Consider the following 115343-nt stretch of genomic DNA (forward strand, 5'->3'; position numbering starts at 1 on the left):
GCAATGAAGGCGGAACGGTCGAGGTCAAATACGAGATCAAACGCGCGGCGGGCGGGACGAGTTATTCGGATACGTTGAAGTTCAGTGTCGGCGTGGCGCTGGATCTGACAGAGCCGAAGATCAAGCAAGCCCCGAACGACAGCAGCCTCGACCCGCTCAATGCTCAGAGCGCACTGACGGCGGTGATCAACTATGTCGGCATGCTGGTCGGTGACAAGATTATCGTCCGCTGGATCGGCGCTACCGGAACGTTGCCTGCCGGCTCACACACCACGGATCCATGGCCGGTCACCACTGTCGGCCCGCAAGAAATACCGCTGGCCGTTTCGGTGCTTGCGTTCAACCTCGCCAAGTCAATCACGCTGAACTACTCCGTGACACGCGCCACCCAGGATCCGAAAGACTCGCGGACTCTTACGCTGGCGGTGTTGCAACTGCGCGTGGATCTTTCGCATTCGCCGAAGATTATTCAGGCCGCCGGCGGTGGTGACGGCACTGAGCTGGATGTGTCGACGCTCACTGCTGCGGCCACTCTTCGTGGCGGTTTCTGGCCGCACATCGCCAGTGGCCAGCGTGTCTGGATGGAGATACAGGGCACCAAAAAAGATGATACCGAGTACAAGCGCGTAGTGTGGAGAGGGTCAGGTAATGCCGTGAACGGGACCTGGATATCGCAAGGTTATCTCGATGCATCCTTGCCTTTGGCTGACCTGCAGTCGTTAAAGGATCTCAGCCCACTCAACGTGTCTTTCATGGCAACTCCGGACCGCAGCATGGATGAAAACCTGGCGCTGAGTTTTCCGCTGCGCACGTATATCGTCAAGGCCATGGAGCCTTATGTACTGAGCTTTACAGACGCTATTTATACTATTGCCCCTGCTGCACGCCTTAGAGATGTGCGGCTACAGTTACGAACTGCTGTCGATGGCATCGCAGTTCCGAATACTCCGGTCTGCTTGACGCTACCAGAGGGGTTTACATTTGCCGACGGAAGTGGCCAGTCACGCACCTTTCATACGGATTTAGCAGGTGACATTAATGTCAGCAGAATAAAAGGTCATGCTAATCCTGGAAAATACAGCCTAACTGCAAGAGTCAACAACTTCCTTGCCCAAGCATCAGTTGACATTCGAACTCCTGGGACTTCTGGAAAAATCATCTTAAACAACTCTGCGGTGTGGCTAGATATGACTCCAGACGGCCTGGAGCTATATGTAACTATTGCTGACACGAGAGAAGTTGTGATCATTGACACACAATCACTAGTCATTGTTGAAACTTTGAAAACGGATACATATCCATGCACTGTTGCTATAAGTTCGGATGGCGCTTACGCCTATCTGACAAATTTCGACGAAACCTCCGTCGATCGTTTCAACGTCCAAACTCGATCACTAGTCAATAGACTAAACATTGAAGCCGTTCCCCATTCCCACTCTGTCGTATTTGCCCCCGACAACTCGCGCGCATACATGACTTGTCGGGGATCTTCAGCGGTGGCAGAAATCGATATGCAAAGTCAGACTGAGATAAATCGCATTTCGGTCGGGTCTTGTCCTAACCACATTATTATCAACCCATCAGGTGATCGACTCTACGTCTCAAATGCAAACTCTAATACCGTCTCGGTGATTGATCGTAGGGATTTGTCAGTGATCGCAGAAATCCCGGTAAATCCAGCGCCCTATGTATTGACGATGCATCCCGATAGAAAGCGAATTCTGGTATGCAGCCTTCTACTGCCCAAGGTGGATATTATCGACATAGAATCGTTTTCAGTAATCGGTACGATTACTGTGCAAGCGTATCCGTACGGAACCGTCGTTAGTCCGAACGGCCAGCGTATTTACATATGCAATAGGGGCTCCACGATGATCTCAGTCGTAGACGCGTCCACTCTTGAGGTCATTGATACACTTCAGGTAGAAGCCCAACCCATTAGTCTGACCTTCAGCCCGGATGGAAAGCTGCTATTTGTATGCCACCATGCATCAAATGAGGTTTTAGTACTTGAAATTAATCAATAAATAGCTTGAAGGGAAAAGTGGACGCATTTATTTACCAGCCCTTCCTTCAAAGCAAACTTTTGATATCCAGAGCGGGCTCACAGCTACCGCAAGAAGCCTTCCAGCTTTTGCCAATGATTTAAACAGAGGGGTTTTAATCGTGAGTTTTCTACTGAACTCAAAAGATAAGGGGACGAAAAGATAAGGGGACGGATTTATTTAACAAGTGAGTTAAACAGCGGGCTTGATCGAGATTTTTTGCTGACCGGGATGGCCCTTTCGCGAGCAAGCTCGCTCCCACAGGGAAACGCATTTCAAATGTGGGAGCGAGCTTGCTCGCGAAGGGGCCAGTGAAGTCAGCGCAAATCGCTTTTTAAACTCAGGCGTTTAAAAGACACCTCCAGACACGCCTTCGAGGCTACACATCCTTGCGCCATTGCCTACAGCTACGCCAGAATCCGCCGGCTTGTGCGCTTTGGGGGCGGGTTCTATTGTGGGTCGGTCGCTGATTGTCAGTGATCGGGTTTAGCAGCCCGGGGTTTTCTCTAGACGCATAAAGTCCGTTGCCGTTATGGCGGCTTTGCGTGGGGCACTTCGGTGCGCCGGGTTCTAGAGTCCTGGTCTGCTAACCCGCGTACAGCCGCCACCTCCTTCGTTAGCAGCGAACGGTGGTAGCTTCATTACTCTAGAGGCTTTACCGATGATAAAACCAACACCCAACCCGCCTGAAACCGACCTCGCCTCCCCCTACGAATCCCACGACTCCAAAAAACTCAACGACGCCGCCGAACGTGCGCTTGATCACTATCTCTGTCCACCCGGTTCGACCCCACCGCCGCGTAAGACCCGCAGGATGTACGCCGTTACCGCAGACTTCAAAAACGAGGAACTGCTGGCCGACGCCAGCGAAACTCTCGCCTCCGCCAGAACCATCGCCCATGACTTCGCCCACCTCATACCCGCGTCGCAGCGCAGAACGCTGCTGGGTATTGCGCAACTGATCATGCTGGGGGAGCTGGCGGTGAATCGGGTGATGGATAATCTGCAGTTGCCGCAGTAGCGGCCCTCGATGATCGTTCCCGCGCTCTGCGTGGGAATGCCTCAACGGACGCTCCGCGTTCGGCTCTGGATGGGACGCAGAGCGTCCCTGGCTGCATTCCTTTACTGCGCGTGGGAATGATCAACATAAAAACCGTTGCCCCGTTTGAATCGTGACTAAACGGGGCCAGACCAGGTCTTTCAAGCATTCCGAACCAAAAGATCGCAGCCTTCGGCAGCTCCTACACCGGTCTATGTAGGAGCTGCCGAAGGCTGCGATCTTTTGATCTTGGCAAACTGGCGGAAGGCAGCCGGAGTCGAACCTGCCCGGGAACGGATGCCGTCCCCAACCGGGTTTGAAGCCCGGCCGCGCCACCGGGCGCGATTGCCTTCCTTGAACTTATTGTGCGCAGGCGTGGGCCAGCGCGTTGTCGGGGCGGATCTGGCGGGATTCGCCTATGCGTCGGGTCAGGCCGACGCGGTCGAAATATTCCAGATACTGAATGCAGCGTTTGCGACCCAAGCCTAGCGCATCACGGAAGGTTGTCACCTGGATCTGCGGATTTTCCCTGGCCAGTTGGAGCAACACGTTGGCCATTTGGCGCAGTTGCACGTCACTCAAGAACAGGTCGCGTACCACTTGATGCATCAGACCGAGCCGCGCCAGTTTGCGCAGCAGCAGGCGCACGACGGCGTCGTCCTGACCGAGCATTTTCGCGATGTCGCGCACCCATGGCGGGTCGAAACCGGCCTGTTCGAACAGCGGTTGCAGTTGCAGCCAGAGGCTTTCGTCCTCAGCATTCAAGCGCACTTGATGATCCGGCAAATGCAGCCACGGCCCGCTTGCCTGAATCGATCCGGCGGTGAGCAATTCATCCAGCAAACTGACAAACGTCGAGCGCTCCAATGCCAAGCCGCTGAAGCGGCGCAGGCGATCGCGATCCGGGCCCATCTGGTCGGGCTCCAGTTCATGGAACTGCGCGAGTTGTTCCAGCAGAGTGAACTTCAGTTGTGCCCAGCGCTGCACGTTAAACAGCACCTTGCCTTGGCGCGTGTCGATCAGGCGTACGTTTTCCGCTAATGCCCACGTCGAGCGCGGGCGATTGAACTGACGTTCGAGCCTCAGCGGGTCGAGACCGCCCGCACTGTAGTTGAGCAACACGGGCAGGACCTGTTCGAACTCGTCGCCCGAGACCAAGGAGCGCAATTGCGCTAGACGTTCCGGGCTACGACGCTGTCGCGCCGGGGCGAACGGGTCGAGGACCTGGCCGCCGCCCAAGGTGCGTTGTGCGCTCTGGTCGCGCAGGATCAGCCGATCACCTTTCACCGCGTGCACCGGCGCATTGATCAGCAGTTGCGCGAACATGTGTTCGCCGGGACTGAGGCGCGGGCCTTCGAGCAACGCCACCCGTGCAATCACATCCTGCGTGCCGAGGTGCACGTGCACCGGGTGGAAGTGTTCGAAAGTGCGTTCACCGGGTAACAGTTGAAAGTCGATGTCGACCCGCTGCGTCGGCGCGTGCAGCCACTCGCTGAGTAACCACTGGCCGCGATGGATCTGCGCCAGTTCAAGGCGTTCGCCGCTGAGGTTCAACGCCACTCGCTGGCCGGCAAAGGCCTGTTCGGCGGGTTGATTTTGGGCGTGCAAACCTCGCACCCGCACCGATTTCCCCGAAGGCCCGAGGATGAGCTTGTCGCCGATGGCAACCGTGCCCGACAACGCCGTGCCGGTCACCACAATGCCGGCACCGGTAACGCTGAACGCGCGGTCGATGGCCAAACGAAAACCACCTTCACGGCTGCGTTCGTGCACTTCGTTTTGCGTCTGCACCAGCAGCTCGCGCAAGGCCTCAACGCCCTGCCCGCTCAGGCTCGACACTGTCAGGATCGGCGCCTCGGCAAACGGCCCCGGAGCGAGCAGGTCCAGCACCTGCCGCTGCACCTCTTCCACCCTGCCCGCCTCGGCCCGGTCGCATTTGGTGATCGCCACCAAAGCGCGCGGGATGCCGAGCAATTCGACAATCGCCAGATGCTCGCGGGTCTGCGGCATCACGCCGTCATCGGCGGCAACTACCAGCAACACCAAGTCGATGCCTTGCGCGCCGGCGAGCATGTTGTGGGTGAATTTCTCGTGGCCGGGGACGTCGATAAACCCGGTCAGGCCGGCGCCGGGTGCGAGTTCGGCATAGAGATAGCCAAGGTCGATGGTCATCCCCCGCTCGCGCTCCTGCGGGCGGCGATCGCCGGTTTGTCCGGTCAGGGCTTGCAGCAACGAGGTCTTGCCGTGGTCGATGTGCCCCGCCGTGCCGACAATCACGAATCGACCTGCAACTGCGGCAATTGCCCGAGCCACGCCGGCTCATCGTCGAGTTGGCGCAGATCCAGCCACAGTGCATCGTCGTCGATACGACCGAGCACCGGGATCGGCAAGGCGCGCAACGCCGCTTCCAGATTCAACAGGCAACGCCCGCGCAAGCGCTTGGAGACTTGCGGGCGACAACACAACGCTGCACTCGGCAGACGCGCCACCGGTTGGCTGCCGCTGCCGATCATGCCCAAGGCGTGCACGGCGCTGATATGCCAGGTTTCCCCCAACACTTCAGCCAGCGCCGGTTGCAACCGTGCAGCCTGGGCGAAGATCTCAGCCTGCGGGCGGGTCAACAGGCGCAGACTCGGCAGACGTTCAGCGAGGCGATCGGGATCACGATACAACCCGAGCACCGCTTCCAGCGCCGCCAAAGTCAACTTGTCCACCCGCAGCGCGCGTTTCAACGGGTTCTTCTTGATCTTCGCGATCAGCTCTTTACGCCCGACGATCAACCCGGCCTGCGGGCCACCGAGCAATTTGTCGCCGCTGAAGGTGACGATATCCGCGCCATCCAGCAGCGCCTGACGCACTGTCGGTTCGTCCGGTAACCCCCAACGGGTCAGATCCAGCAGGCTGCCGCTGCCCAGGTCTTCCAGCAACGGCAAGCCGTGTCGATGGGCCAGCTCGGCCAGTTCAGCAGTCGGCACGCGAGCGGTAAAACCTTCGATGCTGTAGTTGCTCGCATGCACGCGCATGATCAAACCGCTGCGTGGGTTGATCGCCGCTTCATAGTCGCGAGCGTGGGTGCGATTGGTCGTGCCGACTTCGTGCAGACGCACACCGGCACGGGCCATGATGTCGGGGATGCGGAAGGCGCCGCCGATTTCGATCAGCTCGCCACGGGAAATGATGCCTTCCTTGCGCGCGCCCAGACTGTTGAGCGTCAGCAGCACGGCGGCGGCATTGTTGTTGACCACGGTAACGGCTTCGGCGCCGGTCAGTTCGCGGATCAGGCTTTCAATCAGATCATCACGATCACCGCGTTTGCCGCTGGCCAGATCGAATTCCAGATTGAGCGGATAACGCGCGGCCATTTGCACGGCGTCGATGGCTTCGTCCGGCAACAAGGCGCGGCCCAGATTGGTGTGCAAGACGGTGCCGGTGAGGTTGAACACGCGGCGTACGTTGCTGCGCTGTTGCTGGGCCAGACGTTCACCGACGCGGCCGGCAAGCACTTCGGGGCTGATTTCGACGGCTGACAATTGCCCGTTCAACACGCTGGAACGCAGTTCATCGAGCAACTGACGCAAACTTGCCAGCAGCGACTCACGGCCGTGACGCTCAAGTAAAGGCCCACACGCAGGATGACGCAACAGACCATCAATGGAAGGTAACCGCAGGGACATCAGCCACTCCTGGAGACAGATCACTGCGCCAGAGTGTAGACGCTCAGTTCATTCGTCTCCCGGTGCCAGCAACAGATTCGGTGCCAGCCGCTGATAACCGTCCTGCGCCAGGCGCATGTCCAGCAACAAACTGGTGAGATCCGCCGACAACGCCTCGGCATCGGCATCGTTTTCCAGATACACCAGTTTCAAATAGCTGTTACAACCCGGACAGACCTCCGCCCGCAGCGGTGCCTGATTTGCAGCGTGGCGATCGTCCTCGAGGCTCAGATAATCAAGCCCTTTGCTCGACTCGCAATACACGCACTTGACCCGCACCACATGCCATTCGCAGGCACACAGCGAACACACCAGATAACGCAAACCATTGTGCTTGCCGCGATGGCGAATGACCCCGGCCATCGCCGGTGAACCGCACGCCGGGCATTGACTGAGGCTGTCACCGGGTTTGAGTTGCAGATTCGGAGCGCTTAGCAGCCAGTGACTCCAGGCCACTTGCAGCGCTGCGCCGAGAAACGGCACCAGTTGCGCCGGTACCATCGAATATTGACCACTGACCAACGCCACGGCCCATGCGCGTAACTGGCCGGAACTGGCGACCCGCAACGTCGTCACCGCATCAATGACGGCAGGTTGCTCAGCAGGTTCATAACGCTGCAGCAAAGCTTCAAGGTAAGCCTGCCAGCCCTCTTCGCGCACCAACGTATCGGCGGCAAACGGCGGCAAACCATGCTGCTGACAGGCTTCAATCCGTTGTTGATCGAACGGCGCCGTCAACGGTGGATCGTCGAAAACCTGCTGCTGCACCCGGCACAATCCGGCAATCAGTCGCAGGTATTCAGCCAGCGCATGCCCCTCGGCCAGTTGCTCCAGTCGATCAGCCCGCAGCGCAAACAGGTTCGAAGGCGGCAGATGCAGAAACGGCGGCGAACTCGCCGCCGCTTCAATTTCCCCAGGTTCCAGAATGGTTGGCAAGAGTCAGCCCTTTTTGGTGATCGGTCGTTCCGGCACATCCGGTTGGCGTTCGTCGCGGGTGATGTCGCGATACCAGAGTTCATGGTGTTTCTTCGCCCAGGCGCGGCTGACCCAGCCATGCATCATCGCGTCGACCGAGCCCTTGATCCACAGCCCGGCGTAGATGTGAATGATGATGCTCAGCACCAGAATAAACCCGGCCAGCGCATGCAGGAGCATCGCCCAGCGAATCACGGTGATGCCGAAATACGCACTGAACCAGGCGCGCCAGATCACCAGCCCGGTAAACAGCAAACCGAGCATGCACAGCAGTAAAGTCCAGAACAGCAGCTTCTGCCCGGCGTTGTATTTGCCCACCGGCGGCACGCTTTCTTCATCGTTGACCAGCACCCGGTCAATGCGGCGCATCCACTTGCCGTCGTTGCTGATGAAGAAGTTGGCACGCCAGAAACTCAGTACCAGTCCGAGGAAAAACACGAACATGGCGATGCCCATGTACGGATGCAGAATCCGCGTCCACGGCCCGCCGCCGAACAGGTTGCTGAGCCAGAACAACGACGGATGAAACAACGCCAGCCCGGACAGCCCGGCCATGAAAAACAGGATTGCCACCAGCCAGTGATTGGTGCGCTGGTTGGCGGTGTAACGCAGGATCGTCTTGTTGCTCATGGCCGCTCCTCCCCGCGTGGATCGAAGGTGTGCACTGCCGGATCGACGACGTGCACCGAGGTGTCGGGTGGTGTCGGGTGTTCATCCTCTTCCACCCGATTCGGGCCGATACGCACGTAATGGAAGAACCCGGCCAGCACCGCGGCGCCCATGGCCAACAGGCCCAAGGGTTTGCTGATGCCTTTCCACAGGCCCACCAACGGGCTGATCGCCGGATCCTGCGGCAGATTGGCGTAGATCGTCGGCGTGTCGGCGTGGTGCAGCACGTACATCACATGCGTGCCGCCGACACCTGCCGGGTCATACAGACCAGCGCTTTCGAAGCCACGGCTTTTCAGGTCGACGATGCGTTCGGCGGCATGTTCCTTCATGTCTTCTTTGGTGCCGAACACAATGGCCCCGGTCGGGCAGGTTTTCACGCAGGCCGGTTCCAGCCCTACCGCCACGCGATCGGAACACAAGGTGCACTTGTAGGCTTTGTGATCCTTCTGCGAAATGCGCGGAATGTTGAACGGGCAACCGGTGATGCAATAACCGCAACCGATGCAGTGATCCTGATCGAAATCGACGATGCCGTTGGCGTGTTTGATGATCGCGCCGGGGCTTGGGCACGCCGCCAGGCAACCGGGCTCGGCGCAGTGCATGCAGCCGTCCTTGCGGATCAGCCACTCGAGGTTGCCGGCGTCGGTTTCATGCTCGGTGAAGCGCATCAACGTCCAGGTTTCGGCGCTCAGATCCTGCGGGTTGTCGTAGGTGCCGTGGTTGTGGCCGACTTCGTCGCGCAGCTCGTTCCATTCCGAGCAGGCGACCTGACAGGCCTTGCAGCCGATGCATTTGGTGGTGTCGATCAGCTTGGCCACCGCCTCCTGATTCCTCACCGATGGCGGCACGGTGGTAGTGGCCGAGCGGGCAATGATGTCTTGGCTGGCCATTTAAAGATTCTCCATTAGAGCTTCTCCACGTTGACCAGGAATGACTTGGATTCCGGGGTCTGTGTGTTGCCATCGCCGAGGAACGGCACCAAGGTGTTGGTCAGATAACCGTGACGCGTCAAACCGGTGAACCCCCAGTGCAGCGGGATGCCGATCTGATGCACGACCTGGCCGTTGACCTGCAACGGCCGGATCCTTTTCGTCACCACTGCCACCGCTTCGATAAAGCCGCGCTTGCAACTGACGCGTACGCGATCACCGGCAGCAATGCCCTTCTCTTTCGCCAGCACTTCGCCGATTTCGACGAACTGCTCCGGTTGAGCAATTGCGTTCAACTTGCAGTGCTTGCTCCAGAAGTGGAAATGCTCGGTCAACCGGTAGCTGGTGCCGGCGTACGGGAAGTCCTTGGCCTCGCCGAGGGTTTCCCAGACCGAATCGAAGATCCGCGCCGCCGGGTTGCTGGTGGCTTTCTTGTTTTGCGGGTGCAGCGGGTTGATGCCGATCGGCGTTTCGAACGGCTCGTAGTGCTCGGGGAATGGTCCTTCGTTCATCTTGTCGACGGCGAAGAATCGCGCCACGCCTTCGGGGTTCATGATGAACGGGTTCATTCCGGCTTCCGGTGGTACGTCGGCCTTATAGTCCGGCACGTCGGTGCCGCCCCAGGCTTTGCCGTTCCACCACACCAGGCGTTTTTTCGGGTCCCACGGTTTACCGGCGACATCTGCCGAAGCGCGGTTATAGAGAATCCGCCGGTTGGCCGGCCAGGCCCATGCCCAGCCCAAATGCTGATGCATGCCGAACGGATCGGCGTTGTCGCGGCGGGCCATCTGGTTGCCGGCCTCGGTCCAACTGCCGGCGAAGATCCAGCAGCCAGACGCGGTGCTGCCGTCATCTTTGAGCAAGCCGAATCCGGCCAGTTGCGAGCCGGCCTTGACCGCAACGCCGGTGGCATCGGTGAAATCGGCCACGGCGCTGCCGTTGATTTCCTTGGCCAACTCTTCCGGCGAAGGCTCGTCGGGGATCTTGTACGGCCACGTCAGTTTCAGCAGCGGATCGGGGAATTTGCCGCCCTCGGCCTGATAACGCTTGCGCAGGCGCAGGAACAATTCGCTCATGATGCGGATGTCGGTCTGCGCCTCGCCCGGGCCATCGGCACCTTTCCAGTGCCATTGCAGCCAGCGACTGCTGTTGACCAGCGAGCCGTCCTCTTCGGCAAAACAAGTGGTCGGCAGGCGAATGACTTCGGTCTGGATCTCGGCGCTTTTCACGTCGTTGTAAGGCCCGACGTTGTGCCAGAACTCCGAAGTTTCGGTAGCCAGCGGGTCCATCACCACCAGCCATTTCAGCTTGGCTAGTGCGCCCATCACGCGGTTCTTGTCCGGTAGTGCCGCGATCGGATTGAAGCCTTGGCAGAAGTAGCCGTTGACCTTGCCCTGGCTCATCAGGTCGAACATCTTCAGGACGTCGTAGTTGGGGATGTCGAGTTTCGGCAAATGGTCGTAGCACCAATTGTTCTCGACGGTGGCGTTGGCGCCGTACCACGACTTCATCAGGCTGACGTGGAACTTGCTGTAGTTCTGCCAGTAGGAAAGCTGTCCGGGTCTAAGCGGAACCTGCGTGCGTTTGTGGATGAACTGGGCGTAATCCTGCTCCATGTCGCTGCCCAGGGTCAGGTAGCCCGGCAGTGCGTTGGAGAGTAAGCCAAGGTCGGTCAGTCCCTGAATGTTCGAGTGACCGCGCAAGGCATTGACGCCACCGCCCGGCATGCCGACGTTGCCCAGCAGCAGTTGCACCATCGCCGCGCTGCGGATGATCTGCGCGCCGATCGAGTGCTGCGTCCAGCCGAGGGCGTAGAGAATCGTCATGGTCTTGCCCGGGATCGAGCAGGTGGCGATCTCTTCCCAGATTTTCTGCATGGCGTCGACCGGCATGCCGCAGATCTGGCTGGCGAGGTCGATGTTGTAGCGGCTGTAATGCTGCTTCATCAATTGATAGACGCAACGCGGATCCTGCAGAGTCGGGTCGACTCTGACGAAACCGTCCTCGCCCAGTTCGTAACCCCAGCCGGACTTGTCGGTGTAGCTGCGTTTGGCGACGTCGTAACCGCTGAAGATGCCGTCTTCGAAGCCATAGCCTGCTTTGACGATGAACGACACGTCGGTGTAGTTGCGCACGTATTCGTGCTGAATCTTGTCCTCGGTCAGCAGGTAATTGATCAAACCGCCCATGAAGGCAATGTCGGTGCCAGTGCGGATCGGCGCGTAATAGTCGGCCACCGAAGCGGTCCGGGTAAAACGCGGATCAACCACGATCAGCCGCGCAGCGTTGTGCGCCTTGGCCTCGGTCACCCATTTGAAGCCGCACGGATGCGCTTCTGCGGCGTTGCCACCCATCACCAGGATCAGATTCGCGTTGGCGATATCGGTCCAGGTATTGGTCATGGCACCACGGCCGTACGTCGGGGCAAGACTTGCCACCGTCGGGCCGTGTCAGACACGCGCCTGGTTATCGAACCCCAGCATGCCGAGACTGCGAATCACCTTCTGGGTGATGTAACCGGCTTCGTTGGACGCCGCCGACGCGGCGAGGAACCCGGTGCTCAGCCAGCGATTCACCGTTTGCCCGTTGGCATTTTTTTCGATGAAGTTGGCGTCGCGATCGGTCTTCATCAGGTCGGCGATGCGGTCGAGCGCTTCGTCCCAACTGATCCGCGTCCATTCACTGCTGCCCGGCTTGCGGGTTTGCGGGTAGAGCAAACGGCCGGGGCTGTGAATGAAGTCGAGCAGGCCTGCGCCTTTCGGGCAGAGGGTGCCGCGGTTGACCGGGTGGTCGGCGTCGCCCTCGATGTGAATGATGCTTTGCGCTACGTTCTTCGCGGTGTCGCCCTGGCTGTACATGATCAAACCGCAGCCGACCGAGCAATACGGGCAGGTGTTGCGGGTTTCATGGGTGTGGGCAAGCTTGAAGTGGCGCACCTGCTCGGCGAAGGCTGGCGTCGGGGCCATGCCCAACGCGCCCAGGCTCGAGCCTGCAAGGCCGATACCGGCGACCTTGAAGAACTGACGACGGCTGAGATCCATCGTGCACTCCTGATCAGGTGGAACCCGGTACTGCTGCCGGGTTTTATCTGGACAATCACGGTTGCGGCAAACGTCTGCCGACCTTTTCACTGTAGACAATGACCACACGATATGTGTGAAAACCGACCGTCGGCCGTTTGTCGGCACTCCTGCTAACAACCGCAAACCCTGTGGGAGCTGGCTTGCCAGCGATGACGTCGGCTCCTCCAACAATGATGGTGACTGACCCACCGCTATCGCTGGCAAGCCAGCTCCCACAGGGTTTGAGTGTGTTTCCAAAGGGACATGGGTTTATCATGCCCGCAGGACCAATCCCGCCTTCACGAGACCGCGCATGACTTTCGATTTTGATCAGGTATTCGACCGCCACAACACCGGCAGCACCAAGTGGAGCCGCTATTCGGCCGATGTGTTGCCGATGTGGGTCGCTGATATGGATTTCGCCGCGCCACCGGTGGTGATCGAGGCATTGCAGCAACGTTTGCTGCATCCGCTGGTGGGTTACAGCGTGGCGCAGGACAACTTGCGTGAAGCCATCGTCGCCGACCTCTGGGCAAAGTTCGCCTGGAAGGTCAAACCGCAAGAGCTGATCTTCCTGCCGGGAGTCGAGTCGGGCTTCAACATGGCTTTGAAGGCGCTGGTGCAGCCGCAGCAGAACGTTGTGGTGCAAGTGCCAAACTACCCGCCGCTGCGCCACGCGCCGGGGCATTGGGGGTTGAACAAGGTCGAGCTGGAATTCGTCGCGCAGGCTGACGGCACTTACCTGACGCCGCTGGACGTGTTGCGTGAATCGCTGAACGGTGGCGGCGCGCTGCTTCTGAGCAATCCGCACAACCCGATCGGCAAGGTGTTTGGCCGTGAAGAGCTGCAAGCGGTGGCGGACATTTGTGCGGCGCAGGAGGCGTGGATCATCTCCGACGAGATCCACGCCGAGCTGTGCTTCGACGGTCGCGTGCATATTCCGACCGCATCGCTGAGCACGGAGATCGCCGAGCGCACCATCACCCTGATGTCGGCGAGCAAGGCCTACAACATCGCCGGCCTGAAGACCTCGTTCATGATCATTCAGAACGCCGCCCTGCGCGAACGCGTCAATCACGCCCGCTGCGGCATGGTCGACAGCGTCAACCCGCTGGGCATGGAGGCCACCCGCGTCGCTTACAGCGAAGGTGTGCCGTGGCTGGCCGAGCTGAAAACCTACCTGCAAGCCAATCGCGACTGGCTGGTTGAAGCGGTGCGCAGCCGCTTGCCTGGCGTGACCATCAACGTGCCGCAGGGCACCTATCTGGCCTGGCTGGATTGCTCGGCGCTGGACCTGGACAACCCGCAGCAGTTCTTCCTTGAACAGGCCAAAGTGGGGCTGAGCCCGGGTCTGGACTTCGGTGATCAACACCAGCAGTTCGTACGCCTGAACTTCGGCTGCCCGCGCTCGCTGCTGGAAGAAGGCATCGCCCGCATGGAGCGTGCCCTGACTCAGCGCAACACCTGAGAACACCACTAAACCCTGTGGGAGCTGGCTTGCCAGCGATAGCGGTCTGACATTCAACATTAATGTCGACTGATACATTGCTATCGCTGGCAAGCCAGCTCCCACAGGTTCTTTATTCAGTCTGAAGACCGGCGTAAATCCGATCGAACTCACGGCAAACACACCGGGTCAACCGCCCATACAAGCCATGAGCCCTCGGAGACCCGCGATGACTGACTATCCAAAACCACCCTTCCCCGCACAAGCCCAAGCCGTGCCCGGCGCGCAAGGCAAAATGCAGCCCTACCCCGACTGCGGCGAGCAAAGCTACGTCGGCTCCGGGCGGCTGGCCGGCAAGATCGCCCTGATCACCGGCGCCGACAGCGGCATCGGCCGCGCCGTGGCAATCGCCTTCGCCCGTGAAGGCGCCGACGTTGCCATCGCCTACTTGAATGAACATGAAGACGCCCAGGAAACCGCGCGCTGGGTCGAACAGGCCGGGCGCCAATGCCTGCTGTTGCCGGGCGACATCGCGCAAAAAGCCCATTGCCAGGCCTTGGTCGACAAGACCGTTGAACGCTTCGGCCGCATCGATGTGCTGGTCAACAACGCCGCGTTCCAGATGACCCACGAAACCTTCGAAGAAATCCCCGACGAGGAATGGGTGATGACCTTCGACGTCAACATCACCGCAATCTTCCGCTTGTGTCAGGCCGCGATCAAACATATGCGTGCCGGCGCGTCGATCATCAACACCAGTTCGATCAACTCGGACATGCCCAAACCCACCCTGCTCGCCTACGCCACCACCAAAGGCGCGATTGCCAACTTCACCGGCGGTCTGGCGCAGATGCTCGGGCCGAAAGAGATTCGCGTGAACTGCGTGGCACCGGGGCCGATCTGGACGCCGTTGATTGTCTCGACCATGCCCGATGAAGAAGTGCAGAACTTCGGCGGCAACACCCCGCTCGGCCGCCCTGGGCAACCGGTTGAAGTGGCGCCGATCTACGTGCTGCTGGCCTCGGACGAAGCCAGTTACATCACCGGCCAGCGCTATGGCGTGACCGGTGGTAAACCGATGCTGTGAGTAAACGCACTGTAGGAGCTGCCGAAGGCTGCGATCTTTTGATTTGGATGTTAAAAACAAGGTCAAAGGATCGCAGCCTGCGGCAGCTCCTACAGGGGCGGCGTCAGAAGCTAAAGGGTCTCTGCAGGCGGCCGTCATTAATCACTGAGGGCGGCAGATCATGAGTTTTATCGTGTGGGTGGCGGTGCTTGGCGCCGTGCTGTTGACCCTGGCACTGACGTCGTCGTACCTGCGCTGGATGCCGGTCACCACCTCGGCGGTTTGTCTGCTGCTGGGGATAGGCATCGGCCCCAGTGGCCTCGATCTGCTGAAGTTATCCCTGGAAGACGCCTCGCTGTGGATGGAGCACCTGACGGAAGTCGCGGTGCTCTTCTCCCTGTTCGTCTGCGGCCTGAAGCTGCGCCTGCCGCTGCGTGACAAGCGTTGGCGAATCGCCTTTGGCCTCGCCGGGCCAGTGATGGTGCTGACCATTGCCGGGGTTTGTCTGCTGCTGCACTTTGCGTTGAGCTTGCCCTGGGGGCCGTCGCTGTTGATCGGCGCGATTCTGGCGCCGACCGATCCGGTGCTGGCGGCGCTGGTGCAGGTCAACGATGCGCGGGATGTGGACAGCGTGCGTTTCGGCCTGTCGGGTGAGGCCGGGCTGAATGACGGGGTGGCCTTTCCGTTTGTGATTCTCGGCTTGTTGTTGATCCACGGCGATGGCTCTGCCGCCGAGTGGCAGGGTTGGGTCTTGCGCAGCTTGTTGTGGGCGGTACCCGCAGGATTGCTCACCGGTTACTGGATGGGGCGCGGTATCGGTCGGGTGACGCTTTCGCTACGTATCCGCAATGACGACAGCACGCTCAGTCCGAATGACTATCTGGCGTTGTCACTGATCGCCTTGGCCTATGTCGTCGCCGAGGCGATTGGCGGCTATGGCTTTCTGTCGGTGTTTGCTGCCGGGCTGGGCCTGCGTCAGGTCGAAGTGAAATCCACCGGCGCAGGGCAGCCACCCGCCGAGCATCTGGTGCAACCAGTGGTCGGCCACCAGAACGTCGAGCCGCAGCACGCGGTGCACGGCGACACGGAACGGCTGGAGAGTGACCAGGTCGCCGCCGGCATCATGATGGGCGACATGCTGTCATTCGGCGGTCTGGTCGAGCGCGCCATGGAAGTGTTTCTGGTAACCCTGCTCGGCGTGGTGCTGGTGGCGCATTGGGATTGGCGGGCGTTACTGGTGGGCGGCGTGCTGTTCTGCCTGATCCGCCCGGCCTGCGTTGCGTTGATGCCTTGGGGCGCATTGCTGGAGGGACGCCAACGGCTGTTGATTGGTTGGTTCGGCATTCGCGGGATCGGTAGCCTGTTCTATCTGTTTTACGGCTTGAATCACGGGCTGACCGATAGCGTCGCCACCTTGTGTACCGACCTGACCTTGTCGGTGGTGGCGCTGAGCATTTTGTTGCATGGCATCAGCACACAACCGATCCTCGCTCGCTATGAGCAGCACAAGAAACAAAAATCCTGATTTTTAATCCCGAGTTTTATCGACTAATTGATCGAACATTTTTCTGTAAAAAAATGGATCCCTGCTTAATCACCGGCAGTCACAAGCATAACCCCTCGCCGGATACGTCCGGCGAGGCCCGGCAGGTTCGGTTCCCCTGCGGCGCTACGCCTATGAAACGGAATCCTTGAAGAAAAAGGTCACGGTCATGAAAGAATGCTCGACTCCTGCGCAAATCAAGGCTTGCAGAGCACTGGCTCTGGAACGCAATCGTCAATTGTTCGATAACGCCCACACCCTCAATCGAGCGGCCAATGCGCTGCTTGAGGTTGAACATCTGGACATCGAACAATTCGAGCACTACCGAGCGCTGCGCAAGAAAGCCGATTTGATGTTTGAAGATGCCATCGACCATTTGTGTGTCTTGAACGAGGACTTCCCGCCGATTCCGATGTCTTCGCAAAACTCGATGGCGCTGCGTCGAGAGCTTGAAACTGTGGAGTGAGGCAGAAAAGCCCCTCACCCTAGCCCTCTCCCAGAGGGAGAGGGAACTGACCGAGGTGAATGGTCGGGATACGCCGACTTGAGATACCGAGTCGAATGCGGATTTTTGAATACGACGAGGACCGGCTCACTACGCTGCGAACCTTGACAGCCCCTCACCCTAGCCCTCTCCCAGAGGGAGAGGGAACTGACCGAGGTGGATGGTAGAGGTACGCCGACCTGAGATTCCGAGTTGAACGCGGACTTTGGCCTGAGGTACCGAGCCGAACGCAGATTTTGAACAGCACAAAAATCTGCTCCCTTCCCCCTCGCCCCCTTGGGGGAGAGGGCTGGGGTGAGGGGGATCGATCTGAATGGCAACACAAAATCCAAGCGAATGAAAAAGCCCGGCCACATAGGCCGGGCTCTTCCAGAGCTGCCCATCACCCCCCAGGATTGGTCACCTGAATAAACACCGCATAACTCCCCAGCAACACCCAAAACGTCGCAAAGATCCACGGCGTGCGTACCGAAAACAGCAGCGACTTGCGATAACCCTTGTGGCTCGATTCCATCTCGCTGAACAGCGGCGACTCGTCATACGCCAGGCCCATCAGCGGTTCGCTGTGGAGCAAGTGGCTCTGCTTGAAATGCCAGTGATCGATGATGTCGTACGCCGCGCGAATCCCCGGCCAGGCGTTCAGCGAGCTAAGCAACCCGAGGAGTGCCAGAAACGGTGGCACCACCAGCGTGAACAACTTGCCCCACTCCGGGTTGAGGTTGGCCATGCAGGACGCAAAGGCGATCACCAGAAACGATTGCGCCGCCAGATAGGCGTCGGTGCGGTTGGCGAGGATGCTGGTTTCGTACTGGATCTCCCGCCGATAGAAATCCAGCCGTTCCTTGGGTGAGCCGAACATTTTGGCGTTATGTTCGGTCAGGGTTTCTTCAGCAGTGGGCTCGGTCAGTATGCGAGACAAAAAGTGCATGCTCCGGGGTGGGGAAAACCTTTAGAAGTCCCCTTTGGCGCGCAAGTTCAGACGGATTGATCGACGTTTTTTTTCATCGACTGAGCAATGATTGCCACCAGATTCATTTGCGTGAACGGCTTGGGCAGCCGTGGCAGTTGCGCGGCAAAACCTTCCAGACGCTCGGCGTAACCGGTGGCCAGGATGATCGGCAGGTCCGGTTTGAGCACGCGCACGGCATGTGCCAGTTGTGCGCCGCTCATCTGCGGCATGGCCATGTCGGTGATCATCAGGTCGATGACCTCGCCCTGATCGAACAACGCCAGCGCCTGCGCACCGGACGTCGCACTGATCACCCGATGGCCAAGGTCTTCGAGCAGCAGACTGGTGCTGGTCAACACCAGCGAATCGTCATCCACGACCAGCACGCTCAGTCTCGGCACCACCACCGGCTCGGCGTGAGGCAGCGGCGGCTTGTTGGCCATGCCCGCAACGGCCACCGGAATCCACAGTTCCGCCGTAGTGCCCTGGGCCTTTGCACTCTTGAGGATGAAACGGCCACCGAGTTGCTCCATGAAGCCGTGGACCATCGACAGGCCCAGTCCGGTGCCCTTGCCCAGCCCTTTGGTGGTGAAGAACGGATCTCTGGCCGACGCCAGCGTGTGCTCATCCATGCCCTCCCCGCTGTCGATTACGCTGAGGCAGACATAACGCCCCGCTGGCAGGTCCGAATGCCCCAGCTCAAGCACCACTTGCGGTTCGGCAGTGATGTTCACCGTACCTCCATCGGGCATGGCATCGCGGGCGTTGGTTGCCAGGTTAAGCAACGCCAACTCCAACTGATTGGTATCCGCCAGCACCGGCTCGATATCTTCGGGAAACCGCGTATCGATACGAATGCCCGGCCCGAGGGAGCTACGCAGCAACCCGGTGATGCCCTGAACCAATTGCGCAATATCCACCGACTCGGTCTTCAGTTCCTGACGGCGAGCGAACGCCAGCATGCGCTGGGTCAGCGACACGCCGCGCAAAGCGCCTTGAGTGGCGTTCTCCAGCAGGCGGCTGATTTTCGGATCGTCGCCCACGCGTTTGTGCACGATCTCGAGGTTACCGAGAATCACCGTCAGCAAATTATTGAAGTCATGGGCGACGCCGCCGCTGAGTTGGCCGATGGCCTGCATCTTCTGCGCCTGGAACAGCGCTTCACGGGTTTTCTCCAGCGCTTGCTGCGCCAGGTGGGCCTCGGTGATGTCGCGGGTGATTTTGGCGAAACCGAGCAACGTGCCGGTGTCACCACGAATCGCATCGACCACCACATGAGCGAGAAACCGCGTGCCGTCCTTGCGCATGCGCCAGCTCTTGTTTTCAAAGCGGCCTTCGCGGGTGGCGATTTCCAGCGCCCGTTGCGGCTCGCCGAGTTCGCGATCTTCAGGGGTATAAAAGATCGAAAAATGCTGGCCGATGATTTCTTCCGGCAGATAGCCCTTGATTCGCTGCGCGCCCTGGTTCCAGTTGCTGACCCGGCCTTCGGGACTGAGCATGTAGATCGCATAATCAGTGACGCCCTGCACCAGCAAACGGAACTGCTGTTCGCTTTGCTTGAGGGTTTCCTCGGCCATCTTGCGGTCGGTCAGGTCGCGGGTGATCTTGGCGAAGCCGAGCAGCTTGCCGTCGGGATCAATGATCGGATCGATCACCACGTGCGACCAGAAGTTGGTGCCATCCTTGCGCACCCGCCAGCCCTCGCCTTCGAAACGTCCTTCACGGATCGCCGTATCGAGCGCCCGTTGCGGCAGACCGGCGGCGCGATCCTCAGCGGTATAAAAGCGGGAGAAATGTTCGCCGAGGATTTCCGCCTCTTCATAACCCTTGAAGCGTTTGGCGCCGGAATTCCAACTGGTGATGATGCCGTCGGGATCGATCATGTAGATCGCATAGTCGACCACCGCATCGATCAATAGACGAAAACGCATCTCTTCGATCGCCGCGGTCTTGTTTTTCTCGCTCATCACACTCACCAGCCATTGTCATGATCGGAAGTATGCGGCAATCCAGCGAATTGGGAAGCAGCCGTCTCATGATTGATCGCCCACCAGCGCGGCAGCAGTTGTTTGATCCGGCTCTCGGCAAAGCGGTCGTCAATCAGCATCACCACGCCGCGATCCTCGCGGGTACGGATGACTCGTCCGGCGGCCTGCACCACTTTCTGCACGCCGGGGTACAGGTAGGTGTAGTCATAACCGGCACCGAAGATGGCGGCCATGCGGTATTTGAGTTGTTCGTTGACCGAATTGAACTGCGCCAGCCCCAGCGTGGCAATGAACGCGCCGATCAGCCGCGCACCGGGCAAATCGATGCCTTCGCCGAACGCCCCGCCCAACACAGCAAAGCCGATGCCCTGGCTGTGTGCGGTGAACTGGTCGAGAAAGGCCTGCCGCGCGCCTTCGAGCATCCCCCGCGATTGCTGCCAGAGGGTGATGTGCGGATAACGCTCCGCCAGCAACGACGCCACTTGTTGCAAATAATCGAAGCTGCTGAAAAACGCCAGATAGTTGCCGGGGCGCTCGCTGAACTGCCGCGCGATCAGCTCGACAATCGGTTCCAGCGAGGCCTGACGATGGTTGAAACGCGTCGAGATGCGGCTGACGATTTGCACCTGTAACTGCTCGGCGCAAAACGGCGACTCAACGTCGATCCACACGGTGTCGGCGGGCGTACCGAGCAAGTCAGCGTAATAATGGCGCGGACTGAGGGTCGCGGAAAACAGCACGCTGCTGCGCGCCGCTTTCAGGCGCGGGCCAATGAACGCGGCCGGCACAACATTGCGCAGGCACAATTGCGACAGCGGCTTTTTGCGCTCGAGGTCGCGCTTGCTGATATCGAACAGGTAATGCTCGTCGTACAGCTCGGCCACCCGGGCGAATTGCAGCAGGTCGAAGTAGAAGTTCTGCAAGGCGCTATCGAGACCCTGCGGGTGGTCATTGAGGTAATCGCCAATGGCCGCGCAACACAGCGAGATCGCTTGCAGGAGTTTTTCCGGCGCCTTGTCGTACGCCTGATACGCCGCCAATTGCGGCGCATGCAGCGCGTTCCATTCACGGTTGACCCGTTGCAACGCGTTCTTCAGCGCCGCCGGCGCGGTTTTGCGCACGCTGCCGAGGGTGAACTGATCAAGACTGGCGCTGTACATCTGCCGGCCACGTTCGACGAGGTTATGCGCCTCGTCCGCCAGCACCGCGACTTTCCACTGATTGAGCTGGGCGAGACCGAACAGCATCGCGCTGAAGTCGAAGTAATAGTTGTAGTCGGCGATCACCACGTCCACCCAACGGGCCATCTCCTGACTGAGGTAATACGGGCACACCGCGTGCTGCGCGGCGACCTCGCGCATGGCCGCTTGATCGAGCAGGCGGATTCGACTTGCTGCCTCACGCGCGGCTGGCAGGCGATCATAAAAACCTTGGGCCAACGGGCAGGATTCGCCGTGACAGGCTTTGTCCGGGTGTTCACAGGCTTTGTCGCGGGCGACCATTTCCAGCACCCGCAAAGGCAAGGCTGGTGACTGATCGAACAACACCTGACTGGCATCCAGCGCCAATTTGCGCCCCGGTGTTTTGGCAGTGAGGAAAAACACCTTGTCCAGTTGCTGCGGCGCCAGAGCCTTGATCATCGGGAACAGCGTGCCGAGGGTTTTGCCGATACCGGTCGGGGCTTGGGCCATCAGGCAGCGTCCGGTGCTGACGGCCTTGAACACCGACTCGGCCAGATGCCGCTGACCGGGACGAAAATCGGCATGGGGAAACGCCAATTGTTGTGCGGCGAGATTGCGCGCCTCGCGATGAGCCATTTCTTGTTCGGCCCATTGCAGGAACAGCGTGCATTGCTGCTCGAAAAAAGCTTTCAACGCATCTGCACTGAACGCCTCGACCAGACAGGTTTCCTTCTCGCTGACGATGTCGAAATACACCAGCGCCAGATTGATCTGTTCGAGTTCGAGCTTGCGGCACATCAACCAGCCATAGATCTTCGCCTGCGCCCAGTGCAACTGGCGGTGATTGGCCGGTTGTTTGCTCAGGTCACCTCGGTAGGTTTTGACTTCTTCCAGGCAGGTTTGCGCCGGGTCGTAACCGTCCGCCCTGCCCTTGACCTTCAATTGCCGGAACTCGCCCTCCAGCGCCACTTCGCTTTGATATTTCTCGCTGCGCCGCGAGGCCACGGTGCGGTGGCCGGCGATGCCTTCCAGCGCCGTGGGGGATGGGGTGAAGCGCAAGTCGAGGTCGCCGGTCTTGGCGGTGAACTCACACAGTGCGCGCACGGCAATGCTGTAGCTCAAGCGCTCTGCTCCGCCCATTGCACGTAACACACCGCCACCGGCATCTGGTGTTGATGGCAGAACTCCAGCCAGCGCAATTGGTTGTCCTGCAAGCGATCGCCGGGGCCTTTCACTTCAATCATCCGGTAGGTTTTGTGCTGCGGCCAGAACTGGATCAGGTCGGGCATGCCGGCGCGGTTGGCCTTGATGTCGAGCAGCAAACGGTTGAACCAGTGCTTGAGATGTTCGGCGGGCAGACAGGCCAACGCCTGCTCAAGCAATTGTTCATTCACCGCCCCCCAGAACACGAACGGCGACTGGATGCCCCATTTGTCGACAAAGCGCTGGTGAATGGTCGCGACATAGCGGCCGTCGTCGAGTTCGCTCAGGCACGCTTCAAACAGCTCGGCGCGGCGTTGCTGGAAGTCTTCGTTGAGCAGGTCCACCGGCCCACGCTGGAACGGGTGAAAGAACGCCCCGGGCAACGGCGCGAAAATCGCCGGCCAGCACAACAGGCCGAACAGCGAGTTGATCAGGCTGTTTTCCACGTAATGCACCGGGCCGTCGTCATCGTGCAGATGCGCCTGCACGTAATACTCCACGGACAACGCGGGATCACTGCGCGGCAATTGCAGATCCAGACGCTCGACCGGTCTGGCCGCTGCACGTTTGAGCGGCGGGCCGCCGAGTTTGCGTCGTACTCTTGGCAGAATCCGTTGCAGGCCCTGCTGCTCGGCGGCACTTTCCGGCGCCTGTTCTGCCAGTGTGGCGAGTTTCAGCGCCGACGGGTATTCGCCGCTGCGCTCGAGCACGCGGATCATGCGCAAACGGGCGCCAGGATAGGCGCAGTCGCGGTAAATGCTCAGGGCCAAGGCAAATTCGCCGATGCGCTCGCAATACTGGCCGATCTGGAACAACACCTTGCCACGCCGGCGTTGCAGCCACGGGTTGTCGAAGTGCAAGGCACTGACCTGCGCGACGATGGTGTCCAGCGGCTCACCGGCCTCGAAACGCAATTGGCAGTTGTGCAGGAACAGGCAGGCGTCGACGTCTGCGCGACTGCGCAGGCCCCGCGAGTCGGCGCAGAATTCGACTTTTTCATAGGTGAAGATGCCAAGGTCGGCGAGAACGAATTCCGACCAGTCTTGATACAGGTTGCCGAAGAACATCAGCCGCAAGCGGTCGCACAAGTCCATGATGGTCAGGCTGAACAAACGATCATCAAGCAGCGGCGCCCAGTCGCGCAGGCTGCGAGTGTCAGCAAACTGCTCGGCCAGTACCGGCAGCCAATCGTCCTTGCGACCCTTGGGCTGCTCGATGAAGGCTGCAAAGGCTTGCAGGATCTCGGCCTTGAGCAACACGTCGAACAATTCGGCGAGGGCCAGCGGCGCGTGTTCGTCGATCCAGCCGTGCCCCAGCAACGGCTGCGCGGCCTCGGCGATGTCACCGATTTCAACGTAATTGAGTTTGCCGGCACGAAAATGCACGCCCTTGCGCATGACCATCCGCACCAGCAAACCCTGCGACGCTCGGGGCAAGGCCTTGAAGTCGCGAATGAACGTGTGTTCCGTTTCACTCATCACATCGGCATAGCGAAGCTCAAGCCAATCAAGCACTTGCCGGAAGTTGTTAAGGTAATAGAACGGATCGTCGAGGGGATTGGCAGTCACGGGAATTCTGGGCCATGGCGAACGAGTACTGGTTATGCGTACAGATACCAGCTGTGCCCTGCCCGGCGCAAACGGAAAATGATCAATGGCATTTTTTCGCCGGGCCATCGAACTTTTCCCCCGGGGATGGCACCAATCGCGTTAGAGGGCCGACAATGCTCGGCATCACATCGAATGAGGATTTAGAGGTGGGTATGAAAATCAAAGCACTGGGCATCCCTTTCGCCGTTGTTGCCGCGCTGGCACTGGCCGGTTGCTCGACCCCGACAGTGGTCACCCTGCAGAACGGCACCCAGTATCTGACCAAGGACATGCCGAAGACCAAAACCAAGGACGGCTTCTATGAGTTCGAAGATATTTCCGGGGCCAAGGTGAAGGTCCGTGCTGATGAAGTCGCCACGGTGCGCGAAGAAGACTAGGTTTCGCTCGTGTCGATCGTTCCCACGCAGAGCGTGGGAACGATCATTGAGTGTTATTCAAAGGTCGGCAAGCCCGGAATGCTGCCGTCGCAAGGCATGTACGTGCCACCCCGCTTGACCACTTCCCCCTGCAAGCGCCGGCAGCGTTCCAGATCCTGCTGCGCCATACGATCGATGCTCAGATTGCCGGTGGTCTGCGGCTGTTTACCGTCACCCAGGCGCAGGGTCACGAACGGTTGTTCGGGCTGAATCTGAAAGCGACTCTTCTCTTCGACCGGTTCGACCGCCTCGGTTTTCGGCGGGCTCGGCAGTTGGTCGGTGGTAACGCCGTAACGGCTCAGAATCGAGCTTTGAGGCAGATCGGCGCAGGCATTGGCCGAACCCAGCGCCAGTGCAACGAACCCGACATACCCCTTGAAACCTTTCACGTTTGAATCTCCTGTACTCAATGACGGCTAGCTGTAGAACGTGTGCGCACGTACTGGCTTTAGGCCGCACTTGCTGTTTTCGCAGGGATTTGAGTCAGGTCGTGGCCATCGAGTCACTTTTGAAACCGAGTTATCGTTCTTCGCGAGCAGCCTCGCTCCCACAGGGGATTTGCAAACGACACAGATCCAGTGTGGGAGCGAGCCTGCTCGCGAAAGGGCCCTTACCAGCACCCCATCAACCTCAGGCGATCACAACACCGTCAGCACTCAGGCTATTAAGCGACACCCCGACCAGCGTCACCGAATCGTTGCCAAACGTCAGCACCGTGTCCTGCCCAACAGTGGCGGCATGGGCACGGAAGTCCTCCGCCGGCAACACACCCTGCACACCGAGAAACACCAGTTTATCGTTGGACGTGTAACCCACCACCCGGTCCTGCCCGAACACGCCGTTGAACAGGAACGTATCCGCCCCGCCCCCCGACTCCATCAGGTCATTGCCAGCGCCGCCGACAAACACGTCATTGCCGGTACCACCAATCAGGTGATCGTTGCCATCCAGGCCGAACAACCAGTCGCCACCGGCATGTGCCTTCAGCGTGTCGGCGCCAGCGGTGCCTTTGACGCTGGACTCGTACGCGGTGACGTTACTGCCGACCTTCAAGCCGCTGGCCGTGACGCTGTGGGTCACATCGTCCTTGAACAGGCCCCAAAGAAACCCCGGCTCTTTGGTAATGATGCTACCGATGTCGCGGGTAATGCTGATCCCGCCGTTGGCATCGCGCACATACAGATTGCCGGCGCCGTCGTTGGCGAAGTCGAAGTTCTTCACCGCGCTTTGCAGATCGAGGGTGTTGCTGCCCTGCCCGCCAAGAATGACGTTGTAGCCGCCACTGTCGCGGAAGGTGTCATTGCCGGCGCGACCTTCCAGGTAATCGTTGCCGCTGCCGCCCTGGATCAAGTCGTTGGCGTCGCTGCCGATGATGAACGTGCTGCCCTTGTGGGTTTCGGCGTTACGGTTGAGGTCCTGCACCCAGGTGTTGGCCCGCGCCGGGTCCGAGAGGTTGGCGACGATGATCGTCGAGTCGCGACTGGTCAGGTCGTAGAATTTTGAGTCGATCACCCGGTTCATGCCGTCGCCATACGCGGTCGGCAAGTGCGAGATCCACGTGGGAATGTTGAGGATCGAGTACGGCAGCAGATTCCACGCGGTTGAGGCGTAGTGATCGTTGAAGCTGACGATGTTGTCGGTGGCCGATACTTTGGGCGCATCGTGCACGCCGACGGAGGCGCCGGTGAAGGTCGAACCGTCGAGGGCGCGGAACACCGGGTCGTTTTCGTAGCCGACGTTGAGCACTTTGTCGGTACTGCTTTGCGTTGGCGAGGCGTAGGCGATGTAGTTGGAGTCGGCAAAGAAACCGCCCCACTTGCCGCCGCTCAAGTCGGCCATGCTGTTGACCGCCAGGCCGCCGAGGCTGTGACCACTGACCAGCACGTCCTTGCCGCTGAGGCCGTTGGCCTTGGCAAACGCCACCACATCATTGAGCAGATTGCCGAACGCTTCGCCGACATAATTCTTGGCGTAATCCTTGGGACCGAAGGCGGCGAGCAGGTCGTTGATCACGTCGCCGATGGAGTCGAGGATCAGGTTTTCACGTGGGCCGCTGGTGCCACGAAAGGCAATGCCAAGCTCGGTGAGATGGCCCTGAGCGTCGTACTTGCCGAGGATTTCCACTTGCGCGGTGGTGTAACCGGCTTTCTCGCCGAAGAAGGTTCCCCGCGCGTCGGTCTTGCCGTCGTAGCCGAGTTGCGAAGCGGTGATGGGCGTCCAGCCGGCCTTTTTCACCGCGTCGAGGGCGAGCTTTTCCGAGTCGGGGTTCCACGGAATGCCGGGAATTACCCCTTGCGAATCGGTACCGCCGAGCAGCGCCGTGACCAGCGTGGCAGGCAGGCCAAGGCCGAATCCGTTGTGCTGATAACCGGCGGCAAAGCCATTATCGAGGTTGTGGTAGGAATACAGCGTGATTGCCATGGCATCACTGAACAACGCCTTGGAATCGGCTGTGCCGAAGTTCTTGTAGTCATACACACCCATTGCTATTGCCTCTCTCTTGTTGGAATTGTTAGAGATAGCTCACAGCCAGGGCGCCCCACGGGGACGCCCCGGAGCATTTCGATACAACACTTCTTTAACGCGACCTTTGTAGGAGCTGCCGAAGGCTGCGATCTTTTGACTTGCTCCTAAAAGCAAGATCAAAAGATCGCAGCCTCGTTTCACTCGACAGCTCCTACAGGATTACTGTTTAGGCGAAAACGAACGCTGAGTCCGACAGGTTAGCCACTCCCACCCCGATCAGGGTCACGGCATAGTCGCCAATCTTCAGCACGGTATCGTTGCCGGTCTGCGCCGCGTGTTGCTTGTAGTCGTAGCCCTGCCCCGCGCCTTCAACGCCCATGAACACCAGTTTGTCGCTGCCTTGATAACCGTTGATGGCATCGAAACCGAACGCGCCGCTGAACAGGAAGGTGTTGTTGCCACCCACGGCAGTCATCACGTCGTTACCGGCGCCGCCGACGAAGGTCACATGGCCCTTGTCGCTGATCAGCTTGTCATCGCCACCGAGACCAAACAGCCAGTCACCATCAGCCGTGGCGTGCAGCGCATTGCCGTAGCCATCGCCGCTGAGCGAGTGGTTGTACTGGGTCAGCTCGTTGCCATTGGTCAAACCCTTAGCCGTGACGCCCCAGGTGATTTCCTTGCTGCCCCACCACGAACCCGACTCCTTGCTCACCAGCGCGCCGATGTCGCGGGTCATGCTGATGCCACCGTAAGCGTCGCGCACGTAAAGCGTGCCGTCACCGTCGTTGGCGAAGCTGAAGTTCTGCAGCGGTTTCTGCAGTTCAAAGGTGTTGTGACCCTGGCCACCGAGCAGGATGTTATAGCCGCCGTCATCACGGAAACGGTCATCGCCGCCCAGGCCTTCGAGGAAGTCGTTGCCCGCGCCGCCCTTAAGCCAGTCGTTGCTCTGGGTGCCGATAATGAAGGTGCTGCCGGTGTGCGGCTCACCGCTGCGCCCCAGATCCTCGACCCAGGTTTTGCCCCGGGACGCTTCTTCCAGATTGGAGACGATGATCGTCGAGTCTTTATGCGTCAGGTTGTAGAACTTCGAATCGATGACCCGATTCAAGCCATCGGCATAGCCCAGCGAGCTGTGGGCCGACCAGTTCAGCGGATTGACGATGCTGAACGGCACCAGGTTCTGCGCGGTGGACGCGTAGTTGTCGTTGAAGTTGACGATGTTGTCGGTGGTCGAATCGTGGGGTTTGTCGTGCTTGCCCATCGAGGCTGTGCTGAACGTGGTGCCATCGAGCACGCGGAACACCGGGTCGTTCTCGAAACCGATATTCAGCACGTTATTGCCGGTGCTGCTCTGGGTGGGCGAGGCGAAGGTGATGTAGTTGGCGTCCTTGAAGAAGCCGCCCCAGTTGCTCGCGCTCAATTCGGCAACGCTGTTGACGCCGAGCCCGCCGAGGCTGTGGCCACTGAGCAGGACGTCCTTGGCGGCGATGCCGTTGGCAATGGCGAATGCCGCGACAGCCTTGAGCAAAATGTCGAAGGCGTTTTTCGCGTAATTGCTCGCGTAATCCGAAGGCCCGATGGCGGCCAGCAGGTTGTTTTTCAGATCGCCGAAGGTATCGCTGTAACCGAGCCCACCGGTGCCACGAAAGGCCACGCCGATGCCGATCAGTTTGCCGGCGGCGTCGTATTTGCCGAGCACTTCGGCCTCGGCGCTGGTGAAGCCGTCCTTCTCGCCGAAGAACGTGCCCTGCGGCCCGACTTTGCCCTGATAGCCCAGCGCCGTCGCCGTGAGCGGCGTCCAGGCGGTGGCCGGCAGCGGCTTGCCGGTCGGCGTGTAGGCATATAGCGTCAGCGCGATGGCGTCGCTGTACAACGCTTTGCCATCGGCATTTTTATAATCGAACAGTCCCATGTTGTGCTCTCTCTTCCTTCAGAAACCGGCAGCTCTGTGCAGAGCTGCCGGTACGCTTTAGAACTGCCAGTCGAGGGTCAGACCCACACCGTGGTCCTTCTCGTTCGAGCCGATCAGGCCGTTGTAATCCAGGTTCACCCGCACATCGCGGTTGAGCGCCAGACCTGCCCGCACGCCGACCACCGCGGCGTCGCGATCCATCGACACGCCCTGCACGGTGAACGCGCTGTTGCCGTTGGCAAAGGCCAGATGGCTGTCAGCATCGACGTTGTTCAGGTTGTGCTGCCAGCCGAGGCTCGCGCCCAGTTCCAGCTGATGCTGATCCGACAAGGCGAACGAACGCTTGGCGCGCACGCCGAGGGTCGACAGCACCACATCGCGATTGTCCTCACCGCCCTTCAGCGCGGCGGCGTCACCCTTCTCGGTGAAGCTTTCGGTATTGAGGTGCACGTAGGACAGGTTGGCGAACGGCTCCAGATTCATCGGTTGCAGGCCCAGATCATAAGCGGCCTCGGTGAACACTTGAGTGGTGGCGGCATCGTGCTTGGTCTTTTGTTTACTGCTGACGTCCCCGAATTGCAGGTCACGTTTGACGTCGACACGGTGCCAGCTGTAGGCGCCGCCGACGGTCAGCCGCAGCGCATCGATCTGATGCCCCAGGTACGCACCCAAGTGGTAGCTGTCGACCGACGCCGACGAATGCGTGCCGCTGCCCATGCTCAACGAGCTGTCGCTATAACCGGTAACGAAACCCAGACGGGTATCTTCAGCGATCAAGCCATCAACACCGGCCAGCAGGCCGCCAATAGAGCTGTTGGAGTCGGCATTGTCATGCCCGCCATCGCTCTTGCCCCACGACCCCAACACTTTGACCCAGGCGTTGCTGCGATCGTCGGTCGGTGCGCCAGCGTTGAACAGATCACGCTCACGCAGACGCTCGCCCACCGCTTCACGCAGGTAACGGCTGTCGTTGATCAGCATCGTGCCAATGGCCGGATGGATCTCGCCGGACAGTTGCTGGAACGCTTGCTGCGCCGACGCCGCATTCGGCGACAGCAACAGGGTTTCGAACAGCGCATTGCCGGCGCCCAGCCGTTCCGCCGCAGCGCCCACCGCGCGCTGGTTTGGCGTCAGACCGACGCTGGCGAACGAAGCCTCGTTACGCCCGACGGCCAACTGGATGCCATCGGCCGAGTACGCCAGCGTGCCACCGAGGAAGGCGTAATCCGGCAACACCTGACCGAAGCGCCCTTCAATGCCGCCGGCCGCTTGCAGGATGTTGTAGCGCGTGCCGAGCAGGCTTTGCACCTCGTTGGTGGTCAGCAGTGTCGGGCTGTTTTCCAGCGACATGCTCACCGTGGCGCCTTCGATGACCGCTTTACCCGTGGCGATGATCTGATCGCTGCTGGTCGGCGACAGCTCTACGGCGTAGGTCGAACCCGGTGCAAAGGTCACGTCACCGGCCACGTTCATTGTGCCGATGGAGTTACCCGGCGCCACCGTACCGCCGCTGTTCACCGACAGCGCGCCGATGTGGCCGTTGCCGCCGAGGATACCGCCGTCATTCACCGTCACCGCCGATTGCAGCGAACCGTTAATGGCCAGACGCCCCTGATTGACCAGGGTCGGGCCGCTGTAAGTGTTGTTGCCGGTCAGCACCAGCGTGCCGATACCTTGCTTGGTCAAACCGCCGTGGCCGGAAATGTCGTTGCGCCAGGTGTCGAGGCCGCAGGTGATGTCGGTGCACACGCGTTCGGTCGGTTTGCCCTGATCGATGATCGCGCCGATGCCCGGTAGATCGGCGACAAACTGGCCGGAACCGTACGCGCCCTCGATGCGGAATTCCGCCGGTATGTCTTGCTCAGTGACGAACATCGACGGGCCATCGATGCCCTTGCGCAGGTTGATCATGCCCCAGCCGTACAAGGCGTCGATGCCCGGTGCGCCGAGGTCGGTGGCGGTGGTGCGCAAGACCGTGGCGACTTGATCGCCGGTCATGTACGGGAAGCGTTCCATCAGCACCGCCATGGAGCCGGCGACGTGCGGCGCGGCCATCGAGGTGCCGTTGTAGTTTTTGTAGCCGGTGGTCAGGTTGTCGGCGTTGGTGCCTTCGATGATCGAGCTGAAGATCTTCGTGCCTGGCGCCGAGACGCAGAAACTCGCGGTGTAACCGCAGCGCGAGGAGAACGTGCTCATGATGTACGGGTTGGCGCTGGCCAGGTCCGGGTTCTTCTGCAACGCGGCGACGGTGATCCAGTTCGGCGCGATGTCCGGAACGAAATAGCCGAGGCCGGCGATGGCGTCCGGGTTGTTGAGGTTGTAGTCGTTGCCGGCGGCGAAGATCGTCACGATGCCGCTGCGCGCGGCGGCAATCGCGCCATCGTAGGCGCCACCAGGCTTGGTGCCGAGCAGCGTGCGGATCTCGTTGAACTGCAACTGCGCGTCATTGACGGTGAAATGCGGGTACGCCGGATCGCGGCCGCCGAGGTCGAAACGGTCAGTGATGCCGATGCCCCAACTGTTGTTGATGATCCGCGCGCCGCTGGCGATCAGTGCATCCCAACCGGCCTTGTACACCGCGCCGTCGTTGCCGCGAACGATGCCGTCTTCCGGACCCGGGTCACCGTTGTCGGCGCTGATGATCTGCGCACCGAACGCCACACCGTGCATCGGTCCGCCGTCGCGACTGCCGGCGGCGATACCGCCGACGTGGGTGCCGTGGGCGCCGAGTTTGCCGTCGGAGCCGACCGAGGGCGAACCGTCATAGCGGAACGCATCGCCGGCTTTGACCGGGATGTACGGGTCGGTGTATTCACGGATCCCGCTGGTGACCAGGGTGACGACTTTATTGCTGCCGGAAAACTCCGGGTGCGCGGCGTACACCGGCTGGTCGAAGATCCCCAGTTTCACGCCTTTACCGGTATAGCCGGCGGCGTAAGCATGATCGGCACCGATCGCGCCCAGACCCCAATCGGCCTGAAACTCGGCACTGCGCCAACTCGACGGATCGCCCGTGCGACCGCTCTCCACGTACGGCGCAGCGTGTGCCGTGCCGATTGCACAGAGTACGGCGAGCGTGAGGGATTTCAGGGCAAAGCGGCCACCCGTTTGCGCGGGGGTTTTATTGTTATTCATCCAGCGACCTTCCTTAGTGTTGTTGCGAAAAATCCGTCTCTTCAGCTCTGATCGTTCCCACGCGCAGCAAAGGAATGCCTCTAGGGACGCTCTGCGTCCAGTGACGCGGAGCGTCGCGGGCTGCATTCCCACGCAGAGCGTGGGAACGATCAGCGTGGGTTAGAACTGCCAGTTCAGGCTCAGGCCGACGCCATGGCTTTTCTCGCGATTGGCCAGTTGTCCGTTGTAATCAAGGTTGACGCGCACGTCCTTGCTCAACGCCAGGCTGGCCTGCACGCCAACGAGCGCGGCATCGCGCACCAGCGCCGAACTCTCCACCGCGTACGGCGTGCCGCCGCTGGCAAAGCGCAAATGCTGCTCGGAATCGATGTCGCTGAGGCTGTGCTGCCAGCCGAGGTGGCCGCTGACATCCAGTGCCTGCCGGGTCGACAGATTGAACGTCTTCACCGCCCGCACGCCGAGGGTGCTCAGCACCGCGTCACGTTGATCACCCGAACTTTTCAGCGCCGCGGCGTCGCCCTTCTCGGTGAAACCTTCAGTGTCCAGATGCACGTAAGCCAGGTTGGCGAACGGCTCCAGCGCCAGTGGTTGCAGGTGCAGGCGATAAGCCGCTTCGCCGAATACTTGCGTGGTGGTGGCATCGACCTTGGTTTTCTGTTTGGCACTGAGGTCGCTGTATTGCAGATCGCGTTTCACATCGGCGCGATGCCAGCTGTATGCCGCGCCGGTGCTCAAGCGCCACGCGCCGATTTCACGGCCGGCGTACGCGCCTAAGTGATAGCTGTCGACCTTGGCCGACGAATGCGTGCCCGAGCCCATGCTCAGCGAACTGTCGCTATAACCGGTGACCAGACCGATGCGCGTCTGCTCATCCAGCGCGCCATCGACACCGGCCAGCAATCCGCCAATCGACGTGCTATAGCCCGCTGTGTCGTGGCTCGAATCGGTCGTGCCCCAAGCGCCGAGGGCTTTGATCCAGCCATTGCTTTGCGCAGCATTGTTATCGCGCAAGCGCTCGCCCACTGCATCACGCAACTGGCGGCTGTCGTTGATCAGCATCGTGCCCAGCGCTGGATGGATTTCGCCGCTCAGTTGCTGGAACGCCTGTTGCGCAGACGCGGCATTTTCCGAGAGCAGCAGGCTTTCATACACCGAGTTGCCTGCGCCCAGACTTTCCGCAGCCGTCGCCACCGCGCGCTGATTCGGGGTCAGGCCAACACTGGCAAAAGAGGTCGCGTTGCGCTCGATACTCAGTTCAATGGTGGTGACGCCGTAATCGAGGACGCCGCCGATGAACAGATAGTTCGGTTGAACACTGCCAAACTGGCCCCATATTCCGCTCTTCGCCTCCAGGATGACGTAACGATTACCGAGCAGGCTTCTCGCTTCGACGGCACTGAGCAGGGTTGGACTGTTTTCCAGCGACACGCTGACCGCACCCAGACCGGGGGCAGCCATGCCTTCGGCAACGATTCGGTCGCTGCTCGTTGGCGACACCTCAACCTCGTAAGTCGAAAGATCCCCCATTAGGACGTCACGCATCACGCTGAGCGTGCCGATGGAGTGGCCGGGCGCAACGCGGCCGGTGCGGTTGAGGATCAATCCGCCGACCACACCAGTACCACTAAGAGTACCGCCGTCATTGACTGTCACCGTCGAAGTCAATGTACCGTCGACGCTCAGCAGACCGCCGTTGACCATGGTCTCGCCACTGAACGTATTGTTCCCGGTGAGATACAGACTCCCTGCCCCGGACTTGATCAGGCGACCCTGAAGTATCTTGTTCTCCCATGCGGCGTCGCGGGCCATGCCCACCGCATAATCCGTCTTGTCCTGCTGGCTGGCATTCTCCGGAAGCCCGTTGTACCAAGCCTTGTTGAAGAATGTTTTCTCCCACGCATAGTGCTCGGCGAGTGCTTCATCTTCGCGGGCTTTGCCTGCCTTGTCGGAAATGTCATTGCTCCAGACGTCACTCTGTCCGGCCGCCAGATTGGCATTGAACACCCCCATCAACTGCCCCGGCCCCCGCATCGCCCGGTCCAGGTTGATGACACCCCAGCCGACTTGTTCATTCGGCACTTGCGTCACCGAACCATCCAGTTGCGTGGCGGTGGTCAGCAGCACTTGCAGGGCTTGCTGATTGGTCATGTACGGGAAACGCTCCATGACCAGCGCCAATGCGCCGGTCGCATGGGGTGCCGCCATCGAGGTACCGGACTTGATCCCGTAGCCGCCGCCGGGAACGGTGCTGTCGATCTTCGCGCCCGGCGTGGTGATGCACCAGTATTTGGCGATGCCGCACTGGTTGTACTTCTGCTGATTGTTCTGATCGAGCCCGGAGACCGCCAGCCAGTGGCCTTCGAGATCCGGCTGAAAATACGGCAGTGCCGCACGCACGCTGGCATTCGGGTAGCCGCTGTTGCCGGCGCTGAACACGTTGATCACCCCGCGCCGCGAGACATCGGCCGCCGCGTCAAGCCAGGTGCCCTGGTTGTAGTGCTGGGCGTAGGCCTTCTGCACATCCGCGAGGGTGCGGTAACTGACATCTGGCGGCTGGCTACCCCAACTGTTGTTGATCGCGCGCACGCCGGCATCGGCCAGCGCGTCGTACACCGCTTTGAAATACCGCGGATCGGGATTGGGGCCGAACAGGAAGCTGTCGTTCTTGTTGGTGTTGCCGACGTAGATCTGCGCGTTGTACGCCACGCCATGCATGCCGCTGCCATCGCGCGAGGCGCCCATGGTGCCGACGACGTGGGTGCCGTGGGAGTCGTTGTTGGGATTGAGGGTGCCGTCGACGTTGAACGGCGAGCCATCGACGTAGCTGCCAGTGGCCGTCACCGGGTGATAGCGGTCACTGGCGAACTCTGGGTGAGTTGTGTCAAAGCCGGAATCGAGGGCGCCGATTTTTACCCCCTTGCCACTAAATCCTGCCGCGTAGGCTTTGTCGGCCTGCATCCGCTCAAGGCCCCAGTCACGGAGGAATTCGGCAGTGCGCCAACTGGCCGGATCGCCGGATTTTCCAGGTTCCAGGTATTGCGCCTGAGCGGGGTTTGCGGAAATCGCAAGCAGCAAGGTGCCGAGCGAAATAGGTTTGATACGTCCGTCCATGTTCACCATTCACTTTTATTGTTTTATGCAGGTTCTTTTGCGGTGTTGCCTGTTCCCCTCACCCCAGCCCTCTCCCCGAGGGAGAGGGAGCCGACCGAGGTGTCTCGCGTCATACATCGACCTGAAAACCCCGGTCGATTATGGATTCGGTGCCGCTCGATCAGGTCGGCGTACTTCTAAAATATCCCCCGATCGGTCCCCTCTCCCTCTGGGAGAGGGTTAGGGTGAGGGCTGGTGAGCGACCACAAATGCCTCATCCACCCGCGCCAGATCCTGCTCGTTCAACGTCCCGGCGTAGTAATGCAACTTGGTCCACGCCATCAAATAGTCATACCGAGCCTGCGCCAGATCGCGGCGCGTGGTGAACAGTTGCTGCTCGGCGTTCAACGCGTCGAGGTTGGTGCGTTCGCCACCGAGAATGCTCTGCTTGGTCGACACCACCAGCGCTTCCGCCGAGCTCAACGCTTTCTGATAAGCGCGCAGTTTGCTTACCCCGGACAAACACGCACTGAACTGACGACGCAGTTCGATCAGCGTCTCGCGTGTCTTGCCATCAAGCTCGTACTCCGCCTGTTCCATGGTGCGGCTGGCCTGACGCGTCGACGCCGACACCCCGCCCCCGGCATACAACGGCACGCTGACTTCGAAACCAATGGTGTTGGTTTCGTAGCGCTGGTTGTAGGTATTGCCGCTTTCTGATTCGTTCTGGCGCATCGAGGCATAGGCATTGATTTTCGGCAGATGCCCGGCGCGATTGCGTTCCACTTCATAACGCGCAACTTCCACGGCCTGGCGCTGCGAGGCCAGATTCGGGTTATTGCTCACCGCCATTTCGTGCCAGGTGTCGTAATTGGCTGGCATCAGCGCGAAGGTCTGGAAGTTTTGCCCCAGCGGCGCCAGATCGCCGATATCCACCGCCGGCACGCCCACCAGTGCGCCCAGTTCACGCAGCGCCGCGTCTTGTTCATTGCGCGCTTCGATCTCTTCAGCGGTCGCCAGTTCATAGCGCGACTCAGCCTCGAGAATGTCGGTGCGCGTGCCCTCGCCTTGCTTGAACATGTGCTCGTTCTGCTGGAACTGCTGCTCGTAGGCCTTCTTCTTCGCCTGGGCGATATCGATCTGATCCTGCGCGAACAGTGCCTTGGTGTAGTTATCCAGCACGCGGACCAACAGTTCCTGGCTCTTGCCGCGAAAGTTTTCGTCGGCGAACAACGACTGCGCGACACCTTTGCGATACGCGGCATACGCCTCGTAATCGAGCAGCGGTTGCTGCAGGGTCAGTGCCGAGCCGTAACTGCTGTAGTTGCGGTCATCGGTACGATTACGCGCGCGCTCATCCAGCGAGGTGGCTTTCGAGGAGTTACGGCCCTTGTTGTAGGTGTAACCGATGCGCGGCAGCAGGCCGGCACGGCCAATGGCGCGGTTTTCAAGGCCGGCATCACGCTCCTTGATCGCCCCGAGGAACACCGGGTCATTGCGCAACGCCTGTTCGTAGATCTCGAACGGCCCCATGGCCGCCACTGCTGAGTGACTCGCGAGCAGCATCATTGCCGCCGCGAGCATGGAAAGCTTATTCATACAGCCGAACATCCTTATTCCTCGGTCAACGCGGAGCCGGCCCGGTCGAGCAGCGGTTTGAACAGATAGTTGAGGAGTGAACGTTCGCCGGTGCGCACGAACATTTCTGCCGGCATGCCGGGCTTGATCACCAGACCGTTGAGTTTTTCCATGGCCTGATCGCTGACGCTGCTGCGCAGGACGTAGTACGGCACGCCGGTTTTCTCGTCGACCATCTGGTCGGCGGAAATCAGACTGACTTCACCCGGTACACGCGGGGTTTTGCTCTGATTGAACGCGGTAAACAGAATGTCCACCGGCAAATGCGTGCCGACCTTGTCGATCAGATTGATCGGCAAGTGCCCTTCCACTTCCAGCGTGGTGCCTTGCGGAACGATCTCCAGCAAGGTTTCACCCTGACGCACCACGGCACCTTCGGTGTGCACGCCGAGGTTGACCGCGACGCCGTCGGCGGTGGCGATGATTTCGCTGTGCTGCAGGTCGAAACCGGCGGAAGTCAGTTGTTCCGACAGGGTCACGCTTTTCAGCTGCGCGTCGGCCAGTTGCGTGCGGACTTCCTTCTGGTATTCCTCGGCGTGCTGTTGCAGCTTCAGCCGCGACTCGAGGATGCCCTGTTCCACGCGGCCGCTTTCACCGGTGTTTTCCGCCAGTTGCTGCTGCACTTGCGACAGTTGACGCTGGTACTCCATCAAGCGGTTGCGCGGGATGTAGCCGTTGTCTGCCAGCGGTTGCAGGTTGCTCAGCTGTTGTTGCAGCGAGTCGGCCTGGGCATTCAGATCGGTACGGGCGCGGCGCATGCCGGCCAGTTGCGCGGTGGCGCCTTCGATGCTCGCACGCAGTCCGGCCTGCTCGCGGTAGTAGGCCTCGCGACGGCTGCTGAACAGTTGCCGCTGACCTTCCAGCACCAGTGCCAGACGCGGATCCGGATCATTGCTCAGCTCGGCGGGAAAGGTCACTTGCTTGAGGTTGTCGCGCTCGGCCTGCCAACGCGCGAGACTGGCCCAGGCCATGCGGTACTGCGCCTGCAGCGACTGCACGTCAGCGGCGACTTGCGTCTGATCGAGGCGGAACAACGGCTGACCCTGCTTCACGATTTCGCCTTCGCGCACCAGAATCCGGCTGACCACGCCGCTGCTCATCGACTGCACGGCTTTGCGCTTGCCCGAGACCACAACCGTGCCTTGCACCGGAATGCCTTGATCCAGCGGCGCCAACGCCGCCCAAGTGAAGAAACTGCCAGCGCCGACGATCGCCAGAATCCAGCCCATGCGCGCGAAGAACTTTGCATCGCGTTCCGGGCGCTCGGTAATGTAGGCGTGTTCCATGCTCGCTTCGTTTTCAGTGTTCATGCTTGCGCTGCTCATACACCCGAATTCCTTGTCGAGGGCTGATACTGGCGACTCATGCTGAGCCCGCCCGGTGCCTGTGCAGCTTTTTCCCGTTGTTGTTCTTGCTGGCCGGAAAGTGCCTTGAGCACGTCCTGACTCGGGCCGAAGGCTTGCAGACGCCCGTCATTGAGGACCAGCAATTTGTCCGCCTGGGCCAGCACTGAAGAGCGATGCGTCACCAGCACCACCGTGGTGCCTTGCGCTTTAAGCGCGGCAATGGCGCTGGCCAGTGCCGCTTCACCGACGGTGTCGAGGTTGGAATTCGGTTCATCCAGCACCACCAGGCTCGGCGTGCCGTACATCGAACGCGCCAGTGCCACACGCTGCTTCTGGCCGCCGGACAAGCCACTGCCGTCCTCGCCCAGTTGCGTGTCGTAACCTTGCGGCAGACGCAGGATCATTTCGTGCACGCCAGCCTGTTGCGCGGCGGCGACGACTTTCTGTGGATCAGCCTCGCTGAAACGGGCGATGTTTTCGGCGATGCTGCCGCTGAACAGTTCGATGTCTTGCGGCAGATAACCGATGTAGGGGCCGAGCTGGTCGCGGTTCCAGCGATGAATATCCGCGCCATCGAGGCGCACGGTGCCGCCGAGGGTTGGCCAGACACCGACCAGCACACGGGCCAGCGTCGATTTGCCGGAGCCGGAAGCACCGAGCACGCCGAGCACTTCGCCGGCATTCAGATTGAAATTGACCATTTGCAACGTAGCCGTGCGTTGCCCCGGTGGGCCGGCGCTGACCTGTTCGAAAGTAATCTGGCCTTTCGGCGCGGGCAGCGCCATGGCGTCGTCACTCGGCGGGAACGCTTGCAGCAGCGCATCGAGACGACGGTAAGCCAGCTTCGCCCCGCTCCACTGCTTCCACACGGCAATCAACTGATCGATCGGGCTCAGTACACGACCCATCAAGATCGAACCGGCGATCATCATCCCGGCGGTCATGTCACCCTTGATCACCAGCAATGCGCCCAGGCCCAAGACCAGCGATTGCAGGCACAGGCGCAGGGTTTTACTCACAGAGCTGATCACCGCACCGGTGTCGCTGGCCTGATTCTGCAGACCGAGGAAGCGCGAGTGCACCTGGAACCAGCGCTTGCGCAGGGAACCGAGCATGCCCATCGCCTGAATGGTTTCGGCGTTGTGCAAATGGCTGGTGGCCAACTGGCTGGACTTCTGCGAATAACCGGCGGCTTCGCCCAGTGGCTTTTTGGTCATGTATTCGTTGAGGCAGGCCAGCCCGATCAGCAACAGTGCGCCTGCGGTGGCGAGCACGCCGAGCCAGACGTTGAACAGGTAAATCACGAACAGATAGACCGGGAACCACGGCGCATCGAAAAACGCGAACAGCGCCGGCCCGGTAACGAATTGACGAATGTGCGTGAGGTCGCCCAGCGACTGCCCGGCGTTGCCCTCGCCCTTGAACAGGTTGCGTTCGAACGCCGCTTGATAAACACGCAGGTTGAAGCGGCGCTCCAACTGGCTGCCGATGCGAATCACGATAAAGCTGCGGATCACTTCCAGCATGCCGATGAAGGCAAAGAAGCCGACGACCATCAACGACAGCATCGCCAGGGTCGTTTCGTTCTGCGACGACAGCACCCGGTCATAGACCTGGAGCATATAGATGGAGGGCACCAGCATCAGCACGTTAATCAGCGCGGTAAAGCAACCGACGCTGATCAGGATACTTTTATAGTCACCCAATGCCTTGATTAAGGGAGCGGTGGCTGGGGCCTTCGCCATCTTCATTGATTATTCCTGGAAAATATTTCCCGCCATTCATTGGCAAGATTCGAATTAATGATCCGTGCAACGTCGGAACTTGCTTTTTTCGTCTACCGCTTACACTTTCATAACAACTTGCGCGATTAACTGCGGTGCAGTTGCCATTCAGCGTTTCTTATAACCATTGCGTGGCGCTTTATATTAAAACCTTGTCGCCGTTTGAATAATCAAGGCTATTGCGCTGCGCGCTCAAGCGTAATCACCAGACCCGATTTCAAAGTCGCCAGATAAAGCCCGTCACGTTGTCGGCTGAAAAACTGGATTCTTGAGCCTTCTTTACCGGTGATCGCGATACCGTCCGGCTCAGGAAACCAGCCGATCGGGGTTTCTTCAAGCCATGCACCCAGGCAGTCGGCGCCTTTGCCCAAGGTTTTGTTGGCTGCCAATTCCACGAGGCACGTATTCGAAGGCTTGTCCTGTTGCTTTAGCGCTTCTCGATCATCATCCCGGGTAGACAATGTCGCTTGCCACTGTCCGGCAAACACCGAGGGTTCTTCGAGTCTGAGGCTGCTTGCCATGCTGGTTTCTCCTGAAATCATGATGAGCGCCGCCGAAAGCCACGCCGCTACCTTGTAGGTAAAAGCTTTACTGATCATGGGAATATTCGCTCCGGCGTGTAGCCTTGCTTACCTGTTAATACGATGCAAGCAAAGAAAGCGGCGCATCACGCGCCGCTTTCCATTTCTACATCACGCCACGATGTCGCTGGTCGCTGCCTGGCCAACAGTGCTGACCTGGAAGTCGGCCACGCCGTGCCCGGAGAAGTCCACCGAGAGCAGGCTGTTGCCGCCCGACGACGTCAGGACCGCGTCACCGGCAGCACCGGTGAAGCTGCTGACGAAGTGCAGGCCGGCACCGTTGGTGATGCCAGTCAGGTCGATTTTGTCCAGACCGCTGACGAAATCGAGGATCTGATCGATCGTACCTGGCTTGGAATCGGAACTGGCCGCGAACACAAAGGTGTCCGAACCAGCACCGCCCCACAACTTGTCAGCACCGCCAGCGCCGTAGAGGATGTCGTTGCCGGCACCGCCCTTGAGCTCGTTGGCCACGCTGTTGCCGATCAGCAGATCGTTACCCGAGCCGCCAATGGCGTTCTCGATGATCGCGCCCTTGGCGATGGACACGTTGCCTACCATGCCGCCAACGTCGGAGAACGAGGCGTCATTGAGGTTGATCTTCTGGTTCTGGGTGAAACCCGAGAAGTCCAGAGTATCTTTGCCGCCCGCGTCCCACACCGAGAACACCACTTTGTCACTCGACGACGAAGCGCTGAGGAAATCGCGGCCAGTGTTGGAGTTGAAGCCGTAGGTGGTGTCACCGGTACGGGTTGTCAGGTTGGCACCGTAGAGCTTCTGGATGGCAGCGATATCGTCCATCAGTGGGCCGGACGAATACGCTTCGACCCCGCCCTTGCTGAAGTTCTGATTGGTGTTGCTTTCGCTCCAGTAGCTCATGACGCTGTAGCCGCGGGTGTCTTGCCCGTAGGACGCGTCGTTGTAGGTCGGGTTGCCATTACCGGCGTTGTAGTCGCCAGGGTGAGCGAGACCCAGGCTGTGGCCGATTTCGTGAGTCAGGGTCTGACGACCGTAGTTGTTCAGATCCGGATTCTTGTTCTGCGTGTAGCCACTGTTGATCAGGTACCACGAGGTGCCGTCATAACCGGCGCCAGTGCCTGGCAGATAAGCGAACGCTGCAGCGCCATCCTGGCCACCGCTGTAGTTACCGAAGGTCATGTGGCCGTCACCGCCCGAGGCTTTCTCGGTGAAGGTCACATTGGCCACGTCAGCCCAGGATTGCATGGCGAGCTTGGCCTGGGCTTGTTGTTGTGCACTGAACTGACTGAACCCGGTGATCCCGTGCTTGTACATCGTGCTGGACGATGCCGAAGTCAGGAACGTATAGGTGAGTTCGATCTTGCCGCTGCCGTCCTTGTCCTGGTAGGCAGCACCGTCGCGCAACAACTGGGTGGCGGCCTGGTCGACGGAGTAGGAGGGTTTGCCATTGACCGTGAGGTTGCCGCCACGGTCGTACTGATGGCTGAAGCTATTGATCTGGTTATACGCCGAGCTGAAGGCTGACAGCTGGAAAGCCTGTTCGGCAGTATCAATAGCATTCGCTTTAACTTTCGACATAAACACACTTCCTTGTTTAGCAATGGAACAGTTTTTGTCCGACAGGACGATCTCTGGCGAGGTCGTCCTATCACTCGCCCAATGAAGGCGTAAGAAACCTGACACAATTTGAAATCTGCCGTAAAGGATTTTTTTGGGATCAAATCGGACTGTTTCGGGAAACTGCCGTAAACAAAGCGTGCGGAGGTGAAAGAATGTTTTAGTTGCGGAGCTTTTGCCTAATTGTCTGACGATTTTCTATTTAAATATTAAATATGGGTAAGTTGTTTTTTGTTAGGCGCGTCTCACTTTCCTGCACTTTATTAGTGCGATGCCAGTGTATTGATATCAACCAAATGGCTCACCCAAACTGTAGGAGCTGACGAGTGAAACGAGGCTGCGATCTTTTGACTTTGCCTTTCAAAAGCAAGATCAAAAGATCGCAGCCTGCGGCAGCGCCTACAGGGGAAAAGCGGATCAGCTACCGGTGCGTATCTTGTTCCACACGCGAGTGCGGATCCGGTCGATGTTCAACGGCATCGCCTCCAGCGCAAACAATTTGCCCATCATCTCCGGGCTCGGATACACCTTGGTGTCGTTCTTGATGGCCGGGTCGATCAGGCTGTCCGCCTGCTCATTGCCATTGGCGTAATGCACGTAGTTGCTGATGCCGGCCATCACGTCCGGGCGGAGCAGGTAGTTCATGAACGCATAACCAGCCTTCTCGTCCGGCGCGTCGGCGGGCATGGCGACCATGTCGAACCAGATCGCTGCGCCCTCCTTGGGAATCGCGTAGCCGATGTCGACGCCATTCTTCGCTTCTTTGGCGCGGTTCTCGGCTTGCAGGATGTCACCGGAGAAGCCGACCGCCACGCAGATGTCGCCGTTGGCCAGATCGCTGGTGTATTTCGAGGAATGGAAGTAGCTGACATACGGCCGCACTTTCATCAGCAGCGCTTCGGCTTTCTTATAGTCCTCGGGATTCTTGCTGTGGTGCGGCAGGCCCAGGTAGTTGAGCGCCGCGGGCAGCAATTCCGGGCCGTTGTCGAGGATCGCCACGCCGCACTTCTGCAGCTTTTCCATGTACTCGGGCTTGAAGATCAGATCCCAGGAGTCCACCGGTGCGTTGTCGCCCAGCACCGCTTTGACTTTGGCGATGTTGTAGCCGATGCCGGTGCTGCCCCACAGGTAGGGAAAGCCGTGTTCGTTGTTCGGGTCATTGGTTTGCAGGGCTTTGAGCAGCACCGGATTGAGATTCTTCCAGTTCGGCAACTGGCTCTTGTCGAGTTTCTTCAGCGCCCCACCCTGAATCTGCCGAGCCATGAAGTGGTTGGACGGAAACACCACGTCGTAACCGGATTTACCGGTCATCAACTTGCCGTCGAGGGTTTCGTTGCTGTCGTAGACGTCATAAGTGACACCCACGCCGGTCTCTTTTTCGAAGTTCTTGGTGGTGTCCGGCGCGATGTAGTCGGACCAGTTGTAAACCTTGACCGTTTCCGCTGCCTGAGCAAGGGAAACGGCGAGCATCAGCGGTGCCAGAGCGAGGGTCTTGCGGATCATGGATCGATTCCTGTGTGGGTTTTCTTTTTTGTTGGCAGGCAATCAAAAGGATCAAACAATCAGAAAATCAGAAAATCAGCACGTAGCTCTTGCGCACGGTTTCCTGGATATCCCAGATACCGAGCGTATTGGCCGGCAACATCAGTGCGTCGCCACCTTGTATGTGCAGGGTTTCGCCGCCACCGTCAGGGGTGAACGTGCAGCGCCCGGAGATGAAATGGCAGAACTCTTGTGCGGTGATCTGCCGGCGCCAGCGCCCGGGCGTGCATTCCCAGACGCCGGTCTCGACGCCGTCATCGCGCTCGACGCTGGTGGTCGAAGCTATCGCCACCGGTTCGCCGAGGGGTACGGCCACCGGGTTGGATTCATCGAGTGGCAGGGTTGCAGTGTTTTTGAACTGGGTAATGCTCATGGTCTGACCTGTCTTTGGGCTTTCTTGAATTAATTCGACGCTCAATGCATGAAACCTTCCATGAAGCCCGCGACCTGGCTGGCGAGTTTGCGCCGCCATGGCGCGGTCGCCGGGTTGGCCAGGGTCTGGTCTTCGTGAACGAAACTTTTGATGATCGCGTTGTAGCCGAGCCAGCGGCACGGCTCTGGCTCCCAGGCGCGCAGGGCATGAATGCCGCCGTCCGGCAGCACCCACGGCTGATGGGTGAGTTCGGTGTCGCGCTCAAGAATCAGCTCCGCGAGGGTGCGCCCGCCGAGATTGCTCGCGCCAACGCCCTCCCCGCCATATCCGCCGGACAGCGCGATGCCGTTGGCGCGATCGCAAAGCATGTGCGGCTTGAAGTGCCGGGACATGCCGAGGTTGCCGCCCCAGGCATGGGTGATCTGCACGTTTTTCAGCTGCGGGAACAATTCGCCGAACAGATAGCGGCGCAACTCGACTTCATCGCGGGTCAGATCGAAGTTGTGGCGCAGCTTGCCGGCGAACTGGTAACCGCCTCGGGCACCGAAAATCAAACGGTTGTCGGCGCTGCGCTGGCCGTAAGTGACTTGGCGGCTGAATTCGCTGAAGGCTTGGCCGCGATTGAGGCCGATTTCTTCCCAGGTTGCCGCCGACAAGGGTTCGGTGGCGACAATCAGACTTTGCACCGGCAACTGATAACGGCCCAGCGGCGGCAACGTCACCGAATAACCTTCGACGGCCGGCACGATCCAGCGACTGCGCACGCTGGCTTTCGCCGTGCGCAAACTGCCCGACTGCCAATGGGTGACCGGGCTGTTTTCGTAGATCTTCACGCCCATGTTTTGCACGGTGCGCGCCAGGCCGCGAACCAGTTTCGCCGGGTGGATGGTCGCCACGTGTGGCGCGTAAATCCCGCCATAGGGTTTGGCCACACGGATCTGCTGGGCCAGTTGTTCGGGGCTGAGCCAGCGGTAATCGTCGTCGGTCAGGCCCTGGGCATGTAGTTTGGCCAGATACTCACGCAGCGTGGCTTCCTGCTCCGGATAGCGCGCCGCGCAATACAGCACGCCGCCCTTGCGGTAATCGCAGTCGATGCCTTCGCGTTCGAGAACAATTTCCACTTCATCGGGAATGCTGTGCAGCAGATCGAAGGACGCGCGGCGTTGCTCTGGCGACAGCCCGGCCAGCAAGCGATCCTCGCCGAGCAGGTTGCCCATCAGCCAGCCACCATTGCGACCGGAGGCACCGAAACCGGCGGTTTGTGCTTCGACAATCGCAATGTCGAGGCCCGGCGCTAGTTTCTTCAGGTAGTACGCCGTCCACAGGCCGGTGTAGCCGGCGCCGATGATCGCCACGTCGACGTCCAGATCTCGCTCAAGCTCGGGCCGCGCGGTCAGCGGCTCATCGAGTTGATCCATCCACAAACTGATAGTGCGCCACGCCGGCATGCAAGACTCCGCCACTGAAAACCTTCGATGGCGTCGATCCTAGTGGCTGTGCTCAGTTGCTGTCTTGCGCGCGTGTCCGCAAAGAAATTTGTTTAACGTAAGCCTTCGGAGACTGGCCGGTGTGCTGGCGGAAACAGCTGTAAAACGCCGACAACGAATTGAAACCGGCAGCGAAAGCCAGTTCATCGATACGCACCGGCGGTGTGGCGTTATCCAGCGCACGCAGCAAATGCTGCAGGCGCGCCTGATTGACGTAGCGATAGAAGCTTTGCCCAAGCACCTGATTGAGCAGATAGGAAATCTGATTGCGACTGTAGCCGCACTCCTTCGCCACCCGCTGCAAGTCGAGTTCAGGATCGAGATACGGCTGCTGCTTTTCAAAGTACTGTTGCAGGTCTTCAGCCATGAAACTCAATTGACGCGGCGACAAGCCCAGGCGACTGACCGCCGGGCGCTGACTTGCCGAGTTTGTGCCGTGAGTTTGCGTGCGCACCAGCGAAGCGTATTCGTTGACGCGCCAGATCAGCCCGTCCTTGACCGTGATCGCCTCGCTGGAGCGAAACGACACCAGGCCGTCGCCGCCGCGCAAGGTCACCTCGTATTGGATGAATGCGGTGTTGCCGTCGACGCGAATGCGGTCGCAATGCTCAAGCAATTCGTCGGATTCACGCGGCATGCTGACGCGTACGTACTCGCGCAACTCATCAAGGCCGAGCACGCGATTCTGGAAGAAATCGTTGTACTGGATGTCCGGGTGATACAGCGCCATGACGCTGTCGAGGTCACGGTGCTTCCAGCTCAGGTGATAGCGCATGACCGTGGCCGCCGTGGCCTGGGTCTGTTCTGGGCCGTCGTCGTCGGCGTGCATAAAGGGCTCGGCGCAAAAGAATCGAGCTTGCCGAAGTTCGGCGCGAGCTTCAATGACTAATCCGTAGTGGCCATTTGGCGACGATTGCGTAGGCCGTGACTTACATCAAAAAATGCGAAGCAATCGCAAAATGAACTGAAAAATCTCACAGGAATTTCACATGCAGATGCTACTTTTAATGTCAGTCACCGGTTGAGCCAATGAAGGCTCTTCCCACCTAACATGAGCAAACGGAAGCGCTCGATGAAGAAGGCGGGCAACACATGAATAAAGGGTCAAGCAAAGTCACGTTTCCCAATGCATGCCAGCTGATGCGCTGGCATTTTCATCCCATGGGTTTTGAGGCGACGATGGACGCGCCGGGCAGCATGATCGCCCGTCTGTTTGATCGTGCCAGCGGCGAAACCATGATCGCCATCGCTGGCATCCCGTGTGCGACGGTGATGAATGCAGCAGATGTCGAACGAATTATCGAGGCTGTGGAGGATGAACTGGAAGCCTTCGTACCTCCAGAGTCTCTCAGAAGCTACGCATAAGCTTTTGATTTAAAACAAAAAGCCCACATCTCTGTGGGCTTTTTTGTGCCTATGCGGTTTGTTTGGTAACACGGTGATCAACGAAGAACGGCTTGCCCTTGGCCACCCGGTCAGACGCCCGAGGCATGTTCACCGCTTGCGCTTCCTGCGGTTCGACGTACCAGTAGCAATGGCTGACCGCCCGTGTAATACCGACGTAGGCCAGGCGCAGGATTTCGTCTTTTTGCGCAGTGTCGTACGGTTCGCTGTCGCCCGACTTCCCCAAACCTGCCATGCGATAGACCTGGTTCTTGTAGGGCGAACTGGTCAGGTGCTGGCAATCGCCGAGCAGAAACACCGCGTCGGCCTGCAAGCCTTTGGCGCTGTGGTAGGTCAGCTGCTTGAGACGTCGCGCTTCGTACGGCAAGCTCGAATCAACATTAACCACTGACTGAATATGCTCTTCAATCAATAACTTATCGCTGCTTTTTCGATAAAGCATCAAGATCGAATGACCTTGGCGGTAGTGCTCGGCGAGGCGCTGCCCCAATGCCTGATCATCGCGCTCTAGCACATTGACCGGCTGCAACAGCTTGGGCGCACCGCTGGCCTTAGCTTTTTTGCCGGGGATCGCTGGCGCAGCGCGGACGATATGCTCAGCGGCATCGATGATGTGCTGGTGGCTGCGGTAGTTGTCACTGAGCATCACCCGCGTGGTGCTCGGCGACGGGAACTCCTTGTCGAATGCCATGAAGTAACTCGGCGAACTGCCACGCCAGCCGTAAATCGACTGCCAGTCATCGCCGACGCACAGCAGCGATGAACGCTGCGCGCCCCTCCCGACATGCATGGCGGGGCCACGGCTGCGGATTTCCGTGAGGCTGGCGCGAATCCACGAGACGATCTGCGGCGATACGTCCTGAAACTCGTCGATCATTAAGTGCGACAACGGTCTGAGTAACTCATCGCTCAACAGCTTGAGGTTTTCCGGTGAGTGCTCGCTGAACAGCGCGAACATCCGGTTGTAGGTCATGATCGGCGGCTTCTGGTCGAGCAGATGGTCTTCAAAGGCCCGCCAGAACAGGCTGAGTGCCTCAAAGAAAAACCGGTCTGGGTCGTCCTTGGCAAAGCTCATGCGACCGACCGCGTCTGGCACGTCCAGGCCGAGGTTTTCGATGAAACCGGCCGCCGCGACAAAACAGTCGAGCAATGGCGCGGAAGCCAGCTCGCCCTTGACCTTGTACTCAAAGCCCGGCCCGGCGCTGGCATCACCCGCCAACGTGGCCAGAACACGCCTTGACGATTCGTAACTATCTAGCCAAATCATAGGCTTACGACAGAAAGCTTGAAACAGGGTGCGCTTGACTGCCCACTCGGCGCGCACGCTGAGCTTCGCGTTTGGCCGACTGACCTGCGGGTTTTCCCGCGGATCGAAGCCGAGCACCACCCAGGCATCCAGGCTCGGAATGTAGCCATGACAGTGAAATTTCGCGCCGTTGATATCGAAACTCTGCCGGTTCGGCTCAATGCCCTTGATCGGCCAGGCGCCAGCGCGGAACCACAGTTCTTCAATGGCATCGCACAGTTCTTCATCGCGCTGGGAGGCTAACTGCGTCACCGCTACGCGTTTTTGCACGTCCGGATGATCGCGTTCCAGCTCCTTGAGCTGCAAACCAGCTCGGGACAGCGGCTGAATCAACTGGCGGAAACGCTCGTCTTCATTAAACAAGCGCTGATAACAGGCGTTGAGTTGCTGGCGTTGTGCATCGTTGATGCGCAGGTCGAAGGGGTTACTGTCGACCTCCTGCTCATCACCTTGTGCGCGGTGACTGAGGTTTTCAAAGGCCTGCAGACGTTCGAAACCCGGCAAGCTGCGCACCATCGGCAGAATTCGCGAGTGGAAAGTACGCACCAGATCGCGTGCCTGGCGCAGGTTCAGCGCCAGGCCCCAGAGCGCGAACAGCTCGATCAGTTTGTTGATGAAATCCTTGCGCGACTCGCGGGTGAAGGTCACCACGGTCATCGAGTCCAGCTCAAAACCCAGATAGTGGTTAAGCAACAGAATGCGCAGCACCAGCGTGGTGGACTTGCCCGCGCCAGCGCCAGCTACCACTGAGGTTGACGGGGTTTCGCTGAAAATCATCTTCCACTGCGCGACGCTCGGTTGAGCGTGCTCAGGCAGCAAACGGGCGACATCGGCCTTCATGCGCTTTTTCAGCTCGGCCGTCAGCGGCAGGCGCCAATCGTCAAACAGATGGTTATCGACGCTGGGCGGTCGATGCTCAGTATTGCGACTGTCACGGATCAAAAGAACCTGACGGCCTTCTTCCAGCCCCTCAAGCTTGCCTTCCTTAAAGCCATATTCGACGCCAGCGGTATGCCCGCTGCGAAAGCCATCGGCCTGACCGTGCAACCACGACGCTCGGTGTTGAGCGCGCAGCCGGGTCAAACCATGGCCGAAAAAGCGCGCAGCCAGACGTTTGAACCATGGCATCTCGGCCAGGGGGCGAAGTTCGGGAGGAAGATCGGGGGTGTGTTGCGCCACGCTGACGGACTCCAGTGTGTGAGGCTGTTGCGGCTATGGTGTCTGTATTTGCCGTTCAGTTCTAGCGAAATGCTTACAGGTCATTGGTTTAGGCGATGAACTGAAGGTGAGATGAGACCCTTTCGAGCTTGTTTCCAATCGATCAATTCGATAATAACGCCGCACTTTTTACGCTTTTTATCGATTATTGACTGATAGATGATGGCCGTCATAAACCACCGGTGTCGCGTCGGGTGTCAACCATTAACACCCCATGACGAACCTTTTGAGGAGACGATCATGCTTGAACTCAGACCCTTCAGCTCGCTGGGCGGCGCCCACCACGGCTGGTTGGATGCCCATCACCACTTTTCGTTCGCCGAGTACTACGATCCGCAGCGCATGAGCTGGGGCAACCTGCGGGTGTGGAACGATGACGTGATCGCCGCAGGTACTGGCTTCCCACAACATCCGCATCGCGACATGGAAATCATCACGTATGTCCGTGAAGGTGCAATTACTCACCAGGACAATCTCGGCAACAAGGGTCGCACCGAGGCTGGCGACGTTCAGGTGATGAGCGCCGGCACCGGCATCGCGCACAGCGAATACAACCTGGAAGCCAAGGACACCAAGATCTTCCAGATCTGGATCCTGCCAACGGAAACCGGCGCGCCGCCCTCGTGGGGTGCCAAACCATTCCCGAAAGGCCAGCGCGAAGGCTTTGTCACGCTGGCCAGCGGCAAGGAAGGTGATGACCAGAGCTTGCGGATTCGCGCTGATGCAAGATTGGTCGCGGCCAATCTCAAAGCCGGGGAAACTGCCGAATATCAGCTGGATGAAGGTCGTCGTGCGTATCTGGTGCCGGCCACTGGCGTGATTGAGGTCAACGGCTTGCGTGCACAAGCTCGAGACGGTGTGGCGGTGGCGCAGGAACGAGTGCTCAGCGTCACGGCCATTGAGGACAGTGAAATTGTCCTGGTGGATCTGGCCTGATCGCTCGAATGGCAGGCAAAAAAAAGGGGCAACCAGACGGTTGCCCCTTTTTTCATGCGCTTGCCGGCTTCATCAGCCGGAAATGGCGCCATCTACCAGCGTCTGCGCTTCAACGACCAATTGCTTGAGGTGGTCGTCACTGATGAAGCTTTCGGCGTAGATCTTGTAGATGTCTTCGGTGCCCGACGGACGCGCGGCGAACCAGCCGTTTTCAGTCATCACTTTCAGACCGCCAATCGCCTGATCGTTGCCCGGTGCATGGCTGAGAATGCTCTGGATTTTCTCGCCGGCCAGTTCTGTCGAGGTGACCTGCGCAGGCGACAGCTTGCTCAGCAACGCTTTCTGCTCCGGATTGGCCTTGGCATCGACGCGCACCGAGAACGGTTCGCCCAGCTCATCGGTCAATGCCTTGTAGGCCTGGCTCGGATCGCGACCGGTGCGCGCGGTCATTTCAGCGGCGAGCAATGCCGGGATCAGGCCATCCTTATCGGTGCTCCACACGCCACCGTCCTTGCGCAAGAACGATGCGCCCGCGCTCTCTTCGCCACCGAAACCGAGCGAGCCATCGAACAGGCCGTCGGCGAACCATTTGAAACCGACCGGAACTTCGTACAGACGACGCCCCAAGCGCTTGGCCACGCGATCGATCAGACCGCTGCTGACCACGGTTTTACCGACGCCAGCATCCGCACGCCACTGCGGGCGGTTCTGGAACAGGTAATCGATCGAAACAGCGAGATAGTTGTTCGGCGCGAGCAAACCACCGGACGGCGTCACGATGCCGTGACGGTCGTGATCGGGGTCGCAGGCAAAAGCGACGTCGAAACGCTCTTTCAGACCGATCAGGCCTTGCATCGCGTGGCTGGACGACGGGTCCATACGAATCTGGCCATCCCAGTCAACGGTCATGAAACGGAACGTCGCGTCGACTTCCTTGTTGACCACTTGCAGATCGAGGCGGTAATGCTCGGCAATCGCCGACCAGTAGCGCACCCCTGCTCCGCCCAGCGGATCAACACCCAGGCGCAGTTTGGCGTCACGAATGGCGTCGAAGTCGATCACGTTGATCAGGTCGGCCACATAAGTGTTCACGTAGTCGTGACGATGCGTCGTGCTGGCCTTGAGCGCCTGCTCGTAACTGATGCGCTTCACACCGGCCAGTTTGGCGGCCAACAGTTCATTGGCCTTGGCTTCGATCCATTTGGTGATGTGGGTGTCGGCCGGCCCGCCGTTGGTTGGGTTGTATTTGTAACCACCACTTTGTGGCGGATTGTGCGACGGCGTGATGACGATGCCGTCCGCCAGGCCCGAGGTGCGGCCACGGTTGTAGCAGAGAATGGCGTGGGAAATGGCCGGCGTCGGCGTGTATTCATCACCTTCGGCGATCATCACGGTGACACCGTTGGCGGCCAGTACTTCCAGCGCGCTGGCTCCGGCCGGAGTCGACAGGGCGTGGGTGTCGATGCCGACAAACAACGGCCCGGTGATCCCTTGGGCTTCGCGATACAGACAGATCGCCTGGCTGATGGCCAGAACGTGCCACTCGTTGAAACTCAAATCGAACGAGCTGCCCCGGTGCCCGGATGTTCCGAACGCCACACGCTGAGTGGAAATCGAGGCGTCAGGCTGTCCGGTGTAGTAAGCCGTTACCAGTCGCGGGATATCGACCAACAATTCTGCCGGTGCCGGTTTGCCCGCAAAAGGACTGAGTGTCATGCAAAACCTCTGAAATAGAGTGGTTCAGGAATAGAGCGCAGTTTACTGGCAGTTTGACCGCAGTGCGATGGGATCTATCCGGGACGCTCCCGATGTTTTTTAACGTTATTCACCGGGTGCCAGGCGCAAGGCGTCACCGAGCAGGCCGACCACGTGGGCCAGGTCATGCTCACCGTGGCTCAGCGGACTCAACCGCACATGCTGCGCATGCAGGCCTTGCAGGCTGAACAGCTCGCCCGGCGCAATAATGATCTGCTGTCTCAGCAGGCGCTGGAACACCTGCGCCATGTTGACCGGCCGCAGAGAACGCACCCACACGGTCGCGCCACCTTGGGGTTCGACAACCTGCAACGCATCGCCCAGACGCTCACGCAACAGCTCAATCAATTGCGTGCGACGCTCCTTGAGCATTCGTCGCAGTATCAACAAATGCTGATCCAGCCGACCACCCGCCAACAGCCTGGCAACGGCCTTCTGACGGATCGGCGACAAGCGAAACGCGCGCAACAGAAAATGCCGCTGCAACTCGTTGCGCCACTGCCGTGAGAGCAATATGCCGAAAGGTGCCTCGGCACCAATGAATTTCTCGAACGTGGAAAACACCAGCAGACGATCAGGGTCCAGCCAATCACGCAATCGTTGGGTGCCCCCTCCTTCGTGGAGTTCGCTGTAACAATCGTTTTCCAGCACCCAAGTGCCATGGCGCCCGAGCAAATGCGCGACTGCCTGTTGGTTGCTCAGCGGTATCAGGCTGCCCCGCGGCATGCTCAACGCCGAAGACAACAGGATCAAACGCACCGACTCACTCTTGAGCACCGACTCCAGGCGCTGCAGATCAATCACGCCACCGGCAAATGGCAGTTCGATAACACGCACCTCGGCGGCTTCCAGCAGACGCAAGATCACCCAGTCACAGGGCGACTCGACGACCACGGTGGCGCGACGCAACTCAAGCACGGAAATCAGAATGTCCAGGACACCGCGCAGATCAGCACCAATATAGACGTCATCCGCACGCCAGTAATTGGCGGTAGACGAGGTATAACGCGCGGCCATTACCGTGCGCAGTTCAAGCTCTCCGCAAGGTTGCACGAGCGCTTGCGGCTGGCGCGGATATTGACGCAGCAGTTCCCGCTCCAGCATCAGTAACGGACTGTCGAGCGGTTGCAGAGAGGCCGGCTCATCGGCGCTCAGCACACACATGCCCGGGCGCCTGGCATTGACGTAAACGGTTTCCAGCAAATCACTGCCGCTATCGGGCGAGTCCGATACGTGTAGCGCTTGCGCGTAGTATCCGGATTTGGCGATTGAATAGACCCTGCCTTCCTTTTCCAGCAGCGAATAGGCGTACTGGACCGTCGAGATCGACACATTGAGCCGATCCGCCAGTTGTCGCAGTGAAGGCAAGCGCACCGCCGAGCCACTGCCCGCCTCGTCTATCAGCAGCGTGAGATATCGATATACCGCCTGATAAACAAAGTCATTCTGCCTCGCCGCTTTCACAAGCTCGCGTCCGTTGGCATGGCTCCATCTCCCTGCACGAGGCTCACGTTCACCCCTCCGCTGATCGATCAGCTGCCGGTTCAACGACCTGGTCCTGCGAGGCTTTTTCACCGGCAGCAGGCATATGAACAGGCCCCATTGCATACAGGCGCACAATCAGCCTGACCGGCAGCCCACTGACATCCGTCATCCATTTCATGACCTGTTCCGGCGCATGCAGGCCCTGCATCGCCCGGTGCAGATCCGGCAACGCCACCAACATGCCGGGGTGACAATTGCGCAAGAACCGCTCGAGCCCGTCGCCAGCGTTGATGAACGGTGAAAACAGCAAGCACGTCAGCTGGATTTCATTCAGTTCGAAATTGGCCTGCAGAGCGCTTTCTGCCTGCTTACGCAGAGACTCAAGTGCCTGCAGATTGCCGAAACTCGCCAGCAACTGTTCGCAAACAGGTTCGGGAACCTGTTTTTGTCGCATGGATATCAGGCTGTTTTTCAGGTAATCGCTGACGCCAGCCTCGTAGGTCCGTCCCTCGATGAAGTGCGCCTGCAAGCCCTGCAGATGCGCAGCTACCAGAGGTTCCACATGTTCGTTATCACCTTGATACAGCGTCAGGTCATCAGCCTGGAAACCCAGAAAATCACTCAGCAAGGGCCAGCGTTCTTCGAGCTTGCCGACAATCATGTCGTTGATGCTGATGAAACTGGTGCGCCGACAGGCCTCGAATTGACCTTCGGGACGCCACGCTACCCGCTCTTCTTCGGGATAAAACTCGCGGTAATAATCGCCACCCAGTCCATCGAGAAGCGGGAACAGCATGTCAAAGCCGAGAGAACTCACCTGCGGCCCGGCAATCGCGGCTTTCTGCGCGGCGCGCCCCAATCCCTCAAGGAAGTGCCCCTGACGGCGCACGGATTCACTGCCGATCATCGCATCGACGCCATTGTTCCAGCGGGCAACCTGCCCGTAGAACTCGGCAGTGGCCAGATAAGCGTCATCCCACAGTTCAAGCGTTTCGTTCCAGGTTCGACGATGGCCGATCAGCAACAGATTGATGCGGTTGGCTTCACGCCCCGCCTCGCCAATGGGTGCCTGATGATCAAACGGCAGGACCTCGCGGTGATCCACCATCACCAGTTCGACTCGTGGATCGTCATACAGAAACAGCGCGCTGTAGCTGCGGTGCATGTTTTGCAGGGACGCCGGGCTGCTGCCGTTCCAACGCAGGTTGGCGACCCGCAGCTGAAAGGTCGCGGGCGATCGGCCAGCAATGGTCAGTTGTGCGGCCCGTAAAAGGGCCAGCGTATAACAACTGTCGCGCGACCCTGACTGGTTCACCAGAACCTTGAAATGACCGATGTTCTCCATACCGCCGGCGGCCACTGCCAGTCGCTGGATCAGCAACTGCAACGCCGTGCGTTCCGCGCGAGAGAAGAAACTCAGCAAACGTTGCAATACTTGCTGGTAGACATAGTTCATTGCCTGATCATGGATCGTGCTCATCGGTATTTACCCGGTATCGAAAGTTTCATGCCGCGCGGACTGAAAATCAGTCTGGCGACAATTCATCAATAAGTAATAGACGTTCGAATGCTAACACTTACAAGTTTGTAGTTATTTGAAACACTTGAGCTGCAAAAACCCCTTCAGCGACCGACCAACAGCCTCAAGCCGCTGTAATTGCAGGGATATTTTTTTCCGGACGCAGTCCTAGGAAACTTCCCACAATGTCCCACGACAAGTGAGTACAAGAAAAAGAGAAGCAGTTTCCGAATAGCCCTACAACAATTAAACAAAAGTTGGCTTGATCAATCGATTTATTCGTTTGATATCGCGCAGGACAAATTGAATGCACAGCCATGGCTCATTCCTTGAGATGAAAGTAATCATTCAATTATCAGGGCTTACATTGTGATTAGAAGATACAGATAGGGAGCAAAAACCAGTTCAGTTGCTGAACGGTCCCGGGGCTGCACCAGAGCGCTGTGTTTTTCAGGAGGGAGGTAAACGCACAAGAGTCCGTGGGGCCACGGACTCTGATGACAAGGCTTACGCCGGTTCGACTTGCAGGGCAACCCGTTCGCGGCATGGGCATTCGTCCATGTAGCGATGCGCTTCGACGAATTCGTTGAACGGGAATACACGCGTTTTCAGCGGCAGCAACACACGATCAGCGGTCAACTGGTTGATGTCACGCAAGGCACGTTGCAGAGCGACGTGGTCCTGAGTGATGCCCAGTTCCGGCTTGCCGGTGAAGTTGCCGATGCAGTGCACGAAAAACTGGATGTTCTTCTGGAACGCTGCACAGGCCGGGAACGGCGTCTGGTTGCCGCCCTGCAAACCGTACAGCACCAGGCTGCCACGCGGCGCCAGCACATCGCCAAGCAGCGACATCTGTGGGCCGCCGAGACCGTCGAACACCACATCGACACCACGGTTGTCGGTGATCTTGTTGATTCGCATCAACAGATCTTCCTCTTCCGTGACGATGACCTTTTCTGCACCGAGGGACAGCAGGTACTCGCGCTCTTCGGCTTCTTTGGTCGCAGCGATCACCCGCACGCCCATCGCCTTGCCCAACTGGACAAACGAGGGACCGGCACAATGGCTGGCGTCCGTGACCAGAGCGAATTGCCCAGGCTTGACCCGCGCCAGATCGGCGTAGGCAAAGTAGGCGATCAGCAGTGGCGTGTAATGCACGCTGGCTTCGATCGGGCTGAGCACATCCGGATAACGGGTCAGCGCAGTACGCGGCAGTACGATCGACTCGCCGTAGACCGGATAGTCGTTCGGGCTTTCAGCCGGAAAACTCGCGACCTTGTCACCGACGGACAGGTCCTCGACATCGGCACCGACTGCAGTGACCACGCCGGCCATTTCATGGCCAAGACCCGATGGCAAACGTGCCTGGGACGATGCCAGGTTCTGACGCCACAGGGTGTCGTACCAGCTGATGCCGATTGCCTCGACACGCACCTGCACTTCGCCAGGACCTGGCTGAGCGGCCGCATGCTCTTCGCATTTGAGCACCTCGGCCGGACCAAACTTGTGAAAACGGATCGTGCGGGACATCGCAAACCTCGTCAAAGTAACCTCTAATGCCATGAACTCTATCTGGGCTTTTGACCCAAGACTATCAGTGGCTATTAATAGTCGACATGCCTGTCATTGATTCCGCAACAGGGGCGGCAGTGGCAAAATCCATGAAAAACTGCTGCCACCGTCTCATTCAAGCTGAATTTTCCGGTGCAGAGTACCAGCCTTTCCCCGTAAGATTCATGCCGGCCATTGTTCTCATATGGCCGCTCTCGTCAAGCTTGATGACTCTGCCAGGACTCCAGATGAATCGTAATGACCTGCGTCGTGTCGACCTGAACCTGTTGATCGTATTCGAAACATTGATGCACGAACGCAGTGTGACCCGGGCGGCAGAAAAACTCTTTCTCGGTCAACCGGCGATCAGTGCGGCGCTCTCGCGCCTGCGCAGCCTGTTCGATGACCCGCTGTTTGTACGCACCGGGCGCAGCATGGAACCGTCCGCCCGCGCCGTGGAAATCTTCGCCCTGCTCTCGCCGGCCCTCGATTCGATTTCGACCGCCGTCAGCCGTGCGGCCGAATTCGACCCGGCGACCAGCACGTCGGTATTCCGTATCGGTTTATCGGATGACGTCGAATTCGCCCTGCTGCCAATGCTGCTCAAACGCCTGCGCGCCGAATCCCCGGGAATCGTGTTGGTGATTCGTCGCGTCAATTACATATTGATGCCGGGCCTGCTGGCTTCCGGCGAGATATCCATTGGCGTCAGCTACACCACGGACCTGCCGGCCAACGCCAAGCGCAAGGTCCTGCGTCGCAGCGCGCCAAAATTGCTGCGTGCCGATACCGTGCCGGGGCCGTTGAGCCTGGACGACTACTGCGCTCGTCCGCATGCGCTGGTGTCGTTTGCCGGCGACCTCAGTGGCTTTATTGATGAAGAGTTGGAGAAGCTCGGACGCAAACGCCATGTGGTGCTGGCTGTTCCGCAGTTCAATGGCTTGAGTACGTTGCTGGCCGGCACCGACATCGTGGCGACCGTGCCCGATTACACCGCGGAAGCATTGACGGCTGCCGGCGGTGTTCGCGCGGAGGACCCGCCGTTGCCGACGCGTACGTTTGAGCTGCATATGGCTTGGCGTGGGTCGCAGGATAATGATCCGGGTGAGCGGTGGTTGCGGTCGCGGATTCAGATGTTTTTTGGGGATCCGGATAGTCTCTGAATCAGCGCTGGCAGTTCTGAATATTATTGAACGCAAGCGTAGCTTGCGGCATTCTTCGCAACGAAATTTCCAGGGACGGTAAAATTTGATGCGTACTTCACGTATGCAAGCGCTTGTGCCCCTCGCGTCTTCAAACACCACCGGTGTGATTGAAGGCGAACACTCGCATCCGTCCGGATGCACATGGGGTCAATGTCTCGCAGAGCTGACACCACATCCTCACCATTCCCGATTACTACGACCACCAAGGCTGTCGATCCAGCGAACAGCCCTGGCTGTTCTACGATACGGCTATTCATCACGGCTGCCCGATCTGACCTCTTGAAACGGAACTTCGCATGAGCGGAAAACCTGCTGCACGCCTCACGGACCCCACTAGCTGCCCTCTTCCGGGGCATGGCACGAATCCCATTGCCAGTGGCTCGCCCAATGTGAACTTTGACGGGCTTGCTGCCGCCCGGATGACCGACAAATCCGCTTGTGGCAGTCCGATCACGGGAGGCGTCAGCTCGACCGTTTTCATCAATGGTTTGAATGCTGCGACGATCGACAGCACGGGCGGACACGGCAACATCGTTGTGGGCGGTTCCGGAACAGTCATCATCGGCGACACCTTCGTCTCGGCACCTTTCAGCGGTCTGCTGCCGATGCCGGTGCACTTCAGCGACAAGATCAAATTGATCGACGAAAGCACGGGTGAGCCCATGCCTAATCATGCCTACGCGATTCAGCGCGCGGACGGCAGTTTCGAGTACGGCACCAGTGATTCGCTGGGGTTCACGCACGTCGTGAGTTCACACGTGGCAGAAACCTTCAAACTATTTCTGGAAGATTGAAAACATGCCGGCAGAGCAAATCCAGCTTCCCAATGGAAATACCGCGAGTCTGGCCGTCACGCCGACGTTAACACTCGTGAAGGATCAGTCGGTAAAGACGGCTCCCGTTCCCGTAAAGAAGGCGATCGTTTTTTTCATTGGTGGGGCTGCCGACCAAGAGAAATATTATTTTCAAGGCGCGTTCCACAATATCGACGACGCAAAAAAACAGCTCGACGGCAAAATTGCCGGCAGCGCCAAGCTGCCGGCGAAATACACGGGGTTCCCTAAAAGTTATAAGGATGCAAGGGGTTCCGGCGATATCCAGACTCACTTCATCGACAACATTCCCAGCAAATCCTGCCCGGTTTACATCGTCGGCCACAGCCTCGGCGGATGGAACGGCGCACATCTGTCACAGATCCTTTCCGAAGCCGGTTACACCATCAAATATCTGGTGACACTCGATCCAGTGGGTGAAGGATTCCTGGTATGGCTGGGTTCCGATATCTATTTTTCGGAGCCAACGCCTGTCGCTGAAACATGGATCAACATCCGGGCCAACGCCAGTACACCTGACCAATCTGACGGTGTCGCAGAATTCGGGGAGCGTTGGATGATCGAGTCTGGTCCGACCATCAACAAGACCATTGATAGGCACCATGCATCTGCTGACTGGATGTTTATAGAACCTGTGCAAGGGACGAAGTCCGCCTGCGATCTGATTTTTGACTCAATCAACGGTATTTTCGGCCAATGAACAGCTTCCGCGCGGTCATATACCTGGGCGTTCTACTCTTCACCGGCTGCGTAAAAACGGCGAGCATTCCCCCCGCCGACCTCACGCTATCGTCGTTTGAGCTCGGCCCCGCCAATCTGTTCACGGCCCACTTCAACTCCACTGTGGATTTGCAGAACGCTTTCAATGATTACGAAAACTCCAACCAGCTCAACCCTACCCTGATCTGCTCTCTCAATCGCGACATGGAGTTCTCATCCGAGCATTCAATCGCGGTAAAAGCCGAAGGGCGAGTGAACGCAAGCGGTCAAGCCAGGCCCAATTACAAGTTTTCCTCCGACCTGATCTTCTACTACACCAATCCGGATGGTACGCAACGCGACTTGAATGACTACGACGCCATCAAACCGTTGCTGACGTCGCAAACTTCCATCCCGTGCAAAGTTCGCATAACCGCCTATGGGTATGAGGCCTATTACACTAATACGTTATTCATCCCCTCCAGGATCATGATTGAACAGATCTTCAGATAGCCGCGCTTTGCTGAACCTGGCGCAAGGATTTGGAGAAGCACTGGTTGTCAGGCGAGCACCCATAAAAAAGCCCGGAAACCTTCCCCGGGCTTTTTCATTTGTGCGTCTCTTTTGCATTTTTGTGCGACACATCCCCTTTCAGGACTCCCGCAAGGCTCTGACACGGTGTTAGGTTGTAAGCGTATGTGTCTCAACCTTGAGACACGCCTAACTCACTGCCCTGCAAAGGAATGCCCTTCGTAATGAATGTCCCTTTCAAAAAACTGGCTGCCACCACCTTGATGCTGGCCGGCCTCGCCGTGTTCACCGCGCCCGCGCAAGCCAATATCACCCCACAACAGAGCGCTGAAATCCTCAAAACCTACAGCGCCGACAAAGCCACTGATTTCCGCCAGTTCATCGGTAATCTGGGCAAGAGCGATCTGGCGAAAACCGCCGACATTGGCTCGGCGATTGGCGCGTACCTTGATAACAAGACCCTGACCGCCGAGCAGCAGAACGAAATCTATCGTCTGCTGGGTATCTACACGCGCGCGAAATACAGCGCCGCCGCCACCGAAACCCTGCGCGAACTGGTCGAGATCCCGACTTATCGCAAGGACGGCGTCGAACAGCACGACAACCCGGAATTCACCAAGATCGCGGCGAAGATTCAGAGCCTTGCCGAGTCGTTCAATCTGAAATTCCGCAACATCGACAATCGTGTCTACGAGATCTCTCTCGACGGTAGCGGCGACGAAGTGGTCGGCATTCATGCCCATGCCGATGTGGTGCCGGTGACGCCGGAAAACTGGGTGCTCAAGGATGGCACCCGCCTCGACCCGTTCAAGATCACCCTGATCGGCGACCGCATGTATGGTCGCGGCACCGAGGATGACAAGAACGGCATCGTGGTCACGCTGTATGCCATGAAAGTCATCAAGGAAGAAAAGCTGCCGCTGGTGCGCAACTTCAAGCTGTTGGTCGACACCACTGAAGAAACCACGGGCGACGCGATTCCCTACTACTTCGAACGCAATCCGACACCGAACTACAACCTGGCGCTGGACGGCGGTTACCCGGTGGTGATTGCCGAGAAAGGCTACGGTACCGTCATGGCCAACTTTGCCAAGCGCAAAGGTGCAGGCAAAGGTGCGGAAATCATCTCGATGACCGGTGGCCTGGCGACCAACCAGATTCCATCAGCGTCTGTCGTCACCCTGGTCACCGATAAGCCTGCGGAGCTGGCCGCCAGTCTGCAGAAGGCCGGTGACGAGTTTGCCAAGCGTAATGGCGGCGATTTCCAGGTGAATGCCAAGGTTGATGGCAAAGACGTCAAGCTGACCGTGACTGGCGTATCTGCGCACTCCTCCGAGCCAGAGTCCGGGGTCAACCCGGTCGCACGGATGCTGGTCTTTATCAATAGCCTTGATGGCAAAGTCGCGTTCAAGCACAACCACATCACCGATGCCGCGCGTTACGCCGCCGACAACTGGGGTCTGGATTACCTCGGTAACAAGCTGGGGGTCGGTTTCTCCGATGCTTTCATGGGGCCGCTGACAACGTCGCTGACCTACGTCGGAATGGATGACAAAGCCTTCAAACTCGCGGTCAACCTGCGCGTGCCGAAGGGCAAGTCGCCGGAGAAGCTCAAGGCTGAAATCGCTGAGAAACTGGCGGCGTGGAGCAAGAAATCCCACGTAGCCGTTGCCTTCGATTACTCGATTGCCGAGCCGATGTACCGCAATCCTGAGGGCGAATGGGTCAAGGCACTGTTGGCGGTTTCGACAGAAAACCTCGGCATGAAACACGAGTTCGGCACTTCCGCCGGCGCCACTTCGGTGCATGAACTGCCGAATGGCGTGCAATTCGGTTTGGCCATGCCAAATGTGAAGTACACCGGTCACACTGATGGCGAGTTCAAGACCGTGGAGCAATTCCAGCTGGATCTGCAGATCGTGACGGAAATGATCGGACGCATCGGCCAGTTGCCGAAACTCTGATCACATTGTCGAACCCGCCGCCATGGCGGGTTCGGCATTTTTAATCCCCGCATAATCCCCGCCGCGCAGCCTCGCTCCTGACTTTTGCAGGTCAGGCAACAGAGAATTGCCGTGAGAGAGATTGATAGCCACCTAACGAAAGGTGCATGCTAGAGGGCTCGTTCGGGTCTTATATCATTCCGAATGATAGTTACCTTTGCTTCATTCGATTCGTGCCATCACACCCCGCCGAGCATCATCCGCCCATCTTCAATACATTGGCGGATGCATCCATGGAACAGTCACTCAAACATTTGCGCTTCCCGTTGGCCATGTTGGCCGTACTGGTGATGAGCGCCTGCGGCAAGACTCCGGAGACTGCCGCCACTATGCCCGCTGCGAAAGTCAGCGTGGCCAAGGTGATCGAACAACCGGTCAACGAGTGGGACGAATTCACCGGGCGCCTCGAAGCGCCAGAAACCGTTGAAATCCGTCCACGGGTCTCCGGCCAGATTGACGAGGTGGCTTTCACCGAGGGCGCACTGGTCAAGAAAGGCGACCTGCTGTTCCAGATCGACCCGCGTCCGTTCCAGGCTGAGGTGCGCCGCCTCGAAGCATTGGTCGCCCAGTCCCGCGCCAACGCCACCCGCAGTGAAAACGAAGCCGGACGTGGTGAGCGTCTGCGCGCCAGCAACGCCATTTCCGCCGAACTGGCCGACTCGCGCACCAGCGCTGCACAGGAAGCCCGCGCCGCTGTCGGTGCCCTGCAAGCGCAACTGGATCTGGCCAAACTGAACCTCAGCTTCACCCGCGTGACCGCGCCGATCAGTGGCCGCGTCAGCCGTGCCGAAATTACCGCAGGTAACCTGGTAACCGCCGACACCACTCCATTGACCAGCGTGGTTTCCACCGACCGCGTCTACGCCTACTTCGACGCCGACGAGCGCGTGTTCCTCAAATACACCCAACTCGCCCGTAACGGTCAGCGCGGTGCCACCACTCCGGTGTACATGGGCCTGTCCAACGAAGACGGCAACCCGCACCTCGGCCAGATGAACTTCGTCGACAACCAGGTCAACCCGAAAACCGGCACCATCCGTGGTCGCGCGGTGTTCGACAACCGCGACGGCACCTACACCCCGGGCCTGTACGCACGCCTGAAACTGGTCGGCAGCGGTACCTACAACGCCATGCTGATCAACGACGAAGCGGTCGGTACCGACCTCGGCAAGAAGTTCGTACTGGTGATGGATGCGGACAACAAAACCGCGTACCGCGCCGTCGAACTGGGTCCGAAAATCGAAGGCCTGCGCATCGTCCGTAACGGCCTGAACAAGGACGACACGATCATCGTCAAGGGTCTGCAACGGGTTCGTCCTGGCTCACCGGTCACTCCTGAAGTGGTGCCAATGGCCAGCGAACAGACCATCGCGGCACTCGCTCAACAACGTCAAGCGCTGGAAGCCAGCAACCTGCCCAAAGTCGCCCCTGCCAAAGGTGCGTCCGGTTCGGTTGTGAAGCTGGCTGCTACGACCCCACGCGGTTAAGGGACGACAACTCCGATGAATTTTTCCCAATTCTTCATTTCACGGCCGATCTTCGCAGCGGTGCTGTCGCTGTTGATCCTGATCGCCGGTGCGATCTCGCTGTTCCAGCTACCGATCAGCGAATACCCGGAAGTCGTGCCACCGACCGTGGTGGTACGTGCCAACTTCCCGGGCGCCAACCCTAAAGTCATCGGTGAAACCGTGGCCGCTCCGCTGGAGCAGGCCATCACCGGCGTCGAGAACATGCTGTACATGTCCTCGCAGTCGACCGCCGACGGCAAGATCACCCTGACCATCACCTTCGCTCTGGGCACTGACCTGGACAATGCGCAGGTGCAGGTGCAAAACCGGGTGACCCGTACCGAACCGAAGCTTCCCGAGGAAGTGACGCGCATCGGTATCACCGTCGACAAGGCCTCGCCCGACCTGACCATGGTTGTGCACTTGACCTCCCCGGACAAGCGCTACGACATGCTCTACCTGTCCAACTACGCGATCCTCAACATCAAGGATGAGCTCGCTCGTCTGAACGGTGTTGGTGATGTGCAGTTGTTTGGTATGGGCGATTACTCGCTGCGGGTCTGGCTCGATCCGAACAAGACCGCTTCGCGCAATCTGACCGCAACGGATGTGGTCACCGCGATTCGTGAGCAAAACCGCCAGGTCGCGGCCGGTCAATTGGGTGCGCCCCCTGCCCCGAATGCCCAGAGCTTCCAGCTGTCGGTCAATACTCAGGGCCGTCTGGTCTCCGAGGAAGAGTTCGAGAACATCATCATTCGTGCAGGCGACGACGGTGAAATCACTCGTCTCAAAGACATCGCTCGCGTTGAACTCGGTTCCAGTCAATACGCCCTGCGCTCGTTGCTGGACAATCAGCCGGCGGTAGCCATCCCGATCTTCCAGCGTCCAGGCTCCAATGCCATCGACATCTCGAACGACGTTCGGGCGAAAATGGACGAGTTGAAGAAAGGCTTCCCGCAAGGCATGGACTATAGCATCGTCTATGACCCGACGATCTTTGTGCGCGGCTCGATCGAGGCGGTGGTTCACACCCTCTTCGAAGCACTGATTCTCGTGGTACTGGTGGTGATCCTGTTCCTGCAAACCTGGCGCGCCTCGATCATTCCGTTGGTGGCGGTGCCGGTATCGTTGATCGGTACGTTTGCGGTGATGCACCTGTTCGGCTTCTCGCTCAATGCGCTCTCGCTGTTCGGCCTGGTGCTGGCCATCGGTATCGTGGTGGACGACGCCATCGTGGTGGTGGAGAACGTCGAGCGCAATATCGAGCTCGGATTGAATCCGGTCGAAGCCACCAAGCGCGCCATGCGTGAAGTGACCGGCCCGATCGTTGCCACGGCTCTGGTGCTGTGTGCGGTGTTCATTCCGGCGGCCTTCATCTCCGGTCTCACCGGGCAGTTCTACAAACAGTTTGCACTGACCATCGCCATCTCGACCGTGATCTCGGCGTTCAACTCGCTGACCCTCTCGCCAGCACTGGCCGCTGTGTTGCTGAAAAGCCACGACGCACCGAAAGACCGCTTCTCCAAAGTGCTCGACAAGATCTTCGGTGGTTGGCTGTTCCGTCCGTTCAACCGCTTCTTCGACCGCGCCAGCCATGGCTACGTCGGTACGGTGGGCCGGGTTATCCGCAGCAGCGGCATCGCCCTTCTGCTCTACGCCGGTCTGATGGTCCTGACCTTCTTCGGTTTCTCCAGCACGCCGACCGGTTTCGTACCCGGCCAGGACAAGCAATACCTGGTGGCCTTCGCACAACTGCCGGATGCTTCGAGCCTGGATCGCACCGAAGACGTGATCAAGCGCATGTCCGAGCTGGCGCTGAAACAGCCAGGCGTGGAAAGCGCCGTTGCGTTCCCGGGGCTGTCGATCAACGGTTTCACCAACAGCCCGAACGCCGGCATCGTCTTCGTGACGCTGAAACCGTTCGACGAGCGTAAAGACCCGAGCATGTCCGCCGGTGCAATTGCCGGTGCCTTGAACGGCCAATATGCGAACATTCAAGAGGCGTACATGGCGATCTTCCCGCCACCGCCGGTACAAGGTCTGGGCACCATTGGTGGTTTCCGTCTGCAAATCGAAGACCGGGGCAACCTGGGCTACGACGAGCTGTACAAAGAAACCATGAACATCATTAACAAGAGCCACAGCGTGCCGGAACTGGCGGGCCTGTTCACTAGCTACACGGTGAACGTGCCACAGGTCGATGCCGCCATCGACCGTGAAAAAGCCAAGACCCACGGCGTGGCCGTCAGCGACATCTTCGACACCCTGCAGATCTACCTGGGCTCGCTGTATGCCAACGACTTCAACCGTTTCGGGCGCACCTATCAGGTCAACGTTCAGGCCGAGCAACAGTTCCGCCTCGAATCCGATCAGATCGGTCAGCTGAAAGTGCGCAACAACAAAGGCGAAATGATCCCGCTGGCGACCTTCATCAAGGTCAGCGACACCTCGGGCCCGGATCGCGTGATGCACTACAACGGCTTCATCACCGCAGAAATCAACGGTGCGGCAGCTCCCGGTTACAGCTCCGGCCAAGCCGAGAAAGCCATCGAGAAACTGCTGAAAGATGAACTGCCGAACGGCATGACCTACGAGTGGACCGACCTGACCTACCAGCAGATTCTGTCCGGCAACACCGCGTTGTTCGTGTTCCCGCTCTGCGTACTGCTGGCGTTCCTGGTGCTCGCCGCTCAATACGAAAGCTGGAGCCTGCCATTGGCGGTAATCCTGATCGTACCGATGACCCTGCTGTCGGCCATCACCGGCGTGATCATCTCGGGCGGTGACAACAACATCTTTACCCAGATCGGCTTGATCGTACTGGTCGGACTTGCCTGTAAGAACGCGATTCTGATCGTCGAGTTCGCCAAGGACAAACAGGAAGAAGGCCTCGACCCGCTCGCTGCGGTACTGGAAGCCTGCCGTCTGCGTCTGCGGCCGATCCTGATGACTTCCTTCGCGTTCATCATGGGTGTGGTGCCGCTGGTGTTCTCCAGCGGTGCCGGTGCCGAGATGCGTCACGCCATGGGTGTGGCAGTGTTCTCCGGGATGCTCGGGGTGACCTTCTTCGGTCTGTTGCTGACACCTGTGTTCTACGTACTGATCCGTAACTTTGTCGAACGCGGTGAAGCCCGCAAAGCGGCCAAAGCTCTGAAACTGGAGGCGCAACAATGAGTCTGAAAGTCTTCCTGCCGAGTCTGCTGGTGCTGGCCCTCAGTGCCTGCGCCGTCGGCCCCGACTACAAGACCCCAGCCACGGAGGCGGCCAACATCACGGCCGTCACCGACGGCGCCGCCGGGCAAAAGAACTTCGACCGCTCGAAATTCGAAGGCATCTGGTGGCAGCAATTCGACGATCCGACCCTCAACCAGTTGGTGACCCAATCGCTGCAAGGCAACCGTGAACTGCGCGTGGCGTTCGCCCGCTGGAAAGCCGCCCGGGCGATCCGCGACGACGCCAGCAACGATGCGATGCCGACCATCACCAGCCGCGCCAGCAGTGATCTGGCCAAGGGGCAAATCCCTGGCCAGACCACCGACCGGGTCAATAGCGAACGCTATGACCTCGGTCTGGACATGGCCTGGGAGCTGGACCTGTTTGGCCGCATCCAGCGCAATCTGGAAGCCAGCAACGCCGACCAGCAAGCGGCCGAAGCCGATCTGTATCAACTGCAAGTCACCATGATTGCCGAACTGGTCGATGCTTACGGTCAACTGCGCGGTGCCCAGCTGCGCGAAAAGATCGCCGTGGCCAACCTGAACAATCAGGTGGAGTCGCGCAAGATCACCATCAGCCTGCGAGACGCCGGTGTCGGTGATCAGCTCGATGTCGAGCGCGCCGATGCGCGTCTGGCCAACGTTGAAGCCACCGTGCCGCAGTTGCAGGCGGAACAGGTTCGGCAGAAGAACCGCATCGCCACCCTGCTCGGTGAGCGTCCGGACAAGCTGACCGTCGATCTGAGCCCGAAAGACTTGCCGGCGATTGCCAAGGCCTTGCCGATCGGAGATCCGGGCGAACTGCTGCAGCGTCGTCCAGACATTCTCAGCGCTGAACGCAATCTGGCTTCGGCCACGGCGCGTATCGGCGTGGCGAAAGCCGATCTGTTCCCTCGGGTCAGCCTTAGCGGCTTCCTCGGCTGGACGGCCGGGCGTGGTTCGCAGATCGGTTCCTCGGCGGCCAACGCCTGGGCACTCGGCCCGAGCATCACGTGGGCGGCGTTCGACCTTGGCAGCGTACGCGCCCGTTTGCGTGGCGCCGATGCTGAAGCCGAAGGCGCACTGGCGACTTACGAGCAACAAGTGCTGCTGGCCCTGGAAGAGTCGGAAAACGCTTTCAGCGATTACGGCAAACGCCAGCAACGCCTGATCTCGCTGATCCGTCAGAGCGAATCGAGCCGCAAGGCTGCCGACCTGGCTGAAATTCGCTATCGCGAAGGCACGACTGACTTCCTCGTGCTGCTCGACGCTCAACGTGAACGGTTGAACGCCGAAGACAGTCAGGCCCAGGCCGAAGTTGACCTGTATCGCGGCATTGTCGCGATCTACAAGGCCCTTGGCGGCGGCTGGCAACCGGAGACTGTTGCCAGCAAGTAATCGATTGTTAAAGAGCTCCTTTGGTTGGCCGCAACCAACCAAATTTTTTGCCCCGCGTATCATTCGGTCGCGGGGCTTTTTTATGCCTCGAAAATCACACCCTCTTCTGTAGGAGCTGCCGCAGGCTGCGATCTTTCGACTTTGCTTTAAAGGAGCAGATCAAAAGATCGCAGCCTGCGGCAGCTCCTACAGGGATCAGTTTTCCAGCACGGTGACGGTCGCTGTGGTGCCCGCACGCAAACGGTTTTTGCCGGCGTAGTCGCCATCGATTTCGATCCGTACCGGCACCCGCTGCGCCAGTTTCACCCAGGTGTAACTCGGGTTGATGTTCGCCAGCAGCCGACTGCCCGGCGCGTTCTCCCGGTCGGCAATGGCGAAGGCAATGCTCTGCACCGTACCGCCGAAGGTCTCCCCACTCATCAATTGCACCCGCACCCGATCGCCCTCACCGATTCGCGGTAGTTTGGTTTCTTCGAAATAACCGCTGATGTAGAACGAATCACTGTCGACCAGCGCCAACAACGCGCCGCCACTCACTGCGTAGTCACCTTCGCGAGTCAGCAGGTTAGTGACATAGCCACTGACCGGTGACTCGACGCGGGTGCGCTGCAAGTCCAGTTCGGCCTGAGTCATCGCGGCAATCGCCAACTGCACATTGGCTTCGGCCAGGCCGAGATTGGCCTGATTACGTAAAAGATCGGCCTGGGCCACCGCTACATCGGTACTGGATTTCTCCCACTCTTCCCCGGAAATCGCAAAACCCTGCTTGAGCGTACGCCGCCTACGCTCTTCGCTTTGCCGCTGTTTGAGCAAGGCTTCACTGGCAACGATCGCCGCTTGCGACTGGCCCAGCGTCGCCTTGGCCACTTCCACTGAACGTCGCGAATGCTCCACCGCCAACCTGTAACGCGCCGGGTCGATCTCCATCAACAGTTGCCCCTTGTCGACATGCTGGTTGTCCTGCACCGCCAGCCTGACAATGCGCCCCGAGACATCCGCCGACAGCGTCACCACATCCGCCCTCACCCGGGCATCGCGAGTCCACGGTGCGCGGGTGTAATGCTCCCAGGCGAACCAGCCGAGCACGATCGCCAGCAACACCACCGCCAACGTGATCAATCGCGTGAATAACACTTTCAAGGCATCAGGCTCCCATCAGCAAAATCAGCGTGGCACAGACGCAGGCATATAGGGCGCCTTCGAACAGCGCTTCATGCCAGACCAGGCGCAGCACACCCAGACGCCGCAATCCCCAGTCGAGCAGCATGAATATCGGTATGGCCAACAATAGCGTCTGGGCAATGGGCGGCAGGTAGACACCGCCAATCTCGAAATCAATGGGCAAGGGCTGCTTCTCCTTCCGGGACAGATTGCTGGATGGCGTCACCGTGGCGCTGCAGGAATGACACGACGATCAACAGGGCCACGCGCATGCGAAACAACGACCACACATGCTCATGACTGGCGACGTGCAATTCATCCAGTTCGTCGCCCAGTGTGTGCAGCGTGGTCAGCAGTGGCGCCAATTGCACATCCTGACGCCCGGCGACAAAACGCCCGGTTTTGCGCACGGCCGAAGCCAGACGCTGATTGAAGGTGTCTGTCAGCAGCGCATTGTTGTGTGCCTGCTGACGCAGCTGATGCATCGCCACACCCAGCGCAACACACGACAGGCTGATTTCGTAAAGTTGCTGCATCGCGCGGCTGTTCACCGCCGGCAGCAGGCCGAGCATGCTGGTCAGACGATCGACCATGCGGCTTTCGAAGGCGAACTGTTGTTCATCGGTCGCGGGGGTTTTGGTTAGCGCATACACCTGCTCGCGCGCTTCGTTGTACAAGCGACGAAGGCGCCACGCCGGGCGAAACGGGAAAATCCACGCGTAAACAATCAGGGCAAGCATGGCCGCACTGACGTAGGCGCCGGCGAACTCGAACCATTGAATCGCCGTGTTCTGCCCGGTACCGACATTCTGCGGGCCGATCATCAGGAAACTCGACAACCCCAGTCCCATGCCGATGCCCGCCGTCGCCGGGCTGGCAAGACCAATTGCGATCACATACAGCAGCGGGGCCAGCAGTAATGCCAACAGCTCGAAATCACTGACCGCCGGCACCAGCATGAATTGATAGAACGCCGAGACCACCAGCGCGAGCCCCAAGCCTCGGGCGTAACTTTGCGCGGCCATCAGTGGACGAGGGAAAGTAGCCATCAGCGAACAGAGGATTCCCACCAGAATCATCCCGCCCCGCGCACCGTCCCACGCGGTTTCGATCCAGATCAACCCGGCCACCAGCAACGCAGTGAAAGCGCGAATCGCGTTCATCGACGCCAGGGTGAAGTCCAGATGCAACGGGCTGACCTGACCGCGATAGAGGCAACTGGCCTCGCGCCCTTCCTGGATGGCATCGCTCAATTCGAGGATTTGCTCCAGTTGCTGCAACAGCCGCGCCTGTTCCCAGCGCAGCGCCCAGGCCAGCGAACGTAGCGTGGCACTCATGTCTTCAGTCAGTTGTTCGGCCTGATAAGCGAGCGCCTCGAACTGATGCTGCAGCGTGATAAACCGGTGACGTGTGGGCTCGGGCAATGATCGCCCCTGCTCCGCCAACTGATCGAGGAGCGCCAGTTCGTCCGCACGCAGTCGCTGGATATCCAGCGGCAGCTCCCCCTCCCAACGTTCGGTGAGCAGTTCGCGTTGATGGCGCAGCGCGGTTAATCGCGAGGTCAACAGCATCAGTTGATTGCCCAACAGCAGCACCAGATGGTTGGCGCTGCGCAATCGTGGTGCATCGAAATACAAGTGTCGCCGCAAGCCTTCAAGTGCGCTGATCTCCCCCAGCAGTTGCATTTGCCGGCGCTGGAAATCGGCCTCGCTTTCTTCCGTGCGAAGCACCGCCGCTGCGTGGCTGGCGGCCAGTTTGATCACTTGATCGACTTTGGCGAAATAACCCTTGGCCACCGCTTGCGGGCGCGCTGTCAGCAGGCTGACGACACACACGCACGCCACGGCCAGCAAGGTTTCGGTCACGCGGGTAACCGCCAGTAAAAACGTACCGTCCTGATCCGGAATCGCCAGTAACGCCACCACCACGGCAGTGTAACCACTGAGCACAAATGCTTGAGAGCTGGTGTAGCGCAGCAACGTACCGCCCGCCGTGCACAGCGCCAGCCATAGGGCCAGAGTGGTAATGAATGGCAGCGGTGCCTGGGGAAAGATCGCCATGATCAACACCGCCACCGCCGCCCCGAGGGTCGTACCGATCACCTGACCGAAACTGCGCGCCAGTGCCATCCCGGCCAACGGCTGGCTGACGATGACTACCGCCATGATCGACCACTTGGGCTGATCGAGATCGAACAAAAAGGCCAGATACAAAGTCAACAATCCCGCCGCGATGGTTCGCAGGGCAAACAGCAGGACGGCCTGACCAGGATGGATCACGGCCTTGAAATAATTGAACAGGGCTTGCATGGGCACACTCATCGAAGCGACTTCTGCAAGCGTAGACACTGCTTCGAAAGCCTGACGGGTAACTGAGTCGACGCAGCTTGTAGGGCGATTCGCATGCACAGGGTTTGACTCGTGGCCCGCGCTGACCGAAGCTTGCCGTTCTGCTCAAGAACGCCTGTTTCGGAAACCTGCATGCCTCAGTCGCGCCGCTACCTGCTTATCAGCCTGGGCCTTGTGCTTGTCGTCATTGTCGCGTGGTTGTCCGTGCGCAGCACCGTGCCGGTCATACCCGATGCGATCAAACACGGCTATAGCGAAGCGTTGGATGCCGCGCGCAAGGGTCAACCGGGCGCGGCGCGTCAGCTATATCAACAGCTGGGCCGTCCGGACATCTCGGTCAAGCGCCGCGTGTGGCTGCATGGTGAGCTGCCTAACTATCCGAGTCCACAGGCGTTGAAGCTGGCCGACACCGACCTGCAAAACGAATCCCCAGCCGTGCGGCTGGCGGCGATCAAAAGCGTGGTGGGGCTGGTGCCAGGCGGGCAACGCAGCCTGTTGCTCGGGCCAATGCTCGATGATGAAGATCAAACCGTGCGCTTTGCCGCCATCAACGCCCTGCTCGGCTTGACCCCGGATGAACTGGGTCTGTACTTCGCACCGCTGCAACAAGCAATCGACGGCTGGGAACAAACGCTCAAGGCGCAACCGGAAAGCGCCGCCAACTACGCGCAAATCGCTCGGCTGCATCTACACAACGCCGAACTCAAGGAGGCGCAAGTCGCGCTCGATAACACCCTGCGCCTGGAGCCCGGCAATCTGCAGGCGCTGGTGATGCAGATCGATGTCCTCGACCGCCAGGGCCAGACCGACGCCGCCCGGCAATTGCTGGGGCAACAACTCAAAGCGCAACCCGATTCTGCTTACCTGCAACATGCTCTGGGTCTTTGGCTGTTACACCACGATCAGCGCGAATACGCCCTGCTCGGCTTGTCCAAAGCCGTCGAACTTGAGCCAGACAACAAGGATTACCGCTACGACCTCGCCACCACCCTGCACAGCGCCGAAGAACTGGAAGCGGCACAAAAGCAATTGCAGGAAATCGTCCAGCGCCACCCCGCTGACCGCAAGGCGCGGGTCTTGTTGATCAACTACTGGAAAGAAAGCGGTCAGCTGCAGAATGTGCAGATTCTGTTGGCGCAACTGGAACAACTCAACCCGGATGACCCGGCCTTGCAGCAAGGCCTCTGACCCACTTTCGACAGCTCTTTCGACACATCTGGCAAGGAATTTCGGAACTGCCATCACGCCAAAGGGTCAAGTTAATCAGGCCGCGCGATTCTGTTGGCGGCCTCGCTTCCCTTAGTCATGAGAGGGCATTTTTTGTCTACTTCTAACGAGTTGATCAGTGCGAAAGCCGCTACCGGCATTGTGGGTCTGGACGACATCCTGGCCGGTGGTTTGTCTCGCGGTCATGTTTTCTTGCTGGAGGGTGAACCCGGTACCGGCAAAACCACGGTCGCTTTGCATTTTCTCCTGGCCGGCGCGAAAGCCGGCGAACGCTCGTTGTACATCACGCTCTCGGAAACCGAGCGCGAACTAAGGCAAGGGGCGTCGTCCCACGGCTGGACGCTGGATGACAACATCAAGATCTTCGAGCTGACGCCCCCGGAAAGCCTGCTCAATGCCGAGCATCAGCAGAGCCTGTTGTATTCCTCCGACCTGGAACTGGGCGAAGCCACCAAGCAGATTTTCGAAGCAGTCGAACGCTTCAAGCCCACGCGCGTGGTGCTCGACAGCCTGTCGGAGATCCGTTTGCTGGCGCAGAGTTCGTTGCGTTATCGCCGACAGATTCTGGCGATCAAGCATTACTTCGTGCGCTACAACGCCACCGTATTGCTGCTTGACGACCTGACCACCGAGTCGCTCGACAAGACTGTGCACAGCGTTGCTCACGGGGTCATTCGCCTCGAAGAGCTGACACCTAACTACGGCGCCGAGCGCCGACGCGTGCGGGTGGTCAAGTACCGCGGCCAGAAGTATCGCGGTGGTTTCCATGACTTCACCATCATGGGCGACGGCGTGCATGTATTCCCACGACTGGTGGCGGCCGAACATCGCGGCGAGTACGCGCGATTGCAACTCTCGAGCGGCATCCCGGAAATGGACGCGCTCCTCGGCGGCGGCATCGAGACCGGCTCCAGTACGCTGATTCTCGGCCCTGCCGGTACCGGTAAATCGCTGATCTCGATGATCTTCGCTGCCGCTGCCGTACTACGCGGGGAAAAAGCCGCGCTGTTTATCTTCGATGAAGAACTCGGCCTGCTGTTTGAGCGGATGAAAAACATCGGCATCGACCTGAAAGCCTTGCAGGCCACCGGCAATCTGTTGATCGAACAAGTCGACGCCGCTGAACTGTCGCCAGGTGAGTTCTCCCATCGCGTGCGACGCTGCGTCGATGAAGGTCAAATCAAAACCGTGGTCATCGACAGCATCAACGGCTATCAGGCGGCAATGCCGGAAGAAAACGCGCTGGTGCTGCACATGCACGAGTTGTTGCTGTACCTGAACCGCAAAGGCGCGGCGACGTTCATGACGGTCGCCCAGCATGGTCTGGTCGGCGACATGCAAGCGCCGGTCGACATTACTTATCTGGCTGACACGGTGATTCTGTTGCGCTACTTCGAAGCACTGGGCAAAGTCCGCCGCGCGATCTCGATCATCAAGAAACGCACCGGCAGCCACGAATCGACCATTCGTGAATACCGCATTTCCACGCAAGGCATGACCATCGGTGAACCGCTGGAAGCCTTTCAAGGCGTGCTGCGAGGCGTCCCCACCTATCTCGGCGCGAGTAGTCCGCTGTTGCAGGAAGAACACTTGTGACGGTTCAGGTGCCGCTGGCCGAACGGGCGCTGATTCTGGCGCCGGTGGGTCGCGACAGCCAGATTGCGCTGATGATCCTCAACGAGGCCGGCTACAGCGGACTCGTCACGCCAGGTCTGGATTCGCTGTGCACGGAGCTTGAACAGGGTGCCGGTCTGGTGCTGGTCGCCGCCGAAGCCTTGCGCGGACCGGAACTGGAAGCGCTGTTCCTGCACCTGGAGCAGCAGCCGGCGTGGTCGGATCTGCCCATTGTGCTGTTGACCCATCACGGCGGCCAGGAACAAGGCCCCTCCTCGCGGTTGAGCGATCTGTTGGGCAACGTGACGTTCCTTGAGCGACCGTTCCATCCCGCGACACTGGTCAGTATGGTGTCCGCCGCATTGCGCGGCCGACGACGACAGTACGAGGCCCGGGACCGGCTGGTTGACCTCAGTGAAAGCGAACGACGTCTGCAATCGACCCTGGAAACCCTTGAACAACAGGTCGAAGAGCGCACCGCACAACTGCGGCACAATGAAGAAGCCCTGCGCCAATCGCAGAAAATGGAAGCGGTCGGCCAACTCACTGGCGGTATCGCCCACGACTTCAACAACATGCTGACTGGCATCATCGGCAGCCTTGAGTTGTTACGTCGGCGCCTGGCCCGTGGACGTCTGGACGACCTCGACAGCCTGATCGATCTGGGCGTGACTTCGGCCAACCGTGCCGCCAGTCTGACCCACCGCCTGCTGGCATTTTCGCGTCGGCAATCACTCGATTCAAAAGCTGTGCAGATGAACACCCTGGTGCTGTCCATGGGTGAACTGCTGCAACGCAGCCTCAACGAAAGCATCCAACTGGACATGCGCCTCAACGACAAGTTGTGGGTCGCAGAGGCCGACCCCAATCAACTGGAAAGTGCCCTGCTCAACCTGGTCATTAATGCCCGCGACGCCATGCCCGACGGCGGCAAACTGGTGGTCGAGACCAGTAATCAGGTACTCAAGCGCGAATTCACCGAGGCCTACAGCAATCTCGAACCCGGTGATTACGTGATGCTCAGTGTCACCGACAACGGCAGCGGCATGCCGCAAAGTGTCATCAACCGTGCGTTCGATCCTTTTTTCACCACCAAACCGATTGGTCAGGGCACCGGGCTGGGCCTGTCGATGATCTACGGGTTCAGCAAGCAGTCCCGTGGCCATGTCTCGATTCACAGCGAGATCGATGAAGGCACCACGGTAAAACTTTATCTGCCGCGCTTTCGCGGTGAAGAACTGTCCAGTCCAGACTCGGCTATTCAACAAGCCCCGGATGCGCTGGACGGCGAAACCGTGCTGATCGTCGAGGACGACCCGGCAGTGCGCGTGCTGGTCTGCGCGGTGCTCGGTGAGTTGGGCTATGCCTTTGTCGAAGCCTGGGATGCTGACAGCGCCGTGCCGATTCTGAATTCGACGCAGCGTATCGATCTGCTGATCAGCGATGTCGGCCTGCCGGGCATGAACGGCCGGCAACTGGCAGAAGTCGGCCGCCAATATCGTCCGGGGCTGAAGGTTCTGTTTATCACCGGCTACGCCGAGCACGCCGCAGTGCGTGGCGGGTTCCTCGATTCGGGGATGCAGATGATCACCAAACCGTTCACTTTCGACCTGTTGACCGCCAAAGTGCGGGAGATGATCAAAAGCTGAAACCGCTGAAACTGTAGGAGCTGCCGAAGGCTGCGATCTTTTGATCTTGTTCTTGATCATCAACATCAAAAGATCGCAGCCTTCGGCAGCTCCTACAGGGCTTTACGCGAGCAATTCCTGAATCTTTTCCTGCAACACATCCAGGTCGAATGGTTTTTCCAGGATCGGCGCCTTGCGTGTGATCGGGCTGCCGGTTTCGCGGATTTCCTGCGGATAGCCGCTGATGAAAATCACCTTCAGGTCCGGACGCAATTTGACGGCCGGTTCAGCGATCTGCACGCCGGAGATCCCGCCCGGCAAACGGAAATCGGTGATCAACATGTCCAGATGTGGCTTGCGCGCAAGAATCTCGAACGCCTGCTCGCCGTTTTCCGCCTGCAACACGCGATACCCCTGCCCTGACAAGTAATCCGTCAGGACCATCAAGATAACCGGTTCGTCCTCGACGACGAGTACTACATCTTGTGCATCTACGCTCATGGGAAGCCTTTGTTCAGTCAATAGCTGCTGATACGACCGTACGGTCAATCAGAGGTTGCGTCGGATGTGCCGTTTTCCTGAATTGGCAGACAAACGCGAAACAGGGCGCCTTCGTTGATTTCACTCTCGACGACGATGGAGCCGCCATGGGCGGCGACGATCTGCTCGGAAATGAACAGACCCAGCCCGAGCCCGGCCACTACCGTCTTGGCGGAAACCCGTTCGAACTGTTGGAAAATACGTTTCTGATTCTCTTGGCTGATGCCGATGCCACGGTCCTGCACCTCGACCCGCGCCTCATCACCTTCACGGTAAACCCGCACCTGAATCGGGCTGCGACCGCCATAGCGCAGGGCGTTGGTGAGCAGATTGGTGACCACCTGCTCGATGCGGAACTCGTCCCAATGGCCTTCCACCGGTACAGGCGCGGTGAACGACACTTCGGTTTCAGCAGCCTCGATCTGTGCCGCGAAGTTTTGCAGCAGGTTGCTCACCAGTTGCACCAGATCGAAACGGCTCGGTCGGATCGACAATTTGCCGGTGCGAATGCGTGACACGTCGAGCATGTCTTCGATCAGGCGGATCAGGCTTTTGATCTGGCGTTCATCGCGGTCGACCATGGCGTGCATCTTGTCGAGGGTGAACGCCGCAGCGTTGTCGCGGGCCAGGTGCATCTTGCGCAGCTGGGTTTCAAGGATCAGGCCATTAAGCGGCGTGCGCACTTCATGGGCGACGATGGACATGAAGTCATCGCGCATGCGCACCGCCTGCTCCAGTTCCAGCTGGGTGCTTTGCAGTTGTTGCAACAGTGCTTCCTGCTCGCGACGGGCCTGCTCCAGCGCTTCGAGCTGTTGCTTCATCGCCTTGCTCTGACGGTACAGATCGACGAAGACGTTGACCTTGCTCTTCACCGCGTGGATATCCAGCGGCTTGTGCAGAAAGTCCACTGCCCCGCTCTCGTAGCCCTTGAACGCGTAATTGAGTTCACGGCCGGCAGCGCTGACAAAAATGATCGGGATGTTCTTGGTTTTCTCGGTGCCGCGCATCAACTCGGCAAGCTCGAAGCCGTTCATGCCCGGCATCTGCACATCGAGGATGGCCATGGCGAACTCGTGTTGCAGCAGCAACGACAGCGCTTCATCCGCCGACAAGGCTTTGTAGACAGTACGGTCTTCACGCTTGATCAGCGCTTCGAGCGCCAGCAGGTTCTCCGGCAGATCGTCGACGATCAGCAGTTTGGCTTGGATATTACTCAGCATGCGATTCGTTCCAGCTCGACAAGCAGACGGCCGATGCCGTGAATGGGTAGGACATGGTCCGGCTGCTGAATCTTCAGTGCAGCCAAGGGCATGGTGGCGACTTGCGCGTCTTCGGGGTCTTGAACGATGGTCAGGCCACCGCGGCGTTTGACTTGCGCCAGCCCGCGCGCGCCATCGTGATTGGCGCCGGTGAGCAGTACGGCGGCCAGCGACTCTCCGTAGGCGTCAGCCGCCGATTCAAACAGATAGTCGATCGATGGCCGGGAATAATGCACGCGCTCCTCAAGGCTCAGCGAGAGGCTGCGATCCTGCTCCACCGACAGGTGATAACCCGGCGTGGCGAAATACACATTGCCGGCAACGATATCCTGCTTGTCAGCAGCCTCGTGCACCGGCATGTCCACGCGGCGGGCGAAGACTTCGGCCAATTGACTACGGCGTTCTTCGGGCAGATGCAGGACCACAACGATCGGCAACCTATAGCCTCGGCGCAGCGGTCCGAGCAGGCTCAGCAGCGCCTCGACGCCGCCGGCGGAAGCCCCGACCACAATCGCCTCGACGCGAGGTAAATCCACGGCCTCGTTCATGTTTTGCGGTAGATCCGTTCTTGTTTGACCAGCGGTTCGAACTGGTTCGCGTAACCGGAGAAATCCAGCGTTTCCTTGCTGCCCAGCACCAGAAATCCGCGGTGGCACAGCGATTCATGAAACAGACCGAAGGCACGGTCCTGAAGTTTCTTGTTGAAGTAAATCAGTACGTTGCGACAGGAAATCAATTGGGTTTCGGAGAACACACTGTCCGTCGCCAGACTATGGTCGGCGAAGGTCACGTTCTCGCACAGGCTCTTGTCGAAAATCGCATAACCGTACGCTGCCGTGTAGTAGTCGGCAAACGAACGCTGACCACCGGCCTGCTGATAGTTGGCCGTATACGCACGAACATTCTCCATGGAGAAAATCCCCTGCTTGGCCTTGTCCAGCGAGCGCGGGTTGATATCGGTGGCATAGATGATCGTGCGATCGAGCAGGCCTTCTTCGCGCAACAAAATCGCCATCGAATAGACCTCCTCGCCCGTGCTGCACCCGGCAATCCAGATCTTGATCGACGGATAGGTGCGCAGCAACGGCACCACTTCCCTGCGAATGGCGAGGAAGTGCGACGGATCGCGGAACATCTCGCTGACCGGAATCGTCAGCAATTGCAGCAACTGCATGAACGCCGTCGGATCGTGCAGGACTTTTTCCTGCAGCGCCGAAATGGTCGCGCATTCGAACTGGCTCAGCGCGTGCTGCACCCGGCGCTTGATTGAAGCGCCGGAGTAATCGCGAAAATCGTAGCTGTACTTGAGGTAAATCGCCTCAATCAACAAGCGCAGTTCGATTTCACTGTTTCGTTCAGCTGGCGTACTACGTTCCACTAAATGCGTTCCATCTTCGGTAACCACACGCGAATCAGCGAGAACAAGCGATCCAGGTCGATAGGCTTGGCCAGGTAATCATTGGCGCCCGCCTGCAGGCAGCGCTCCTGATCGTCTTTCATGGCCTTGGCCGTCACCGCGATGATCGGCAGCTTGCGCCAGCGCGGATCCTTGCGGATTTCAATGGTGGCTTCGAAACCATCCATTTCCGGCATCATCACGTCCATCAACACCAGATCGATATCCTCGACTTCATTGAGTCTTTCAATCGCCTCACGACCGTTACGGCCGATCACCACGACTGCGCCTTTGGTCTCCAGGGCACTGGTGAGGGCGAAAATGTTGCGCACATCGTCGTCCACCAGCAGCACCTTGCGACCCTCGAAGACCTTGTCGCGGCTGCGCGCGGTCTTGAGCATCTTCTGCCGTTCATGGGACAACTGCGATTCGACTTTGTGCAGAAAGAGTGTGACCTCATCCAGCAAACGCTCTGGCGAGCGTGCGCCCTTGATGATGATCGAGCGCGAGTACTTGCGCAGTTCAGCCTCTTCATCGCGAGTCAGGTTGCGTCCGGTATAGACGATGACCGGCGGGAACGAGCAGATGTCCTCGGTGGACATGCGCTTGAGCAGGTCATTGCCGAGCATGTCCGGCAATTTCAGGTCGATGACCATGCAGTCGTAGATCGTCGTGCGCAGCAGCTCCAGCGCGTCCTGCGCGAGGCCGACGGCGGTGATTTCGATGTCTTCGTCGCCGATCAGTCGGGCAATGCTCTCGCGCTGCAAGTCGTCGTCCTCGACCAACAGCACGCGTTTGACCTTCTGGGTCAGCTTGGCCTCGAGACGGGCGAACACGTCCTTGAGCTCTTCGCGGGTGGTCGGTTTGACCGCGTAACCGATCGCACCCATGTGCATCGCCGCTTCGACGCGGTCCTCGACGGAAATCACATGCACCGGGATGTGCCGGGTTCCGGCGTGTTCCTTCAGACGCTGCAGCACGGTGAGGCCGGAGTGATCCGGCAGACGCATGTCGAGCAGGATGGCATCCGGGACGAATTCTTTGGCCAGGTCGTAGCCCTCGTCCGCGCCATGAGCCACCAGGCACTGATAGCCAAGCTCATGCGCCAGATCGTAGAGGATATGCGCAAAGTTCGGCTCGTCTTCCACCACCAGGATGCAGCGCGTGGCGAATGGCGCTTTGTTACGGTCATCGGCGAAGCGCGGAATGTGCACCGGCGTCAACGGCGAAACAACCGGCGCCAGTGGCACGCTGGCCACCGCCGCTGGCGGGGTAAAGGTCAACGGAGCGAACGGCACTTCATTGGTCTCGTCGAACTGCTGCGGCAACACCAGCGTGAACACACTGCCCTGCCCCGGTGTACTGCTGACGCTGATCGAACCGCCGAGCAAGGTCGCCAGATCCCGCGAAATCGACAGGCCCAGACCGGTGCCGCCGTACTTGCGGTTAGTGGTGCCGTCGGCCTGGCGGAAGGCTTCGAAAATGCTTTCCTGCTGATCGGCAGCAATGCCAATACCCGAATCGCGCACGATGAACGCGACGCGATCATCCGGCTGGCCGGCAATGGTCAGGCTGACTGCGCCCTTCTCGGTGAACTTCACGGCATTGGACAGCAGGTTCTTGATCACCTGCTCCAGACGCTGACGGTCGGTGTAGAGCATGCCCGGCGCGCCAGGTTGCAAATCGACACTGAAGGTCAGCTGCTTGTCTGCCGCCAGAGGTTCGAACACGCTGCGCAGACCATCGGCCAGACGCGCCACGCTGGTGTTCTCCGGAATCACTTCGAGCTTGCCCGCCTCGACCTTGGAGATGTCCAGAATATCGTTGATCAGGTTGAGCAGATCGTTGCCGGCGGAGTAGATCGATTCGGCAAACTTGACCTGTTCGGCGCTGAGGTTGTCTTGCGGGTTCTCCGCCAGCAGCTTGGCCAGAATCAACGAACTGTTGAGCGGTGTGCGCAGTTCGTGGGACATGTTGGCGAGGAATTCGGATTTGTACTTGCTCGAGCGCTGCAATTCTTCGGCGCGTTCTTCGAGCTGCACCTGGGCCTGGTTGAGCTCGGTGTTCTTCAGGTCCATGGCGTCGCGCTGTTCGGCCAGGGTCTGCGCCTGCTCGGCGAGTTGCTCGTTGGTCTGCTCCAGTTCGACCTGCTGGGTTTCCAGATGCGCCTGGGACTCCTTGAGAATCCGCGACTGCTCTTCCAGTTCTTCGTTGGCGGTTTTCAGCTCTTCCTGCTGCACCTGCAACTCTTCGTTGAGCTGCTGGGTTTCGGCCAGCACTTCCTGCAAGCGCTGACGGTAGCGCGCAGCTTCGATGGAGGTGCCGATATTGCCGGCAATCAGTTCCAGCAATTCGATATCGCGATCCGTGAGCGGCCGCAGGAAACCCAGTTCGATCACGCCATTGACCCGGTCGTCATCGCTGGTCGGCACTACCAGCACACTGTGCGGCAAGCCCTCGCCCAGCCCAGAACTGACTTTGAAGTAGTCCGACGGCACCGAATCCAGACGGATCAGCCGCGCCTGTTGCGCCACCTGGCCGACAATGCCTTCGCCGCTGTAAATCGACTGATCTTGTTCTTCCTGCTCGCGAGAGAAGCCGTAAGTGGCCACCCGCTTGAGGCCGCCATGTTCTTCACGCACGTACAGCGCGGCCACGGCGGTGCCCAGGTATTGCGCGCAGAACTGCAGAATATTGCGCCCCAGCAAGTTCAGCGTCAGTTGCCCCAGCACCTGCTCGGCCAGCTCGGTCTGACCATTGCGCAACCACGCCTGCTGCTCCAGACGTTCGGCACTGGCTTGCTGTGCGGCAAGGTTGGCGCTGTAGTTGGTCGACAGATTGACCAGATCACGACGGCCGATATAGGCCAGCAAGCCGCTGATACCAGCGATGAAAATCAGGTAGAGGCTGATGCTCCAGATCGTAGTGCGGCGCACGTCTTCATTGCGCGTCGTGCGCAGAACCTGTTCGGTTTCGATGACGTCTTCAAATTGCTTGCGGATTTCGTCCGTCAGGCGTTTGCCACGTCCAGCCTTGACCGCGCCCCGGTAATCGCCGCTGGAGCGCTGCAGATCGATCATCGATTGTGCGTAATTGGCCCACTCGATCTGCAAGGCCTGCAAACGACGCAAGCGATCGGTCTGCACCGGGTTATCGGCGGTCAGATCGAGCAAAGTACTGAGCGCCACCGCGATACGCGGTTTGGCAGTTTCGTAAGGGTCAAGGAAATGCTCGTCGCCGCTAAGCAAGAAACCGCGCATGCCGGTTTCCAGGTCCACGGTGAGCTTCACCGCTTCGTTGGCGTTATTGATCACCCGGTCGGTGTGCTCCACCCACTGGATCACCGACAGCAGATAAGTAATCAGCGACACGAAGAACACGGCACTGAGCACACCGACGCCCAAGGGCAGACTGATGTTGCGACTCAGGAGTTTACGAAACCGTTGCTCATCAACCGTAGACGGAGAGGACATGGGGCAGCCTTGTCGAACTGTTGAAAAACAGGCAGTTTGCCCCAAAACGGCGGCATGGATCCATTTTTCTCACACCTTTCGCAGCAAATTCCTACGCTCACCAGCATGTTCATGCCCCTGAACAGTTATCCTTGCGCCCCCATCTGCGGCTATGCTTTTTTTGCGTCGGGCGGGGAACTTGTGGCACTGCGCCACTTACTGATGAAGAAGCCCGGCACTTTTGATCGACCGGCGACCCTGAACTGACTTTCGAGAGCCTTATTATGTCTACCCCCGCCTCCACCATCCTTGTCGTAGAAGACGACGACATCGTGCGCATGCTGATCGTCGATGTGCTGGAGGAGCTGGAGTTCACGGTGCTCGAAGCAGACGGCAGCGAACAGGCACTGGAAAAGCTTGAAGACTCAAGTCTGCACATTGATCTGATGATGACCGACGTCGGCCTGCCGGGCATGGATGGCCGCGAACTGGCGACCGAAGCACGCAAACTGCGCCCCGCCCTGCCGATTATGTTTGCCAGCGGTTATGCCGAATCCATTGATGTACCCGCAGGCATGCATGTAATCGGCAAACCGTTTTCAATTGATCAGTTGCGTGACAAGGTAAAAGCCATATTGAACAATTAACAACAGGAAATAGCAGCCGAAGCAACTTGTTATATCCACGCATAATTCGCAACGCACTAAACCTGTAATTACTGATCACCGCAGTTCTATCCTGAGTCAACTCTTTGATCTGTGGCGCCTGACAAATCAGCGCCGCTAACAAAGACACTTGAAGCTTACCCGACTCAGGATAGAAGACATGCGCCCCGCAGTAATCAATAAAACTTCATACGTCGATCGTTCTCTTTTCGACAAACAGGAAAGAGCCAACATCACCCAAGCGCTGAATGCTGCCCTTCTACGTTCGCATCCCACTTTGACATTTGAGCAGTACAGCGCGAGCGCGTCTTTACCCGAGACAACCAGGCTTAGCCTGCAGAACCTGTTTTTCCCCTACGTTGCCGGCAGCACGTTCGATGAAGCCTATGAGCCAGCACGTCATGCCTTGCAGAAAATGATTGAAACCGAGCAGTTCTCGCATCTTTGCGAAATTCATGGTTTTCCGGCGAACGCTAGAATCGGTGTCGACGGCGAAGGCAGTATCTTTGGAATATTTGAACACGCCAAACATGAGCTACCCATCGGCGGAAGCGCAGAGACGCTGATGCTGGCCGAGTTTGCGGAAATAACCGGTGGCTATGTTTATTCCGGTTACGACATTGGCATTGAGCAATGGCTTGCCTTTGAAGGTTTGAATCTGCCGCAGACCATTGGCGACATCAAACAATTGATCGCCTATTTGATTTTTGAACTTCCCGCCCCTCCCGACTCCGGCGATTACCACGAGTTACTGAACAGTGAAGCGGATTCACCGTTTCATTTATCGCGCGCCAAACGCGAAATCATCACACAAGTCATTCAGGAAGCGACTGAAGGCAAGAGCACTCTTCTGAAAAAACTGTCCCTCGCCGATTTCAAGCAGATTCCCATCGCCACTAAACGCAAGCACGTGGACGACATTATTACCGACTGTTTGAAGCAGAACTTTGCCAGTGACCTGGGCCGAAAGCTCCATGAGTGCCTCGACTGGCATCTGGAAACGGACGATCAGCACGTGCGCGCCAATCAGCTTCGCGAAATCCTGCAGGCCGCGCTGGTCATCGATCTGGAGGCGCGGACCAACTCGCCCATCCTCGCCGGTTACGACCTGTATCAACCGGCCAATGCAACCCGCCATGCTGCACAAGTGCGTGAAAGCCTCGAGCAGCATCTCGTTAGCGAAGGCTTGATTGAACCAGACTACGCCCTGCTGGCGGCACACCTGTTACTGGCCGGCTCCGCCGCTGAATTTCTGATCGCCGATATACCGCCTGATCTGACCCTGGAAAAACCTGGCTGGGTCGTCATCGCTCAAGCGGTGGCGTTGATCGAACACGCCTCGCCGGGGTCCTCCCGAATGATGACATATAGCCAAATCAAGGCGTTTGCAGAACTGGCTCCGCTGTCCCCCGAACAAATCGAACTGCACCAGGTAGCTGGATTCACCCCGACGATCAATTGGGCAGTACTCAATGGCGTGATCGACTACCGAGCCCAAAAAGATTACGACAAGCCCACGCTGGTCAAGGCTACCGCGCACTTCGAGCGCTACATGGAGGCCCTCAGCCAATCGGAGACGGGTCTGTCGCGAACGCCCCCCGAGCGCAGAACAATCGCCCTTGAGGCATTAAAGAAGGTGATGCCCGAAGGCAGTTACCTCGAAAAGAAAGGGTTCTCCATCAAATACCTGAGCAGCTTCAAAGACCGCAGCTGGCTCGAGGGACTCAAGGCGGCGCACCCGGCCGGCATTCTCAGCGAGTTCTATGATGCGCTGCTTAGCACAACCGGCAACAGCGAATACGCGATAAACAAACTGCTGCGCCTGCGCTTCTCGATAGTGGATCTCTACCTGTCCGGCGACCTGATCGAAAATGGCAAGTTGACAGACCGATTTCAGCAACAAAGCGATTTCAAGCCACCCGCTGACGCGTTTGCCCGATTGTCCGAACTCGAATTGCCTGGCGTACTGTTCGATCAAGCCTTCGATTGCTATTACAAAGACGTGCGCGAGGGAATGTCTTCGGTCATGAAAATGGCGATTTCGAACATGCCCGAGCGCGATAGACAGGCGCTCACCAACGGCTACATGACGCTTTACACCGTCAGAAAGGAAGTCAATCCACTCAATCCACAGGAAGAAACCCAATTCGCTCGTGACGAAGCGAAAGGTCGCTACGGCCTTATTCTGTGCTGTAACAATGACGATGCATTGCGTACTTATGAGTTATTCAGCTTGCGCGGTCTGTGTCGCGAACGCCCCGAATTACTGGTGTTATTGCAAAGCACGCAGATCATCGATGCTCGCCCGACACTCTCCTTCACCGGCAGCCGGTACGACTTCCAGGCAAAGAACAAAGCCGTGGAATGGCCTCTCGATTTCGCGGCTTACAGCGAGGGCAGCGAGCCCCGAGGTGGCGTGACGTCTCGCGTAGTGGTGGAAAAGCTCTGGCACCTGAATCTGGCAGCCACGGACAATCGACCGGTTTCCCTGTTCTTTTCCCGCGAGGTCGATGACATCGCCGAATGCATCCTGACCCACCATCCTGTGGCCAGCCGTGCCGAGCTGTACGCCTCACTGAATGTGCAGACGGAGTTGGAGGAATGGCGCACAACCATAGAAACCGTTGAACGCTTGGCGATCAACGTGATCGTGCCGTTCAAACAATGTATTGAAGATATCCGTTCGGGGCGTACTGATCGGGTTTCCGAGGGCATCGGTGGCTGTGTGCTGGATGGCCTGTCGGTCATCGGTTTGTTGATTGGTCTGGGGGCAAGCGCGGCAAGTATTGCCGCCAAGACCGGGTCAACCACACTCAAGGTATTGAAAATCTCCAGGGCCGTGGCTCGTGTAGCGCTGTCGTTGATCAATCCGCTGGATGGCTTGCCGACACTGGCACGCAAAGGTCTGCGGCTCGCGGGCCGTGGCATCGTCTTCGTCGGCGAAAACGCACTGAGTACGGCGCGAACCGCCAATACCCAGTTGCGCAAACTCGTGCGCGGTGCAAATGCCCCTGAGTTGATCAAGTTCGAACGGCTGACCGATATGCGCCAGGCGACCTGGCGCGGGGCGGACGGTGTGAGCCAGGCCGTCGATATTGCCGTGCTGCAACGCAACAAGCGCTGGCACGCACTCAACCTCAAAGTCGGCGGTGCCTGGGGGCCGCGCCTGAAGTTCCTCAATCTGGGGAATTTCTCGCCGTTGAAACGATTGTTCGCTCGCGCCAGGCCCTTCAGTTACACGCAGGGATATCTGACCAAAGCCATTCCCCACGCGAAAAGCAAACTCGACAACACGATCGGCATGCTCAGCAACATACACGAGGACGATCACCATGTTCGCTCGCTGCTCAAGCATGTCTTTGGCACTGACTCTAACGAAGCAATTGAATACATCACCCACAATTTGCGCGCCATGCGCAAGGATCTCGACTCCGTCGATCTCACCAATATGGTATTCCGCCCGCATGAGCCGGACATCCTCGCGGCACTGCGTGTCGATACCTACAAACACTGGAAAGCCGGCGTGGACGCTGGCGTGAAAGTCGATAAAAACGCAGGTCAGTTTCTCGCGATCTACCCGGACAATCTGGATGAGTTCTATCAAGTGTCCAGGTATGACGATGGCAGCATTGGCGATGTCATCGTCCATGAAATGTCGCACGGCGCTCCGGGAACGCTCGACCTTTACTACGGCGAAGTGCTTGCCGGGGTTACTCCCGCCGAGTTCGATGCCGTCGGGCTGCTTGAATTTGCCAGGGACGCGCACAGGGCCCATCCGGATAATCTGAGCAATCCCCATTTCCGCTTTGCCAAGCGTGAGGAATACATCGAGTTCAAGCGAATCAAGGACGGGCTGCCAAAAGTGGTCCAAGACCATCCCGCATTGTTGAATGCGGAATCCTATGCACTGTCTGTCTCGCTCCTGGACCAGCAAGTGACCGCGCCCGCGGCGTTTCAACTCAACCTCTCGGCCATGGAAAACGCTTTGAAGAACACGGCTCCCGGTGCTTTTATCCAGGGGCCGCTGTTGCTTAATCTCGCCAAACCGATGTGAAGAGAAACAGGGCGCATCCAAGCTTTATGGCTGTGGTTTAATTGCGCCCTTTTTTCTCACCTGCTTTAAAGGATCTGCCCCCATGACCCAACCCGATAACACCAAAGTCCTGGTCATCGGCTACGTCTGGCCCGAGCCGCGCTCTTCCGCGGCCAGTGGTCATGTGATGCAGATCCTCGAAACCTTCCTGCAACAAGGCTGGGACATTACCTTCAGCAGCCCGGCCGGTCCCGGCGAGCACAAGGCGGATCTTGCCGCACTCGGCATTCGTGAGGTGCCGATCGAACTCAACAACAGCAGCTTCGATCAATTCATCAGCGGACTGGCGCCGGACATCGTCTTGTTCGACCAATTCATGATGGAAGAGCAGTTCGGCTGGCGAGTTGAAAAACACTGCCCTCAGGCGCTGCGCGTGCTGGAAACTTCCGACCTGCAAAGTCTGCGGCATGCGCGTCATCAGCGACTCAAGTCTCGTCTGAAGGTCAATCCTGACCAGAATGATTTCAGTGATGTCTTTGCCCCAGACCTGCGCGATGAATTCGGACTGATGGCCGAAACCGATCTGGCCAAGCGTGAAATCGCCGCGCTGTATCGTTGCGATCTCAATCTGATGATCTCCGAAGTGGAGATCGAATTGTTGATCGAGCAGTTCGGCTTGCCCCGACAATTGCTGCACTGGTGCCCGCTGATGATCGACCCGCCTGCGGTCGAACCTGCAACATTTGCGGATCGGGCGCACTTTCTGAGTATCGGCAACTTCCGCCACGCACCCAACTGGGATGCCGTGCTGTGGATGAAAACCACGATCTGGCCGCTGATTCGCCAACAGTTGCCCCAGGCACAATTGCACATTTACGGCGCGTATACGCCGCCGAAAGCCACAGCGCTGCATAACGCCCGCGAAGGTTTCCACATCATGAACTGGGCCGAAGATGCATTGCAGGTCATGTCTGCCGCGCGAGTCTGCCTGGCGCCCTTGCGATTTGGTGCCGGTATCAAGGGCAAACTGGTCGACGCCATGCTTTGCGGTACACCCAGTGTCACCACGCCGGTTGGCGCCGAGGCCATGCAGGGCGATCACGCGTGGCCCGGTGCAGTCACCAGCAGCGCAGTGGAGTTCGCCAACAGTGCCGTGGCGCTTTACAACGACGAGTCACGCTGGCAGGACGCTCGTCTGGCGGGATACACGCTGTTGAATGAACGCTACCCACAACCAGTACATGGTCCGGCATTGATTGAAAAACTGCGTTATTGCCAACGGAACTTAGAACACCTCAGATCCAACAACTTCATTGGCAGCATGCTCCGTCATCACTCGCACAAAAGCACCCAGTACATGGCGCAATGGATCGAAGCGAAAAACCGACACACACAACAAACACCGGACATGTAAGTAACGCCTTTTACACGACTTGCATTAAAAGCAAACTTGGCCGAACACCCGGCACCCGTTATAAACATCCTGCGCGCGCAATTCCGACAACTTTCGTTTTCAATTGCAGGATGTACAACATGAACAATCTTGATAATTTCCAACCTTATCAATGGATGGCGGATTCGCCGCAAATCGACAACTTGTCGCTTTTCGAACTTAGTTTGCCGGGTGCCCATAACGCTGGCTGCGACTGGGAAGCGGGTTATGCACTGATACCCGGTAAAAACTGGCTCGCCTGCCAGGATGTCTCCTTTTATTCACAATTGAATCGCGGTGTTCGAGCACTCGACGCCCGCCTGACTTACGATAACAAAGCGCAAGGACTGGCAAAGTTCCGCTTCCACCACAACGGCTACCTTTCTTCCCGTACGCTTGAAGATCTCGTACGCGACGTCAAAGCTTTTTATGAAAGGAACATCAATGAATTCATCATTCTGGACTTTCATGAATTGGGTAGTGGCAAGGACGCATTCGATCATTCGGAGTTTCAAGCGTTGATACTGCAACACTTGGGCGACCGAATGATCCCGACCCGGAATCTGCACCTGACGCTTGGCCAGCTCAAAGCGATCAGCCCGTTGCAGCGCATCATGGTGGCAGCCCCCATGACCTGGGAAACCGAGGACTACCGTATCTATGGAAGAATCCAGCACAAGTGGATCGGAAAGCAGCTTGTCAGTTCTCTCGATCTGCAGGGTTACATCAAAGAAGTATTGAGCACTGCCAACAGCACACTTCGCCCGTGGTCGCTGTCAGCAACCAGTTTTTCGATTGGCGGCCCTCAGCGAATTCTGGATGATCTCGACCACTGGTTTGACCCAGCCAGATCGGATTGGGCCAAAAAGTGCAACATCATCAATTTCGACTTTATTAAAAACTCGAACATTGTACGTTTTTGCCAGATGGCCAATCTGGAAAAAGCCATCGAGAAGTCCAGAGGCAGCGTCCGCGAGCAGACCGCTTGAGTGAAGCTGGCGCAAGTCCCGAGAAACGAGGCATGATCGGCAGGCGATAACAAAAAAAGTAGCTCGCCATGACTCGAACCGCCCGCGTGACCGACCCTTCATACGAGTTGATGGATGACCACAACGGGTTGTCCATCATCTACCGCCAGCACGGTTTTCCGTGCCCGCTGGTGCGCTGGCATTTCCACAAGGAATATGAACTGCACCTGATCGTCGCCAGCTCGGGCAAGGTGTTTATCGGCGACTACATTGGCAACTTCTATCCCGAAACCCTGTTCCTCACTGGCCCCAATTTGCCGCACAACTGGATCAGCCAGGTGGCCGAGGACGAGGTCGTTGAAAAGCGCGACATGCTGGTCAACTTCACCGACGAGTTGTTCGAGAGTGGCCACCAGGTGTTTGCCGAACTGAAGACCCTGGCGCCCCTGCTGGAACGTGCGCAGTACGGCATCGAGTTTCGCTGCAAACGTACCATCCGCCAGGCCATGACGCTGATGCAGCGCATCGCCGACAGCAAGGGCATCACCCGCCTCGGGCACTTCTTTATCCTGATGGAATTGCTCGCGGCCAGCGATGATTACCAGCTGTTGTCCGGCGCCACCACCCCGCAACTGGCCGATGAGCACAATATCGATCGTACCAACCGGGCCGTCGACTATATTTTCAGCCACTACGCCCGCGATATCTCGCTGGAGGAAGTCGCCGCGCATCTGGGCATGACGCCGACCTATTTCAGCCGAGTGTTCAAACAGGCCACCGGGCGCAATTTCATCGAGTTCGTCAATCGCTTGCGTATCAGCAAGTCCTGCGAGCTGCTGGCCGATGGCGACAAACCGGTGACCGAGGTGTGTTTCGAATCGGGGTTCAACAACATTTCCAACTTCAATCGGCGCTTTCAGCAGCTCAAGGGCATGACGCCGTCGCACTATCGGCGGCTTGCGGTGCAGCGCCTGACTGAACAAAACCATCTCTGACAACGCAACTCCCCTGTAGGAGTGAGCCTGCTCGCGATAGCGGTGTGACAGCGTGCAGATATGTTGGCTGACACTCCGCTATCGCGAGCAGGCTCACTCCTACAAGTTGCGATGCCACTCCGGAAACCTGTACGCATCCGACAGCACCTCTGCGCTGAAAAGCCCTTCCCTGCATTCGCCCCACAAAAGCCCAGTGCAAAAAAGTATCGATCAAAGTGTTAGGGATGATTTGTCAGCCCTGCGATTGAAGGCTGTAATCAGCGCACATTCTTCCTGCACAGGAAGACACAAAAACAATAACTGTCCTTCTGTAACCCTACGGGTGCAGAAAAGGAGTGCACGATGCAACCGACTGCAAAAGCTCTGCTTGCCCTCACCTGCATGACCCTCAGCAGCGTCAGCCTTGGCGCCCAGACCCTGACCATCGCCACCGTCAACAACAGCGACATGATCCGCATGCAAAAACTCTCGAAAACCTTCGAGACCGAGCATCCGGACATCAAGCTCAATTGGGTCGTGCTCGAAGAAAACGTCCTGCGCCAACGTCTGACCACCGACATCGCCACCCAGGGCGGCCAGTTCGACGTGTTGACCATCGGCATGTACGAAGCCGCACTGTGGGGCGCCAAAGGCTGGCTGGAACCGATGAAGGATCTGCCGGCCAGCTACGCCCTCGACGATGTGTTCCCGTCGGTGCGTGAAGGCCTGTCAGTCAAGGGTTCGCTGTACGCCCTGCCGTTCTACGCGGAAAGCTCGATCACCTATTACCGCACCGACCTGTTCAAGGATGCCGGCCTGACCATGCCCGAGCGTCCGACCTGGGAGCAGATCGCCGGTTTCGCCGAAAAACTCACCCACAAAGACAAAGAGCAGTACGGCATCTGCCTGCGCGGCAAGGCCGGTTGGGGCGAGAACATGGCGCTGATCACGACGGTTGCCAACGCCTACGGCGCGCGCTGGTTCGATGAGCAGTGGAAGCCTGAATTCACCGGGCCGGAGTGGAAAAACGCGCTGAATTTCTACGTCGACACCATGACGAAATCCGGCCCGCCAGGCGCCTCCAGCAACGGTTTCAACGAAAACCTTGCGCTGTTCAACAGCGGCAAATGCGCGATCTGGGTCGATGCCAGCGTCGCCGGCTCGTTCGTCACCGACAAGACCCAGAGCAAGGTTGCTGATCACGTCGGCTTCACATTCGCACCGCATCAAGTGACCGACAAAGGCTCGGCCTGGTTGTATTCGTGGGCGCTGGCAATCCCGACCAGTTCCAAAGCCAAAGACGCCGCCAAAGAATTCAGCGCTTGGGCGACGTCAAAAGAGTACGGCGAACTGGTCGCCAAGACTGACGGCATCGCCAACGTACCGCCCGGCACCCGCGCTTCGACCTACAGCGACGCCTATATGAGCGCCGCACCGTTCGCCAAGGTCACGCTGGAATCGTTGAAAGCGGCTGACCCGAGTAAACCGACGCTGAAACCGGTGCCGTACATCGGCATTCAACTGGTGACCATTCCAGAGTTCCAGGCGGTGGGCACCCAGGTCGGCAAGCTGTTCTCGGCGGCGCTGATCGGCCAGACCACGGTGGATCAAGCCCTGACTGCCGCGCAGCAAACCACTGAACGCGAGATGAAGCGCGCCGGTTATCCCAAGTAACCGCCTCTAAACCTGTGGGAGCTGGCTTGCCAGCGATGAGGCCGGCACATTCGACATTGCTGTCGGCTGACCTATTGCTATCGCTGGCAAGCCAGCTCCCACAGGGTCCGCGCCGATGTCAGGAATGTTGTCTTTCCTGAACATGTTTCTGCACCCAATTGGTTGTGATCACCATGAATACTTCAACTGCCAAAGCCCACATCGACCTGTCGCAGCCTGCGCGCAAAGTCCGCGTACGCAATCCCGGCTGGTTTCTGGTCAGCCCTTCGGTGGCCCTGTTGCTGCTGTGGATGATCGTGCCGCTGGGCATGACCATCTACTTCTCGATGATCCGCTACAACCTGCTTTACCCCGGTGAAAACCAGTTCGTCGGGTTGGAGAACTTCACATACTTCCTGACGGATTCGGGTTTCATGCCCGGTGCGACCAACACCTTGCTGCTGGTCGGCAGCGTGTTGTTGATCAGCGTGGTGCTCGGCGTACTCATCAGTGCGTTGCTTGAAGCGAGTGAATTCCTCGGTCGCGGCATCGTGCGGGTCATGCTGATCTCGCCGTTCTTCATCATGCCCACGGTCGGTGCGCTGATCTGGAAAAACCTGATTTTCCATCCGGTCTCGGGGATCCTCGCCTACATCTGGAAGCTGTTCGGCGCGCAACCGGTGGACTGGCTCGCCCACTACCCGCTGCTGTCGATCATCATCATTGTTTCGTGGCAATGGCTGCCCTTCGCGATCCTGATCCTAATGACCGCCATGCAGTCCCTCGACCAGGAACAGAAAGAGGCCGCGCGTCTCGACGGCGCCGGGCCGATCGCAATCTTCTGGCACCTGACCCTGCCGCATCTGGCACGGCCGATTGCCGTGGTGGTGATGATCGAAACGATCTTCCTGCTGTCGGTGTTCGCCGAGATTTTCACCACCACCAACGGTGGCCCCGGCTACGCCTCGACCAACCTCGCCTACCTGATCTACAACCAGGCGCTGGTGCAGTTCGACGTCGGCATGGCCTCGGCGGGCGGCTTGATTGCCGTGGTCATCGCCAACATCGCCGCGATCATTCTGGTGCGGATGATCGGCAAAAACCTGACTGACAAAGCCTGAGGCCTGCCATGACTCTTCAACAATCCCGCCGGCTGCAAAGCCTGCTGCTCGGCACCCTGGCCTGGGCCATCGCGATCGTGATTTTCTTCCCGATCTTCTGGATGGTGATGACCAGTTTCAAAACCGAAATCGACGCGTTCGCCACGCCGCCGCAGTTCATCTTCACGCCGACGCTGGAGAACTACCTGCACATCAATGAGCGCAGCGATTACTTCAGTTTCGCCTGGAACTCGGTGGTGATTTCCTTCAGTGCCACGGCCCTGTGCCTGTTGATCGCGGTGCCGGCAGCGTACTCGATGGCCTTCTACGAAACCCAGCGCACCAAAGGCACGTTGCTGTGGATGCTCTCGACCAAAATGCTGCCGCCGGTGGGCGTGCTGATGCCGATCTACCTGCTGGCGAAGAGTTTCGGCCTGCTCGATACGCGCATCGCGCTGATCGTGATCTACACGCTGATCAACCTGCCGATCGTGGTCTGGATGGTTTACACCTACTTCAAGGACATCCCCAAAGACATCCTCGAAGCCGCCCGTCTCGACGGCGCCACGCTGTGGCAGGAAATGGTCCGCGTGCTGTTGCCGATTGCCAAGGGCGGCCTTGCCTCGACCGTGCTGCTGTCGCTGATTCTGTGCTGGAACGAGGCGTTCTGGTCGCTAAACCTAACCTCGTCGAAAGCCGCGCCACTGACGGCGTTGATCGCCTCGTATTCGAGCCCGGAAGGCTTGTTCTGGGCCAAGTTGTCGGCGGTGTCGACCCTGGCGTGTGCGCCGATTCTGATCTTCGGCTGGATCAGCCAGAAACAACTGGTGCGCGGCCTCTCGTTCGGCGCCGTGAAATGAAGATTGAAAAGCAAAAGATCGCAGCCTTCGGCAGCTCCTACATGGAATGTCGTATCGGCATAAATCTCCTGTAGGAGCTGCCACAGGCTGCGATCTTTTGATCTTAAAAAAAACAACAATGTGGAGGCCCATCCTCATGGCCAACCTGAAAATCAAGAATCTGCAAAAAGGCTTCGAAGGTTTCTCCATCATCAAAGGCATTGACCTGGAAGTGAACGACAAGGAATTCGTGGTCTTCGTCGGCCCGTCGGGCTGCGGCAAATCCACCCTGCTGCGGCTGATCGCGGGTCTGGAAGAAGTCAGCGACGGCACCATCGAACTCGATGGTCGCGACATCACCGAAGTCAGCCCGGCCAAGCGCGATCTGGCGATGGTGTTCCAGACCTACGCGCTGTACCCGCACATGACCGTGAAAAAGAACATGTCCTTCGCCCTCGATCTGGCCGGCGTACCGAAAGCCGAAGTCGAGAAGAAGGTCGGTGAAGCAGCGCGCATTCTCGAACTCGGGCCGATGCTTGAGCGCAAGCCGAAACAGCTCTCCGGCGGCCAGCGCCAGCGTGTTGCGATCGGCCGCGCCATCGTGCGCAATCCGAAAATCTTCCTGTTCGATGAACCGCTGTCCAACCTCGACGCCGCGCTGCGCGTGCAGATGCGTCTGGAACTGCTGCGCCTGCACAAAGACCTGCAAGCGACGATGATCTACGTGACCCACGATCAGGTCGAAGCGATGACCATGGCCGACAAAGTCGTGGTGCTCAATGGCGGCAAGATCGAACAGGTCGGCTCGCCGCTGGACCTGTATCACAACCCGGCAAATCTCTTCGTTGCCGGTTTCCTCGGCACGCCGAAAATGGGCTTCCTCAAAGGCAAGATTGCCCGCGTCGACGGCCAGAGCTGCGAAGTGTCGCTGGACGCCGGCACGCGCATCACCCTGCCGTTCAACGCCGCCAATCTGAGTGTCGGCAGCGCCGTGACCCTGGGGATTCGCCCGGAACATCTGGAACTGGCGCAACCCGGTGATTGCAGCCTGCAAGTCACCGCCGACGTCAGCGAACGTCTGGGCAGCGACACTTTCTGCCACGTCACCACCAACGCCGGCGAAGCCCTGACCATGCGCGTGCGCGGTGATCTGGCCAGCCGTTACGGCGAACAACTGAGCCTGCACCTCGACCCGGCGCACTGCCACTTATTCGATGCCGAAGGTATCGCGTTGACCCGTCCGCTGCGCGCTGCGGCCTGATTTCGAGAACTCCCGATGAAACTCAACCAACAGAACCTCCATCGTCTGGCCGCCGAAGTGCAACTGCCGGCCTACAACCTTAGCGACACGCGCCAAGGCATCGCCCACATTGGCGTCGGCGGCTTCCACCGCGCGCATCAGGCGTATTACACCGACGCCTTGATGAACACCGGCGAAGCCCTCGACTGGGCCATTTGTGGCGTCGGCCTGCGCGCCGAAGACCGCCGTGCTCGCGATGATCTCAAGGAGCAGGATTACCTGTTCACCCTGTTCGAACTCGGTGACAGCGACGACACCGAAGTCCGCGTGATCGGCGCGATTCGCGACATGCTACTGGCCGAGGACGGCGCTCAGGCGTTGATCGACAAACTCGCCGACCCACAGATTCGCATCGTCTCGCTGACCATCACCGAGGGCGGTTACTGCATCGACGACAGCAACGGCGAGTTCATGGCGCACCTGCCGCAAATTCAGCATGATCTGGCCCACCCAGAGGACCCGAAAACCGTGTTCGGTTTCTTGTGTGCGGCCCTGGAAAAACGTCGGGCGGCGGGCATTCCGGCGTTTACCGTGATGTCCTGCGATAACCTGCCGCACAACGGCGCCGTGACGCGCAAGGCGCTGCTGGCGTTTGCCACCCTGCGTAACAGCAATCTGTGCAGCTGGATCGACGCCAACGTCAGTTTCCCCAACGCCATGGTCGACCGCATCACGCCAATGACCAGCACCGCGCATCGCCTGCAACTGGCGGACAGACACGACGTCGACGATGCCTGGCCGGTGGTCTGCGAGCCGTTTGTTCAATGGGTATTGGAGGACAAATTCGGCAACGGTCGTCCGGCCTGGGAAAAGGTTGGTGTGCAGTTCACTGACGATGTTTCGCCGTATGAAGAGATGAAGATCAAACTGCTCAACGGCAGCCATCTGGCGCTGACGTATCTGGGCTTTTTGAAGGGTTATCGGTTTGTGCACGAAACCATGAATGACCCGCTGTTCGTGCGTTATATGCGCGCCTACATGGATCTGGACGTGACCCCGCAACTGGCGCCGGTGCCCGGCATTGATCTGACCGATTACAAAAACACATTGGTGGCGCGGTTTTCCAATCAGGCGATTGCCGATCAGCTTGAGCGGGTGTGCTCGGACGGTTCGTCGAAGTTTCCCAAGTTCACCATCCCGACGATCAATCGCTTGATTGCCGATGGGCAGGAGACCAAGCGTGCGGCTCTGGTGGTCGCTGCGTGGGCGTTGTATTTGAAGGGTGTGGATGAGAATGGTGATACCTATTCAATCCCGGATCCGCGCGCGGCGTTTTGTCAGGCGTTGGTGGCGGACGATGCTTTAATTACGCAGCGGTTGTTGGCGGTCGAGGAGATTTTCGGCACGGCGATACCGCGTTCGGCGGAGTTTGTCGCGGCGTTCGAGTGGTGCTGCAACAGCTTGCGCGAAGAGGGTGTGACGCGGACTTTGCAGCGGGTTCTGGATTGAAAAGCCCCTCACCCTAGCCCTCTCCCCGAGGGAGAGGGGACTGACCGAGTGGTTTGTGCAAGTTACATCGACCTGAACGTCCGGAGTCGAACTCAGGTATTGAACAGCACCTGATTGAGAGAACCGCAGTCGAACTCAGATTTTGAACAGCCCCGGTTTGAGAGAATCGGAGTCGAACTCAGCTTTTGAACAGCCCCGGTTTGAGAGAACCGGAGTCGAACTCAGCTTTTGAACAGCCCCCCGATCAGCTCCCTTCCCCCTCGCCCCCTTGGGGGAGAGGGCTGGGGTGAGGGGGTAAGCTCTTGATCTTCACCACACCCGAGTGGTTCACACATGACAACACAACAACTGTTCCTAGGCATCGACTGCGGCACACAAGGCACCAAAGCCATCATCCTTGACGCCGTCAGCGGTCAGGTCCTCGGCCAAGGCGCCGCCGCCCACACAATGATCAGCGGCGCCAACGGCCGCCGCGAACAAGACACCCAGCAATGGCTAGAAGCCTTCGCCCTCGCCACTCGCCGCGCATTGTTGGCGGCGAATGTCGATGGCCTGTCGATCCTCGGCATCGGCGTCTCCGGCCAGCAGCACGGTCTGGTCCTGCTCGATGATCAAGGTGAAGTGCTGCGCCCCGCCAAGCTCTGGTGCGACACCGAAACCAGCGCCGAAAACGACCGTCTGCTGGTGCATCTAGGCGGTGAAAAAGGCTCGCTGGAACGCCTCGGTGTGGTCATCGCACCGGGCTACACGGTGTCGAAACTGCTCTGGACCAAAGAACAACACCCCGTGGTCTTTTCGCGCATCGCACGCATTCTGTTGCCCCACGACTACCTGAATTTCTGGCTCACCGGTCGCGCCTGCAGCGAATACGGCGATGCCTCGGGCACTGGCTATTTCAACGTGCGCACCCGCCAATGGGACTTGCAACTGCTGCGCGACATCGACGCCAGCGGACGCCTGCAAGCCGCACTGCCTGAGCTGATAGACGCGCATCAACCTGTCGGCACCATCCTCCCGGCGATAGCCGAACACCTCGGCATCAACCCCAATGCGTTGGTATCGAGCGGCGGCGGCGACAACATGATGGGCGCCATCGGCACCGGCAATATTCAGCCCGGCGCGATCACCATGAGCCTCGGCTCTTCCGGCACGGTTTACGCCTATTCCGAAGTACCAAAAGTCAGCCCGGACGCTTCGGTCGCGACGTTCTGTTCGTCCAGCGGCGGTTGGTTGCCGCTGATCTGCACCATGAACCTGACCAATGCTACTGGCGCGATTCGCGAGCTGTTCAACCTCGATCTGCCACAGTTCAACGACCTCGTCGCGCAAGCCCCCATCGGCGCCGACGGCGTGAGCATGCTGCCGTTCCTCAACGGCGAGCGCGTTCCCGCCCTGCCCCACGCCACCGGCAGCCTGCACGGCTTGACGCTGGATAACCTGACCCAGGCCAATCTGTGCCGCGCCGCCGTCGAAGGCACCACCTTCGGTTTGCGCTACGGACTGGATTTGCTCCGCCACAATGGTTTACAAAGCCGCAGCATTTGCCTGATCGGCGGCGGTTCGAAAAGCGCGGTTTGGCGGCAGATCGTTGCCGACATCATGAACACCCCGGTGATCTGCACCGAACAAAGCGAAGCCGCGGCACTTGGCGCAGCGATTCAAGCGGCGTGGTGCAAATCCTGGTCGAATGGCCACGAAGACAGCCTCGCCGACCTGTGCCAGCGCTGCGTGAAACTCGATTCAAGCAGCGAAACCCTGCCGATTGCCGCCAACGTTGCGGCGTTTCAGCAGGCCTATGAACGCTATCAACAGCATGTCGCAACCCTATAAAGAGCAAACAATTATGTATTTGGTGTGTGGCGAAGCCCTGTTTGATTTTTTCAGTGAAGACGACGCCAGCGGTCTGGCCTCGAAAGTCAATTTCAAGGCGATTGCCGGCGGCTCGCCGTTCAACGTCGCCGTGGGTTTGCGCCGTCTGGGCGTGGACTCGGCCTTGTTCGGCGGGCTGTCCACTGACTACCTCGGCCGTCGTTTGCAGCAAGTGCTGCAGGACGAAGGTGTACGCCCGGACTATCTGGTGGACTTCGCCGCACCGACCACGCTGGCCATGGTCGCCGTCGGTGCCAATGGCTCGCCGCACTACAGCTTTCGCGGTGAAGGCTGCGCGGACCGGCAGTTGAGTCTGGTACATCTGCCGGCGCTGGGTCCTGAAGTGCGCGGCTTGCACATTGGCTCGTTCTCGCTGGTGGTGCAGCCGATTGGCGACACCTTGCTGACGCTGGTACAGCGCGAGAGCGGCAAACGCCTGATCACCCTCGACCCGAACGTACGCCTCAATCCCGAGCCGAACATCGACCTGTGGCGTGAGCGCATCGCGACGCTGGTGCCACTGGCCGATCTGATCAAGGTCAGCGACGAAGACTTGAGCCTGCTCTACCCCGAACAGGACCCGCAACGCGTAATCGAAGGCTGGCTCGAACAGCGCTGCCAGATCGTCTTCCTCACCCGTGGCGGCGACGGCGCCAGTGTGTTCAGCCGCCAGCATGGCAACTGGTCGGTGCCGGCGGCCTCGGTGAAAATCGCCGACACCGTTGGCGCGGGTGACACCTTCCAGGCCGCGCTGATCACCTGGCTGACCGAGCACGGTCTGGATTCGGTCGAAGGCGTGCAGCAACTCGCCCGCGAGCAGATCGACGCCATGCTCAAGTTCGCCGTACAAGCCGCCGCGCTGACCTGCAGCAAGACCGGCCCGGATCTGCCCTATCGTCACCAATTGAGTTGAACGCGTAGACTGTCGGCCTTTTTGCGCACGACGGGATAACGGCTTTTGAATTACAGGCAGACGCTTGGACTACTGACACTGGCAACGCTACTGAGCGGGTGCGGCACCTCGCCGCCCCGTTCGCCGGAAGACATCTGCGAAATCTTCCGCGAGAAAAGCGACTGGTACGACGCGGCGCAAGTCACGCAAAAACGCTGGGGCGTACCGATTCAGGTGCCCTTCGCGATCATGTATCAGGAATCCGGCTACCGCTACGACGCCAAGACTCCGCGCAAATACTTGCTCTGGGTGATCCCGTGGGGCCGTGTGTCCACCGCATCGGGCTATGCGCAAGCCAAAGATGAAGTCTGGGCCGACTATCAGAAAAGCACCGGTCGCAGCGGAGCCGATCGCGAAGACTTCGACGACGCCATCGACTTTGTCGGCTGGTACATGGACAAGACCTATTCGATCAACGGCGTCTACAAGTACGACGCCTATAACCAATACCTCAACTATCACGAAGGCTGGGGCGGCTTCCGCAACAAGACTTACGCGAGCAAAGCCTGGCTAATGCCGACGGCGCGCAAAGTGCAGAATCGTTCGGATGTGTATGCGCGGCAATATGCCGGCTGCAAAGAGGACTTGAATCGGGGGTTCTGGAGCCGGTTCTGGCATTGGTTGTAACGGTGACTTCAAGGGCCTCATCGCGAGCAGGCTCACTCCTACAATGGATCAATGTCGAACACGATATCCGAGTCCACTGAAGATCCCCTGTAGGAGTGAGCCTGCTCGCGATAGCGTCCGATCAAGCACTACACATCCAAGACCTACAACACCGAAAAGCTATAACTCACAATCAACCGTGTCTCATCCACATCCCGGGCAAACTTCTCATAGTTGGTCCGGTAAGTCGCATTCCTCAAACGCAAACTCACATCCTTGAACGTGCCCGTCTGAATCACATACTTCAACTCGCTGTCGCGTTCCCACTCCTTGCCTTCCTGATCACTGCCCAACACCTTGATGTGGTCACCGTTCACATAACGGGTCAGGAAGCTCAAACCATTAATGCCAATGGCCTTGAAGTCATAGTCATAACGCAACTGCCACGAACGTTCCTGCGCGGCGGCGAAGTCGTTGACCTGCACGTAGTTGACCAGATACGGATTGCTGCCATCGAGGTACGGCATCGAGTTGTCGCCGTTCATACGCTGCCAACCGGCGCTGAACGTATGGCCGCTGTGCGCATACGACAACATGCCGCTCAACGCACGGTTATCAATGGAACCGGCCTTGGCATCACCGCTGTCGGCACTCTTCAGCACCCGCAGATCCGCTTTAAGTACACCGCCAGCTAACGGTTGATTACCCAACAGCCCGACAAAGTGCTGACGATAGATGTCTTCCAGTTCGGCGTAGTGATACTGCGCGGTCAGGCGATCGTTGATCTTGTAGTCGAAGCCGTACATGTCGAAATAGTCGGCGGTGGTGTTGCAGGCGTAGCGCTTGTTCTTGCAGTGCACGCGGATGTCTTGCGAATCGGTGGAATCGCGCGCGGTGTACTTGTCCAGGCGCGCGGCCATGAAGGTCAGGTCTTTCAGCTCTTTAGAAGTGAGCATGGCGCCATTGAACATGGTCGGCAGCAAACGGCCGTCGTTGTATTTCAGCAACGGCAGATCCGGCAGTAGCGCGCCGTACTTCAGCACGGTGTCCGAGACTTTGACCTTGGCGGTCAGGCCCATTTTCGCGTACTGGCCTTTCGAGCCGCGCGGATCGTTGCCACTGGAAGGCAGCAAGCCGCTGTTGCTGCGGTTCGGGCTGGAATCGAGTTGAAAGCCAAGCATGCCCAGCGCATCGATACCAAAACCCACCGTACCTTCGGTGTAGCCCGATTGCAGGTTGAGAATAAAGCCCTGTGCCGACTCTTCACGCTTGGAGGCGCCCTGAGCGTTCGAGGTGCTCCCATCACGGAAATCGCGGTTGAAGTACACCGTGCGCGATTCGATTTTCGCCGTGGTGTCTTCAAAGAATCCGCTGGCCTGAACCTGTGCGGTAAAACCTGCGCACAGCACAACGGCTCCGAAGCCAAACGACTGGCGCGGGGTGATGAGGGAAAATGGGGGACGCATGAAAAACTCCAACAATGCAGCGTTTGCGCAAGCGCGCAACAAGCCAGAAAAATAGCTCCCGTCCCGGGTCAGATTGAACCAGGAGAAAGTGAACACGCAGGGGTGAGCGGCAATGATGGCAGATGGCTTTGACGTGCTACAGGCGACTTTAGTCTGAATCTGACTGAGGATTCTTCAACCCAGGGTCGTGGGAAAAGTCGCTAACAGCGAACACCAACTCCCGAAAATCCCCCGGTTTCACTGGACGAAACACCCTGACTAAGGGTTTTCCCTATACCGCAAACCTGCCAGACCTACGGCTTTTGTGCCTTGAACGAGGCCGCTTAATCCTCCATCATCCGTCCCCTGCTTATTCAACGGACGGAATTCAAGGCATGCTGGACGCCAACGCAACCCACATTACCCTCACGCTTGAAGGCGCCAACGCCGACCTGCAAGTCCTCAGCTTCACCGGTCGCGAAGCCCTCAATCAACCGTTCCGTTTCGACCTCGAACTCGTCAGCGCCCGCCCCGACCTCAAGCTCGAAGAGCTGCTGCACAAACCCGGCGTCCTGACCTTCGGCGCCACCGGCGAAGGCAAGATCCACGGTCTGGTTTATCGCATCGAGCAAGGCGACTCCGGCAAGACCCTGACCCGTTACAGCCTCAGCCTGGTGCCACAACTGGCCTACCTGCGGCACAACCACGATCAGCAGATCTTCCAGCAGCTGACCGTGCCGAAGATCATCGCTCAGGTGCTGGAGGATCGCGGCATCCTCGCCGACGCCTACAGCTTCCAGCTCGGCGCCGAATACCCGCAGCGCGACTACTGCGTGCAGTACGACGAATCCGACCTGCATTTCATTCAGCGTTTGTGCGAAGAGGAAGGCATTCACTTCCACTTCCAGCACAGCAGCAGCGGCCACAAACTGGTGTTCGGCGACGACCAGACCGTGTTCCGCAAGCTGAAACCGGTGAGCTACCAGCAAGACTCCGGCATGGCCGCCGACAAACCGGTGATCAAGCGTTTCAACCTGCGTCTGGAAACCCGCACCACCCGCGTCAGCCGCCGCGACTACGACTTCGAAAAACCAAAGATCCTCCCCGAAGGCGCGGTCAAAACCGAGTTCGCCCCGGATCTCGAGGACTACGACTACCCCGGCCGTTTCACCACCCGCGAGCGCGGCAAGTTCCTTTCCACCCGCGCCCTCGAACGCCATCGCAGCGACTACAAACTCGCCGAAGGCAAAGGTGACGAACCAACCCTCACCAGCGGCCATTTCCTCACCCTCGCCGAACACCCGCGCGCCGAGTGGAACGATCTGTGGCTGCTGCTGGAGGTCTTCCACGAAGGCAAACAACCGCAAGTACTCGGCGAAAACGTCACCAGCGACGTCACCGACCACAAAAGCGATTTCCACCAGGGCTACCGCAACAGCTTCCTCGCCACCCCGTGGGACGCGCACTACCGCCCTGCCCTTGAACACCCGAAACCGAAAGTCCTCGGCAGCCAGACCGCCGTCGTCACCGGCCCCGCAGGCGAAGAAATCCACTGCGACCAATACGGCCGCATCAAAGTGCAATTCCACTGGGACCGCGACGGCCAGGGCGACGACAAAACCACTTGCTGGATGCGCGTCGCCAGCGGCTGGGCCGGCGCGGCTTACGGCGGCATCGCCATCCCGCGCATCGGCATGGAAGTCCTCGTCACCTTCCTCGAAGGCGATCCCGACCAGCCGCTGGTCACCGGTTGCCTGTACCACAAGGAAAACGTCGTCCCCTACGACCTGCCGGCGAACAAGAGCCGCAGCACCTTCAAGACCCTGAGTTCACCGGGTGGCAAGGGCTACAACGAGTTCCGCATCGAAGACAAGAAAGGCGTCGAGCAGATCTACATCCACGCCCAGCGCGACTGGGACGAGAACATCGAGCACGATCAGAAGATTCGCGTCGGCAACGAACGGCACGACACGGTTGAAGCCAATACGCTGAGTGAGTTCAAGGTTGAGGAACACCGGATTACGCATCTGGATCGCATTAGCGAGATGCGTGCGGATGATCACCTGACCGTCGGTGTCACCCAGCACCTGAAAGTGGGGACTGCGCAGTTTGTCGAGGCCGGGACGGAGATTCATTACCACGCTGGTGAAAAGGTTGTGGTTGAGGGTGGCATGGAGCTGACCGCCAAGGCTGGCGGGAGTTTTGTGAAGGTCGATGCGGGTGGTGTGACGATTAGTGGCGCTGAGGTGAAGGTTAATACCGGTGGTGCGCCGGGGGTGGGGACCGGGATCGGGATTCTGGAACCCGTCATCCCGTGGGCTGCCGCGAAGGACAAGCCTGGCGCCCTGCTCGTACCGGCAGCCGTGCAAATGGCTATGGCCAAAGCGGCTCGTGCAGTTGGCAATACTCGCTGCCCGATCTGTGAAGCCTGCCGCGAAGGCAAATGTGATCTGGGAGCCACGGCATGAGCGATGTACTCAACAACTGGCTAGGCGAACAATCGCGCCTCAACCGCAAGCTGATCCTCGCGCTAGACAGCCTCGCCGAGCCAAACCCCGTTACACCGCTTTACAGCGCGAACGTCATGCAGCGTTCCGTACAACTCTACCGCCGCACCGAGTTCTCGAAGTTCGCTGCCATCAGCCCTTGGCTAACCGAATTGCAGAATCCGGGCAACGAAGCTTTTCGCAGTTTGCTGGATGACCCACAGCGCAACTGGGGCTGGATAGGCAGCATGGACAAGGCTGATCTTGACAGCCTCACCCAGCACTGGATCGCTCGAATGGTCATCGACGAAGACGGCGAACGATCGCTGTTTCGTTTTCAGGACAACCGCGTACTCGCGCGTTGTCTGGGCAACATGAAAGAAACCGAATGGCCTCTACTGCTAGGCCCAATCAGCAGCGTGCTGTATTGGGATGAGGATCAGTGGAAAAGTGCAGATAACTGCAGGCCGGGGATATATCCAGTTCCGAATCCTGAGCCGTGGTTGCGCAACCCTGAGTCTGGTGAACAGGCTCGAAGCATCCTGCGCGAAAACCTGAAAAGGTGGTTGATGACCTACCACGTCGATGCTGCCGCCGCGCTGGCCGAAACACGGGTCGTCAGTGAATGGCTAGAGGATCAAATGGACTTGCTGGACGCTTGGAGTTGGCAGTTGCCCGAACATCGCGAGTTGATGTTGAGCCGGCGGCTGTCAGAGCAGTGTATGCAAGATATAGCTTGGGAACCTTTGCCTACAGAAACACCTCAGGAGCATTTCGCTAGATGCCAACGAGTATTCAATTGAAATTAGCAATCCATTTTAGTTATGTTTAAAACGTTTTTTCGGGAAGCAATAAATGAGTAAATCAATTTTTTCATTCAATGTGAAATCTCTGCTGCTCTTGACACTTCCTTTAATCGGCGCCTGCACCTCTGCCGGCGAGATTGCTAAAAGCAGTATCGCAGACATTTCCAGCCACTACGGGAGCGATTCTTTTACTCTGGTGGCAACGTCCCCAGCCAACTTTAGCCTGACAGCCAAGTCACAATACTCACCGCTAGCTGGTCAGGATTGCCAAACCTATTCAGCGGGTTTGGGAGGCAACGTAACTCGGCGGCATCAAAAAACAGATCAAATTGATGTAAAAGACACAGAGCAAACCTCCAGCTTCAATATTCCGCTCAGCTATAGCATAGCCGGATGCACTATGGATTTGACTCGGGTTGTTGTTGCCATTGACGGCCGTTACGGACCATCTTCGTTGGATATCGGTGGAGACATAGGCGGAATAAACGTAACAGGAGGCGCAACTACTAGCGAATCCACTCCTAAAGGCACTGACAATCTTGACTTTAAAGGTCTTTGCATGTGGATGTTCCAACTAAGCGTTGAAAGAATTGAAGAAGACGGAATTTCAAAAATCCTATCATGCAGCGCGGCGAACGCAGATTGGAATGTATCTTCAGACTATCTTGAGCGCGGTAAACCTGGCGGCACAATTCAACGATCACACCTCAAAAACAAAGAGGTAAAGTTCGCCTTCCGTGTGGCAAAAGATGAAGTGCCAAGCATGGATAATCGCTGGATTAAAACCAGTGAGGGATGGAAGCCGTGTCAGGGCACCGCGACATCAGATAGGTGCCAAAAACCTCCGGTTTTTAAAAAATTCAAGATGAACGACCGCGAGTGTACGGTATACCCAAATTGCACTGAATAAGGACATTCTCCGATGACGGATCCATACCTGTGTGACAAAAGTGTCTGCCCCGCCAGGGGTAGCTGGATCAGCTTTAGATTAGTAGATGAATTTGGTGACGGTAAGCCGTACGCCGGATTGAGCTATGAGCTCACCGACGCCGAGGGGCAAAAATACGACGGCAACCTGGACAATGATGGCTACGCCAAGGTCACCAACAACTACAAAGGTCCGGTAACTTTGACACTAGCAAAATCTTATGGCGGTGGAGATAAATGGTATGAAAGTCTTGCTGACCGAATAGACTACCGGATCCCATTAACTGACTTTCAAGTGGCTGCTGAAAAAACGTTACACCGCCCAATCGGCAGTAACGCTAAAAGTGGCGCGTATAGAGCAGCTTCGGAAAAAGCAGAATACTACAACGTAGAAGTCCGACAATTTGTAGAGCACAAACGCCACCTGCCTGCTCCGACGAAATTATCCAAGCCCGTCCCCTTCGGCTGGACAAAACTTGCCTGTGACTTTGCCAAGGGAAAAGTTCCGGATTACGGCACCGCGCTTTTACCAGATAAGCACTACGTTCTGGAAGTACGTGCTTTGCGCGCGTTCAGGCCCTTAATTTCTTTGGCACCCACATTCAGTGCAGTAAATCTTTATAACCTTTCGTTGTTGGCGACGCTGAGCTACGGAGATTTCGGACAGGTACCTGAAAATCCAAATGCACCAAAAGACCCAAAGGTTCCAAAAGCACAAGAGCCCGGGGGAGAAGTCACATTTCCTAAGGTGGGAACGATCGGGCATGTGCTACAAACTTGCCTTGCATGCTACGAAGAGCCAATGCGTTATGCCGACGCCAAAACTGTGAATTACCCCGTTGTTGAAGATGTTCCTTATTCAAAACGACTGGAGATCATAGCTTATGACCCCAAACTTCATACGGGCGCCGATGAAATGGATATTCCATCGGAAGTGCATTTCTTTAATGACATGCGCGGATATTCATTAGACTCGAAAAAAACCGATACGCAGGCGTACGCCACTCACGATGATCGAATGATTTTGATAGCCATACGCGGAACAGCGGAAAAATGGGATGCTTTGCGCGATGGAGATGCGGAGCAAATCCCAGTTAAAGATGGCGTTGGTAAGGCTCACAAGGGGTTTCACGAAGCTTATGAGGTGCTACAACCCTTCGTGACCAAATATCTCGCCAGATTTCGCAAAAATAAACAGCGTATCGTGGTTTGTGGCCACAGCTTGGGAGGTGCGATTGCGCTTCTTTTGGCTGAATGGATTCGTAACACTTTTGACAAACAAGTAATACTTTACACCTTTGGTTCCCCTCGGGCGGGCGATGCGGATTTTGTCGAAGGAGCCAAGTCTCTCGTTCACCATAGAATTGTAAACAACAATGACCCGGTACCCAGTGTGCCCGCAGCTTGGATGGATACTAAACAAGCGGTCTGGGTAACCGGAGTCGCCGCCACTGTCACAGGAGGGGTCGCCCCGATTGTGGGGGGCATTGTTTTCGGCGCAGGATTGAATCGGTTCGGCGGGAAGCCCTATCGCCATCATGGCATACAGCGCTATTTCACCCCACTGAGGCTTCCAGGCAATCAGATTTCAGCAGTCCTCTGGACCCCCGGTTGCGAAGGGTATGAAGAGTCTGCAATGACGCAGCTTTGTTACGCGAATATTAAAAACAATGACACTCCGGAACGTAGCAATTTTGGCGTCCAAGTAATGAACGGCGCCGATCATACGATGCTAGGCGGGTACATTCCTGCCTGTTGGGCAACATTGCGTCGCTGGCAAGACACACAGGCAAGTGGCGGAAAAATTGTTACTCCGCGAGAGGCGCTCAACTTGCGCACTCAAATGGAGTTTTACCGAACCGAATTAAAAAAGTGGCAGGCAGCCCAGCAAGCTGAGTTTCCGGGTGGATCAATTGAAAGTAGACCTCAGGATCGCGCGACAGCCATTCAACGAAGATCCACGATGTCTGATCTCCAGTCCCGTCAGAAGGAAATCGCCTTAGCTGTGAGCCACAATGAAAAAGAACTCGAAAACATCAAGACCACTTTGAAAAACATTGATTTGTTGGAGAAAACAACCCTGGAGCTTTCCGACGTTTACGGAGACCGAGCAGAGTTGCCGGATCTGAAAGCTCAAATTGAGCGGTGGAGCGATCATAAGGAAAACCAAGCCGTTATTCGAGTCGCCCAAATTCCGCAGGGGTCAATGACAGTTACGGCTTGAACCTTGTCGAATCAATAAAAAATTGGCGGCCGAGGGCAGATTTATCTACCCTCGGCTTCATTAGAGACAAAAGACTTATCAAACGTTCTCTTCGCAGGGCTGCCGGCAACCTGAAAAAATAAGGTCCGTCTGGCATTAGCTGATAAAGCAAGTGATTTTCGGGGAGATCCGCATGAAGGTGTTATTTGCTAACGGCAATAAGTAGTTTTACACGCTGCATTACTGCAGCCGTGCTAATTAGCAGTTGTACCTCTTCCAATAGCGGTTCTTTACTATGAAGCTTGGTATCTCGGATTCTTGGCGCCAAACTATATGGAGGTCTGGATCGAAACGGCGGATGTAATCGATTCAAAGGGGCAAGTCTACCGGAGGGCTATGAGTGGTGTCTCCGCAATCCAAACACCAGCTAACAATTCCGGCCATCCAAGATGGTTGGCCAAAAAGAACCGGGCGAGGTAAGGGAAATACGTAAACTGGTGCAGACTTTCCCAAAAAACTTTACGTTCGTTGGCAGTCCTTAGTTGAGCCACAGACTTACCAAGTCGCTATTGATGTGCCTGAATCGGTCCGTGAATTGATGCGTAAAGAGAAAACTGTTTACTGTGCATTCGACGGCAAAGAGATCTCAGAATATCGAGATGTACTTGTAATAGGACTTGCCCCGGGTGGAATAGTTAAAGTTTGGGTACTTGGTTCTTGTCTACCTCCTGTAGAGGTTGCAAGAGTTCGGGCCGAAATCGACCCACGTGGACCCTATGAGGGAAAATCCGCTGGTCAGTATGATTCATTTTCAGATGTTTCCAAGGCTTATGTAGATAAATTTGGAGTGCCGTATGGCTCTTGGTGAGTAAAAAGGAAGAAGCTTGAGTTTCTTCCTTTTCATCAGATTTTGCGCCTTGAAGGCGGTAGCTCTATCCTGCAACATTCGCCACCTGCTTATTCAACGGACGGAATTCAAGGCATGCTGGACGCCAACGCAACACACATTACCCTCACGCTCGAAGGCGCCAACGCCGACCTGCAAGTCCTCAGCGTCACCGGTCGCGAAGCCAGTATGACCGCATCAAAGTGCACTGCATCCAAGTTAAAACAACCCTCTTGATTCTAATCCAGGAAAAATTGAAGTGTGACTTATCGGTTCGCGATCGGTGAAGTCCTCTCCAGGCATAAAGCCGGAATGTAACCTCTTACCTTGGAATTTTAGTCATTTGATAGATATTGCTGCGGACGTACGTCGAAAACGAACATGGCGAAGAAGGCGAATAGCCCTGGCTGTACTGGCTTTGCTGCTTAGCTACGCCACCCCAAAAATCATTGATCTATTTCGTACGCCCGGCGCCATGCTGACGTCAGAAAACTATACAGATCGTCCAATTTTAAGCTTTTGGATAAATGACTTTTGGGGAGGCAACCTGTTCGCAATGGGTGGCGGAGGGGTTATGTGCTGCCAACGAATTGAAGGAGAAACCGTTCGTGTTTCTTGGATTCTCAGTAGGACTGGCGAACAGTTTCGGCAAGGCGTCCAGAAGGAGAACCATGAGGTAATTTTACCGCTACCTCGCCGAAAACGTGGTGATGTGTATTTGCACGTGCGCTTTTTACCCAAAAATATTGTTGAGTTGAAATGGAGTCCAGACTTGGTCAGCCCGTTTGCTCCTGTTCCTAATTGAGAGTCTCTTCTCTAACTAGCTGTTGTAAACATCAAGCACGGGCAGGAAATGCCTCTGCCCGTGACTGCTAGACAATTCAAACAGAGATCAAACCGGCGCCTTCCAGCTCAACATCTGCTGCTGCGCCACCTGCAGCAAATCATTGCCATCCTGCGTCAGCAGGTACAGCGCATGGGTGATGTGTGGAATGTCTTGCACGTCGGCGTGTTTGAAGCACAGGCAATGCAGGGTTTCGAGCAGGTCGGCGGCGGCGCGGATGCGCTGGACGGCGGCTTCGAGGATGTCTTTCGGGTTGGCTTGGGTGTCGATGAGCAGCGTCGGGGTTTCGGTGACGTTGCTGCTGAGGGGGAGATAGCGGTTTTGTAGCAGTTTGATTATCGGCATAGGTGATTACTCAATTGGGGCGAAAGTAACCGCCAGCACTGTGACCAAACAGTGGGAGGCGGACTGTGTGCAGGCTTGGTCAACCGAGAACAACCCCAACTCAGCTCGCCCGAAGGCGTCCTGCACACAGCCGCCACAGCTATGCACCGCACGGACATAGATGTCCGCAGCGCAAATGATGGCACATCTGCAATGAGGAAGTTGTCAGGTGACCAAACCCGAACCACTGATTTTGCAGCGGCAACCGACAATAACCGCCCTGCTCCAACCGCCGAAAGCAGACAAGGCACCAGCCTTTGTAGGAATTCGCCAAACCTTCCTGAGAAAACCGCCGCACTCCCTGACAGCCGGCGTTCAGCTCGGTTAACCATCCCTTAACGCCGTGGTCAAAAACTCTACTGAACCGCACGCCCTCAGCCATTCTGGCTGTTGCCCAGTGCGGCAGGTTCGGCTGAATCACGCCGAACTCTAGAACCGCCACTCGGGAGTCCTTTCATGAACATTCGTCCTTTATTGCTCAGCGTCGCCCTCGCCTGCACCGCGTTCGCCGGGCTGGCCCAGGCCAATGGCACCTCTGCCACGTCCAAAGCCGTGCCGTATGAGTACGGCATGCCGCTGCATGTGGCCAAGGTGGTGTCGTTGACCGAGCCGCCAACACAAACGTGCAAAGTGGTTACGGCCGATATGAAGTACATCGACAACGCCGGTAAGCCTGAGGAAATCAGCTACCGGAAATTGTCTGACGCGTGCAACTTCCAGAACTGACAGAAACGTCTGATTTACGGGTTTGCGGTAGGCGTGGGGAGTTTCGGCGGTTATGCTCGGAGCCCTCCTCACTGCCGCAAGGATTCGCCATGCAGTTGTCGTTTCGCACGTTGTCGGGTCTCACTTCTTCGTTGTGTTTTCTGTTGGCGCTGGCCTGGGGCTTTGTCCCGGACATGCTGCTGGCGATCTGGAGTATCGAGTATTCCGACGCTGCGGGGTTTGTCGCGCGGCGCAGTGCGGTGCTGTTTGCGGCGTTGGGAGTGATGTTTTATCTGGTGCGCAACGCACCGCCGTCGCTGGGGCGCAATGCGCTGAGCAACGGGTTTATCGTCGGTTGTTTTGGTTTGGCGGTGTTGGGGTTTGCGGAATGGCTCAACGGTCATGCCGGCCCCGGGATTTTGCTCGCGGTGCTGGTCGAGTTCGCGCTGGGCCTTGGTTTTGTGCAGGCCCGGCGCGTGACGGTCGAACTGGGTGAAACGGTACGTTAGACGACTCTGGAGCGTGGGCTGTAGTGATGTTGCACAGTTTGCTGGTTCAGATCTGAGCGCAGCCCGGCGATCAGTTCGTTGATTTCACGACAACCATTGAGGTGGCTGGCGTCGATGCCACTGACCAGCAGATCGACCTGATCGGTCTGGTGATCGCCGAAAACCTTGACGGTCATCGACAAGTCCGGCGACAGCGTGCACTGGCAGCGTTTCGGCAGAAAACTGCTTTCAATGATATTGCGTAGTTCCAAGGCAGACAGAAACATGGCGAAACCCTCTCCTTACTGTGAGATGCCAATCAAGTATTCACGCTGACCGTTGCTGCCCCTGCACGGGTGTGTCCCCGCTGTTTCCCTGGTGCGACAAGCGGTGGTACTGCGAAATGCCCATTGGAGTGTAGGCGCCCAAGGCCGGTGCGCCGCACTGAAAAGACGCATAAAGCGTGCCTTTCATCGGTTCATTTTCACCCTCATGAAATCAAGCACTTGGCGGCGGTGCCAGCATTTGGCTACTTGCAAATTGCAAGAATGGCCCCTGCCGGCACTGCATTTTGCAACTCGACGCTGGTTTGCAATCACGGTCCATGACGGTAAGAATGCCCGTCATCCACCCTACACCCGCACGGAGGCTTCCATGGGTTCTTTACGCGTTTACGCGACCACCGGTTTGTTCATCGCCAGCCTGTCCACCCTCGCCCACGCCGCCAAGCTTGAAGACGTCGCGCCGTTCCCGAAGGCTGAAGCCGGGTTCACCCGCCAGGTCATTCACTTGCCCAAGCAAGAGCAGGAAGAAAACTTCCAGGTGGAAATTCTCGCCGGCAAAACCCTGGAAGTGGACTGCAATCGCCAGCGTTTGGGCGGCGTTCTCGATGAGAAGAATCTTGAGGGCTGGGGTTATCCGTTCTATCGCCTGGAAAAAGTCATTGGGCCGATGAGCACGATGATGGCCTGCCCACCCGGCAGCCAGAAGAAGCGCGCGTTCGTGCCGGTCGTTGGTGACGGTTTCATGCTGCGTTACAACAGCAAGTTGCCGGTCGTGGTGTATGCGCCGTCTGACGTCGAAGTGCGTTATCGCATCTGGTCGGCGTCGGACAAAGTCGGTACAGCCCTGCAGGAATAACCGGAACAAGGAGTGCTTCGTTTGATTACCTGCCACGTCCGATATGTCATTGATCCCTACCAATTGCCTGAGTTCGAGGCCTACGCCAAGGCCTGGCTCGGCATCGTCGAGCGCTTGGGCGGCACCCATCACGGCTACTTTTTGCCGTCCGAAGGCGCGAGCAACATCGCTTATTGCCTGTTCAGTTTTCCGTCGCTGGCGGATTACGAAAGCTATCGGCACATCGCGATGACCGATCCGGAAAGCACCGCACTGGTTGCCAGCCTGGTCGAGAAGAAGTTCATCGTCAGCTACGAGCGCAGCTTCCTGCGCCCATTGCTGCCGTAAACCTCATCATGCCGAGACGCCGCACATCGCGGCGCGCTCGGCGACATGGCGCAGGCTGTCGAAGTTGATATTGGCGCCCGAGTCGATCGCCACGAATGTCTGCTCGCGCACCCCGGTTCGCGCTACGTACTGCTTGATCCCGGCCACGGCCAAAGCGCCGGACGGTTCGGTGATCGAGCGGGTATCGTCGTAGATATTCTTGATCGCCGCGCAGAGATCGTCGTTGCTGACGGTGATGACTTCGTCGACGCAAAAGCGGCAAACCTCAAACCCGAACGCGCCAATCTGCGCTACCGCCACGCCATCGGCGAAGGTGCCGACATTGGGCAGCACCACGCGCTGATCCGCCTCCAATGCAGCCTTCAGGCACGCGGAGTGTTCAGATTCGACGCCGATGATCCGCACTTCTGGACGCAGGTATTTGATGTAGGCCGCGATGCCGGCGATCAGACCGCCGCCGCCCACCGGGATAAAAATCGCATCCAGTGTGCCTTGATGCTGGCGGAGGATTTCCATTGCCACGGTGCCCTGCCCGGCGATCACTTCCGGGTCATCGAACGGTGAAACGAAGGTGCGCCCAGTCTGTTGCGCCAGTTGCAGCGCATGGGCCAGTGCGAACGGGAAACTCTCGCCGTGCAGCAACGCTTCAGCGCCGCGACTGCGTACACCCAGCACTTTCAATTCCGGCGTTGTCGCTGGCATGACGATGGTCGCTGCAATCCCCAGTTCGCGTGCTGCCAATGCCACGCCTTGCGCGTGATTGCCAGCCGATGCGGTGATTACCCCCCGCGCCCTCTGTTCGTCGCTCAATTGCACCAATTTGTTGTAGGCGCCACGGATCTTGAAGGAGAACGTCGGTTGCAGGTCTTCACGCTTGAGCAGAATCCGGTTGCCCAGCGCCTCCGACAGTGCCGGCGCCGCTTGCAAAGGCGTGCGCACCGCGAGGTCGTACACCGGCGCGGCGAGGATCTTTTTCACGTAGTGCTCAAGCAGGGTTTGCTGATCGGGGCTGTGCGGCATGGTCGTCTCCTGACATTTTTCAAAACCCCGGAGACAGAAAGTAAAAACCCGCCTCTAGGGCGGGTTGGGTGCTGCAGTCGTGAGCTAGCCCGCCAAATGAGGAATGGCGGTAATAATCATTGGCTGGCAACGCGATACAGTCGAAGTCATGGACTGGAAATTAGCCTGCACGGTGCTGGCAAGTCAATGGCCAATTTTGCGTGGCGACGTTAGTCTGGCGACTCTCTCATCACACCAAGGAAGGATTGCATGATGGCTATCGCCCTGCCCCTCACGGCTTTGCTCGCGTTCAGCGGTTATACCGTTTCAGTGATGCTCCAGGCTGAACAGTCATTGGTCGACTTCGGCATCAGCCTGATGTCGCGGCCCGATACCGCGCAGGTGGTGATTGATCTGTATCTGCTGGCCACGCTGGCGGGCGTGTGGATGGTCAAGGATGCGCGTTCGCGTGGGCAGTCGGTCTGGTCAGTGCTGCCGTATTTGTTGCTGACGGCGGTGTTTGTGTCGATCGGGCCGTTGTTGTATCTGGTCGTGCGTGGGGTTCGCGAGCGCAACAGGAAAGCGGTGGATCTGGCTCGGGTGGGTTGATCCGGGTTATCGGATGCCGGGGAGATTGACTTCGCGAGCAGGCTCGCTCCCACAGGGGGCGGTGTCAGTAAGGGCTAGGTGTAGCTCGTTCAAGAATGCCTCATCAACCTCGATGTCAACTGTCAACTATGACAGTTATGCGGTACATCCTGATGCAGTAACTTGAGTCCTCACCGGGAGCTTGCTCCCACTCAGTTCATGCATCAGGAGCATTGGCGATGAGTGATTTCGAGAAAAACACTACAGGGGAATTTACTGCGGAGACGGAAGCAGGTGGGCGCCCGCTGTTCAACGCGAGCAAGGTGCGTCTGACCGAAGGATACCTCCCTGATCAGGGGCCTTATTGGCAAGGCCTTGGTGAGCAGGTCATCTCTGAATCCCCTCGCCTTCAATATGCATGGCTGAGTGTCTACGTCCCTGAGGACGCCAACACTGGCGATCATGTTCTTAGCGAAGAGGACCGTAGCTATCGAGCCAGCTATGCGTTTGGTGACCAGGCTGATTTGACATCGTACTTTTCAACGACAGGCAAGATGACTCTAACGGTTGTCCCGTCAGTCGATGATCCCCGACTGGAAGGGACTATCGAGTTTGTCGGTAAAACCCAATCGGGAGAGAAGACCGTTGACGTTAAGAAAGGCGTGTTCAAATTCAGCGGTTTGACAACTGGCCTGTCCGGAACCCCGGACAACACATAATGCGCTATCCGGGCAGCCGAACGCCTCTCACAGCGCGGCTTCCTCACCCCTGCCTCACCGCGACATACGCAGCCGTTTCATACGGCACCG

Annotated in this window: 86 protein-coding genes, 1 tRNA gene and 2 pseudogenes (1 of these 89 running past the window's edge); 46 read left to right on the top strand and 43 right to left on the bottom strand. The window is 58.4% G+C overall.

Annotation, left to right across the window (positions count from 1 at the left end):
* Together ACM6IN_RS00005 and ACM6IN_RS00010 are read left to right on the top strand one after the other, a co-directional pair.
* On the top strand, positions 1-2027 hold a 2027-nt coding region (locus ACM6IN_RS00005; protein WP_414915117.1), incomplete at its 5' end, for a YncE family protein.
* Positions 2028-2706: 679 nt separating this feature from the next.
* Positions 2707-3066 carry a DUF6124 family protein gene (locus ACM6IN_RS00010; RefSeq protein WP_414915118.1) on the top strand — a complete coding sequence of 120 codons (360 nt, stop codon included), beginning with the start codon at positions 2707-2709 and terminating at the stop codon, positions 3064-3066.
* A gap of 276 nt (positions 3067-3342) precedes the next feature.
* Here the strand turns inward: ACM6IN_RS00010 and ACM6IN_RS00015 are convergent.
* From ACM6IN_RS00015 to fdnG, 7 genes are all read right to left on the bottom strand, one after another.
* Positions 3343-3438 (bottom strand) — tRNA-Sec (locus ACM6IN_RS00015).
* A 6-nt stretch (positions 3439-3444) separates the two neighbouring features.
* On the bottom strand, positions 3445-5361 hold the full coding sequence (gene selB, locus ACM6IN_RS00020) for a selenocysteine-specific translation elongation factor (RefSeq protein ID WP_414915227.1): 1917 nt from the start codon (positions 5359-5361) through the stop codon (positions 3445-3447).
* Positions 5358-6761, bottom strand: coding sequence for an L-seryl-tRNA(Sec) selenium transferase (selA, locus tag ACM6IN_RS00025; RefSeq protein WP_414915228.1), 1404 nt, complete (start codon positions 6759-6761; stop codon positions 5358-5360). Before selA ends, selB begins: the two co-directional genes overlap by 4 nt.
* A 45-nt stretch (positions 6762-6806) precedes the next feature.
* Positions 6807-7733, bottom strand: a complete 927-nt coding sequence (fdhE, locus tag ACM6IN_RS00030; RefSeq protein WP_414915119.1) for a formate dehydrogenase accessory protein FdhE — start codon at positions 7731-7733, stop codon at positions 6807-6809.
* A gap of 3 nt (positions 7734-7736) precedes the next feature.
* Positions 7737-8402, bottom strand: a complete 666-nt coding sequence (locus tag ACM6IN_RS00035) for a formate dehydrogenase subunit gamma (RefSeq protein WP_414915120.1) — start codon at positions 8400-8402, stop codon at positions 7737-7739.
* Entirely contained in the window at positions 8399-9334 is a 936-nt protein-coding gene (gene fdxH, locus ACM6IN_RS00040) for a formate dehydrogenase subunit beta (RefSeq protein WP_414915121.1), read from the bottom strand. Before fdxH ends, ACM6IN_RS00035 begins: the two co-directional genes overlap by 4 nt.
* Positions 9335-9348: 14 nt before the next feature.
* Complete coding sequence (gene fdnG / locus ACM6IN_RS00045; protein ID WP_414915122.1) at positions 9349-12414, bottom strand: formate dehydrogenase-N subunit alpha; 3066 nt, start codon at positions 12412-12414, stop codon at positions 9349-9351.
* A 334-nt stretch (positions 12415-12748) separates the two neighbouring features.
* On the opposite strand from fdnG, the gene ACM6IN_RS00050 reads away from it, so the two are divergent.
* From ACM6IN_RS00050 to ACM6IN_RS00065, 4 genes are all read left to right on the top strand, one after another.
* Positions 12749-13903, top strand: a complete 1155-nt coding sequence (locus ACM6IN_RS00050; protein ID WP_414915123.1) for a MalY/PatB family protein — start codon at positions 12749-12751, stop codon at positions 13901-13903.
* Between the two features lie 208 nt (positions 13904-14111).
* Entirely contained in the window at positions 14112-14969 is an 858-nt protein-coding gene (locus ACM6IN_RS00055) for a glucose 1-dehydrogenase (RefSeq protein WP_414915124.1), read from the top strand.
* 160 nt (positions 14970-15129) lie between these two features.
* Positions 15130-16473, top strand: a complete 1344-nt coding sequence (locus ACM6IN_RS00060) for a cation:proton antiporter (protein ID WP_414915125.1) — start codon at positions 15130-15132, stop codon at positions 16471-16473.
* Between the two features lie 187 nt (positions 16474-16660).
* Positions 16661-16957, top strand: coding sequence for a hypothetical protein (locus ACM6IN_RS00065; protein WP_095113281.1), 297 nt, complete (start codon positions 16661-16663; stop codon positions 16955-16957).
* 421 nt (positions 16958-17378) lie between these two features.
* Here the strand turns inward: ACM6IN_RS00065 and ACM6IN_RS00070 are convergent, their stop codons facing one another.
* The 4 genes from ACM6IN_RS00070 to ACM6IN_RS00085 are packed head-to-tail and all read right to left on the bottom strand — an operon-like array spanning position 17379 to position 23885.
* Entirely contained in the window at positions 17379-17915 is a 537-nt protein-coding gene (locus tag ACM6IN_RS00070; protein WP_007914867.1) for a hypothetical protein, read from the bottom strand.
* 56 nt (positions 17916-17971) lie between these two features.
* Entirely contained in the window at positions 17972-19912 is a 1941-nt protein-coding gene (locus tag ACM6IN_RS00075) for a PAS domain S-box protein (RefSeq protein ID WP_414915126.1), read from the bottom strand.
* A 5-nt stretch (positions 19913-19917) separates the two neighbouring features.
* A complete protein-coding gene (locus tag ACM6IN_RS00080) occupies positions 19918-22236 on the bottom strand; it encodes an ATP-dependent DNA helicase (protein ID WP_414915127.1) in 2319 nt (772 codons plus the stop codon).
* A complete protein-coding gene (locus tag ACM6IN_RS00085) occupies positions 22233-23885 on the bottom strand; it encodes a VRR-NUC domain-containing protein (RefSeq protein ID WP_414915128.1) in 1653 nt (550 codons plus the stop codon). The genes ACM6IN_RS00080 and ACM6IN_RS00085 overlap by 4 nt, the downstream gene beginning before the upstream one ends.
* Positions 23886-24079: 194 nt before the next feature.
* On the opposite strand from ACM6IN_RS00085, the gene ACM6IN_RS00090 reads away from it, so the two are divergent.
* Complete coding sequence (locus tag ACM6IN_RS00090; RefSeq protein ID WP_016983368.1) at positions 24080-24304, top strand: YgdI/YgdR family lipoprotein; 225 nt, start codon at positions 24080-24082, stop codon at positions 24302-24304.
* 53 nt (positions 24305-24357) lie between these two features.
* Here the strand turns inward: ACM6IN_RS00090 and ACM6IN_RS00095 are convergent, their stop codons facing one another.
* The 14 genes from ACM6IN_RS00095 to ACM6IN_RS00160 form a co-directional block, all read right to left on the bottom strand.
* Positions 24358-24732, bottom strand: coding sequence for a hypothetical protein (locus ACM6IN_RS00095; protein ID WP_414915129.1), 375 nt, complete (start codon positions 24730-24732; stop codon positions 24358-24360).
* Between the two features lie 241 nt (positions 24733-24973).
* Complete coding sequence (locus ACM6IN_RS00100; RefSeq protein ID WP_414915130.1) at positions 24974-26827, bottom strand: polyurethanase; 1854 nt, start codon at positions 26825-26827, stop codon at positions 24974-24976.
* A gap of 208 nt (positions 26828-27035) precedes the next feature.
* Positions 27036-28724 carry a polyurethanase gene (locus tag ACM6IN_RS00105; protein ID WP_414915131.1) on the bottom strand — a complete coding sequence of 563 codons (1689 nt, stop codon included), beginning with the start codon at positions 28722-28724 and terminating at the stop codon, positions 27036-27038.
* Positions 28725-28781: 57 nt separating this feature from the next.
* A complete protein-coding gene (locus ACM6IN_RS00110) occupies positions 28782-31859 on the bottom strand; it encodes an autotransporter domain-containing protein (RefSeq protein ID WP_414915132.1) in 3078 nt (1025 codons plus the stop codon).
* Between the two features lie 159 nt (positions 31860-32018).
* A complete protein-coding gene (locus ACM6IN_RS00115; protein WP_414915133.1) occupies positions 32019-34979 on the bottom strand; it encodes an autotransporter domain-containing protein in 2961 nt (986 codons plus the stop codon).
* A gap of 210 nt (positions 34980-35189) precedes the next feature.
* Complete coding sequence (locus tag ACM6IN_RS00120; RefSeq protein ID WP_007914891.1) at positions 35190-36560, bottom strand: TolC family outer membrane protein; 1371 nt, start codon at positions 36558-36560, stop codon at positions 35190-35192.
* A gap of 2 nt (positions 36561-36562) precedes the next feature.
* On the bottom strand, positions 36563-37912 hold the full coding sequence (locus tag ACM6IN_RS00125; RefSeq protein WP_007914892.1) for an HlyD family type I secretion periplasmic adaptor subunit: 1350 nt from the start codon (positions 37910-37912) through the stop codon (positions 36563-36565).
* Entirely contained in the window at positions 37909-39684 is a 1776-nt protein-coding gene (locus ACM6IN_RS00130) for a type I secretion system permease/ATPase (RefSeq protein WP_007914893.1), read from the bottom strand. Before ACM6IN_RS00130 ends, ACM6IN_RS00125 begins: the two co-directional genes overlap by 4 nt.
* A 209-nt stretch (positions 39685-39893) precedes the next feature.
* Positions 39894-40316 carry an AprI/Inh family metalloprotease inhibitor gene (locus ACM6IN_RS00135; RefSeq protein ID WP_176472339.1) on the bottom strand — a complete coding sequence of 141 codons (423 nt, stop codon included), beginning with the start codon at positions 40314-40316 and terminating at the stop codon, positions 39894-39896.
* 93 nt (positions 40317-40409) lie between these two features.
* Complete coding sequence (locus ACM6IN_RS00140) at positions 40410-41855, bottom strand: serralysin family metalloprotease (protein WP_007914895.1); 1446 nt, start codon at positions 41853-41855, stop codon at positions 40410-40412.
* Positions 41856-42311: 456 nt separating this feature from the next.
* Positions 42312-43397, bottom strand: a complete 1086-nt coding sequence (locus ACM6IN_RS00145; RefSeq protein ID WP_007914896.1) for a polyamine ABC transporter substrate-binding protein — start codon at positions 43395-43397, stop codon at positions 42312-42314.
* 67 nt (positions 43398-43464) lie between these two features.
* Entirely contained in the window at positions 43465-43809 is a 345-nt protein-coding gene (locus ACM6IN_RS00150) for a cupin domain-containing protein (RefSeq protein ID WP_123375153.1), read from the bottom strand.
* Between the two features lie 41 nt (positions 43810-43850).
* Positions 43851-45257, bottom strand: a complete 1407-nt coding sequence (locus ACM6IN_RS00155) for an NAD(P)/FAD-dependent oxidoreductase (RefSeq protein WP_095113291.1) — start codon at positions 45255-45257, stop codon at positions 43851-43853.
* 52 nt (positions 45258-45309) lie between these two features.
* On the bottom strand, positions 45310-46125 hold the full coding sequence (locus ACM6IN_RS00160) for a helix-turn-helix domain-containing protein (protein ID WP_123375151.1): 816 nt from the start codon (positions 46123-46125) through the stop codon (positions 45310-45312).
* Positions 46126-46388: 263 nt separating this feature from the next.
* On the opposite strand from ACM6IN_RS00160, the gene ACM6IN_RS00165 reads away from it, so the two are divergent.
* A complete protein-coding gene (locus ACM6IN_RS00165; RefSeq protein ID WP_038367758.1) occupies positions 46389-46661 on the top strand; it encodes a DUF1652 domain-containing protein in 273 nt (90 codons plus the stop codon).
* Positions 46662-46710: 49 nt separating this feature from the next.
* Here ACM6IN_RS00165 and ACM6IN_RS00170 read toward each other — a convergent pair whose 3' ends face one another.
* Positions 46711-49185 carry a UvrD-helicase domain-containing protein gene (locus ACM6IN_RS00170; RefSeq protein ID WP_414915134.1) on the bottom strand — a complete coding sequence of 825 codons (2475 nt, stop codon included), beginning with the start codon at positions 49183-49185 and terminating at the stop codon, positions 46711-46713.
* A gap of 279 nt (positions 49186-49464) precedes the next feature.
* Here ACM6IN_RS00170 and ACM6IN_RS00175 point away from each other — a divergent pair, with 279 nt between their 5' ends.
* Positions 49465-50160 carry a pirin family protein gene (locus ACM6IN_RS00175; RefSeq protein WP_007914909.1) on the top strand — a complete coding sequence of 232 codons (696 nt, stop codon included), beginning with the start codon at positions 49465-49467 and terminating at the stop codon, positions 50158-50160.
* A gap of 72 nt (positions 50161-50232) precedes the next feature.
* Here the strand turns inward: ACM6IN_RS00175 and pgm are convergent, their stop codons facing one another.
* From pgm to ACM6IN_RS00195, 4 genes are all read right to left on the bottom strand, one after another.
* On the bottom strand, positions 50233-51876 hold the full coding sequence (gene pgm / locus ACM6IN_RS00180; protein WP_007914911.1) for a phosphoglucomutase (alpha-D-glucose-1,6-bisphosphate-dependent): 1644 nt from the start codon (positions 51874-51876) through the stop codon (positions 50233-50235).
* A 105-nt stretch (positions 51877-51981) separates the two neighbouring features.
* Positions 51982-53379 carry a PLP-dependent aminotransferase family protein gene (locus tag ACM6IN_RS00185; protein ID WP_414915135.1) on the bottom strand — a complete coding sequence of 466 codons (1398 nt, stop codon included), beginning with the start codon at positions 53377-53379 and terminating at the stop codon, positions 51982-51984.
* A gap of 49 nt (positions 53380-53428) precedes the next feature.
* Positions 53429-54880 carry a hypothetical protein gene (locus tag ACM6IN_RS00190; RefSeq protein ID WP_414915136.1) on the bottom strand — a complete coding sequence of 484 codons (1452 nt, stop codon included), beginning with the start codon at positions 54878-54880 and terminating at the stop codon, positions 53429-53431.
* 546 nt (positions 54881-55426) lie between these two features.
* A complete protein-coding gene (locus ACM6IN_RS00195) occupies positions 55427-56449 on the bottom strand; it encodes a zinc-dependent alcohol dehydrogenase family protein (protein ID WP_007914918.1) in 1023 nt (340 codons plus the stop codon).
* Between the two features lie 269 nt (positions 56450-56718).
* Between ACM6IN_RS00195 and ACM6IN_RS00200 the strand changes: the two genes are divergently transcribed.
* The 8 genes from ACM6IN_RS00200 (at position 56719) to ACM6IN_RS00235 (ending at position 67841) form a co-directional block, all read left to right on the top strand.
* Positions 56719-57633, top strand: a complete 915-nt coding sequence (locus tag ACM6IN_RS00200; protein WP_007914920.1) for a LysR family transcriptional regulator — start codon at positions 56719-56721, stop codon at positions 57631-57633.
* Positions 57634-57971: 338 nt separating this feature from the next.
* Positions 57972-58469 (top strand): PAAR domain-containing protein, encoded by a 498-nt coding sequence (locus ACM6IN_RS00205; protein WP_007914923.1) that lies wholly within the window; start codon positions 57972-57974, stop codon positions 58467-58469.
* Between the two features lie 4 nt (positions 58470-58473).
* Positions 58474-59208 carry a hypothetical protein gene (locus ACM6IN_RS00210; protein ID WP_007914925.1) on the top strand — a complete coding sequence of 245 codons (735 nt, stop codon included), beginning with the start codon at positions 58474-58476 and terminating at the stop codon, positions 59206-59208.
* Complete coding sequence (locus tag ACM6IN_RS00215; RefSeq protein ID WP_007914927.1) at positions 59205-59720, top strand: hypothetical protein; 516 nt, start codon at positions 59205-59207, stop codon at positions 59718-59720. Before ACM6IN_RS00210 ends, ACM6IN_RS00215 begins: the two co-directional genes overlap by 4 nt.
* 242 nt (positions 59721-59962) lie before the next feature.
* Entirely contained in the window at positions 59963-61702 is a 1740-nt protein-coding gene (locus ACM6IN_RS00220) for a dipeptidase (RefSeq protein ID WP_414915137.1), read from the top strand.
* A gap of 272 nt (positions 61703-61974) precedes the next feature.
* Positions 61975-63228, top strand: a complete 1254-nt coding sequence (gene mexE / locus ACM6IN_RS00225) for a multidrug efflux RND transporter periplasmic adaptor subunit MexE (protein ID WP_007914931.1) — start codon at positions 61975-61977, stop codon at positions 63226-63228.
* Between the two features lie 15 nt (positions 63229-63243).
* A complete protein-coding gene (locus ACM6IN_RS00230; protein WP_007914933.1) occupies positions 63244-66423 on the top strand; it encodes an efflux RND transporter permease subunit in 3180 nt (1059 codons plus the stop codon).
* The gene (locus ACM6IN_RS00235; RefSeq protein ID WP_007914935.1) at positions 66420-67841 is read left to right on the top strand and encodes an efflux transporter outer membrane subunit; all 1422 of its coding nucleotides are present in this window, start codon (positions 66420-66422) and stop codon (positions 67839-67841) included. The genes ACM6IN_RS00230 and ACM6IN_RS00235 overlap by 4 nt, the downstream gene beginning before the upstream one ends.
* A gap of 195 nt (positions 67842-68036) precedes the next feature.
* Here ACM6IN_RS00235 and ACM6IN_RS00240 read toward each other — a convergent pair whose 3' ends face one another.
* Genes ACM6IN_RS00240 through ACM6IN_RS00250 form a run of 3 tightly spaced genes read right to left on the bottom strand, consistent with a single transcriptional unit; the run spans position 68037 to position 71311 of the window.
* A complete protein-coding gene (locus tag ACM6IN_RS00240; protein WP_007914936.1) occupies positions 68037-68981 on the bottom strand; it encodes an HlyD family secretion protein in 945 nt (314 codons plus the stop codon).
* A 4-nt stretch (positions 68982-68985) separates the two neighbouring features.
* The gene (locus ACM6IN_RS00245; protein WP_414915138.1) at positions 68986-69186 is read right to left on the bottom strand and encodes a DUF1656 domain-containing protein; all 201 of its coding nucleotides are present in this window, start codon (positions 69184-69186) and stop codon (positions 68986-68988) included.
* Positions 69176-71311: an FUSC family protein gene (locus ACM6IN_RS00250; protein ID WP_414915139.1), complete on the bottom strand. Its 2136-nt coding sequence runs from the start codon at positions 71309-71311 to the stop codon at positions 69176-69178. The genes ACM6IN_RS00245 and ACM6IN_RS00250 overlap by 11 nt, the downstream gene beginning before the upstream one ends.
* 171 nt (positions 71312-71482) lie before the next feature.
* On the opposite strand from ACM6IN_RS00250, the gene ACM6IN_RS00255 reads away from it, so the two are divergent.
* From ACM6IN_RS00255 to ACM6IN_RS00265, 3 genes are all read left to right on the top strand, one after another.
* Complete coding sequence (locus tag ACM6IN_RS00255) at positions 71483-72538, top strand: tetratricopeptide repeat protein (RefSeq protein ID WP_007914942.1); 1056 nt, start codon at positions 71483-71485, stop codon at positions 72536-72538.
* A 132-nt stretch (positions 72539-72670) separates the two neighbouring features.
* Positions 72671-74173 carry an ATPase domain-containing protein gene (locus ACM6IN_RS00260; protein ID WP_414915140.1) on the top strand — a complete coding sequence of 501 codons (1503 nt, stop codon included), beginning with the start codon at positions 72671-72673 and terminating at the stop codon, positions 74171-74173.
* Positions 74170-75840 (top strand): ATP-binding protein, encoded by a 1671-nt coding sequence (locus ACM6IN_RS00265; RefSeq protein WP_414915141.1) that lies wholly within the window; start codon positions 74170-74172, stop codon positions 75838-75840. The genes ACM6IN_RS00260 and ACM6IN_RS00265 overlap by 4 nt, the downstream gene beginning before the upstream one ends.
* A 102-nt stretch (positions 75841-75942) precedes the next feature.
* Here ACM6IN_RS00265 and ACM6IN_RS00270 read toward each other — a convergent pair whose 3' ends face one another.
* The 5 genes from ACM6IN_RS00270 to ACM6IN_RS00290 are packed head-to-tail and all read right to left on the bottom strand — an operon-like array spanning position 75943 to position 82487.
* Complete coding sequence (locus ACM6IN_RS00270; RefSeq protein ID WP_007914945.1) at positions 75943-76320, bottom strand: response regulator; 378 nt, start codon at positions 76318-76320, stop codon at positions 75943-75945.
* A gap of 44 nt (positions 76321-76364) precedes the next feature.
* Positions 76365-77579: a hybrid sensor histidine kinase/response regulator gene (locus ACM6IN_RS00275; protein ID WP_007914947.1), complete on the bottom strand. Its 1215-nt coding sequence runs from the start codon at positions 77577-77579 to the stop codon at positions 76365-76367.
* Entirely contained in the window at positions 77573-78166 is a 594-nt protein-coding gene (locus tag ACM6IN_RS00280) for a chemotaxis protein CheB (protein WP_007914949.1), read from the bottom strand. Before ACM6IN_RS00280 ends, ACM6IN_RS00275 begins: the two co-directional genes overlap by 7 nt.
* On the bottom strand, positions 78163-78996 hold the full coding sequence (locus ACM6IN_RS00285) for a CheR family methyltransferase (protein WP_007914952.1): 834 nt from the start codon (positions 78994-78996) through the stop codon (positions 78163-78165). The genes ACM6IN_RS00280 and ACM6IN_RS00285 overlap by 4 nt, the downstream gene beginning before the upstream one ends.
* On the bottom strand, positions 78996-82487 hold the full coding sequence (locus ACM6IN_RS00290; RefSeq protein WP_007914954.1) for a response regulator: 3492 nt from the start codon (positions 82485-82487) through the stop codon (positions 78996-78998). The genes ACM6IN_RS00285 and ACM6IN_RS00290 overlap by 1 nt, the downstream gene beginning before the upstream one ends.
* A 263-nt stretch (positions 82488-82750) precedes the next feature.
* Here ACM6IN_RS00290 and ACM6IN_RS00295 point away from each other — a divergent pair, with 263 nt between their 5' ends.
* The 13 genes from ACM6IN_RS00295 (at position 82751) to ACM6IN_RS00355 (ending at position 100327) form a co-directional block, all read left to right on the top strand.
* Positions 82751-83113, top strand: coding sequence for a response regulator (locus tag ACM6IN_RS00295; RefSeq protein ID WP_007914955.1), 363 nt, complete (start codon positions 82751-82753; stop codon positions 83111-83113).
* Positions 83114-83291: 178 nt separating this feature from the next.
* On the top strand, positions 83292-87185 hold the full coding sequence (locus ACM6IN_RS00300; protein ID WP_414915142.1) for a hypothetical protein: 3894 nt from the start codon (positions 83292-83294) through the stop codon (positions 87183-87185).
* Positions 87186-87267: 82 nt separating this feature from the next.
* Positions 87268-88578 carry a glycosyltransferase gene (locus ACM6IN_RS00305; RefSeq protein WP_414915143.1) on the top strand — a complete coding sequence of 437 codons (1311 nt, stop codon included), beginning with the start codon at positions 87268-87270 and terminating at the stop codon, positions 88576-88578.
* A 119-nt stretch (positions 88579-88697) separates the two neighbouring features.
* Positions 88698-89585 (top strand): hypothetical protein, encoded by an 888-nt coding sequence (locus ACM6IN_RS00310; protein ID WP_007914963.1) that lies wholly within the window; start codon positions 88698-88700, stop codon positions 89583-89585.
* A 68-nt stretch (positions 89586-89653) separates the two neighbouring features.
* Complete coding sequence (locus ACM6IN_RS00315; RefSeq protein ID WP_414915144.1) at positions 89654-90559, top strand: AraC family transcriptional regulator; 906 nt, start codon at positions 89654-89656, stop codon at positions 90557-90559.
* Between the two features lie 342 nt (positions 90560-90901).
* Positions 90902-92212: an ABC transporter substrate-binding protein gene (locus tag ACM6IN_RS00320; RefSeq protein WP_414915145.1), complete on the top strand. Its 1311-nt coding sequence runs from the start codon at positions 90902-90904 to the stop codon at positions 92210-92212.
* A 173-nt stretch (positions 92213-92385) separates the two neighbouring features.
* Positions 92386-93312, top strand: a complete 927-nt coding sequence (locus tag ACM6IN_RS00325; protein ID WP_414915146.1) for a carbohydrate ABC transporter permease — start codon at positions 92386-92388, stop codon at positions 93310-93312.
* Between the two features lie 8 nt (positions 93313-93320).
* A complete protein-coding gene (locus ACM6IN_RS00330; RefSeq protein ID WP_034154211.1) occupies positions 93321-94151 on the top strand; it encodes a carbohydrate ABC transporter permease in 831 nt (276 codons plus the stop codon).
* Positions 94152-94287: 136 nt separating this feature from the next.
* Entirely contained in the window at positions 94288-95391 is a 1104-nt protein-coding gene (locus ACM6IN_RS00335) for an ABC transporter ATP-binding protein (protein WP_007949744.1), read from the top strand.
* A gap of 15 nt (positions 95392-95406) precedes the next feature.
* Positions 95407-96879, top strand: coding sequence for a mannitol dehydrogenase family protein (locus tag ACM6IN_RS00340; RefSeq protein ID WP_414915147.1), 1473 nt, complete (start codon positions 95407-95409; stop codon positions 96877-96879).
* 333 nt (positions 96880-97212) lie between these two features.
* Positions 97213-98709 (top strand): xylulokinase, encoded by a 1497-nt coding sequence (gene xylB / locus ACM6IN_RS00345; protein WP_414915148.1) that lies wholly within the window; start codon positions 97213-97215, stop codon positions 98707-98709.
* 13 nt (positions 98710-98722) lie between these two features.
* Positions 98723-99661, top strand: a complete 939-nt coding sequence (locus tag ACM6IN_RS00350; protein ID WP_414915149.1) for a carbohydrate kinase family protein — start codon at positions 98723-98725, stop codon at positions 99659-99661.
* Positions 99662-99706: 45 nt separating this feature from the next.
* A complete protein-coding gene (locus tag ACM6IN_RS00355; protein WP_007912129.1) occupies positions 99707-100327 on the top strand; it encodes a hypothetical protein in 621 nt (206 codons plus the stop codon).
* A gap of 143 nt (positions 100328-100470) precedes the next feature.
* Here the strand turns inward: ACM6IN_RS00355 and ACM6IN_RS00360 are convergent, their stop codons facing one another.
* Complete coding sequence (locus ACM6IN_RS00360; RefSeq protein ID WP_414915150.1) at positions 100471-101772, bottom strand: OprD family porin; 1302 nt, start codon at positions 101770-101772, stop codon at positions 100471-100473.
* A 374-nt stretch (positions 101773-102146) separates the two neighbouring features.
* On the opposite strand from ACM6IN_RS00360, the gene ACM6IN_RS00365 reads away from it, so the two are divergent.
* The 7 genes and pseudogenes from ACM6IN_RS00365 to ACM6IN_RS00395 all read left to right on the top strand — a co-directional run bounded on the left by ACM6IN_RS00365 (position 102147) and on the right by ACM6IN_RS00395 (position 109864).
* Complete coding sequence (locus tag ACM6IN_RS00365) at positions 102147-104219, top strand: type VI secretion system tip protein VgrG (protein ID WP_414915151.1); 2073 nt, start codon at positions 102147-102149, stop codon at positions 104217-104219.
* Positions 104216-105040, top strand: coding sequence for a DUF4123 domain-containing protein (locus ACM6IN_RS00370; RefSeq protein WP_414915152.1), 825 nt, complete (start codon positions 104216-104218; stop codon positions 105038-105040). The genes ACM6IN_RS00365 and ACM6IN_RS00370 overlap by 4 nt, the downstream gene beginning before the upstream one ends.
* 52 nt (positions 105041-105092) lie before the next feature.
* Positions 105093-105953 carry a hypothetical protein gene (locus tag ACM6IN_RS00375; RefSeq protein ID WP_414915153.1) on the top strand — a complete coding sequence of 287 codons (861 nt, stop codon included), beginning with the start codon at positions 105093-105095 and terminating at the stop codon, positions 105951-105953.
* A 12-nt stretch (positions 105954-105965) separates the two neighbouring features.
* Positions 105966-108194 carry a lipase family protein gene (locus ACM6IN_RS00380; protein ID WP_414915154.1) on the top strand — a complete coding sequence of 743 codons (2229 nt, stop codon included), beginning with the start codon at positions 105966-105968 and terminating at the stop codon, positions 108192-108194.
* 541 nt (positions 108195-108735) lie between these two features.
* Positions 108736-109041: pseudogene (locus ACM6IN_RS00385) on the top strand (DUF2931 family protein); the annotation flags it as partial.
* A gap of 114 nt (positions 109042-109155) precedes the next feature.
* The gene (locus ACM6IN_RS00390) at positions 109156-109296 is read left to right on the top strand and encodes a hypothetical protein (RefSeq protein ID WP_414915234.1); all 141 of its coding nucleotides are present in this window, start codon (positions 109156-109158) and stop codon (positions 109294-109296) included.
* Between the two features lie 46 nt (positions 109297-109342).
* Positions 109343-109864: a DUF3304 domain-containing protein gene (locus tag ACM6IN_RS00395; RefSeq protein WP_414915155.1), complete on the top strand. Its 522-nt coding sequence runs from the start codon at positions 109343-109345 to the stop codon at positions 109862-109864.
* An 87-nt stretch (positions 109865-109951) separates the two neighbouring features.
* Here the strand turns inward: ACM6IN_RS00395 and ACM6IN_RS00400 are convergent, their stop codons facing one another.
* Positions 109952-110248, bottom strand: a complete 297-nt coding sequence (locus ACM6IN_RS00400; protein ID WP_007912147.1) for a hypothetical protein — start codon at positions 110246-110248, stop codon at positions 109952-109954.
* A gap of 495 nt (positions 110249-110743) precedes the next feature.
* Here ACM6IN_RS00400 and ACM6IN_RS00405 point away from each other — a divergent pair, with 495 nt between their 5' ends.
* Positions 110744-111013: a DUF2790 domain-containing protein gene (locus ACM6IN_RS00405; protein WP_414915156.1), complete on the top strand. Its 270-nt coding sequence runs from the start codon at positions 110744-110746 to the stop codon at positions 111011-111013.
* Between the two features lie 89 nt (positions 111014-111102).
* Positions 111103-111501: a hypothetical protein gene (locus ACM6IN_RS00410; protein ID WP_414915157.1), complete on the top strand. Its 399-nt coding sequence runs from the start codon at positions 111103-111105 to the stop codon at positions 111499-111501.
* Here ACM6IN_RS00410 and ACM6IN_RS00415 read toward each other — a convergent pair.
* Complete coding sequence (locus ACM6IN_RS00415) at positions 111498-111767, bottom strand: DUF1652 domain-containing protein (protein ID WP_007912157.1); 270 nt, start codon at positions 111765-111767, stop codon at positions 111498-111500. The genes ACM6IN_RS00410 and ACM6IN_RS00415 overlap by 4 nt on opposite strands.
* Positions 111768-112134: 367 nt before the next feature.
* Here ACM6IN_RS00415 and eco point away from each other — a divergent pair, with 367 nt between their 5' ends.
* Together eco and ACM6IN_RS00425 are read left to right on the top strand one after the other, a co-directional pair.
* The gene (eco, locus tag ACM6IN_RS00420; RefSeq protein WP_007912158.1) at positions 112135-112620 is read left to right on the top strand and encodes a serine protease inhibitor ecotin; all 486 of its coding nucleotides are present in this window, start codon (positions 112135-112137) and stop codon (positions 112618-112620) included.
* A gap of 21 nt (positions 112621-112641) precedes the next feature.
* The gene (locus ACM6IN_RS00425) at positions 112642-112947 is read left to right on the top strand and encodes an NIPSNAP family protein (protein ID WP_064362707.1); all 306 of its coding nucleotides are present in this window, start codon (positions 112642-112644) and stop codon (positions 112945-112947) included.
* A gap of 24 nt (positions 112948-112971) precedes the next feature.
* Here ACM6IN_RS00425 and ilvA read toward each other — a convergent pair.
* Positions 112972-113967: pseudogene (ilvA, locus tag ACM6IN_RS00430) on the bottom strand (threonine ammonia-lyase, biosynthetic); the annotation flags it as partial.
* A 249-nt stretch (positions 113968-114216) separates the two neighbouring features.
* Between ilvA and ACM6IN_RS00435 the strand changes: the two are divergent.
* Together ACM6IN_RS00435 and ACM6IN_RS00440 are read left to right on the top strand one after the other, a co-directional pair.
* Positions 114217-114555, top strand: coding sequence for a DUF2834 domain-containing protein (locus ACM6IN_RS00435; protein WP_414915158.1), 339 nt, complete (start codon positions 114217-114219; stop codon positions 114553-114555).
* A gap of 218 nt (positions 114556-114773) precedes the next feature.
* A complete protein-coding gene (locus tag ACM6IN_RS00440) occupies positions 114774-115253 on the top strand; it encodes a hypothetical protein (RefSeq protein WP_414915159.1) in 480 nt (159 codons plus the stop codon).
* A 43-nt stretch (positions 115254-115296) separates the two neighbouring features.
* Here the strand turns inward: ACM6IN_RS00440 and ACM6IN_RS00445 are convergent, their stop codons facing one another.
* Positions 115297-115343, bottom strand: the 3' end of a protein-coding gene (locus ACM6IN_RS00445; protein ID WP_414915160.1) for a class I SAM-dependent methyltransferase. Its footprint extends 727 nt past the window's final position; only the last 47 of its 774 coding nucleotides appear in the window; the start codon falls outside the window, past its right edge; the stop codon is at positions 115297-115299.

It is taken from the genome of Pseudomonas sp. IT-P395 (assembly GCF_949767675.1).
Lineage (GTDB): Bacteria > Pseudomonadota > Gammaproteobacteria > Pseudomonadales > Pseudomonadaceae > Aquipseudomonas.

Excerpts from the sequence above, each read along its gene's own strand:
- ACM6IN_RS00010 (WP_414915118.1), top strand. The coding sequence starts at position 2,707 with ATGATAAAACCAACACCCAACCCGCCTGAAACCGACCTCGCCTCCCCC.
- ACM6IN_RS00035 (WP_414915120.1), bottom strand. The coding sequence starts at position 8,402 with ATGAGCAACAAGACGATCCTGCGTTACACCGCCAACCAGCGCACCAAT.
- fdxH (WP_414915121.1), bottom strand. The coding sequence starts at position 9,334 with ATGGCCAGCCAAGACATCATTGCCCGCTCGGCCACTACCACCGTGCCG.
- ACM6IN_RS00050 (WP_414915123.1), top strand. The coding sequence starts at position 12,749 with ATGACTTTCGATTTTGATCAGGTATTCGACCGCCACAACACCGGCAGC.
- ACM6IN_RS00055 (WP_414915124.1), top strand. The coding sequence starts at position 14,112 with ATGACTGACTATCCAAAACCACCCTTCCCCGCACAAGCCCAAGCCGTG.
- ACM6IN_RS00060 (WP_414915125.1), top strand. The coding sequence starts at position 15,130 with ATGAGTTTTATCGTGTGGGTGGCGGTGCTTGGCGCCGTGCTGTTGACC.
- ACM6IN_RS00065 (WP_095113281.1), top strand. The coding sequence starts at position 16,661 with ATGAAAGAATGCTCGACTCCTGCGCAAATCAAGGCTTGCAGAGCACTG.
- ACM6IN_RS00075 (WP_414915126.1), bottom strand. The coding sequence starts at position 19,912 with ATGAGCGAGAAAAACAAGACCGCGGCGATCGAAGAGATGCGTTTTCGT.
- ACM6IN_RS00090 (WP_016983368.1), top strand. The coding sequence starts at position 24,080 with ATGAAAATCAAAGCACTGGGCATCCCTTTCGCCGTTGTTGCCGCGCTG.
- ACM6IN_RS00100 (WP_414915130.1), bottom strand. The coding sequence starts at position 26,827 with ATGGGTGTGTATGACTACAAGAACTTCGGCACAGCCGATTCCAAGGCG.
- ACM6IN_RS00105 (WP_414915131.1), bottom strand. The coding sequence starts at position 28,724 with ATGGGACTGTTCGATTATAAAAATGCCGATGGCAAAGCGTTGTACAGC.
- ACM6IN_RS00110 (WP_414915132.1), bottom strand. The coding sequence starts at position 31,859 with ATGAATAACAATAAAACCCCCGCGCAAACGGGTGGCCGCTTTGCCCTG.
- ACM6IN_RS00115 (WP_414915133.1), bottom strand. The coding sequence starts at position 34,979 with ATGGTGAACATGGACGGACGTATCAAACCTATTTCGCTCGGCACCTTG.
- ACM6IN_RS00120 (WP_007914891.1), bottom strand. The coding sequence starts at position 36,560 with ATGTTCGGCTGTATGAATAAGCTTTCCATGCTCGCGGCGGCAATGATG.
- ACM6IN_RS00125 (WP_007914892.1), bottom strand. The coding sequence starts at position 37,912 with ATGAGCAGCGCAAGCATGAACACTGAAAACGAAGCGAGCATGGAACAC.
- ACM6IN_RS00130 (WP_007914893.1), bottom strand. The coding sequence starts at position 39,684 with ATGAAGATGGCGAAGGCCCCAGCCACCGCTCCCTTAATCAAGGCATTG.
- ACM6IN_RS00135 (WP_176472339.1), bottom strand. The coding sequence starts at position 40,316 with ATGATCAGTAAAGCTTTTACCTACAAGGTAGCGGCGTGGCTTTCGGCG.
- ACM6IN_RS00140 (WP_007914895.1), bottom strand. The coding sequence starts at position 41,855 with ATGTCGAAAGTTAAAGCGAATGCTATTGATACTGCCGAACAGGCTTTC.
- ACM6IN_RS00145 (WP_007914896.1), bottom strand. The coding sequence starts at position 43,397 with ATGATCCGCAAGACCCTCGCTCTGGCACCGCTGATGCTCGCCGTTTCC.
- ACM6IN_RS00150 (WP_123375153.1), bottom strand. The coding sequence starts at position 43,809 with ATGAGCATTACCCAGTTCAAAAACACTGCAACCCTGCCACTCGATGAA.
- ACM6IN_RS00155 (WP_095113291.1), bottom strand. The coding sequence starts at position 45,257 with ATGCCGGCGTGGCGCACTATCAGTTTGTGGATGGATCAACTCGATGAG.
- ACM6IN_RS00160 (WP_123375151.1), bottom strand. The coding sequence starts at position 46,125 with ATGCACGCCGACGACGACGGCCCAGAACAGACCCAGGCCACGGCGGCC.
- ACM6IN_RS00165 (WP_038367758.1), top strand. The coding sequence starts at position 46,389 with ATGAATAAAGGGTCAAGCAAAGTCACGTTTCCCAATGCATGCCAGCTG.
- ACM6IN_RS00175 (WP_007914909.1), top strand. The coding sequence starts at position 49,465 with ATGCTTGAACTCAGACCCTTCAGCTCGCTGGGCGGCGCCCACCACGGC.
- pgm (WP_007914911.1), bottom strand. The coding sequence starts at position 51,876 with ATGACACTCAGTCCTTTTGCGGGCAAACCGGCACCGGCAGAATTGTTG.
- ACM6IN_RS00190 (WP_414915136.1), bottom strand. The coding sequence starts at position 54,880 with ATGAGCACGATCCATGATCAGGCAATGAACTATGTCTACCAGCAAGTA.
- ACM6IN_RS00195 (WP_007914918.1), bottom strand. The coding sequence starts at position 56,449 with ATGTCCCGCACGATCCGTTTTCACAAGTTTGGTCCGGCCGAGGTGCTC.
- ACM6IN_RS00200 (WP_007914920.1), top strand. The coding sequence starts at position 56,719 with ATGAATCGTAATGACCTGCGTCGTGTCGACCTGAACCTGTTGATCGTA.
- ACM6IN_RS00205 (WP_007914923.1), top strand. The coding sequence starts at position 57,972 with ATGAGCGGAAAACCTGCTGCACGCCTCACGGACCCCACTAGCTGCCCT.
- ACM6IN_RS00210 (WP_007914925.1), top strand. The coding sequence starts at position 58,474 with ATGCCGGCAGAGCAAATCCAGCTTCCCAATGGAAATACCGCGAGTCTG.
- ACM6IN_RS00215 (WP_007914927.1), top strand. The coding sequence starts at position 59,205 with ATGAACAGCTTCCGCGCGGTCATATACCTGGGCGTTCTACTCTTCACC.
- ACM6IN_RS00220 (WP_414915137.1), top strand. The coding sequence starts at position 59,963 with ATGAATGTCCCTTTCAAAAAACTGGCTGCCACCACCTTGATGCTGGCC.
- mexE (WP_007914931.1), top strand. The coding sequence starts at position 61,975 with ATGGAACAGTCACTCAAACATTTGCGCTTCCCGTTGGCCATGTTGGCC.
- ACM6IN_RS00230 (WP_007914933.1), top strand. The coding sequence starts at position 63,244 with ATGAATTTTTCCCAATTCTTCATTTCACGGCCGATCTTCGCAGCGGTG.
- ACM6IN_RS00235 (WP_007914935.1), top strand. The coding sequence starts at position 66,420 with ATGAGTCTGAAAGTCTTCCTGCCGAGTCTGCTGGTGCTGGCCCTCAGT.
- ACM6IN_RS00250 (WP_414915139.1), bottom strand. The coding sequence starts at position 71,311 with ATGCAAGCCCTGTTCAATTATTTCAAGGCCGTGATCCATCCTGGTCAG.
- ACM6IN_RS00255 (WP_007914942.1), top strand. The coding sequence starts at position 71,483 with ATGCCTCAGTCGCGCCGCTACCTGCTTATCAGCCTGGGCCTTGTGCTT.
- ACM6IN_RS00270 (WP_007914945.1), bottom strand. The coding sequence starts at position 76,320 with ATGAGCGTAGATGCACAAGATGTAGTACTCGTCGTCGAGGACGAACCG.
- ACM6IN_RS00275 (WP_007914947.1), bottom strand. The coding sequence starts at position 77,579 with ATGCTGAGTAATATCCAAGCCAAACTGCTGATCGTCGACGATCTGCCG.
- ACM6IN_RS00280 (WP_007914949.1), bottom strand. The coding sequence starts at position 78,166 with ATGAACGAGGCCGTGGATTTACCTCGCGTCGAGGCGATTGTGGTCGGG.
- ACM6IN_RS00290 (WP_007914954.1), bottom strand. The coding sequence starts at position 82,487 with ATGTCCTCTCCGTCTACGGTTGATGAGCAACGGTTTCGTAAACTCCTG.
- ACM6IN_RS00295 (WP_007914955.1), top strand. The coding sequence starts at position 82,751 with ATGTCTACCCCCGCCTCCACCATCCTTGTCGTAGAAGACGACGACATC.
- ACM6IN_RS00300 (WP_414915142.1), top strand. The coding sequence starts at position 83,292 with ATGCGCCCCGCAGTAATCAATAAAACTTCATACGTCGATCGTTCTCTT.
- ACM6IN_RS00305 (WP_414915143.1), top strand. The coding sequence starts at position 87,268 with ATGACCCAACCCGATAACACCAAAGTCCTGGTCATCGGCTACGTCTGG.
- ACM6IN_RS00310 (WP_007914963.1), top strand. The coding sequence starts at position 88,698 with ATGAACAATCTTGATAATTTCCAACCTTATCAATGGATGGCGGATTCG.
- ACM6IN_RS00315 (WP_414915144.1), top strand. The coding sequence starts at position 89,654 with ATGACTCGAACCGCCCGCGTGACCGACCCTTCATACGAGTTGATGGAT.
- ACM6IN_RS00320 (WP_414915145.1), top strand. The coding sequence starts at position 90,902 with ATGCAACCGACTGCAAAAGCTCTGCTTGCCCTCACCTGCATGACCCTC.
- ACM6IN_RS00325 (WP_414915146.1), top strand. The coding sequence starts at position 92,386 with ATGAATACTTCAACTGCCAAAGCCCACATCGACCTGTCGCAGCCTGCG.
- ACM6IN_RS00330 (WP_034154211.1), top strand. The coding sequence starts at position 93,321 with ATGACTCTTCAACAATCCCGCCGGCTGCAAAGCCTGCTGCTCGGCACC.
- ACM6IN_RS00335 (WP_007949744.1), top strand. The coding sequence starts at position 94,288 with ATGGCCAACCTGAAAATCAAGAATCTGCAAAAAGGCTTCGAAGGTTTC.
- ACM6IN_RS00340 (WP_414915147.1), top strand. The coding sequence starts at position 95,407 with ATGAAACTCAACCAACAGAACCTCCATCGTCTGGCCGCCGAAGTGCAA.
- xylB (WP_414915148.1), top strand. The coding sequence starts at position 97,213 with ATGACAACACAACAACTGTTCCTAGGCATCGACTGCGGCACACAAGGC.
- ACM6IN_RS00350 (WP_414915149.1), top strand. The coding sequence starts at position 98,723 with ATGTATTTGGTGTGTGGCGAAGCCCTGTTTGATTTTTTCAGTGAAGAC.
- ACM6IN_RS00360 (WP_414915150.1), bottom strand. The coding sequence starts at position 101,772 with ATGCGTCCCCCATTTTCCCTCATCACCCCGCGCCAGTCGTTTGGCTTC.
- ACM6IN_RS00365 (WP_414915151.1), top strand. The coding sequence starts at position 102,147 with ATGCTGGACGCCAACGCAACCCACATTACCCTCACGCTTGAAGGCGCC.
- ACM6IN_RS00370 (WP_414915152.1), top strand. The coding sequence starts at position 104,216 with ATGAGCGATGTACTCAACAACTGGCTAGGCGAACAATCGCGCCTCAAC.
- ACM6IN_RS00375 (WP_414915153.1), top strand. The coding sequence starts at position 105,093 with ATGAGTAAATCAATTTTTTCATTCAATGTGAAATCTCTGCTGCTCTTG.
- ACM6IN_RS00380 (WP_414915154.1), top strand. The coding sequence starts at position 105,966 with ATGACGGATCCATACCTGTGTGACAAAAGTGTCTGCCCCGCCAGGGGT.
- ACM6IN_RS00390 (WP_414915234.1), top strand. The coding sequence starts at position 109,156 with ATGCTGGACGCCAACGCAACACACATTACCCTCACGCTCGAAGGCGCC.
- ACM6IN_RS00400 (WP_007912147.1), bottom strand. The coding sequence starts at position 110,248 with ATGCCGATAATCAAACTGCTACAAAACCGCTATCTCCCCCTCAGCAGC.
- ACM6IN_RS00405 (WP_414915156.1), top strand. The coding sequence starts at position 110,744 with ATGAACATTCGTCCTTTATTGCTCAGCGTCGCCCTCGCCTGCACCGCG.
- ACM6IN_RS00410 (WP_414915157.1), top strand. The coding sequence starts at position 111,103 with ATGCAGTTGTCGTTTCGCACGTTGTCGGGTCTCACTTCTTCGTTGTGT.
- ACM6IN_RS00415 (WP_007912157.1), bottom strand. The coding sequence starts at position 111,767 with ATGTTTCTGTCTGCCTTGGAACTACGCAATATCATTGAAAGCAGTTTT.
- eco (WP_007912158.1), top strand. The coding sequence starts at position 112,135 with ATGGGTTCTTTACGCGTTTACGCGACCACCGGTTTGTTCATCGCCAGC.
- ACM6IN_RS00435 (WP_414915158.1), top strand. The coding sequence starts at position 114,217 with ATGATGGCTATCGCCCTGCCCCTCACGGCTTTGCTCGCGTTCAGCGGT.
- ACM6IN_RS00440 (WP_414915159.1), top strand. The coding sequence starts at position 114,774 with ATGAGTGATTTCGAGAAAAACACTACAGGGGAATTTACTGCGGAGACG.